General features: G+C 67.2%; 100 protein-coding genes, 2 pseudogenes and 1 riboswitch (2 of these 103 only partly in view). Of the genes and pseudogenes, 54 read left to right on the forward strand and 48 right to left on the reverse strand.

Features of this window, described 5'->3' with window-relative positions:
• The 3 genes from ACSDHM_RS19255 to plsB form a co-directional block, all read left to right on the forward strand.
• Positions 1–358, forward strand: partial view of a S1 family peptidase gene (locus tag ACSDHM_RS19255; protein ID WP_072167412.1) — the final stretch only. 464 nt of this gene lie to the left of the window's left edge; only the last 358 of its 822 coding nucleotides appear in the window; the start codon falls outside the window, past its left edge; its stop codon occupies positions 356–358.
• A gap of 308 nt (positions 359–666) precedes the next feature.
• Positions 667–1,620 (forward strand): hypothetical protein, encoded by a 954-nt coding sequence (locus tag ACSDHM_RS19260; protein ID WP_439426502.1) that lies wholly within the window; start codon positions 667–669, stop codon positions 1,618–1,620.
• Positions 1,620–4,256: a glycerol-3-phosphate 1-O-acyltransferase PlsB gene (gene plsB / locus ACSDHM_RS19265; protein ID WP_088496788.1), complete on the forward strand. Its 2,637-nt coding sequence runs from the start codon at positions 1,620–1,622 to the stop codon at positions 4,254–4,256. Before ACSDHM_RS19260 ends, plsB begins: the two co-directional genes overlap by 1 nt.
• A gap of 87 nt (positions 4,257–4,343) precedes the next feature.
• Here plsB and ACSDHM_RS19270 read toward each other — a convergent pair whose 3' ends face one another.
• A complete protein-coding gene (locus ACSDHM_RS19270; RefSeq protein WP_005421068.1) occupies positions 4,344–4,547 on the reverse strand; it encodes a YdcH family protein in 204 nt (67 codons plus the stop codon).
• Between the two features lie 91 nt (positions 4,548–4,638).
• Here ACSDHM_RS19270 and ttcA point away from each other — a divergent pair, with 91 nt between their 5' ends.
• Genes ttcA through ACSDHM_RS19285 form a run of 3 tightly spaced genes read left to right on the forward strand, consistent with a single transcriptional unit; the run spans position 4,639 to position 7,340 of the window.
• Entirely contained in the window at positions 4,639–5,559 is a 921-nt protein-coding gene (ttcA, locus tag ACSDHM_RS19275; protein WP_172412120.1) for a tRNA 2-thiocytidine(32) synthetase TtcA, read from the forward strand.
• A gap of 36 nt (positions 5,560–5,595) precedes the next feature.
• Positions 5,596–6,501, forward strand: a complete 906-nt coding sequence (locus ACSDHM_RS19280) for a recombination-associated protein RdgC (protein WP_005421064.1) — start codon at positions 5,596–5,598, stop codon at positions 6,499–6,501.
• A 59-nt stretch (positions 6,502–6,560) separates the two neighbouring features.
• The gene (locus tag ACSDHM_RS19285) at positions 6,561–7,340 is read left to right on the forward strand and encodes a M48 family metallopeptidase (RefSeq protein WP_061479922.1); all 780 of its coding nucleotides are present in this window, start codon (positions 6,561–6,563) and stop codon (positions 7,338–7,340) included.
• Between the two features lie 303 nt (positions 7,341–7,643).
• Here the strand turns inward: ACSDHM_RS19285 and ACSDHM_RS19290 are convergent, their stop codons facing one another.
• Positions 7,644–8,510, reverse strand: coding sequence for a methylglyoxal synthase (locus ACSDHM_RS19290; RefSeq protein ID WP_088496785.1), 867 nt, complete (start codon positions 8,508–8,510; stop codon positions 7,644–7,646).
• A 167-nt stretch (positions 8,511–8,677) separates the two neighbouring features.
• On the opposite strand from ACSDHM_RS19290, the gene ACSDHM_RS19295 reads away from it, so the two are divergent.
• On the forward strand, positions 8,678–11,086 hold the full coding sequence (locus tag ACSDHM_RS19295; RefSeq protein ID WP_088496796.1) for an ATP-binding protein: 2,409 nt from the start codon (positions 8,678–8,680) through the stop codon (positions 11,084–11,086).
• Here ACSDHM_RS19295 and ACSDHM_RS19300 read toward each other — a convergent pair.
• The 3 genes from ACSDHM_RS19300 to ACSDHM_RS19310 form a co-directional block, all read right to left on the reverse strand.
• On the reverse strand, positions 11,072–12,517 hold the full coding sequence (locus ACSDHM_RS19300) for an FAD-dependent oxidoreductase (protein WP_252744752.1): 1,446 nt from the start codon (positions 12,515–12,517) through the stop codon (positions 11,072–11,074). The genes ACSDHM_RS19295 and ACSDHM_RS19300 overlap by 15 nt on opposite strands.
• Positions 12,518–12,602: 85 nt before the next feature.
• On the reverse strand, positions 12,603–17,057 hold the full coding sequence (gltB, locus tag ACSDHM_RS19305; protein WP_439426503.1) for a glutamate synthase large subunit: 4,455 nt from the start codon (positions 17,055–17,057) through the stop codon (positions 12,603–12,605).
• A gap of 174 nt (positions 17,058–17,231) precedes the next feature.
• Positions 17,232–17,621 (reverse strand): I78 family peptidase inhibitor, encoded by a 390-nt coding sequence (locus ACSDHM_RS19310; protein WP_439426504.1) that lies wholly within the window; start codon positions 17,619–17,621, stop codon positions 17,232–17,234.
• A 111-nt stretch (positions 17,622–17,732) separates the two neighbouring features.
• Here ACSDHM_RS19310 and ACSDHM_RS19315 point away from each other — a divergent pair, with 111 nt between their 5' ends.
• The gene (locus ACSDHM_RS19315) at positions 17,733–18,791 is read left to right on the forward strand and encodes a DNA topoisomerase IB (RefSeq protein WP_439426505.1); all 1,059 of its coding nucleotides are present in this window, start codon (positions 17,733–17,735) and stop codon (positions 18,789–18,791) included.
• Here the strand turns inward: ACSDHM_RS19315 and ACSDHM_RS19320 are convergent.
• Positions 18,779–19,087 (reverse strand): hypothetical protein, encoded by a 309-nt coding sequence (locus tag ACSDHM_RS19320; RefSeq protein ID WP_005421049.1) that lies wholly within the window; start codon positions 19,085–19,087, stop codon positions 18,779–18,781. The genes ACSDHM_RS19315 and ACSDHM_RS19320 overlap by 13 nt on opposite strands.
• Before the next feature lie 196 nt (positions 19,088–19,283).
• On the opposite strand from ACSDHM_RS19320, the gene ACSDHM_RS19325 reads away from it, so the two are divergent.
• From ACSDHM_RS19325 to ACSDHM_RS19355, 7 genes are all read left to right on the forward strand, one after another.
• On the forward strand, positions 19,284–20,390 hold the full coding sequence (locus tag ACSDHM_RS19325; RefSeq protein ID WP_088496783.1) for an SDR family oxidoreductase: 1,107 nt from the start codon (positions 19,284–19,286) through the stop codon (positions 20,388–20,390).
• 622 nt (positions 20,391–21,012) lie between these two features.
• Positions 21,013–22,275: an HlyD family secretion protein gene (locus ACSDHM_RS19330; protein ID WP_439426506.1), complete on the forward strand. Its 1,263-nt coding sequence runs from the start codon at positions 21,013–21,015 to the stop codon at positions 22,273–22,275.
• A gap of 66 nt (positions 22,276–22,341) precedes the next feature.
• Positions 22,342–22,488, forward strand: coding sequence for a hypothetical protein (locus ACSDHM_RS19335; protein ID WP_164090260.1), 147 nt, complete (start codon positions 22,342–22,344; stop codon positions 22,486–22,488).
• 35 nt (positions 22,489–22,523) lie between these two features.
• Positions 22,524–22,661, forward strand: coding sequence for a class IIb bacteriocin, lactobin A/cerein 7B family (locus ACSDHM_RS19340; RefSeq protein ID WP_164090259.1), 138 nt, complete (start codon positions 22,524–22,526; stop codon positions 22,659–22,661).
• 239 nt (positions 22,662–22,900) lie between these two features.
• Positions 22,901–25,015 (forward strand): peptidase domain-containing ABC transporter, encoded by a 2,115-nt coding sequence (locus ACSDHM_RS19345; protein ID WP_439426988.1) that lies wholly within the window; start codon positions 22,901–22,903, stop codon positions 25,013–25,015.
• Positions 25,016–25,363: 348 nt separating this feature from the next.
• Positions 25,364–25,750: a BlaI/MecI/CopY family transcriptional regulator gene (locus tag ACSDHM_RS19350; protein WP_019661969.1), complete on the forward strand. Its 387-nt coding sequence runs from the start codon at positions 25,364–25,366 to the stop codon at positions 25,748–25,750.
• 3 nt (positions 25,751–25,753) lie between these two features.
• The gene (locus ACSDHM_RS19355) at positions 25,754–27,745 is read left to right on the forward strand and encodes a M56 family metallopeptidase (RefSeq protein WP_438915001.1); all 1,992 of its coding nucleotides are present in this window, start codon (positions 25,754–25,756) and stop codon (positions 27,743–27,745) included.
• Between the two features lie 40 nt (positions 27,746–27,785).
• Here the strand turns inward: ACSDHM_RS19355 and ACSDHM_RS19360 are convergent, their stop codons facing one another.
• From ACSDHM_RS19360 to ACSDHM_RS19370, 3 genes are all read right to left on the reverse strand, one after another.
• Complete coding sequence (locus ACSDHM_RS19360; protein ID WP_072167401.1) at positions 27,786–28,100, reverse strand: I78 family peptidase inhibitor; 315 nt, start codon at positions 28,098–28,100, stop codon at positions 27,786–27,788.
• 78 nt (positions 28,101–28,178) lie between these two features.
• Positions 28,179–29,201, reverse strand: coding sequence for a ribonuclease H-like domain-containing protein (locus ACSDHM_RS19365; protein ID WP_088496777.1), 1,023 nt, complete (start codon positions 29,199–29,201; stop codon positions 28,179–28,181).
• Positions 29,198–31,687, reverse strand: coding sequence for a DEAD/DEAH box helicase (locus tag ACSDHM_RS19370; protein WP_262220136.1), 2,490 nt, complete (start codon positions 31,685–31,687; stop codon positions 29,198–29,200). Before ACSDHM_RS19370 ends, ACSDHM_RS19365 begins: the two co-directional genes overlap by 4 nt.
• 210 nt (positions 31,688–31,897) lie before the next feature.
• Between ACSDHM_RS19370 and ACSDHM_RS19375 the strand changes: the two genes are divergently transcribed.
• Together ACSDHM_RS19375 and ACSDHM_RS19380 are read left to right on the forward strand one after the other, a co-directional pair.
• Positions 31,898–32,416, forward strand: a complete 519-nt coding sequence (locus ACSDHM_RS19375) for a hypothetical protein (protein ID WP_061479909.1) — start codon at positions 31,898–31,900, stop codon at positions 32,414–32,416.
• A 40-nt stretch (positions 32,417–32,456) separates the two neighbouring features.
• On the forward strand, positions 32,457–33,131 hold the full coding sequence (locus ACSDHM_RS19380) for a hypothetical protein (protein WP_072167397.1): 675 nt from the start codon (positions 32,457–32,459) through the stop codon (positions 33,129–33,131).
• A gap of 99 nt (positions 33,132–33,230) precedes the next feature.
• On the opposite strand, the gene ACSDHM_RS19385 is transcribed toward ACSDHM_RS19380, so the two are convergent.
• The 9 genes from ACSDHM_RS19385 to ACSDHM_RS19425 are packed head-to-tail and all read right to left on the reverse strand — an operon-like array spanning position 33,231 to position 45,582.
• On the reverse strand, positions 33,231–35,039 hold the full coding sequence (locus tag ACSDHM_RS19385; RefSeq protein WP_439426507.1) for a hypothetical protein: 1,809 nt from the start codon (positions 35,037–35,039) through the stop codon (positions 33,231–33,233).
• Positions 35,036–37,204, reverse strand: a complete 2,169-nt coding sequence (locus ACSDHM_RS19390; protein WP_439426508.1) for a hypothetical protein — start codon at positions 37,202–37,204, stop codon at positions 35,036–35,038. Before ACSDHM_RS19390 ends, ACSDHM_RS19385 begins: the two co-directional genes overlap by 4 nt.
• Positions 37,201–38,322: a BatA domain-containing protein gene (locus ACSDHM_RS19395; RefSeq protein WP_227836867.1), complete on the reverse strand. Its 1,122-nt coding sequence runs from the start codon at positions 38,320–38,322 to the stop codon at positions 37,201–37,203. The genes ACSDHM_RS19390 and ACSDHM_RS19395 overlap by 4 nt, the downstream gene beginning before the upstream one ends.
• Positions 38,319–39,215, reverse strand: coding sequence for a DUF58 domain-containing protein (locus tag ACSDHM_RS19400; RefSeq protein WP_072167393.1), 897 nt, complete (start codon positions 39,213–39,215; stop codon positions 38,319–38,321). Before ACSDHM_RS19400 ends, ACSDHM_RS19395 begins: the two co-directional genes overlap by 4 nt.
• A 7-nt stretch (positions 39,216–39,222) precedes the next feature.
• Positions 39,223–40,206, reverse strand: a complete 984-nt coding sequence (locus tag ACSDHM_RS19405; RefSeq protein WP_061479903.1) for an AAA family ATPase — start codon at positions 40,204–40,206, stop codon at positions 39,223–39,225.
• Positions 40,207–40,222: 16 nt separating this feature from the next.
• Complete coding sequence (locus ACSDHM_RS19410) at positions 40,223–40,930, reverse strand: DUF4159 domain-containing protein (protein WP_005421001.1); 708 nt, start codon at positions 40,928–40,930, stop codon at positions 40,223–40,225.
• Positions 40,930–42,264 carry a TldD/PmbA family protein gene (locus tag ACSDHM_RS19415; protein ID WP_065197264.1) on the reverse strand — a complete coding sequence of 445 codons (1,335 nt, stop codon included), beginning with the start codon at positions 42,262–42,264 and terminating at the stop codon, positions 40,930–40,932. The genes ACSDHM_RS19410 and ACSDHM_RS19415 overlap by 1 nt, the downstream gene beginning before the upstream one ends.
• 21 nt (positions 42,265–42,285) lie before the next feature.
• A complete protein-coding gene (locus ACSDHM_RS19420; RefSeq protein WP_061479900.1) occupies positions 42,286–43,920 on the reverse strand; it encodes a TldD/PmbA family protein in 1,635 nt (544 codons plus the stop codon).
• A 30-nt stretch (positions 43,921–43,950) separates the two neighbouring features.
• A complete protein-coding gene (locus ACSDHM_RS19425; RefSeq protein ID WP_072167390.1) occupies positions 43,951–45,582 on the reverse strand; it encodes a TldD/PmbA family protein in 1,632 nt (543 codons plus the stop codon).
• 688 nt (positions 45,583–46,270) lie between these two features.
• Here ACSDHM_RS19425 and ACSDHM_RS19430 point away from each other — a divergent pair.
• On the forward strand, positions 46,271–46,885 hold the full coding sequence (locus ACSDHM_RS19430) for a DUF938 domain-containing protein (RefSeq protein ID WP_005420993.1): 615 nt from the start codon (positions 46,271–46,273) through the stop codon (positions 46,883–46,885).
• Here the strand turns inward: ACSDHM_RS19430 and ACSDHM_RS19435 are convergent, their stop codons facing one another.
• The 3 genes from ACSDHM_RS19435 to ACSDHM_RS19445 all read right to left on the reverse strand — a co-directional run bounded on the left by ACSDHM_RS19435 (position 46,886) and on the right by ACSDHM_RS19445 (position 52,381).
• Positions 46,886–48,211, reverse strand: coding sequence for a type II toxin-antitoxin system HipA family toxin (locus ACSDHM_RS19435; RefSeq protein ID WP_072167388.1), 1,326 nt, complete (start codon positions 48,209–48,211; stop codon positions 46,886–46,888).
• A gap of 2 nt (positions 48,212–48,213) precedes the next feature.
• On the reverse strand, positions 48,214–48,468 hold the full coding sequence (locus ACSDHM_RS19440) for a helix-turn-helix domain-containing protein (protein ID WP_227836869.1): 255 nt from the start codon (positions 48,466–48,468) through the stop codon (positions 48,214–48,216).
• A gap of 226 nt (positions 48,469–48,694) precedes the next feature.
• Positions 48,695–52,381, reverse strand: a complete 3,687-nt coding sequence (locus ACSDHM_RS19445; RefSeq protein ID WP_439426509.1) for an indolepyruvate ferredoxin oxidoreductase family protein — start codon at positions 52,379–52,381, stop codon at positions 48,695–48,697.
• Positions 52,382–52,550: 169 nt separating this feature from the next.
• Here ACSDHM_RS19445 and ACSDHM_RS19450 point away from each other — a divergent pair, with 169 nt between their 5' ends.
• Positions 52,551–53,186, forward strand: coding sequence for a tetratricopeptide repeat protein (locus ACSDHM_RS19450; RefSeq protein WP_080104369.1), 636 nt, complete (start codon positions 52,551–52,553; stop codon positions 53,184–53,186).
• 698 nt (positions 53,187–53,884) lie between these two features.
• Here ACSDHM_RS19450 and ACSDHM_RS19455 read toward each other — a convergent pair.
• The gene (locus ACSDHM_RS19455) at positions 53,885–55,369 is read right to left on the reverse strand and encodes an AAA family ATPase (protein ID WP_439426510.1); all 1,485 of its coding nucleotides are present in this window, start codon (positions 55,367–55,369) and stop codon (positions 53,885–53,887) included.
• A gap of 123 nt (positions 55,370–55,492) precedes the next feature.
• On the opposite strand from ACSDHM_RS19455, the gene ACSDHM_RS19460 reads away from it, so the two are divergent.
• From ACSDHM_RS19460 to ACSDHM_RS19500, 9 genes are all read left to right on the forward strand, one after another.
• Positions 55,493–56,122 (forward strand): ParA family protein, encoded by a 630-nt coding sequence (locus tag ACSDHM_RS19460; RefSeq protein WP_005420986.1) that lies wholly within the window; start codon positions 55,493–55,495, stop codon positions 56,120–56,122.
• A 49-nt stretch (positions 56,123–56,171) separates the two neighbouring features.
• Positions 56,172–56,648: a SixA phosphatase family protein gene (locus tag ACSDHM_RS19465; RefSeq protein ID WP_061479387.1), complete on the forward strand. Its 477-nt coding sequence runs from the start codon at positions 56,172–56,174 to the stop codon at positions 56,646–56,648.
• 4 nt (positions 56,649–56,652) lie between these two features.
• Positions 56,653–57,270: a YceI family protein gene (locus ACSDHM_RS19470; RefSeq protein WP_065178694.1), complete on the forward strand. Its 618-nt coding sequence runs from the start codon at positions 56,653–56,655 to the stop codon at positions 57,268–57,270.
• Entirely contained in the window at positions 57,267–59,321 is a 2,055-nt protein-coding gene (locus ACSDHM_RS19475; RefSeq protein WP_252744568.1) for a phospholipase D family protein, read from the forward strand. Before ACSDHM_RS19470 ends, ACSDHM_RS19475 begins: the two co-directional genes overlap by 4 nt.
• Before the next feature lie 10 nt (positions 59,322–59,331).
• Complete coding sequence (locus ACSDHM_RS19480) at positions 59,332–59,766, forward strand: hotdog fold thioesterase (RefSeq protein ID WP_049414459.1); 435 nt, start codon at positions 59,332–59,334, stop codon at positions 59,764–59,766.
• Between the two features lie 118 nt (positions 59,767–59,884).
• The gene (locus ACSDHM_RS19485) at positions 59,885–60,676 is read left to right on the forward strand and encodes a lysophospholipid acyltransferase family protein (protein WP_061479384.1); all 792 of its coding nucleotides are present in this window, start codon (positions 59,885–59,887) and stop codon (positions 60,674–60,676) included.
• Between the two features lie 52 nt (positions 60,677–60,728).
• Positions 60,729–61,718 (forward strand): YheT family hydrolase, encoded by a 990-nt coding sequence (locus ACSDHM_RS19490; RefSeq protein ID WP_061479400.1) that lies wholly within the window; start codon positions 60,729–60,731, stop codon positions 61,716–61,718.
• Positions 61,719–61,774: 56 nt separating this feature from the next.
• Positions 61,775–63,844 carry a tetratricopeptide repeat protein gene (locus ACSDHM_RS19495; protein ID WP_439426511.1) on the forward strand — a complete coding sequence of 690 codons (2,070 nt, stop codon included), beginning with the start codon at positions 61,775–61,777 and terminating at the stop codon, positions 63,842–63,844.
• Between the two features lie 10 nt (positions 63,845–63,854).
• On the forward strand, positions 63,855–64,466 hold the full coding sequence (locus ACSDHM_RS19500; RefSeq protein WP_088496479.1) for a YbhB/YbcL family Raf kinase inhibitor-like protein: 612 nt from the start codon (positions 63,855–63,857) through the stop codon (positions 64,464–64,466).
• Between the two features lie 126 nt (positions 64,467–64,592).
• Here the strand turns inward: ACSDHM_RS19500 and ACSDHM_RS19505 are convergent, their stop codons facing one another.
• The 3 genes from ACSDHM_RS19505 to ACSDHM_RS19515 form a co-directional block, all read right to left on the reverse strand.
• Positions 64,593–65,051 (reverse strand): META domain-containing protein, encoded by a 459-nt coding sequence (locus ACSDHM_RS19505; RefSeq protein WP_111201252.1) that lies wholly within the window; start codon positions 65,049–65,051, stop codon positions 64,593–64,595.
• 167 nt (positions 65,052–65,218) lie between these two features.
• Positions 65,219–66,043, reverse strand: coding sequence for an META and DUF4377 domain-containing protein (locus ACSDHM_RS19510; RefSeq protein WP_005420968.1), 825 nt, complete (start codon positions 66,041–66,043; stop codon positions 65,219–65,221).
• A 73-nt stretch (positions 66,044–66,116) separates the two neighbouring features.
• Positions 66,117–66,911: an undecaprenyl-diphosphate phosphatase gene (locus ACSDHM_RS19515; RefSeq protein ID WP_439426512.1), complete on the reverse strand. Its 795-nt coding sequence runs from the start codon at positions 66,909–66,911 to the stop codon at positions 66,117–66,119.
• 223 nt (positions 66,912–67,134) lie between these two features.
• On the opposite strand from ACSDHM_RS19515, the gene glnA reads away from it, so the two are divergent.
• The 11 genes from glnA to ACSDHM_RS19570 all read left to right on the forward strand — a co-directional run bounded on the left by glnA (position 67,135) and on the right by ACSDHM_RS19570 (position 79,348).
• Positions 67,135–68,544 carry a type I glutamate--ammonia ligase gene (gene glnA / locus ACSDHM_RS19520; protein WP_005420964.1) on the forward strand — a complete coding sequence of 470 codons (1,410 nt, stop codon included), beginning with the start codon at positions 67,135–67,137 and terminating at the stop codon, positions 68,542–68,544.
• Between the two features lie 341 nt (positions 68,545–68,885).
• Positions 68,886–69,224: a P-II family nitrogen regulator gene (locus ACSDHM_RS19525; RefSeq protein ID WP_004134334.1), complete on the forward strand. Its 339-nt coding sequence runs from the start codon at positions 68,886–68,888 to the stop codon at positions 69,222–69,224.
• 22 nt (positions 69,225–69,246) lie between these two features.
• A complete protein-coding gene (amt, locus tag ACSDHM_RS19530; RefSeq protein ID WP_439426513.1) occupies positions 69,247–70,677 on the forward strand; it encodes an ammonium transporter in 1,431 nt (476 codons plus the stop codon).
• A gap of 142 nt (positions 70,678–70,819) precedes the next feature.
• Positions 70,820–71,566, forward strand: coding sequence for an N-acetylmuramoyl-L-alanine amidase (locus ACSDHM_RS19535; RefSeq protein WP_439426514.1), 747 nt, complete (start codon positions 70,820–70,822; stop codon positions 71,564–71,566).
• 67 nt (positions 71,567–71,633) lie between these two features.
• On the forward strand, positions 71,634–72,800 hold the full coding sequence (mltA, locus tag ACSDHM_RS19540; protein ID WP_439426515.1) for a murein transglycosylase A: 1,167 nt from the start codon (positions 71,634–71,636) through the stop codon (positions 72,798–72,800).
• A gap of 107 nt (positions 72,801–72,907) precedes the next feature.
• A complete protein-coding gene (locus tag ACSDHM_RS19545) occupies positions 72,908–73,222 on the forward strand; it encodes a hypothetical protein (protein ID WP_072167371.1) in 315 nt (104 codons plus the stop codon).
• 139 nt (positions 73,223–73,361) lie between these two features.
• A complete protein-coding gene (locus tag ACSDHM_RS19550; RefSeq protein ID WP_072167370.1) occupies positions 73,362–75,407 on the forward strand; it encodes a TonB-dependent receptor in 2,046 nt (681 codons plus the stop codon).
• 116 nt (positions 75,408–75,523) lie between these two features.
• Positions 75,524–76,585 carry a two-component system sensor histidine kinase NtrB gene (locus ACSDHM_RS19555; RefSeq protein WP_072167356.1) on the forward strand — a complete coding sequence of 354 codons (1,062 nt, stop codon included), beginning with the start codon at positions 75,524–75,526 and terminating at the stop codon, positions 76,583–76,585.
• Complete coding sequence (gene ntrC / locus ACSDHM_RS19560; RefSeq protein ID WP_072167355.1) at positions 76,578–78,026, forward strand: nitrogen regulation protein NR(I); 1,449 nt, start codon at positions 76,578–76,580, stop codon at positions 78,024–78,026. Before ACSDHM_RS19555 ends, ntrC begins: the two co-directional genes overlap by 8 nt.
• Positions 78,027–78,119: 93 nt before the next feature.
• Entirely contained in the window at positions 78,120–78,689 is a 570-nt protein-coding gene (locus tag ACSDHM_RS19565; RefSeq protein WP_072167354.1) for a superoxide dismutase family protein, read from the forward strand.
• Between the two features lie 32 nt (positions 78,690–78,721).
• Complete coding sequence (locus tag ACSDHM_RS19570; protein WP_053497798.1) at positions 78,722–79,348, forward strand: superoxide dismutase family protein; 627 nt, start codon at positions 78,722–78,724, stop codon at positions 79,346–79,348.
• 121 nt (positions 79,349–79,469) lie between these two features.
• On the opposite strand, the gene ACSDHM_RS19575 is transcribed toward ACSDHM_RS19570, so the two are convergent.
• The gene (locus ACSDHM_RS19575; protein ID WP_439426516.1) at positions 79,470–80,357 is read right to left on the reverse strand and encodes a hypothetical protein; all 888 of its coding nucleotides are present in this window, start codon (positions 80,355–80,357) and stop codon (positions 79,470–79,472) included.
• Positions 80,358–80,450: 93 nt separating this feature from the next.
• On the opposite strand from ACSDHM_RS19575, the gene ACSDHM_RS19580 reads away from it, so the two are divergent.
• Positions 80,451–81,746, forward strand: coding sequence for an acetyl-CoA C-acetyltransferase (locus ACSDHM_RS19580; protein WP_005420942.1), 1,296 nt, complete (start codon positions 80,451–80,453; stop codon positions 81,744–81,746).
• 161 nt (positions 81,747–81,907) lie between these two features.
• Here ACSDHM_RS19580 and ACSDHM_RS19585 read toward each other — a convergent pair whose 3' ends face one another.
• The 3 genes from ACSDHM_RS19585 to ACSDHM_RS19595 form a co-directional block, all read right to left on the reverse strand.
• Positions 81,908–83,203, reverse strand: coding sequence for a heme biosynthesis HemY N-terminal domain-containing protein (locus tag ACSDHM_RS19585; protein WP_072167353.1), 1,296 nt, complete (start codon positions 83,201–83,203; stop codon positions 81,908–81,910).
• 6 nt (positions 83,204–83,209) lie between these two features.
• Positions 83,210–84,187, reverse strand: a complete 978-nt coding sequence (locus tag ACSDHM_RS19590) for a uroporphyrinogen-III C-methyltransferase (RefSeq protein WP_072167352.1) — start codon at positions 84,185–84,187, stop codon at positions 83,210–83,212.
• Between the two features lie 105 nt (positions 84,188–84,292).
• Positions 84,293–85,102 (reverse strand): uroporphyrinogen-III synthase, encoded by an 810-nt coding sequence (locus tag ACSDHM_RS19595; protein ID WP_088496691.1) that lies wholly within the window; start codon positions 85,100–85,102, stop codon positions 84,293–84,295.
• Positions 85,103–85,137: 35 nt separating this feature from the next.
• Between ACSDHM_RS19595 and ACSDHM_RS19600 the strand changes: the two genes are divergently transcribed.
• From ACSDHM_RS19600 to ACSDHM_RS19620, 5 genes are all read left to right on the forward strand, one after another.
• Positions 85,138–85,605: a YiiD C-terminal domain-containing protein gene (locus tag ACSDHM_RS19600; RefSeq protein WP_005407593.1), complete on the forward strand. Its 468-nt coding sequence runs from the start codon at positions 85,138–85,140 to the stop codon at positions 85,603–85,605.
• A 32-nt stretch (positions 85,606–85,637) separates the two neighbouring features.
• Entirely contained in the window at positions 85,638–86,063 is a 426-nt protein-coding gene (locus ACSDHM_RS19605) for a hypothetical protein (RefSeq protein ID WP_061479368.1), read from the forward strand.
• Positions 86,064–86,120: 57 nt separating this feature from the next.
• Positions 86,121–86,558, forward strand: coding sequence for a rhodanese-like domain-containing protein (locus ACSDHM_RS19610; RefSeq protein WP_439426517.1), 438 nt, complete (start codon positions 86,121–86,123; stop codon positions 86,556–86,558).
• 100 nt (positions 86,559–86,658) lie between these two features.
• On the forward strand, positions 86,659–87,177 hold the full coding sequence (gene secB, locus ACSDHM_RS19615) for a protein-export chaperone SecB (RefSeq protein WP_005407596.1): 519 nt from the start codon (positions 86,659–86,661) through the stop codon (positions 87,175–87,177).
• A gap of 20 nt (positions 87,178–87,197) precedes the next feature.
• A complete protein-coding gene (locus ACSDHM_RS19620; protein WP_049416568.1) occupies positions 87,198–88,223 on the forward strand; it encodes an NAD(P)H-dependent glycerol-3-phosphate dehydrogenase in 1,026 nt (341 codons plus the stop codon).
• A gap of 125 nt (positions 88,224–88,348) precedes the next feature.
• Here the strand turns inward: ACSDHM_RS19620 and ACSDHM_RS19625 are convergent.
• Positions 88,349–88,804, reverse strand: a pseudogene (locus tag ACSDHM_RS19625) (YybH family protein).
• Between the two features lie 135 nt (positions 88,805–88,939).
• Here ACSDHM_RS19625 and ACSDHM_RS19630 point away from each other — a divergent pair.
• Positions 88,940–89,614: an Ivy family c-type lysozyme inhibitor gene (locus ACSDHM_RS19630; RefSeq protein ID WP_151354691.1), complete on the forward strand. Its 675-nt coding sequence runs from the start codon at positions 88,940–88,942 to the stop codon at positions 89,612–89,614.
• 60 nt (positions 89,615–89,674) lie between these two features.
• Here ACSDHM_RS19630 and ACSDHM_RS19635 read toward each other — a convergent pair whose 3' ends face one another.
• The 5 genes and pseudogenes from ACSDHM_RS19635 to ACSDHM_RS19655 all read right to left on the reverse strand — a co-directional run bounded on the left by ACSDHM_RS19635 (position 89,675) and on the right by ACSDHM_RS19655 (position 92,865).
• Positions 89,675–90,049 carry a hypothetical protein gene (locus tag ACSDHM_RS19635; protein ID WP_072167348.1) on the reverse strand — a complete coding sequence of 125 codons (375 nt, stop codon included), beginning with the start codon at positions 90,047–90,049 and terminating at the stop codon, positions 89,675–89,677.
• A 480-nt stretch (positions 90,050–90,529) separates the two neighbouring features.
• On the reverse strand, positions 90,530–91,561 hold the full coding sequence (gene arsB, locus ACSDHM_RS19640; RefSeq protein WP_151354692.1) for an ACR3 family arsenite efflux transporter: 1,032 nt from the start codon (positions 91,559–91,561) through the stop codon (positions 90,530–90,532).
• A 13-nt stretch (positions 91,562–91,574) separates the two neighbouring features.
• Positions 91,575–92,078, reverse strand: a complete 504-nt coding sequence (locus tag ACSDHM_RS19645; RefSeq protein WP_439426989.1) for an arsenate reductase ArsC — start codon at positions 92,076–92,078, stop codon at positions 91,575–91,577.
• A gap of 36 nt (positions 92,079–92,114) precedes the next feature.
• Positions 92,115–92,534 (reverse strand): annotated as a pseudogene (gene arsN2, locus ACSDHM_RS19650) (arsenic resistance N-acetyltransferase ArsN2); the annotation flags it as partial.
• Position 92,535: 1 nt separating this feature from the next.
• The gene (locus ACSDHM_RS19655) at positions 92,536–92,865 is read right to left on the reverse strand and encodes an ArsR/SmtB family transcription factor (RefSeq protein ID WP_439426518.1); all 330 of its coding nucleotides are present in this window, start codon (positions 92,863–92,865) and stop codon (positions 92,536–92,538) included.
• 17 nt (positions 92,866–92,882) lie between these two features.
• Here ACSDHM_RS19655 and arsH point away from each other — a divergent pair, with 17 nt between their 5' ends.
• On the forward strand, positions 92,883–93,611 hold the full coding sequence (gene arsH, locus ACSDHM_RS19660; protein WP_151354694.1) for an arsenical resistance protein ArsH: 729 nt from the start codon (positions 92,883–92,885) through the stop codon (positions 93,609–93,611).
• A 15-nt stretch (positions 93,612–93,626) separates the two neighbouring features.
• Here arsH and ACSDHM_RS19665 read toward each other — a convergent pair whose 3' ends face one another.
• The 3 genes from ACSDHM_RS19665 to ACSDHM_RS19675 all read right to left on the reverse strand — a co-directional run bounded on the left by ACSDHM_RS19665 (position 93,627) and on the right by ACSDHM_RS19675 (position 95,950).
• A complete protein-coding gene (locus ACSDHM_RS19665) occupies positions 93,627–94,313 on the reverse strand; it encodes a hypothetical protein (RefSeq protein ID WP_134972315.1) in 687 nt (228 codons plus the stop codon).
• A gap of 156 nt (positions 94,314–94,469) precedes the next feature.
• Complete coding sequence (locus ACSDHM_RS19670) at positions 94,470–94,742, reverse strand: hypothetical protein (RefSeq protein WP_005420910.1); 273 nt, start codon at positions 94,740–94,742, stop codon at positions 94,470–94,472.
• 218 nt (positions 94,743–94,960) lie between these two features.
• Positions 94,961–95,950 carry a DUF2268 domain-containing putative Zn-dependent protease gene (locus ACSDHM_RS19675; RefSeq protein ID WP_439426519.1) on the reverse strand — a complete coding sequence of 330 codons (990 nt, stop codon included), beginning with the start codon at positions 95,948–95,950 and terminating at the stop codon, positions 94,961–94,963.
• A 161-nt stretch (positions 95,951–96,111) separates the two neighbouring features.
• On the opposite strand from ACSDHM_RS19675, the gene ACSDHM_RS19680 reads away from it, so the two are divergent.
• The 3 genes from ACSDHM_RS19680 (at position 96,112) to ACSDHM_RS19690 (ending at position 98,429) form a co-directional block, all read left to right on the forward strand.
• A complete protein-coding gene (locus ACSDHM_RS19680) occupies positions 96,112–96,687 on the forward strand; it encodes an OmpO family porin (RefSeq protein ID WP_049465985.1) in 576 nt (191 codons plus the stop codon).
• A 264-nt stretch (positions 96,688–96,951) separates the two neighbouring features.
• Positions 96,952–97,926, forward strand: coding sequence for a Dyp-type peroxidase (locus ACSDHM_RS19685; protein ID WP_088496696.1), 975 nt, complete (start codon positions 96,952–96,954; stop codon positions 97,924–97,926).
• An 86-nt stretch (positions 97,927–98,012) separates the two neighbouring features.
• Positions 98,013–98,429 carry a hypothetical protein gene (locus ACSDHM_RS19690; protein WP_072167331.1) on the forward strand — a complete coding sequence of 139 codons (417 nt, stop codon included), beginning with the start codon at positions 98,013–98,015 and terminating at the stop codon, positions 98,427–98,429.
• A 96-nt stretch (positions 98,430–98,525) separates the two neighbouring features.
• Here ACSDHM_RS19690 and pnuC read toward each other — a convergent pair whose 3' ends face one another.
• From pnuC to ACSDHM_RS19720, 6 genes are all read right to left on the reverse strand, one after another.
• Positions 98,526–99,098, reverse strand: coding sequence for a nicotinamide riboside transporter PnuC (gene pnuC / locus ACSDHM_RS19695; protein WP_072167431.1), 573 nt, complete (start codon positions 99,096–99,098; stop codon positions 98,526–98,528).
• Positions 99,099–99,106: 8 nt separating this feature from the next.
• A complete protein-coding gene (locus ACSDHM_RS19700) occupies positions 99,107–101,296 on the reverse strand; it encodes a TonB-dependent receptor (RefSeq protein ID WP_072167330.1) in 2,190 nt (729 codons plus the stop codon).
• Positions 101,297–101,366: 70 nt separating this feature from the next.
• Positions 101,367–101,462: riboswitch (TPP riboswitch) on the reverse strand.
• 98 nt (positions 101,463–101,560) lie between these two features.
• Entirely contained in the window at positions 101,561–102,685 is a 1,125-nt protein-coding gene (locus tag ACSDHM_RS19705; RefSeq protein WP_072167329.1) for a phosphotransferase enzyme family protein, read from the reverse strand.
• 128 nt (positions 102,686–102,813) lie between these two features.
• Positions 102,814–103,221, reverse strand: coding sequence for a glycine zipper 2TM domain-containing protein (locus ACSDHM_RS19710; RefSeq protein ID WP_088496698.1), 408 nt, complete (start codon positions 103,219–103,221; stop codon positions 102,814–102,816).
• 179 nt (positions 103,222–103,400) lie between these two features.
• Positions 103,401–103,691, reverse strand: coding sequence for a hypothetical protein (locus ACSDHM_RS19715; protein WP_439426520.1), 291 nt, complete (start codon positions 103,689–103,691; stop codon positions 103,401–103,403).
• Positions 103,688–104,326, reverse strand: coding sequence for a response regulator transcription factor (locus tag ACSDHM_RS19720; protein ID WP_005420808.1), 639 nt, complete (start codon positions 104,324–104,326; stop codon positions 103,688–103,690). Before ACSDHM_RS19720 ends, ACSDHM_RS19715 begins: the two co-directional genes overlap by 4 nt.
• A 75-nt stretch (positions 104,327–104,401) precedes the next feature.
• Between ACSDHM_RS19720 and ACSDHM_RS19725 the strand changes: the two genes are divergently transcribed.
• Entirely contained in the window at positions 104,402–108,001 is a 3,600-nt protein-coding gene (locus ACSDHM_RS19725; RefSeq protein WP_088496700.1) for an ATP-binding protein, read from the forward strand.
• Here ACSDHM_RS19725 and ACSDHM_RS19730 read toward each other — a convergent pair.
• Positions 107,995–108,396 (reverse strand): c-type cytochrome, encoded by a 402-nt coding sequence (locus ACSDHM_RS19730; protein WP_053497753.1) that lies wholly within the window; start codon positions 108,394–108,396, stop codon positions 107,995–107,997. The genes ACSDHM_RS19725 and ACSDHM_RS19730 overlap by 7 nt on opposite strands.
• Positions 108,397–108,461: 65 nt before the next feature.
• Positions 108,462–110,138 carry an electron transfer flavoprotein-ubiquinone oxidoreductase gene (locus tag ACSDHM_RS19735; RefSeq protein WP_061479353.1) on the reverse strand — a complete coding sequence of 559 codons (1,677 nt, stop codon included), beginning with the start codon at positions 110,136–110,138 and terminating at the stop codon, positions 108,462–108,464.
• A gap of 257 nt (positions 110,139–110,395) precedes the next feature.
• Here ACSDHM_RS19735 and ACSDHM_RS19740 point away from each other — a divergent pair, with 257 nt between their 5' ends.
• Together ACSDHM_RS19740 and ACSDHM_RS19745 are read left to right on the forward strand one after the other, a co-directional pair.
• Positions 110,396–111,559, forward strand: coding sequence for an acyl-CoA dehydrogenase family protein (locus ACSDHM_RS19740; RefSeq protein ID WP_024956299.1), 1,164 nt, complete (start codon positions 110,396–110,398; stop codon positions 111,557–111,559).
• Between the two features lie 81 nt (positions 111,560–111,640).
• Entirely contained in the window at positions 111,641–112,126 is a 486-nt protein-coding gene (locus ACSDHM_RS19745; RefSeq protein WP_143592516.1) for a hypothetical protein, read from the forward strand.
• Between the two features lie 303 nt (positions 112,127–112,429).
• Here the strand turns inward: ACSDHM_RS19745 and ACSDHM_RS19750 are convergent, their stop codons facing one another.
• Positions 112,430–112,909: a tRNA (cytidine(34)-2'-O)-methyltransferase gene (locus ACSDHM_RS19750; protein WP_061479351.1), complete on the reverse strand. Its 480-nt coding sequence runs from the start codon at positions 112,907–112,909 to the stop codon at positions 112,430–112,432.
• A gap of 69 nt (positions 112,910–112,978) precedes the next feature.
• Positions 112,979–113,455, reverse strand: coding sequence for a hypothetical protein (locus ACSDHM_RS19755; protein ID WP_014035556.1), 477 nt, complete (start codon positions 113,453–113,455; stop codon positions 112,979–112,981).
• Between the two features lie 416 nt (positions 113,456–113,871).
• On the opposite strand from ACSDHM_RS19755, the gene ACSDHM_RS19760 reads away from it, so the two are divergent.
• Positions 113,872–114,236, forward strand: partial view of a M16 family metallopeptidase gene (locus ACSDHM_RS19760; RefSeq protein WP_439426521.1) — the 5' end (the start) only. 2,485 nt of this gene lie beyond the right edge of the window; 365 of the gene's 2,850 nt are visible here — the first part of the coding sequence; its start codon is at positions 113,872–113,874; its stop codon lies off the right edge, out of view.

The raw sequence follows: 114,236 nt of genomic DNA on the forward strand, positions 1-114,236 counted from the left end.
GCCGGGCCGTGAATTCACGGTGATCGGCTGGGGAGACACCGACATCGGCGATGGCCGGGTCTATCCGACTCAGCTGCAGACCGCGCAGGTGCCGTTCGTTTCCTTCACCGAATGCCAGCAGGCCTACGGCGGTGAACTGTCACGTGGAAAGGTCATCTGCGCCGGCCGCGAGGGCATCGACAGCTGCCAGGGGGATTCCGGAGGCCCCCTGCTGCTGCGCCTGCGTGAAGGCTGGACCCAGTTCGGTGTCGTCAGCTGGGGCGAGGGCTGTGCGCTGGCCGGCTATCCGGGGATTTATGCCCGAATCGCCGAAAAACACGCCGTAGATTTCATCGAAGCGGTTTGGCAACGCGATTGATACAATAAAATCAAATACATACATGGCACTACGTGAAGTGTTGCCTTAACTTGAACGGCAGCGTAGGATCGCCGCCATCCGGTCCTCGGGCCGGACATGTGCCACAACACTGTCCTCCGGCCCCGCGCCGGCTTGAAGAGCCTGTGATCCCCGTGATCCGGGCTCTTTTTTTATCCCGGTGGCGGCGCGATCCCTTCTGCCCGCAGCAGAGGAGATCTGCCCCCCTTGGCTGGAAACCGTGACGTCCCGGCTTGCCGCTGTCACGTCGCAGGCCGCAAGATGCGGGCCGGTCCGGGGAGTCCGAGTGCATGAGCGTGGCGGTGCGAGGAAAGTCTGCGCGTGGATGGGGGCTGGCGGCCATGCTGCTGCTGGCCGTGGCGGGGTGCCGCGAGTCTGCCAACGATCCGGCCAGGCCGGCGGCCGAGCCGGTGGCTGCAGTACATGCGATGGCGTTGCGCCTGGCCGAAGATGATCTGGTCGGCTACGCAAAGCTGTCGGTGCCGCCGGGCCAGTACCAGCGCCTGCAGCAGGCGTGGGTGGAAGGCCACAGCCAGTGGCCGCTGACCGAGCTGCCACTGGGCGACCAGCTGCTGCCGATGCTGGCCGCACTGCGCAAGCCCGGTGCCAGCGCCGAACTGCAGCGCAGCTTCGATCGCCAGCTGGCTGGCCAGGCCGGCGCCGTGCGCCAGGCCGCACAGTCGATGGGCAACTTCGGCGTGCAGTACCTGCGCCACCAGAAGGGCTACACGCCCAGCCAGCAGGCCCACTACATCGCCCTGGTCGAGACCCTGGCGGGGTGGGCGCAGGCTGCCCCGATCAGCGACCGCGCACGTGCCCGCAGCACCATCGCCGCGCTGGTCGGCGCCGCCAGCAAGGTCGGCTTCGAGGATGAAGCCGGCCTGCAGGCGGCCGGCATGGAAGGCAGCCTGCAGCAGCTGGCGCCGTTCATCCACACCCTCAAGGCGGTGCTGGGCAGTTACGGACTCGGCGTGGACGACGCGCTGCGCAGCGTGCGCGGCGAACTGCTGTCGGTGGAAGGTGACAATGCGCTGGTGCGCCTGCACTACGACCTGGCCGGTCGCGAGATGACCCTGCAGCTGCCACTGAGCCGGCGCGAGGGCCACTGGTACCTGACCCGCACCCTGGCCGACACCGACGCGCTGCTGCGCAAGGCCGATGCGGCCCGGGCGGCTGCGTTGCCAGCACCGGCTGAAGCCTCCGCCGCGGGTGGGGAAGCGGCAACACCGCCGGCTAAGCCATAATGGCGCCGATGTCGAAACAGAACCCGCTGCCGTTCCCCGGCGAAGAATCCCAGTCGACGCCCGCCGATACGGTGCCGGCGTCCCCCTCGACCGGTACCGGCCCGAACCCGGTACCGCCGCCCGCGCACGCGCGTCCGCCCGGCCGCCGTCCACTGTGGGCCCGACTGCTCGGTCGCCTGGTCGAGCCGTGGCTGTCGCTGAAGATCGAACCGGAAGACCCGGGCCAGTACAACGATGGCCGCCCGGTCATGTACGTGCTGGAAGACTACGGCCTGTCCAACGCGCTGATCCTGGACAAGGCCTGCCGCCAGGCCGGCCTGCCGTCGCCGCTGGTGCCGCTGGCCGGTGATCCGACCGGCCGCAAGCGCGCCTATCTGGCGCTGTCGCGGCGCAGCTCCAGCAACTCGCTGATTCCCGAGCAGCGCGGCGCCAAGACCCACTCTGATTCGCTGGCCAAGGTCCTGCAGGCGCACCGCGTGCGCGATGACCTGGATGTGCACCTGGTGCCGGTGTCGATCTTCGTCGGCCGCGCGCCGGACAAGCAGAGCGGCTGGTTCGCGGTGCTGTTCTCGGAAAACTGGGCGCTGGTGGGCCGCTTCCGCCGCCTGCTGGGGTTGCTGCTGAACGGGCGCAATACCATCGTGCGCTTCGCCCCGCCGATCTCGCTGCGCAGCACCGTCGACGAAGGCCTGGAGCCGGAGCGCACGGTCCGCAAGCTGCAGCGCGTGCTGCGCACCCATTTCCGCCGCATCCGTGAATCGGTGATCGGCCCGGACCTGTCGACCCGGCGCCTGCTGGTGGACCAGGTGCTGGCCGCCGAGCCGGTCCGCGAAGCGATCGCCGCACAGGCCAAGCGCGACAACTCGAAGCCGGCCGATGCCTGGAAGAAGGCACACGCCTACGCCTGGGAAATCGCTGCGGACTATTCCAGCCCGGTGGTGCGCTCGGCCAGCTTCATGCTCAGCCACGTGTGGAACCGCATCTACGCGGGCGTGCTGGTGCACCACCTGGACAAGTTCAAGGCCGCCGCGCCGGGCCACGAAGTGGTCTACGTGCCCAGCCACCGCAGCCACATGGACTACCTGCTGCTGTCCTACCTGCTGTACGACCGTGGCATCGTGCCGCCGCACATCGTGGCCGGCATCAACCTGAACCTGCCGGTGGTCGGCACCCTGCTGCGCAAGGGCGGTGCGTTCTTCATCCGCCGTTCGATCCGTGGCAATGCGCTGTACTCTGCAGTGCTCAGTGAGTACGTCGCGCAGCTGGTGGCCGGTGGCTATTCGCTGGAGTACTTCGTCGAAGGCGGCCGCTCGCGTACCGGGCGCCTGCTGCAGCCCAAGGGCGGCATGATCTCGATGACGCTGCGTGCATTCCTGCGCCAGCCGCGCAAGCCGGTCCTGTTCCAGCCCATCTACATTGGCTACGAGAAGCTGATGGAGGGCGGCAGCTACCTGGACGAACTGTCCGGCCGGCCGAAGGAAAAGGAGTCGATCTGGTCGCTGCTGTGGGGCATCCCCAAGGTGCTCAAGCAGAACTACGGCCAGGTGGTGGTGAACTTCGGCGAGCCGATCGCGCTGAACGACGTGCTGGCCGAGAAGGCCCCGGAGTGGAAGGGCGAGGCGGTGTCCGAGGACGAGAAGCCAGCCTGGCTGTCGACCACGGTGGATACGCTGGCCGAACGCATCCAGGTGCGCATCAACGGCGCTGCCGACGTCAACCCCATCAATCTGCTGGCGCTGGCCCTGCTGTCCACGCCGAAGCACGCGATGGGCGAAGCCGACCTGATCGCGCAGATCGAGCTGTGCAAGACGCTGCTGGTCGAGATGCCGTACTCGGACCGGGTGACGGTGACCCCGCACTCGCCGGAGCGGATCATCGCCCATGCCGAGGAAATCAACGTCCTCACCCGCATCAAGCACCCGCTCGGCGATGTGCTCAGCGTCAGCGGCGACACCGCGGTGCTGCTCAGCTACTTCCGCAACAACGTGGTGCACCTGTTCACCGCCTCGTCGTGGGTGGCCTGCTGCTTCCAGAACAACCGCCGCATGAGCCGTACCGGCCTGGTCCAGCTGGGCCGCACGGTGTACCCGTTCCTGCAGGCCGAGCTGTTCCTGCCGTGGAGCGAGGACGAGTTCGCGCAGCGCATTGACCGCACCATTGATGTGTTCGTGCGCGAAGGCCTGCTGCAGAACGTCAACGATGACGACGGCGGCATCCTGGCACGCAACACCGGGCAGACCGACGAGGTGTTCCGCCTGCGGGCGATCGGCCATTCGCTGCAGCAGGCGTTCGAGCGCTACTACATCGCCATCTCGGTGCTGGTGAAGAACGGCCCGGGCGTGCTCGGTGCGGCCGAGCTGGAAAGCCTGTGCCAGCAGGCCGCGCAGCGCCTGAGCCTGCTCTATGCGCCGGCCGCTCCCGAGTTCTTCGACAAGGCCCTGTTCCGCGGCTTCATCCAGAAGCTGCGCGAACTGCGCCTGGTGTGGCCGGACGAGAACAGCAAGCTGCTGTTCGATGAACGCCTGGATGCCTGGGCCAAGGACGCCAAGTTCATCCTGGGGCGCGAGCTGCGCCACACCATCGAGCGGGTCAGCCCGGAAGCAGCTCGCCCGGACGAGCCTGCGCCGCAGGATTGAAGGCAGCGCCGGCTCCTGCGGTGGGTGTGGACCTGGTCCACACCTTCCAGCCGTGCCAACCAAGGTTGGCATCCACCAGGACGGTCTTTAGGCCGGCTCGTCGGGAATCTGCAGGCTTTCCAGCCTGGCGATGCAGTCCTTCAGCTGCAGCTTGCGCCGCTTCAGGCGCTTGGCTTCCAGTTCGTCCTCGCCGTTGGCCGCCATGCGGGTGATCTGTTCATCCAGCAGGCGGTGCTCGGCGCGCAGGGCGGCGAGGTGCTCGACGATCTCGGCGGGGCTGTAGGTATCCACAGCCTCCGAGCATACACAGCGTTGATGACTGCCGGGAGAGGGGAAACCCGACCCCCGGCCGGGGCGGCTCCGAGCCGTTAGAATGGAACCCATGAGTGCCGTGATTTCCCTTCCCGATCCCCAGCCGCGCGCCGCCCGCGATCCACGCGTGGCCGAGCGCGAGCAGCACAAGCTGGCCAAGCGCCTGCGCCGCCAGGTCGGCGAGGCGATTGCCGACTTCGGCATGATCGAGGCCGGCGACAAGGTCATGGTCTGCCTGTCCGGCGGCAAGGACAGTTACACCCTGCTGGACGTGCTGCTGCAGCTGCAGAAGAAGGCGCCGGTGCCGTTCGAGCTGGTGGCGGTGAACCTGGACCAGAAGCAGCCGGGCTTCCCCGAGCACATCCTGCCGGAGTACCTGGCCGGGCTGGGCGTGCCGTACCACATCATCGAGCAGGACACCTATTCGGTGGTCAGCCGGGTCATCCCGGAGGGCAAGACGATGTGTTCGCTGTGCTCGCGCCTGCGTCGTGGCGCGCTGTACAACTACGCCGAGACCCACGGTTTCACCAAGATCGCGCTGGGCCACCACCGCGACGACATGGTGGCCACGTTCTTCATGAACCTGTTCCACCACGCCAAGCTGGCGGGCATGCCGCCGAAGCTGCGCAGCGACGACGGCAGGCACGTGGTGATCCGGCCGCTGGCCTACGTGCGCGAGCGCGACATCGTCGACTACGCGCAGGCACGCCAGTTCCCGATCATTCCCTGCAACCTGTGCGGCAGCCAGGAGAACCTGCAGCGCCGCCAGGTCGGCCTGATGCTCAAGCAGTGGGAAAAGGACCATCCGGGCCGCATCGAGCAGATCGCGCGCGCCATGGGTGAAGTCCGGCCCTCGCAGCTGGCCGACACCACCCTGTTCGACTTCATGGCGCTGGGCCGTCGCGACGACACGCCGCTGCCCGACGCCCATGCCTGGCTGGCCGGCTCCCCGGCCGACGCCGACGCAGATCCCGAGACGCCCACCGTTTAAGGTCGGTCGCCCTTCCTCTTCGCCATCCGGAATTCCATGTTCTTTCGCAACCTGACGTTCTTCCGTTTCCCGACCACCACCGATTTTTCCGAAGTCGATACCCTGCTGCCGCACGCCGTGCTCAAGCCTGTCGGCGCGCTGGAAATGAATTCTCGCGGCTTCATTTCGCCGTTCGGCCGCGAGGAGAAGGAACTGCTGTCCCACCGCATCGCCGAACACCTGTGGCTGACCGTGGGTGGCGAGGACAAGATCCTGCCGGCGGCGGTGGTCAACGACCTGCTCGAGCGCAAGCTGGAGGAGATCGAGGAGAAGGAAGGGCGGCGCCCGGGTGGCCGCGAGCGCAAGCGCATGAAGGACGACCTGCTGCATGAACTGCTGCCGCGCGCCTTCGTGAAGTCCTCGCGCAACGACGCCTTCATCGACCTGCAGCACGGCTACGTGGCGGTGGATACCTCCAGCCGCAAGACCGGCGAATACTTCATGTCCGACATCCGCGGGCTGCTCGGCAGCTTCCCGGCGATGCCGCTGAACGCCGAAGTCGCGCCGCGTTCGATCCTGACCGGCTGGATCGCCGGCGAGCCGCTGCCGACCGGACTGAGCCTGGGCGAAGAGTGCGAGATGAAGGATCCGGTCGAAGGCGGCGCGGTGGTCAAGTGCCAGCACCAGGAACTGCGCTGCGACGAGATCGACAAGCACCTGGACGCCGGCAAGCAGGTGACCAAGCTGGCGCTGATCTTCGAGGACAACCTGTCGTTCGTGATCGGCGACGACCTGATCGTGCGCAAGCTGAAGTTTCTCGACGGCGCCCTGGACCAGCTGGAGCATGCCGACGAAGACGGCCGCCGTGCCGAGTTCGATGCCCGCTTCGCCCTGCAGAGCGCCGAGATCCGCCGCCTGTTCCTGTTGCTGGAAGAAGCGTTCAAGCTCAGCAAGGCTGACTGAACAGGCAGCCCGACGGTCGCCGGTCATCCGGCGGCCCGAAGCAGCGCTATGCTGGGTGCATGAGCCGTCTGCTGCGCCGCCTGATCACTCCGACCCCGCCCGCCACCGTACAGCGCGACACCGTTCGCCTGCGCCTGGAGGATGCCGAGATCGAGGTGCTGCGCGTGCGCGATCCGCGCGCGCGCCGCATCAAGCTGAGCGTGGACGAGCGTGGCGCGCGGTTGACGTTACCCCCGCGCGCAAGCCTGGTAATGGGCGAGCGCTTCCTGGAACAGCACCGCGACTGGCTGGCGCTGCAGCTGCGCCAGTACCAGGGGCAGGGCCTGCCGGCACCGCTGCAGCCCGGCGAAGACGGCGTGCTGCCATTGCGCGGTGAGCTGTTGCCGCTGCGCTGGCAGGAAGGCCGCTACGCGCGGCTGGAGATCGACGCGCACGGTGCCTGCGTGCAGTGGCCGACCCGTGGTGGTGACGCCACGCTGCGCCGCCTGCTGCGCGAGTTCTATGAAGCGCAGACCCGCGCCGACGTCGGCCGCTGGCTGCCGAAGTACCTGCCCACCCTGCCGCGCGCCCCCAGCCGCCTGCGCCTGAAGGTGATGTCCTCGCAGTGGGGCTCGCTGGCCCCCGATGGCAGCATGGCCCTGGACCTGGCCCTGGTGCTCGGTCGTCCGGAAGCGTTCGAGTACGTGCTGGTGCACGAACTCTGCCACCTGATCCAGCCGAATCATTCGCCCGCGTTCTGGCATGAAGTCGAACAACGTTTCCCTGCCTGGCGCGAACAGCGCGACTACTTCCAGCTGGAAGGCCGGCGCCTGAAAGCCATGCTACGCCAGCTGCTGTAACTGTAGAGCCGAGCCCACGCTCGGCTGCCGTTGAATGCAGCCGAGCATGGGCTCGGCTCTACACAAGCGCGCGCAGCGCGCGACCCGCTCCTGCTCTTCTTTCTTTCTTCCGTGGTGGGCACACCGGAATCTGTCCGTGGCCGGGCGGGGTGGGTTGCGCAGGGGCGTGAGCCGCATGGATGCGGCGACCGAGCTTACAGGGACGTACTTGCAGCGACCCCTGCGCAATCCACCCCGCCTGGCCGAGCACGGCTTCTGGTTTGAACGACCGACCACGAGGGGTGCAGCCGTTGGCCGAAACCCTCACCCAGCCCGCAATGCCGCCGCGGCCGCCCAGCGTGCCGCCACCCTCGGCGCGGTGATGCACACCGCCTGGTCGGTCACCGTTGTCACCGCGCGCTCCAACAGCTGGATATCGGCCTCGTGCTGGCGTGCCACATGCGGGTCCTCGAAGAAGATCGCGCGCTGGCAGCGCCCCTCCAGCACACGGTCGGCAATCTGCGCATCGCCGCCCATCGGGCCGCTCTGGTAGCGCGTCACCCACGGCGTATCGCTGGGCCAGCCGCGGCTCCAGGCCAGTTCGTTCAAGCGCTGGCCGGTGGTGCCGGTCGCCACGCGCTCGCCGAACCGTGCCAGCACATCGAAGTGCTCGTCGGCGAAGGCCAGCATCGCCGGCTTCATGGCGTCGTGCGCGATCAGCGCCAGCGTCTGGTGCTGGAAGGCATGCAGATCGTCGGCACCGGCATCGGCAGCCAGCCCGGCGTGGATGCGTTCCACCTCGATCCAGTCACGCGCAGTGGCCACGGTTGAAATGAACGGCTTGCCGTGGATCACGCACTGCCGCTTGAGCGCGGTTGCCTCCGGAAACACCGAGGAAGGATCGACCGGGTCGATCAGGTAGATCGCACCGTCCAGGGTGCGCTCCGGCCCCATGCCAACCACTTCGGCCACCAGCTTCATCAGGCCACCCTCGCGGCCGTAGGGGTAGCGGTGCAGGCCGCCGTAGCCGGCCAGGAAGCCCTGCCGTTCGATCGCATCGTGGGTGCGCCCGACCGCGTGCAGCGATACCCCCAGTTCACGCAGCCCGGCCTCGCTGGCACGCAGCCAGCGGAACAGCGCGGCGCGCGCATCGTGGTGATGGAGACGGTTGGCGGCCAGGCCGATACGCATCGAGCGCTCCGTAGGGACGGGTAGAAGCGGCAGTGTATGTCGGCATTCGCCGATAGGGATGTTTTTCGAATTTTTCTCATTGTCGCGGAAGCGCGCCTCGCTAGCGTGGCTGGCAGCGGTACCGCTGCGCGGCCGTGGTTCCTGCCCGCGAAATGAGGATGTCTACCGTGAATGTCGCCGGCCGCCGCGCCGTCGCCGCTGTCATGGCATCGCTGTTGCTGCCCGGCATCGCTGCTGCGTCCGGCTGTGCGAGTCCACTGCAGGTGGCATGGCGTTCCGATCGGCCGCCGCTGTCATACAGCGTGCAGGGCGACCTTGCGGGGTTGGCTGCAGATTACCTGCCGCTGCTGGGCCCGCAGGCAGTGCAGCATGCGCAGCCGTTGCCCGCAGCGGTGCTCACCGATGACCCGCTGCCGGCTGGCACCCAGGTGCTGCTGGGCTGGCCGCGCGCACAGCTGCCGACCGGCTGGGTGGCCAGCAGCCCCTACCTGGAAGTGCCACAGGTGATCGTGCGGCGCGAGGGTGCAGCGCCAGTGCTGGGGTTGGAGGGACTGCGTGGCCGCAGCGTGGCCAGCCCGGACCGGCTGCCGCTGGACGCATTGCTGGCCGAACAGGCCCCGGGTGCGCAGCTGCTGGCACCGGCGCCGCTGGACCACGCGCTGTCACTGCTGCGCGCCGGGCTGGTCGATGCCGTGGTGGCCAATCTCGCTGAAGTCGAAGCCGCGCTTCGCGCCGTGCCGGGTGACCCTCTGGTGATCGCAGCACCCGCGGGCTTCGGCGATGCACTGGTGCTGGCCGCCGTACCGGCCTGTGCCGCGGTGGTCGCTGCCTTCGACCGGGAGCTGCAGCGGGAGGGCGATGCGCGTCGGGCGTCGGTTCGCAGTGCCTGGCTGCCGGAACTGCCACGTGCGCGGCCCGCCGGTTCGGCACTGCGCTGGCTGGTGCCGGTGTCGCTGATCCTGCTCGCGCTCATACTGCTGCATGCCTTCGGCTACTGGCGCGTGCATCGCGAGAGCGTGCGTCGCCGGGTGCTGGAGCAGCGCTTGCATGAAGTCACCGCGAACCTGCCGGCGGTGGTCTACCAGGCGCGCCGTTCGGCAACCGGCCACTACAGCCTGGCGCAGATCGCCGGCGACGTGCAGGCGCTGTTCGGCGTAGCCGTGGAGACTGAGCAGATCGACCATCTGCAGCTGCTGGCGGCCGTGCATGCCGGTGACCGCAGCCGGGTGATGGCGAGCATCGAAGCGGCCGCGCTCGTGCGCGGTCCGATCGACGTTACCTTCCGCACCCGGTCGGCACAGGGCTGGCGCTGGGTCCGATCACAGGGACGACCGTTGCCGTGCGATGACAGCAGCGTGGAGTGGAGCGGCTACTGGATGGACGTCAGCGAAGCCCAGGCGCGCGCAACGGCGTTGGCCGAGGCGCGCCGCGCGGCCGAGCAGGCGGCGCTGGCCAAGGGCCATTTCCTGGCGACCATGAGCCACGAGATCCGCACGCCGATGAGCACCCTGCTGGGCATGCTGGAGCGGCTGGCTGGCACGGACCTGGATGCGGGCCAGCGGCAGGTGCTGACCACCGTCGGTGACGCTGCGCAGATGCTGCGGCAGATCCTCGACGATGTGCTGCACAGCCAGCGCCTGCAGCCGGCGCCCCTGCAGCTGCGTCCGACCGATCTGGCGGCGCTGGTGCGCGCGGTGCAGCAGCTGTTGATGCCCGTCGCGGCCAGCCGCGGGCTGCACCTGTGCAGCGAGATCGACCCGACGTTGCAGCCCTGGTCGCTGGCTGACGGGCTGCGCCTGCGGCAGGTCCTGTTCAACCTGGCCGGCAATGCGCTCAAGTTCACCCTGCAGGGAAGCGTGGTGTTGCAGGTCCGCGTGCTGCAGCAGCGCGACGGCGGCCAGCGACTGCGCCTGCAGGTGACCGACACCGGCGTGGGCATCAGCGTGGAGCGGCAACAGGCGGTGTTTGCCGCCTACGAGCAGGCCGAGGCGTCGACCACGCGCCGTTTCGGCGGCAGTGGCCTAGGGCTGTCGATCTGCCGCGAGCTGGCGACGTCGATGGGCGGGCGTCTGCACCTGCGCAGCGTGCCCGGCAAGGGCACCACTGTGTGGCTGGAGCTGGACCTGGCGGCCTGTGCGGCCCCCGCTGCGGGACCGGCGACGGCACGGCCCGCGCAACGACCGTTGCCGCCGGCGCGGGTGCTGGTGGCCGAGGATCATCCGACCAACCTGCAGTTGCTGGCACAACGCCTGTGCGAGCTGGGACTGCAGGTGCACGCCTGTAGCGACGGCCTGCAGGCATGGGAGGCCTGGCAGGCGCAACCGTTCGACCTGGTCATCACCGACTGCCACATGCCGCACATGGATGGCTTCGCGCTGGCCCGGGCGATCCGGAGCGACGCCTGCGCCACCCGTGCGCGGGTCCCGATCATTGCGCTGACTGCCAGCGTGCTGGAGCGCACCCGTGAGGCCTGCCGTGATGCGGGCATCGACCACTTCCTGGCCAAGCCGCTGGAGGTGCACGAACTGCGCGCGCTGCTGGAAGTGCTGCTGTTGCCGGACTCAGTGCGCCAGTAGGCGGACGATGCTGGCAGCGGCGTCGCGGCCTTCGGCCACCGCGGTTACCACGAGATCGGCACCACGCACCGCGTCGCCACCGGCGAACAGGCGTGGATGCGCGGTCTGGAACGGCAGGCGGTCCTTGCCACCGGCGAGGATGCGGCCATTGGGCTGGCCTTCCACCCCCAGTTCCGCCAGCCACGCCGGCACGCTCGGCGAGAAGCCGAAGGCGATGATCACCACGTCTGCCTCCAGCAGCGACTCACTGCCTTTGATCGGCACCGCGTTCTGGCGGCCATTGGCATCGGGCTCGCCCAGCCGGGTCTCGACCACGGTCACGCCGATCACCTCGTCGTCGGCGCCGGCTTCGATCGACAGCGGCTGCCGGTTGAACAGGAAGCGCACCCCTTCCTCGCGTGCATTGGCGACTTCGCGCGCGCTGCCGGGCATGTTGGCTTCGTCGCGGCGATAGGCGCAGGTGACCTTGGCCGCGCCCAGCCGCACCGCACTGCGCACGCAGTCCATGCCGGTATCGCCACCGCCCAGAACCACCACGCGCTTGCCGTTGAGGTCGGGCAGGGCGATGGTGTCTTCCCAGCCGGCGATCGGCCGGCCCTTCGGGTCATCGCCGCCGACGATGCGGCTGTTCTGCACCAGGAACGGCAGCGCCGGCAGCACGCCCTTCAGGTCCTGGCCGACCAGGCCACCCTCGGTATAGCGGTAGGCGCCGGTGCCGATGAACACCGCATCGTGGCTGTCCAGCAACTGCTGCACGCTGACATCACGGCCGATCTCCACACCGAGGCGGAACTGCACGCCCATGCCTTCCAGTACTTCACGGCGGCGATGGATCACGTCCTTGTCCAGCTTGAAGCTGGGAATGCCGAACTGCAGCAGGCCACCGATCTGCTCGTAGCGGTCGTAGACCACGGCGGCAATGCCGGCGCGTGCCAGGCGGTCGGCACAGGCCAGCCCGGCCGGGCCGGCACCAATCACCGCCACACTGTGGCCGGTCGGCTGCACCGCGCCAAGGTCCGGGCGCCAGCCACTGGCCAGTGCGGTATCGACGATGTACTTCTCCACCGCGCCGATGGTGACCGCGCCGAATTCCTCCAGCGTGCAGCTGCCTTCGCACAGCCGATCCTGCGGGCAGACCCGGCCGCACACTTCCGGCAGCGGATTGGTGCTGTGGCACAGCGTGGCGGCCTCGTGGATGCGGTTTTCCTGCACCAGCTGCAGCCACTGCGGAATGGCGTTGTGCACCGGGCACTTCCAGCTGCAGTACGGGTTGCCGCAGTCCAGGCAGCGGCCCGCCTGGTACTGGGCGTCTTCCTTGCCGAACTTGCCGTACAGCTCGCCCCAGTCGCCGGACGTGCGCAGTTCCACCGGGATGCGCTGCGGCATGGTGCGGGGCAGGTCGAGGAACTGGAAGGCGTGCTTGCGGCTCATGGCGGACTCTGTGGTGTTTTACGGATGCCGGCCAGCGGCCGGCACTACGTGATCCTGGGTTGCCGGCCAGCGGCCGGCACTACCGTCAGGCGGCGCGTCGCAGGGTTTCGGTCAGCGACTCGATGCTGGCGGCCTTCGGTTTGACCAGCCAGAACTTGCCGATGTAATCGCGGAACTCGTCCAGGATCTGCTGTGCCCAGATGCTGCCGGTCAGCTCGCGGTGGCGGCCGATCAGGCGGTGCAGGTGCTGGCGGTAGTTCTCGAAGCCTTCGGCGGAGACGCGATGGATGTCGATCAGCTCGTGGTTGTAGCGGTCGACAAAATCGCGGTCCACGTCCAGCACGTAAGCCAGGCCACCGGTGAAGCCGGCGCCGAAGTTCAGCCCGACCTTGCCCAGCACCAGCACCACGCCGTCGGTCATGTACTCGCAGCAGTGGTCACCGGCACCTTCCACCACCGCCAGCGCGCCCGAATTGCGCACCGCGAAGCGTTCGCCGGCACGACCGGCGGCGAACAGCTCGCCACCGGTAGCGCCATACAGGCAGGTGTTGCCAATGATGGCGGTGCTGCGTGCCTCGAAGCGGGCGCCACGCGGCGGACGCACCACCAGCCGGCCGCCGGCCATGCCCTTGCCGACGTAGTCGTTGGCTTCGCCTTCCACTTCCAGGTGCAGGCCACCGACGTTGAAGGCACCGAAGCTCTGCCCGGCGCTGCCACGGAAGCGCAGTTCCAGCGGTGCCTCGGCCATGCCCTGGTTGCCGTGCGCGCGCGCAACCGCGCCGGCCAGGCGGGTGCCGATGCTGCGGTCGGTGTTGTGGATCAGGAAGCGGTGCTCGCCACCGCGCTTGTGCTCGATGGCCGGGGCCAGCAGCCCATCCATCTGCGTGGCCAGGCTGTCCGGCGATTCGTACAGGCGCTGGGCGGCGCAGTGGCTGCCTTCGTAGCGGGCATCGGCCAGCAGGCGCGACAGGTCCACGCGCACGCCCTCGCGCGGTGCCGCGTCGATCTGCCGCAGCAGGTCGGTGCGGCCGACGATCTCTTCCAGCGAACGCACGCCCAGGTACGACAGCCAGCCGCGCACTTCCTCGGCCAGCAGGCGGAAGAAGTTCTCCACGCGTTCGGGCTGGCCGGTGAAGTGGTTCTCGCGCAGGCGCTCGTCCTGGGTGGCGACGCCGGTGGCGCAGTTGTTGAGGTGGCAGATGCGCAGGTACTTGCAGCCCAGCACGATCATCGGCGCGGTGCCGAAGCCGAAGCTGTCCGCTCCCAGCAGCGCGGCCTTGACCACATCCAGGCCGGTCTTCAGGCCGCCATCGGTCTGCAGCAGGGTGCGCCCGCGCAGGTCGTTGGCCAGCAGCGCCTGGTGCGCTTCGGCCACGCCCAGTTCCCATGGCACGCCGGCATAGCGGATCGAGCTGACCGGCGACGCACCGGTGCCGCCGTCATGGCCGGAGATGGTGATCAGGTCCGCACCGGCCTTGACCACGCCTGCGGCAATCGTGCCGACGCCGGCATGGCTGACCAGCTTCACCGACACCAGCGCGGTCGGGTTGACCTGCTTGAGGTCGTAGATCAGCTGCGCCAGGTCTTCGATCGAATAGATGTCGTGGTGCGGTGGCGGCGAGATCAGGCCGATGCCCGGGCGCGCATAGCGCAGGCGTGCGATCAGTTCGTTGACCTTGTGCCCCGGCAGCTGGCCGCCCTCGCCGGGCTTGGCGCCCTGCGCGACCTTGATCTGCAGCACCTCGGCATTGACCAGGTATTCGGCGGTGACGCCGAAGCGGCCCGAGGCCACCTGCTTGATCTTGCTGCGCTTCGCGGTGCCATAGCGTGCGGGATCCTCGCCGCCTTCGCCGGAATTGCTGCGGCCGCCGAGGCGGTTCATGGCGATGGCCAGTGCCTCGTGCGCTTCCGGCGACAGGGCGCCGAGGCTGATCGCTGCAGTATCGAAGCGCGGGAACAGGGCGCTGGCCGGGGCGACCTCGTCCAGCGGCACCGGCATTGCGGCCGGCACCAGTTCCAGCAGGTCGCGCAGCGCCGATGGCGGGCGCGCGTGCACCGCATCGCAGTACTGCTGCCACGCACGCGGGTCACCGCTGCGCGCGGCGCGCTGCAGGGTGGTGACCACGTCGGGGTTGTACATGTGGTACTCGCCGCCGTGCACGTACTTCAGCAGGCCGCCCACGTCCACGCCCTGCTGCGCATCCCAGGCCTGCGCGCACAGCTCGCGCGCGTCGGCATCCAGGCGTGCGAAGCCGGCGCCGCCGATGCGCGAGGCGGTGTCCGGGAAGCACATGTCCACAACCTCGGGTTCCAGGCCGATGATCTCGAACAGCTGTGCGCCGCGATAGCTGGCCACCGTACAGATGCCCATCTTCGAGATGATCTTCGACAGGCCCTTGTAGATGCCCTTGCGGTAGCGGCGGCCGATCTGCGACTGCTCGCCGCCCTTGCTGAGCTTGAGGATGCCGCGTCGGCCCAGGTCGAACAGGGTCTGGTAGGCCAGGTACGGATACACCGCGGTGGCACCGAAGCCGAGCAGGCAGGCCATGTGGTGCGGGTCGCGCGCGGTGCCGGTTTCGACGATCAGATTGACGTCGCAGCGCAGCCCCAGCCGCGAGAGGTGGTGGTGGATGGCGCTGGTGGCCAGCAGCGCATGCACCATCGGCCGACCGGCCACCGGGTAGCGGTCGGACAGCAGCAGCATCACCATGCCCTGGCGCGCGGCCTGCTCGGCCTCGCTACAGATGCGCTCGATGCCGGCACGCAGGCCCTCGTCTTCGCTGTAGGACAGATCAAGCAGGCGGTTGGCCTGCACGTACTGGTCCATCTTCAGCAGCTGGCGCAGCTTGCGCTGGCTCAGCACCGGCGAGTTGAGGATGACGTGGTTCACCGTCTCCGGGCCGGCATGGAAGATGTTGGTCTCCTTGCCGAGCTGGGTGGACAGGGACATCGCGCAGTCTTCGCGCAGCGGATCGATCGGCGGGTTGGTGACCTGCGCAAAGGCCTGGCGGAAATAGTCGTACAGCGGACGGCTGCGCTGGCTCAGCACCGCCATCGGTGTGTCGTCGCCCATCGAGCCGGTGGCTTCCTGCTCGGTCTCGGCCAGTGGCCGCAGCACCTGTTCCACTTCCTCGCTGCTGAGCTGGTAGAGCTTGTGATAGCTGCGCAGGGTGGCTTCGTCGAACGGTTCTTCCACCAGCGAGGGGTCGATCAGTTCGGTCTGCAGGTAGGTCACGCCCTGCTGCAGCCACTGCTTGTACGGCGCGCGACCGCGGTTGATGCGGTCCACCGCGTCCGAATCGAGCAGGTCGCCGCGCTTGAGGTCGATGGCCACCATTTCGCCGGGGCCGAGCTTGCCCTTGCGCACCACGCGCTCGGTCGGCACTTCCCACACGCCGGCTTCGGAGGCGACCAGGAAGTGGCGGTCGGCGGTGAGCATCCAGCGCGCCGGGCGCAGGCCGTTGCGGTCCAATGTACAAACCGCATAGCGGCTGTCGCAGGCGACGATGCCGGCCGGGCCGTCCCACGGCTCGCTGTTGAGGCCGTGGAATTCGTAGAAGGCTGCCAGGTCGGGGTCCTTGAACTCCAGCGACTGGGTGGCCGGCGGCACCAGGATGCGCAGCGCCTGGATCAGCTCCATGCCACCGGCAACCATCAGCTCCAGCATGTTGTCCAGGCTCTGCGAGTCCGAACCGTGCATGGAGATCACCGGATCGAACTCGGCGATGTCGAAGCGCGGCGTCTTCCACACCTTGCTGCGCGCCTGCGCCCAGCGACGGTTGCCTTCGATGGTGTTGATCTCGCCGTTGTGGGCGAGCATCCGGAACGGGTGCGCCAGCGGCCAGCGCGGCAGCGTGTTGGTGGAGAAGCGCTGGTGGAACACGATCGCGCTGGAGGCCAGTTCGCGGCGCTGCAGGTCGGGGAAGAAGCGGCTGAGCTTGTCCGGCAGCACCATGCCCTTGTAGCTGATCGCATCCGGGGTGAGGGTGGTGACGTAGAAGTCGGCATGGTCGCGCAGCTGCTGTTCGCTGCGGCGACGGGCCAGGAACAGCGCCAGCGCGAAGCCGGCATCATCCTGGCCGACGCCGGCATCGACGAACACCTGCTCGATGCGTGGCAGGGTGTCGCGCGCCAGCTGGCCGCAGACGCTGTCGTCGGTGGGTACCTCGCGCCAGCCGGCGACCTTGCAGCCGACCGCTTCGAGCTGCGCCTGCAGCTGCGTGCGGCAGGCGTGTGCAGCCTCGGCATCGTGTGGCAGGAACACCAGGCCGGCAGCGAAGCGTGCGGCGACGGCGATGCCGGCTTCACTGGCCAGCAGTTTCAGGAACGCATCGGGGCGGCGCAGCAGCAGGCCGCAGCCATCGCCGGTCAGGCCATCGGCGGCGACGCCGCCGCGGTGGGTCATGCGCGAAAGCGCGGCGATGGCGGTATCAACCAACAGGCGCGAAGGTTGATCGTCGAGCTGGGCGACCATGCCAAATCCACAGGCATCGCGCTCGGAGCGCGGGTCGTAAAGCCCTTGGCGGTTGCGGGGGGCCATCTCTACCTCGATGCGTATAGGGTTGGCGGCGACACTCGTCCCCGCTCATTCCCTGGAGCGCATCGTGAGGCCACCGGATGCCTCGACTAGATCACAGGTTGCTGCAGCGCCGCAATACACGGTTGCAGGTGCAACAGAACGCGCCGGCAACCCCGTGCCGGCGCGCGGTCGAACTCAGCCGCAGCGCACGCCGCTGACCAGGCCCTTGTCGTCCACTTCGATGTTCAGGCGGTCGCCGAGGAACTCCATGGTGGCGACGTCATTGGGCTTCATGACGCGCAGCTGGTGGGCACCGGCATCTTCCTGCGCCTGCTTGCCCAGCGCGTCGGCGTAGGCCTGGCCGACCAGGCTCTGCACCTGGCTGGCATCGCAGGTGCCGACCGGCGGTGCCTCGGTGGCCTTGCCGGTTTCGTCGGCCGGCGCCTTGGCGGCTTCGGCCGCCTGCTGGGCATGGGCAGTGGCCGTATCCTGTTCATCCAGCGCCGGAGCCTGGCAGGCGGTCAGGGCCAGCACGGCAGGCAGCAGCAGGGCGGAGAGCGAACGGGCGCGAATCGGGAACGACATCATGACTCCGGAAGGGATTGTGAAAGCCCGAGCATAGCGGCGAACCGACCCTCACGTGTTTGTCTTCTGTTATCGACAGGTTCGCGGCATCGCGACGGCGACACTGCGGTCATGCCAACCTCCTCTACCCCCGAACGACAGGCCGCGCGCGCGGCCGGCCTGCGCTATGTCGATGACACCCAGCCAGGCATCAGCCGGCGCCGCGCCGGCAAGGGCTTCAGTTACCGCGATGCCGATGGCCACGCGGTTCGCGATGCCGCCACCCTGCAGCGCATCCGTGCGCTGGCGATTCCACCTGCGTATACCGCCGTGTGGATCTGCGCCCACGCCAATGGCCACCTGCAGGCCACCGGCCGCGATGCGCGTGGACGCAAGCAGTATCGCTACCATGCCGATTGGGCGAAGGAGCGCGATGCCGGCAAGTTCGACCGCATCATCGCCTTTGGCGAGGCGTTGCCCACGTTGCGGCGGCGGCTGTCGCGCGATCTGAAGCAGCCCGGCTTCCCGCGCGACAAGGTGCTTGCGGTGGTGGTGGCCCTGCTGGCCGACACCCTGGTGCGGGTGGGCAACGAAAGCTATGCACAGGAAAACAAATCCTACGGGCTGACAACGCTGCGCAACCGCCACCTGGACCTGCTGCGCGGTGGCCGCGTGCGCATGCGCTTCCGGGGCAAATCCGGGCAGTTGCACGAGGTGGTGGTGGGCGATCGGCGGCTGGGCACGCTGGTGCGCGGCATCCAGCAGCTGCCCGGACAGGCGCTGTTCCAGTACCGCGACGACGAAGGCGCGCTGCAGCCGGTGGATTCCGGCGCGGTGAACGACTACCTGCGCAAGGTGATGGGCGAAGACTTCACCGCCAAGGACTTCCGCACCTGGGGTGGCACGCTGGCGGCGGTACAGGCATTGGCCGCCACCGAATTGCCGGAATCGGCCAGCCAGCGCGCGCTGGCCAAGGCGCAGCGTGAAGTGGTCTGCCAAGTGGCGGCACGGCTGGGCAACACGCCGGCCGTGTGCCGCAAGGCCTACATCGACCCGTGCGTGTTTGCCGGCTGGGAGCGCGGTGAGCTGGCCTCGCTGGCCGGCCTGCGAGGCCCGCGGCAGTGGGAGCAGGCCACGCTGAAAGTGCTGCGCCGGGCGCGGCGGCTCAGTCGCAGTCGTCAGCCGCAGTAGATCGCAACGATGTTGTTGGTCCGGCCCTTCTCGATGGTCAGGCGGTCGCCGCCTTCGCTGGCCGGCGGCACCCGCGGACCGTCATGGCGCAGGACCCGTACGTGCAGGCTGTCGCTGTCCACGCGTGCGCGGGCCACGGTGGCGTCCGAGGCGGCCAGGCCCACCGCGCCGCGCACCCTGTCGCTGTGGCACTGGCCGGAAATCACGCCGTCGATCGGCTGCACCTGGGCCATCGGCGTGCTGCTGCAGGCGGCAAGGGCAAAGCAGGCGGCGGCGGTGGCGATGGCATGTTTCATGGAGGCACTCCTTGTTTGATTGCGTGCAGGGTGCGACGTCAGACGTGGTGGCGGAATGAATGCCGTGCACATCGTGGACACGGCGCGCTCACCGCCGCCAACAGCGTGGGTGGAGACACTGCAGGAGCGGCATGGGCCGCCCCCCGGTAGTGCCGGCCGCTGGCCGGCAGCCCCTTTCCCTCCCGAGGAGACCTGCATGGCCACCACCAGGAAGACCCCCGCCCGCCGTAAGGCATCGCCGAAAGTGCGTAAAGGCAGCACCTCGACCAAGGCGGTCGCCGACCCTGATCGCCCGCGCGTGGTGAAGACCGCAACCCGCAAGGCAGCCGCCAGTGATCCACGGGCGGCACGCGTCGCTGCACGGCAGCGGCGCCTGCAGGACCAGGAGAAGGCCAAGGACGCCCGCGCAGCCAAGAAGGCAACAAAGAAGACCGCGACCCAGGCCGGCGCACGCCGGCAGCCGGAGGCGATGCCGGCGCAGCAGCTGGCCAAGCCCGGGCACGAGCACGAACTGGAGCTGGCGCCCCGTTTCCTTGCGCCCGACTACGCGGGCAGCGGCAAGCTGCAGGGCATGCGTGCGATCGTCACCGGTGGCGACTCCGGCATTGGCCGTGCGGTGGCAGTGTTGTTCGCGCGCGAAGGTGCGGATGTGGCGGTACTGCACCTGGACGAGGCCGAGGACGCGGACATCACCCGCCAGCACGTGGAGCGCGAAGGCGGCCGCTGCGTGGTGATCGCCGGCGATGTGCGCGACCCGCGCTTCTGCAACAAGGCTGTCAAGCAGGTGGCCAAGGCGTTCGGCGGCATCGATATCCTGGTCAACAACGCCGCGTTCCAGCTGCACTGCGAGCGCCTGGAAGACCTGGAAGACGCGCACCTGCAGGAAACCCTGCAGACCAACATCGGCGGTTACATCCAGATGGCGCGTGCGGTACTGCCGCATCTGGGCGAAGGCGCCAGCATCATCAACACCGGCTCGGAAACGGGGATCTTCGGCAGCAAGGCGCTGATCGACTATTCCGCCACCAAGGGCGCGATCCATGCGTTCACCAAGGCGCTGGCCAGCCAGCTGCTGCCGCGCGGCATCCGCGTGAACTGCGTGGCGCCGGGGCCGGTATGGACGCCGCTGAACCCCGCCGACAAGCAGGCCGAAGACGTGGCGGAGTTTGGCAAGGACAGCGACATGGGCCGGCCTGCACAGCCTGAAGAGCTGTCACCGGCGTATGTGTTCCTGGCCTCTCCGGCCTGTGCCAGTTACATCAGTGGGGTGATCCTGCCGGTGATGGGCGGGCCACGGGGCTAGGGGGAACCCGTCCTCCGACATCCCACGATGGGATCGCCAGCCCAAGATTCTGACGTGGGCCTGGTCTCATTGCTCGCCCATCAACTGCATAACAGAAAACGGTGACCCGCTCTGCGTGTGGCCTTGGTCAATGACGCCTTGCATCTACCCACGGCAACATCCATTCGATTCGGCAGAGAGTTCTGATTCAGGCTCCTCTGGCTTGGTCCGGAGGCGGCTCGACGCTGGAGCGCTGCACGCCGACCATCGTCGTTGCGTCTATCGGGGAAGAAAGTGAGAACGGCGGTAAATGCAATCTTGTCAATGCAGAGCAACCATACGGATGGCGACGGACCTAGCATTGCATTTAGATCCAGACGGTTCTTGGTAGGTCAATGCGACTTCTGTTGAGCGCATACCGTGGAGCGAGCACTGAGGAAGTATGCAACTTTCCTCATAGACGTGAAATCCTCTTGGAGCGCATCGTGAATTGCCTTGTAGATACGGACTCTTGCACCGCCGCTGTGCTGGCTTTACTACTACAGAAGATGATCCCTTCTGTGTGTAACCACCCACATAATGAATCGGCACCAATGCTCGAGAAAGTGCTTCAGTTAGGATCAGTGAACTGGGAAGGACAGAGTTGTCTGAGAATTTCTTTCGCAAAGAAGTACTCGAGGCTAGGCGCAACGAGTCGATCGGCCGTATCTCAGTATCACAACCGCTTGGAATCACGGCACTTTCCTGGCTGACGATGTTCTTTGCAGCGACGATCATCTGCGTGCTTCTATTTGGAAGCTATTCGCGTCGTACCACCGTTGCCGGAAACCTAAGCCCTTCAAAGGGGCTCTCTGTCATCTTGGCACCCTCCACTGGCGTTCTTACAGAACTACTAGTTCAGGAAGGGGCGCAGGTCGCAGTAGGACAACGCATTGCGGTGGTCACCGTCCCCCGCGCCACTGGAGGTGATGGAGATACAGCAAAGGCTATTGACGACAGGCTCCGTGATCGGAGACTGAGTCTCGACTCCGAGTCGGCGGCGGAGATCCAGCAACTCCTGCGCAAGGAACGAGCTCTAGCTGCACAGGTCGCGGCTGCCGAATTGGAAACTAGAGTGCTGAATGATGAGATAGTCACTCGGCGCGAGCAAGCTGCAATTGTTGCCTCAATTGTTGACCGAATGCGGCCGCTTACCGCAGAGGGCTTCGTTAGCCAACTTCAAGTCGATGAACAGATCGCGCGCAAGCTCGACTTTGCCGCCCAGATGAGCTCACTGGAGCGTCAGCGCGCACAGAATGCACGCAACCTCAGTCAGCTTCGGCTTGGCATGGCAGATGTCGCCGAGCAGATGCTGGCTGCGAAGGCAGTCCATGCGCGACAGCTTGCCACGCTCGACCAAGAGCGCATCGAGAATGACGCTAGGGGCTCGCTTGAAATACTTGCTCCTATATCAGGAACTGTCTCCCTCCAGGGGGCAAAGCTGGGCCAGAGCATCCAGGCCGGTCAGCATTTGCTAAGCCTCATCCCGCAGGGCGACGTTCTTGAGGCAGAGTTTTATGTGCCAAGCCGAGCGATCGGATTCATATCAGAAGGCGACATCGTACACCTGCGTTACTTGGCGTTCCCTTATCAGAAGTTCGGGCATCAACTTGGTAGGGTGTCTCGGATCAGCGCCAGCGCTTCAACGCCTGACAATCGCCAGTCGATGATCAACGGGAACGACGCAGATGCAAAGTATCGCGTTGTTGTTGAGCCAAATTCACAAGTCGTGTCCGTGTATGGAAGGAACGAATCCCTTCGCGCGGGCATGCTGATCGAAGCAGACGTAATAGGTGAAAAAAGAACACTGGGTGAATGGCTTTTTGAGCCTCTCATTTCAGTCAAGGGGGCGCTTTCAGGCTCCTAGACAGATTCCAGAAGTATCTGGAACCCTGGTGCAAGGGAAATGCACCATCGCTAAGGAGAAGTGCCAATGTTGGAGATGAATTCGGAACAGGTCGAGCTGGTTGACGGCGGAGCAATGTCCACCGAGAGCAAAATCGTAATTGCAGCCGGATGGCTCGTGTCGCCGGTGCTTGGCTTCGGTATGACCGTCGGCTACTACGTAAACGCAAAGTAATATCAAATTAATTTAACTGGGTATGGAGAGATAGCATGAAGGAAATGACGAACGAAGACGTGGCAATGGTCGAAGGTGGCTTCGTGCAGTTCCTAGCCCCGGCCATGGGCGCATATTTCATGGCTGGATACAACATCGGTAAGGATCTCGCTGCGCGCGATAACGCGCGCTGACGTGGCCACTCGCTCTTTCAATCAATAGAGAACAGAAATGGCGAAGAATAGAGGGCTTTACTCGGTTTTCGGGATCCTCTTGGCAGTTTTGGCGGTAGCAAGCGTTGGCTACTCAATGGGCAAGAGTCTCGCCCTTGCCGACAACGGCGCACCCGCAGCAACTAGTCACATCTGAAGTTAATGGTTGAGGGTGGGGTACGCCCCACCCTCAATCAAGCGGGTCATGGATGAAAAAGAAAATAAAAGTTGTACTTCAATCCGAGGCGGCGGAATGCGGTATCGCATGCGTGGTTATGCTTGCATCATACTTTGGCCACGGGATCGGGCTCTCTGAGGCCAGGCGGCGATTTCGAGTATCCCTCAAGGGCGCCAAGCTGAGCCAACTAATTGCCATGGCGCAGAATCTCGGGATGTCTGCCAGACCCGTCAGACTTGAAATGGAACATGTTCCGGACCTTAAACTTCCCTGCATCATTCACTGGAGGCTTAATCACTTCGTCGTGCTTACGAGCGTATCCGGAAAAAACATGACGATCATTGATCCGGCGATTGGTGAAAGACGCGTTTCGATCAGTGAGTTTAGCGATAGCTTTACCGGCGTGGCTCTAGAGGCCACACCAGCGTTCGGCTTCAAGAAGAAGAAAAGGCCGCCTCCTGTCTCTCTATCTGAGCTTACCGGGCCAGTTCATGGCTTACGTACCTCACTCGCGCAGATTGCCTTCCTCTCAATTGGCCTACAGGTCCTTTTGGCCATTGCACCCTTCTATATGCAGTGGGTCGTGGATCATGCGCTTGTGTCAGCTGACACGAACCTCCTTGCCGTATTGGGATTGGCCTTCGGCGTAGCGCTACTACTGCAAGTGGTCATCGGATTCTTTAGGGGATGGGCGGTCATTCACCTATCTGCACTGTTGGGGGTACAGTGGCTCGCAAACGTCTTTGCGCACGCGATTCGTCTGCCGATGGACTTCTTTGAGAGGCGTCACCTGGGCGACATCACTTCGCGCCTATCTTCCCTGCAAGCAATTCAGAAAACGCTGACAACGAGCTTCGTGGAGGCGCTAATCGATGGCCTGATGACGGCGGTAGCGCTGATTCTTATGTTCGTTTACAGCTGGAAGCTCGCACTAATCAGCGTCGGTGCCATGGCAGCCTATCTGGCGACAAGGGCATGTTTGTTCCAGCACCTTAGAGATCGTACCGAGCAGCAACTAGTAGCCGCGGCCAATCAAGAGACGCATCTCTTGGAATCCATTCGGGGAATTCAAAGTATCAAGGTGTCGGGCAAAGAGATTGGCAGGGAGACGACATTCTTGAATTTGATCCATACAAGCATGGATAAGGAAGTGCGGCTATCGCGCATTTCTCTGAGCTTCTTTTCAATAAGTCAAATGATTTTTGGAATCGAGCGCGTCGCTGCGATCTGGATTGGTGCGTGGCTAACTATTCAGGGGATATTTTCGGTTGGAATGTTGATCGCATATCTGGCGTACAAGGATCAGTTTTCCACAAGGGTGGGGTCCTTGGTTGACAAGTGGATTGAACTCCGAATGCTCCGCCTTCATGGTGAGCGCCTAGGGGATATCGTCCTGGAGGATTCAGAGAACCAAGTGCCGACGCTTGCGACGCCCGACACCAAGTTCGGCGACATTGCCGTTGCTGGCGTTGGATTCAGGTACTCAGAGAGCGAGCCCTGGATCATCAGAGATTGCAGCTTCACGATCCAGCAAGGCGAGTCAGTCGCAATCGTCGGCGCGTCAGGCGGAGGAAAGACAACGATGTTGAAGTTAATCCTTGGGCTGCTGAATCCGTCAGAAGGCTCAGTTCAAATAGATGGTATTGACATCCGCACGATTGGCGCAGCGAGGGTAAGGAGTCGCATTGGGACCGTCATGCAGGACGACCAGCTGTTTGCCGGCAGCATCGCTGAGAACATTTCATTCTTTGATCCAGAGATGGATACTGATCGAGTGAGATGGGCGGCGACTCTTGCCTGCGTCCACGACGATATTGTCAGCATGGCCCTTGGATATGATGGCCTTATAGGCGACATGGGAAGTTCGCTTTCTGGCGGACAAAAGCAAAGAATTGTTCTCGCGCGCGCGCTTTACAGAAAGCCGGATATCCTTGTTCTGGACGAGGCCACGAGCCACCTGGACGTCATGCGAGAGCAAGCCGTTAGCATTGCGGTGAGAGAACTCAACCTCACCCGCATCATAGTCGCCCACCGGCCAGAGACAATCGCCTCTGCGGATCGCGTTCTGGTTCTCGAAGGAGGACGAGTCGTTCAGGAGTTTCCCAGCAGCGCCATGGGCTTGCCACGGAGCAATGGAGAGAACTCTGCTTCATGCTAACAAGTGTGAATTACAGCTCACACTGCTTCCAATATGGCGTCCTCATCCGCATCTACTTCGAAAGAACTGGGCGGGGCTCAGACCACGTCCGTAGGCTGGCATGAGGCCACCAGCCGTATTGCATTATGCACTGGATACTAGTAGCAAGTGCCACCAAGCGGTGCACATGGGTTGTCATGTCCGCAATCAACCACGAGCGGATTCTCGCCATCAGTGGCCCAAAATCTTTACGCAAATGCATAACCGCCTGCGCGGCCCTACCGTTCGTCGGCCCATGACTTCCGGGGGGTTGACTACAGCTGTCGTCAAGCTGACAGTGACGACACGTGTAGTCAAGGGAGTGGTGTCATGCGCGGCAAGACCATCGGGGACCAGGAACTGGCCCTGCTGCAGTACATCGATGAACATGCGCCGGCCAGTGTCGGCGAGGTCGCCAGTGGCTACGGCGAGGCCCGTGGGCTGGCCCGTTCCACTGTGCTGACGATGATGGAGCGCCTGCGGGCGAAGGGGTATCTTCAGCGCCGGCAGCAGGACGGCGTCTACCGCTACCAGGCCACCCGTGGCCCGCAGAGCGTGCTGCAGGGCGCGGTGGCGCAGTTCGTCGACAACACCCTGCAGGGCTCGGTGTCGCCGTTCGTGGCCTATCTGTCGCAGCGGCAGCAGGTCAGCGACAACGAGCTGGCCGAGCTGGAAGCGCTGGTCGCCCAACTCCAATCGCGTCGCCACGAGGGCTGAGCCATGGACACCACGATGCTGATCCCGATGCTGGAACGCCTGGGCTGGACCAGCCTGCAGACCGTGCTGCTGGTGGCGCTGGTGTACGGCCTGTGCCGCGCGCTGCCGTCGCTGTCGGCGGCCACCCGCTGCCGCCTGTGGTGGCTGGTCTCGCTGCAGGCCGTGCTCGGCCTGTTCTGGAGCCAGCCGTTGCAGTTGGCCTGGCTGCCTGCCCCGCAGGCGGTGGCGATGACCGCGACCGACGTGGCCGCTGACATCGTCTACCCGCTGGCCCCGGAGGCCTCGGCACAGTTGCTGGCCGCGATGCCGATGCCTGCAGCGGACGCGCCGGCAGTGGCGTGGTGGGCCGTCGCACTGGCCGCGCTGTGGGCATCCGGCGTGCTGCTGATGGCGCTGCGTACCTTCGGTGAGTGGCGTCGCTGCCGCGCGCTGCTGGCAGCGGCCTATCCCTGCGAGGACCAGGCGTTGGTGCAGGCCCTGCAGCTGGCTTCCGATGCACATGGCGTGCGGCCTGCGCCGCGGTTGTGGATGAGCACGCAGGTGGACGCACCGCAGCTGGTCGGCCCGTTCCGCCCGGTGCTGCTGTTGCCGGCTGGCGACAATGCCCTGCAGGGCGACGCGCTGGACCTGGCCCTGACCCACGAACTGCAGCACCTGCAGCGGCGGGACCTGCAGTGGGGCCTGCTGCCTGCGCTGGCCCAGCACCTGTTCTTCTTCCATCCGCTGCTGCGCCTGTCGGTGCGTGAATATGCACAAGCGCGCGAAGAAGCGGTGGACGCGGCGGTGGTGGGCCAGCACGCTGCCAGCCGCCAGGCCTATGGCCGTCTGCTGCTGCAGCTGGGGGTGGCACCGCAGCCGCACCTGGGCGTGGCCAGTGCCGCACCGGATGCCACCAGCCTCAAGCGTCGCCTGCTCTCGCTGCAGCCGCGCCGGGCCTGCCCGCGCATCCTGGCGATGGCGCTGACTGCTGTGGTGGTGGTGGTGGGCGTGGCGCCGATGCGACTGGTCGCAGCGCCGGTGCCGCCGGCACCGCCCGCGCCACCGGCGGCACCCAAGGTCGTGGCGCCAGCACCGCCGAAGGCTCCCAAGGCTCCGGCCGCACCGCCATCCGCCGCGGGCGTGCCGGCGGCCCCGGCCGCGCCTGCAGCACCGGCCGCGCCGGCCGAACCCGCTGACGCGACCGGGCCCGACGATGCCGATGTGGCCGATGTCGACGATGCCACGGGCATGGCCGAAGACGATGAAGGCGCGACGTCGGCCGCCACCTCCATCACCACCTACGGTCGCCTCGACCTGGGCAGGTCGCCCCGGGAGGCCTTCGTTCTGGTTGATGGTGATTCGACCTTCGCCAACGGCGGCATGGACGACGTGACGGTGGCCCGCAGGCAGCTCGGCAAGGGCCCGGCGTTGTGGTTCCGCCAGGGTGACAAGCGCTACGTGGTGCGTGACCCGATGCTGATCCAGACGCTGCAGCGTGCCTACAGCGGTGCCGTAGAGCTGGGCCGCCAGCAGAGCGAACTGGGCCGCCAGCAAAGCCTGTTGGGTCGCCGGCAGGGCGAACTCGGCAGGCAGATGGGTGAAATGGGCCGCCTGCAGGGCGAGGAATCGCGCCGCATCGCACTGATCGCCGCCGAGGCCGCGCGCAGTGCGATGGCCGCGCATGACATCAACCGCGAGGCGGCGGCGGAAGCGGCAAAGGCAGCGCGCGGTGCAACCAGCGACGTGGCCGTTGCGCGTGAGGCTGCACGCGAGGCCGCCGCCGAGGCACGCCGTGCGATGCAGGAAGCCCGCAGCGAGGCCGGGCAGTCCGGCCGCACTCGTGACATGCAGCGCCTGGCCAGCCAGCAGTCTGAACTGGCCAGCCGCCAGGCAGCGCTGGGCAGCCAGCAGGCCGCCTTGGGCGAGCGCCAGGCACGCGTGCATGCCCAAGCGTCGCAGCAGGCGCAGCAGGTGATCGCGCGCGCCTTGGCCAGCGGCAAGGCCGAGCGACTCTGATCGGTAGTGCCGGCCAGCGGCCGGCACTGCCCTGGGGCGATCAACCGCAGCTGGCGCGCTCGATCCGGTTCTGCGCATCCACCTGCACCGTCACGCGGTCCTGGCGGAAGTCCATGGTCACCGCCATGCCCGGCTTGACCACCCGTGCACCGCGCGCGCCGCTGGCGGCCACCAGCTTCTTGATGGTGGCTTCGTCAGCCGTCTTGCCGGTGAAGGCCTCGAGCGCCTCCGGCTTGCATTCGTGCGCGGCGTCGGCCACGGGCGCCGGCGTGGGATCGTGGGCGGTGCTGCCGCCGGCGTGACTGCAGGCGGCCAAGGGCAGGATGGCGAGCAGGACAAGGGGACTGGGACGCATCGTCGGGCTCCAGGCGTGGATGGTGGTGGCAGTGTCACCGCTGCCACCGTCAGGGCATGTCAACGCGGCCCCGTGTCATTACTGCCCGACCAGCGCCAGTGTCTCGCGCTCGCGCTGTTCCTCGCGCACCAGCCGCTGCAGCAGCAGGGCCAGGGTCACCACGTCCTGGTGATTGTGGTCGGCCACCCGGCGCAGGTTCACCGCGTCGCCGCCTCGCAGGAAGCGCAACCACGCACCGGGTGCCTCCGAGCCCGGCAGATCGTCCTCGCGCACCACGCGCAGCAGCTGGCGTTCGATGGTGGACAGCTTGCAGTTCTCCCACGTGCCGCGATAGCGGCGGCGGGTGGGGTAGAGCAGGTCGACATGGTCCAGCGCGCTGATCGGGTCGCGTCGCCGGGCAAGCCGGTAACGCGCTTTCAGCAGCGGTGCGTCATAGCTGCGGCCGTTGTAGCTGCAGAACACGGTGGACGGTTGCAGCCAGCCGGCGAAGGTGGCCAGCATCGCGTCCTCGGCGGCCATGGTGGCCATCAGCAGCTGGCGGATGCGCAGGCCTTCGCCACGCCGCGGGCACACATGCCAGTCCGCAGCGCCGATCATGAAGGCGCGGGTGCCGGTGCCGCCGGCCAGGCCGGTGGTTTCGGTATCGAAGAACAGCAGGTCACGCGCAGCCACGTGCTCGCCGTCGCGACGGGCGAAATCAAGCGACAGCGGTTGTGCCGGGATCGCCTGCGGCTGCAGCGATTCGATCAGGAACAGGCCCGGTGCGATCTCCTCACCTGGCAACTGACGGTCCTGTGCGCTGGCGCGAGCAGGAGCGGCGCCGCCGCGCGTGCGCAGGCCGAGCAGGCGATGCAGGCTGCCCACTTCGGGCCGACGCAGTGCGGGCTGCGCCGTGGCAGATGCCGCAGCGCCGGTCGGCTTGTGGCGGATCTCCTGCTCGACCCAGGCGAACACCGAACGCTCGGCCGGTGGTTGCCGCGCATCGTTGGCGGCCATGGGTGCCGGTGGCGCAGGGGGCACGTCCGGCACGGCCGGTGTGCTCGCCTTCGGGTCGCCGGCCTGCCTGCGCAGCAGGCGCAGCTTGTCCAGGCTCAGGCTCACGGTGCCAGCAGCTCCATCGGATCGCGCGTGGTCACCACCACGTCGGGTACGTGCCGGCAGGCCTCGGCGTCGAACAGGTCGAGCACGCGCAATGCCAGCGCACGTGGCGAGGTTTCATCCTCTTCCTGTGCAGCCAGCACCGGGCCGACGCAGGCCGGGCAGCCGGCCTTGCAGTCGCAGCGTTGCACCAGTTCGCGCGCGCGCTGCACCAGTTCGGCCTGGCGCTGCCACAGCGGTTCGCTGAGGCCGACGCCGCCGGGGAAGTTGTCGTACAGGTACACGGTGGGCACGAACTCCTGCAGCAGCTCCACCCCACCGGGATCGCCCTCGCTGCCGCGCAGCTGGCCGCGGCCGCTCTGGTCGGCGATCGCGAACCAGGAACCATCGCCGTTGCCCACCGACTTCTGCAGGTCGCGCGCATCGGCCATCACCGCCACGGTGGCGACGATGTGCAGCGCATACGCCGCACCGAGGAAGCCATCGAGCGCATCCTGCCTGCTGGCGAACGCGCGCAGCAGCAGTGCCTGCGGCAGCTGCCACCACACTGCGGTGGTGTGCAGTTCCTGGTCGGGCAGGTTCACCGGGCCGTAGCCGATGTTCTCGTGGGTGTAGTAGCGGATCTTCTTGTAGCCGGCCACGCGCCGCACCACGTGCACTTCGCCATGGTGCGAATCGCCCCGGCCGGCCACGCCGCCATCGAAACGGTCAAGCACCTTGAGCTTGGTGAAGTCGATGCTGTCGGTGTAGTAGTCCACGTGGGTGCGGGTGACGTAGGCCTTGCGCCCCTCCCAGTCCAGCGTCTCCACCTGGTACGGCGTGGACTGCACCATGTGGATGGCGCCCTCGTACAGGGTGAGCGCGGCGGCGGAGTAATCGACCTCGGCGATGATCTGCTGGCGGCCATCGCTGCGGTCGACCACCACGAAGTTGCCGTCGGCCACCGCACGCAGGCTGACCGCGTTGGCCGGATAGCTGTCGGCGATCCATTCCCAGCGCTCGCCTTCGCGGTGGATGACTTCGGTTTCGGCCAGCGCTTCCAGGAATACCTCCGGATCGATCGGGCCGAAGCCATCGCCGACCCGGAACGGCAGTTCAAAGGCCGCGCAGCGGATATGGTCGAACAGGATCAGCGGCTGGTCTGGCGCAATGCGCGCATGTTCGGGCGAGGCTTCGGCGAAGAAGTCCGGGTGCCGCACCACGTACTGGTCCAGCGGCTGCGAACTGGCCACCATCACGCCGAGTGCGGGTTGCTGGCGGCGACCGGCACGACCGAAACGCTGCCAGGTGGCGGCCACGCTGCCGGGGTAGCCATTGAGGATGACCACGTCCAGGCTGCCGATATCCACGCCCAGTTCCAGCGCCGAGGTGCTGACGATGCCGTCGATGTTGCCGGCACGCATCGCACGCTCGGTCTCGCGGCGTTCGGTGGGCAGATAACCGCCGCGGTAGGCGCGGATGCGGGGCGGCTTGCGCGGGTCGTGGTCGAAGATGTCCTTCAGGTACTTGGTCAGCACCTCGACCATCAACCGGGTCTGCGCGAACACCAGGGTCTTCAGCCCGGACTTGATCGCGATGCGCGCGATGCGGTTGCTCTGCGAGCGCGCCGAGGCACGCAGGCCCAGGTCGGGGTTGATCACCGGCGGGTTCCACAGCAGCACCTGCTTCGGCCCGGTGGGCGCGCCGGATTCGGTGACGGCGGTGACCGGTGCCTCGATCAACGCCTCGGCATGTGCCTGCGGGTTGCCGATGGTGGCCGAGCACAGGATGAACTGCGGTTGCACGCCATAGAACGCGCAGATGCGCTTGAGCCGGCGCAGCACGTTGGTGACGTGGCTGCCGAACACGCCGCGATAGGTGTGCACCTCGTCGATGACGATGTAGCGCAGGTTCTCGAAGAACTGTGCCCACTTGGTGTGATGCGGCAGGATGGCCTGGTGCAGCATGTCCGGGTTGGACACCACGATGTCGCCATGCAGGCGGATCGCCTGGCGCGCATCGCCGGGGGTGTCGCCGTCGAAGGTGAAGGCCTTGACGCCGAGATCGCCGGCACGATTGAGTTCCAGCAGCTCGGCCACCTGGTCCTGGGCCAGTGCTTTGGTCGGGAACAGGTACAGCGCCTTGGCCTTGTCCTGCATGGCCGCGCTGACCACCGGCAGGGTGTAGCACAGCGACTTGCCGCTGGCGGTGGGGGTGACGATGGCTACGTGCTCGCCGCGCTGGCTGGCCTCCCAGGCTTCGGCCTGGTGGCTGTAGAGCTGCTCGATGCCACGTGCCTTCAGTGCAGCGGCCAGCGCCGGTGGTACCGAGTCGGGAATGGGCGCGTAGCGGCCTTCACGGCCGGGAATGGCGAAGCTGCCGGTGATGCGGTCCTGGTAGCGGCGCTGCAGGCGCGCGCTGAGCAGAGCGCCGTCGCGGGCGGGCAGGCCATCGCGGGTGGCGAGCTTCTGCTCGGCATCGGCGGTGCGCTTGGCGAGTTCGTAGGCCATGGAAGAGGAAGCGGGGACGGATTGCGAGGGGTCACATGGCACCACATCCATGTCTCAGGATGTGAGACACCACACACGGAGACGTGAACCGTTCAGTGCTCGCGTCCCGTGGTGTGGCCGCATCTCCCTTGGCTGAACAGCGGCCAGTGCAGCAACGAAATCTGAAGCCGGCATCCGTATGCTTGGGCGCTGGACGCAACCAAAGGGTGGATGGCTGTGGCACGACGTGGAACGCAGGGAGCACTCCTGGCCGGCATGCTGCTGACCGGCATCGTACAGGCGCAACAGGCTGCGCCGGTGGCGGTGCCCGATCCTGCACCCGTTCCCCCTGAAGATGCGCCGCCTGCCCCCACCGCACCGATCTCCACCACCTTGCCGCAGGACAACGTCACCACCCTCGGCGAAGTGCGTGCGCTCAAGCCCGATGACGAGCCGCTGGACCTGTACCGCTTCAAGAACCCGGTGAAGTTCGGCGATAACCGCTTCAGCCGCGACTGGAGCGAACCGCCATCGCCGGAGCAGGTCAGCATGGGCGGTGGCTACATCATGATGGGCGTGGTCAAGGGTGTGCTGGCGGCAGCCAAAGGCATCAACAAACTCACCGGCGGTCCCGACCAGATCCAGGCGGCCGTGGCGCGGCCACCCCCAGAGCTCAGTGCCGAACAGCAGCAGCGCGCGCTGCGGTTCTCACAGGAGCAGGATGCCGGCGACACAGCGCCAGTGAAGTAGGCCGGTATATCCTGCGGGCTCCCCCACCAGTAATGCTGTCATGTCCCTGCGTTCATTCTGCCTGCTGGCCGCGTTGCTGCCGGCCTCCGCCTTCGCGTCCGGTATCGCCGATGGCGGCGCCTGCCGCAATGGCGCGTTCCCCTCCCAACAGAGCCGGTTCGCGCTGGCGCGGGTGGTTGATGCACCGCGCCTGTACCTGCTCGGCGACATGGAGGGCTGCCCCGCCAAGGGCGAACCGGCCTGCCGCCAGCGCAGCTATGTGGTCAACGGCGATACGGTGGTGACCGGTCGCGACCTGGGCCGTTACCGCTGCGCGTTCTTCCCCAACAAGGTGGGCGGCAGCGCCGGCTGGGTCGACCGCAGCAAGCTGCAGCCGTTGCCGGTGGCCGTGCCCACGCTGCAGGACTGGACGGGCCACTGGAAAGATGGCGACAACGGCCTGCGCATCACGGTGCAGGGTGGACAGCTGCATGTGGATGGCGACGCCTACTGGCCCTCCGCCAACCCCACGCCGGAACAGCGCCCGTATGGGCCGAACCTGGGCCAGGTGGAAGCGCGTGCCACACCGCAGGGTGCCGATGTCGAGTTCGCCGAGGATACGTGCCGGGTGCGTGTGCACTCGCTGGGTGAGGTGCTGATCGTGGCCGACAACAGCGAATGCGGTGGCATGAACGTGCGCTTCAATGGCGTGTACCGGCGCGCGGGAACGCGTTGACCCCGCCGAAAGACGCCAGCCAAGGTTGGCGTCCACCAGGGCAACCGGCCAGTAGATCCACGCCATGCGTGGATGCCGCCCGCGATCCCATCGTCGCGGTCAGCGCCGCCGCTCCAACCACCACAGCAGGGATGCGCACAGCACGAACGCCAGCCACCACGGCCAGCGCGATCCCGGCACGGGTTGCATCAGCGACGCGGTTGCCGGGGAGCTGCCCGCCAGCGCCTGCGTGGTTGCATCGATCATTGCCTGCTGATGCAGCGCGGGCGCGTCCTTCGGGTCGAACGCATAGCGCCAGAGGGTAGCGTCACCGTGCTGCAGGCGCTGCCAGCCCGCCTCGCGCGGCCACCAGCCCGCGCAACGCAGGTCTGACGTCGCGCCATCGACGATCAGCGGCGTGCCTTCGCCGCGTGCGTTGAAGGCTTGCAGCGGCGCCTGCACGCCGCACAGCGCCTGCCGTTCGCCCGCCCAGCTGATCGGCTGTGGCGACCACAGCGCCTCAGCGCTGCCCTGCGCCCGCGCCAGCGTGGCAACCACGCCGCTCCACAGTTCGCCGTGGCGGTCATCGCGGCCGGCCAGCACCCAGCGCCAACTGTCGGTGATGGGCAGCAGGCCGATGCGGCCTTTGCCGGTAGCGCGCCAGCCACCGACAGCCTTGCCGGTGCGATCGTGCAGCAGCGCGTTGCTGCCAGGTACCTGCAGCCCCAGTGCTTCCAGTGTGGGCAGCGCGGCGTCGTGCGAACTGCGGTCTGCCTCTTCGCCGTAGCCGGTCGGCAGCGTACCCGCGGCGAGCGGGCCACGTCGTGCGGCGAGGACCGCGCTCTCGCCGTCGCCGGGAAGTTCGAGGACCTGGCTGCTGCCATCACCCCGCAGCGGCAGGCCCAGATCGTGCAGGCGCTGGCGCGCGCTGGCCGAAGGCGCGCCCGCACTGCGTACCAGCACGCCCAGTCCTTCGCGCAGCGCCTGCCGCACAGCGGCCAGCTGGGCGGCATTCAATGCCGCCAGGCTGCGCTCGTCCAGCAGCAGCAGATCGCTGCGCGCCAGCGACGCCGCGTCCAGCGGCAAGGCGCCGTCGCCGACGCTCATGCCGGCACCGGTATCGGCCTGCACCTGCACGCGGATGCCGGCATCGGCTGCCCAGCGGCGCAGGTACTTCAGTTCGGGGCCCGGCGCGCTGGCGCGTACCTGCAGGCGCAACGGCGCCGCCGGCAGGGTCTGCTGCGGCACCGGCACGTTGTCCACCACATGGCCGTCGGCATCGAGCAGGCGCAGCTGGAACACGCTGCGGCCTTCGGCGCGGGTGATGCCACTCAACTGAACGTGGCCATCGTCGGCAACATCCGCGCGATCGACCACGCTGCCGGCCGGGTCGAGCAGTTCCGCCTTTGCCCTGGCAACGCCACGCGCCTGTGCCTGTACCTCGAAGCGTGCGCCGGGCGCGGCGTCGGCCGGTGGCTGCAAGGCGACCCAGCCGCGCGGCGGTGCTGTCGGCTGCCAACGTACGTCGCGTGGCAGTACTGCGTCGCGGTCACGCGCGACCAGGCCGGCACCAACCAGCGTCAGCGTGGAGGCCGGATGCTGCCGCAGCGCGGTGGCCAGGTCGGGTACGCGCTTTGCGCCGGGCACATCGGCAGCTTCCGGCAACAGCCACAGCGGACCTTCGCTGGCCGGGAACGCGCCGGCCCTGCTGGCATCGATTCCGAGCACAACCAGCCCGCCTGCGGGTTGCTGGCGGGTGGGCGGCACCAGGCAGAAATACAGCAGCGTGGCGACGATGACCTGCAGTCCGATCACCCCCCAGCGGCGGCCACGGTGCGTGGTGTTGTTGCGCGACTGGCGAACGCTGGCGATCGCCACGATCACAGCGAGTGCCAGGACGATCCACAGGTTCAGGCCGGAGGGGTTCATGGCTGCGCCTCCAGCGCGTCCAGGTAGCGCTGGCCCATCGCATCGGCGGCACCGCGCCGCATCGCCTGCGGCAGTGGACGCTGCAGCGCCCGCCACAACTGAGCGCGCAGGCGCTGGCGGCAGTCGCGGCAACCGGGCTCGATGCGCAGCTGCTCGATGGCGGCAGCCAGATCCAGCGCATCGGGCAGGTAGGCGGCATTGCGCTGCTGCCAGGCAGCGAGTGCATCGAGGTCGGGCACGCTGGTGTCATCACCGAGGCGCTGCCAGGCTTCAACGATGGCCCGGTCGGGCGGGGTTCGTGCGGCCAACGGCAGTTCACGACTGGCCAGTCCGGCGCGATCACCGCCGAGGCGACGGCCTTCATCGATCGGTGGCAGTTCTGGCCCGACCCGGGCCAGATAGATGCGTTCGGCCTGCTGCACCTGCTTGATGAAACCCAGCGCCTTGTAGGCAAACGGCAACGCCTGCTCTGGCCGGCCCTGGCGCAGCTCGCCTTCGGCCGACCACATCTGGTCCAGCGCGGCCTTCAGCGTGGCCCGGGTCTGCGGGTCGAGCAGGGTCGCGGCCTCGGCATGGTCATGGGTGTGGCCGTATTCGGAGAGCACATCGGTGGCGCTGCCGAACACCGGTGGCGAATCGGCATTGGACGCCTTGCCGCCGTGATCGTGGCCATGCTCATCGTGTGCCCCGGCCTCGGTGCCATGGTCGTGCTCGTGCTCGTCGTCGTGGCTGCCTGCAGCTGGCGCATCGCTGGTGGGCAGGTCGCTGGTCGGCGGCGGCTTCGGTGCGCCTTCGCTTTCCTCACCCAGGAACTGGCCGTAGCGCAGGCGCAGGATGCGCTGGTCGACACCGATCGCATCGCTGCGCTTCACGAAGTCCTCGGCGGCGAGGATGCGTCGCTGCCGGATCAGCGCTTCGGCATCGATGATGATCTGCCGCTGGCTGCGGAAGTAGGCCGGCAGCGTCTTCTTGATGCGGCCTTCCAGTTCGGCACCGAGTGCAACCTCGGCGCTGGGCAGGCGCAGGATCACGCTGCTGCTGCGCCCGGCCTGCGGTGTTGGCGCGTGGTTGTCGCGTACTTCCAGCTGGGCGATGACATCGCTGCCGGGCTGCGCGCCCAGCGCAGCCAGGTCGAGGCTGTGCGCGAAACGCCGTGCAGTTGCTTCGCCGCTGCCGGTGAGGCCGACACTGCGGCGAACGAAGGTGATGTTCTCGCCGCTGCCCTGGGTAATGGTGATCGACAGCGTTGCCTGCGTGGCCACGGCGTAGTCATCGCTGGCTTCGAAGCGCAACGACCACTGGCGTTGCCCGGGCGTGCCCAGCACCAGGGTCGCGGCGGGCTCCAGCACGCGCACGCTGGGCGCACGATCAGCGACCACGTCCAGGCGATGCAGGCGGGTCTGGGCCAGTGCAGGTTCGCTCACCACGCGGTACAGCACAGGCACGCGCGCCACATCCTGCGCCAGCCACTGCCCATCCTGCTCGCTCAGCGGCAGCCGGCGGCCGTCGTGGAACTGCAGCCATGCCTTGTCCGGCGCGCGATCGAAGCGCAACGACCACGACAGCCGGCTGTCCGCGGCGACCTTGGCATCCAGCGCGTTCTGGGTGCGCGTGGCCTGGCCGGTATAGGCCGGTGCGTCGATCCGCAGGCGCGTGGACTGAAGGTGCAGCGGGCCGGCGGCAGCCGTGCTGACAGGCGCCGATGTGCGGGCCGGCGCGGAGTCGGGGCCGGAACGTGACCAGCCGAATGCCAGCGCAGTGATCGCCAGGCCTGCGACCCAGCTCAGGGCCAACGCCCTGCGCGGCCAGCGCTGACGCAGGTCCGGTGTCGCGCGCTCCAGCGTGGCCAGCACATGCGCGCGCTGGCGCTGCTGCAGCGGATTGAGCATGGCGGCATCGGCGAACAGCAGGTCGGCACTGTCCTCGCTGGCACCGCTGGCATCAAGCTGGCGCTGCACCCACTGTGGGTCCAGCTGGCGGGCATGTGCCGTGGCGAGCGCTGCGCAGGCGAGCGCGCTGACGGTGCCGACCACGCAGGCGATATCGAAGCCCGCCAGACGCAGCACCAGCGTCGTCGCGGCCAGCGCCCATGGCAGGCCCAGCAGCAGGGTAACGAGTGCACGTCGACGGCGTGCGCGTTGCCAGGCGTGCTGCAGGGTGTTCATGCGGCCACCCTGCGCCGGCGACTGCTGGCCATCCAGCGCTCCAGCGCGAACAGCAGCACGATGGCCAGCAGCAACCACGTGGTTGGCTCACGCGCTGGGGGCGCTATGGCGGGCAGTGCGGCCCGGCGTGGTGCCTGGTCCTGTGCATCGCCGAGGCGCGGTGACGCTGGCGGTTGCAGCGCCAGCAGCAGGGCACGCGGCAACCGCGGGTCGCGCAGCGCTGCGTTGCCTGAGGCATCCCAGTCGCCGGGTAGTGACAGCAGGACGCCGTGGCCGATGCGCTGTTGCCACAGCACTGGTGAGCCGTCGGCGTTGCGCAGCAGGATGCCGGCGTCGCCAGCAGGCTTGCCGGCGCTCACTGCACGACCGCCGTGGCGCAGCCATGCCTGCCAGCTCGCCGGCAGTGCATCGCTGCGGCTCCATACGCCGATCTCGCCGCGTTCGGGCAGGGCATCGGCCGACAGAGGAGCGAGCGGCGCCTGCATGCCCCACGCGCGCTGCAGTGCGTTCACCCAGTGCTGGGCGGCGGCCGGCGCATCGCTGTGCACGCGCAGACGCGGCACCGTCGCGGCACTCGGTTGCGGAGTGGCCGGTACCGGTTGCGGCCGCCACTGCACTTCGCGCGACAGCTGCAGGCGGGTGCCGTCCAGACCGGGCAGGGGATCGGGAACGTGCACGGTCAACGCGGTGCCCGCGGGCAGCTGTGCGTCCAACTCGCGCAGCAGGCTGGGCAGCGATGCGCTGGATGCCGGCGGTGCCTGATCGATGGTGGGGAAGCCGGGTGCCAGCCAGTGCCAGTTGCCCTCTTCGGCGGTGCCGCGCAGTGCGGCGGCGTCCAATCCGGGAGCCACTACCGTCCACTCGGTGGGGACGGGCGCGGGGCCGGTCAATGCAGGGCGTGCCAGCAGCAAGGCCAATGCGGCCAGCAGCAACAGGCGCAGCAGCAGCAACGGCCAGTCATCGAAGCGGATGCGCTGGCGCGGGCGGATCTGCGCGCGCAGCCAGCGCAGCGCGGCGAAATCCAGCGGCGTGTACGGATGGCGCCGGGCCAGATGGATCAGCAGCGGTAGCAACCACGCAGCGAGCGCGGCCAGGCCCAACGGGAACAGCAGGGTCATGCACTGCCCCCACGGCCGAACAGCGCCTGCAGGGGTTGATCCAACGGCTGGTCGAGCCAGCCGGTGGCACTGGCAATGCCGCTGGCCTGCAGGCGCGACTGCAATGCGTTGCGTGCGTCAGCGAAGCGCTGCAGGTAGTCGGCGCGGATCGCCGCGCCATCGCCCAGCAGTTCCTCGCCGGTCTCCGGATCGCGGAAGCGATGGCCGGCGTCGAACGGGAAATCGCGCTCGTCGGCGGTCAGGATCTGCAGCAGTGCCACTTCACGGCGTGCGCTGGCCAGTTGCTCCAGCAGCACGATGCAGGCCGCGTCGAAGCCATCACCCATCGCCAGCAGCAGGTCGCCCGGGCGCACGCGCTCCCACAGTGGCCGCAGGCGTTCGGCCGCGGGCCAGGTGCCGCGCGCCTGCAGGGCATGCAGTTGCAGATGCACGCGATCACGCTGGCGTGCGCCGTTCGCCGCGGGCACCAGCTGCAGTCCATCGCCATTGATCGCCAGCAGGCCGAAACGGTCGCCCTGCTGCAGCGCCAGTTCCACCACGCAGGCGGCCACGCCGCGCATGTGATCCAGGCGCGTGCGCTGCGGTGCCGCGCGATCGGCCTGGCCGGCCGAGGCGGTGGCATCGAGCAACAGCCAGACCGTGATCGGGCTTTCGCGTTCGGATTCGCGCACGAAGAAGCGGTCCGAACGCGCGTACAGCTTCCAGTCGATCTGGCGCAGCTCGTCGCCCGGTTCGTAGGCCCGGTACTGGGCGAACTCGAGGCCGGCACCGCGGCTGCGGCTGGCGTGCTGGCCGATGCCACTGGCACCGCTGGCCAGGCGCGGCCGCAGCCGCAGCAGGCGCAGGCGCGCACGCAGTTCCGGTGGCAAGGTCAGCGGGGTACCGGCGTTCACGCGTGGATCAACCCGGGAATGGCACGGCCTGCAGCAGGGCGGCGACCACGTCGTCGGCACGCTTCTGCTCGGCCTCGGCGGCGAACGACAGCAGCAGGCGATGGCGCATCACCGGCGCGGCCAGCGCCTGCACGTCCTCGCGGGTGGCGGCGAAGCGGCCCTGCAGCAAGGCGCGCGCTTTTGCCGCGAGCACCAGCGACTGCCCGGCGCGCGGACCGGCGCCCCACTTCACCCATTGGTTGATCGCCGCCGGGGCGCCTTCGCCGGGCCGGCTGGCGCGCACCAGGCGGGTGATCCAGGCCAGCACGTCGGGGCTGACATGCACCTGCCGCACAGCCGCCTGCAGGGCGATCACCGCCTCGGCATCCATCACCTTCGGCACCGCGTCGGTGGCACCGCCGGTGGTCTGTTCCAGGATCCGCCGTTCCTCGTCTTCGCTGGGGTAATCCACCAGCACATGCAGCAGGAAGCGGTCCAGCTGCGCTTCGGGCAGCGGGTAGGTGCCGGCCTGCTCGATCGGGTTCTGCGTGGCCAGCACGAAGAACGGCGCGGGCAATGCGTAGGTGGTGCCGGCGTAGCTGACCGTGCGTTCCTGCATTGCCTCCAGCAGTGCGGCCTGGGTCTTGGGCGGGGTGCGGTTGAGTTCGTCGGCCAACAGCAGGTGGGTGAAGATCGGGCCCTGCTGGAAGCGGAAATGGCGATGGCCGGTGCCATGGTCTTCCTCCAGCAGCTCGGTGCCGAGAATGTCGCTGGGCATCAGGTCGGGGGTGAACTGCACGCGCCGGAACTGCAGTTCCAATGCCTGGCCGAGTGAGCGCACCAGCAGGGTCTTGCCGAGCCCGGGCGCACCTTCCAGCAGGCAGTGGCCACCGGCCAGCAGGCCGATCAACAGCTGCTCGACCACCGTGTGCTGGCCCACCACCGCGCGTGCAAGCGCGGCGCGCAGTTCATCCAGGCGCGGCAGCAGGGAATCGAGGTCGGGGGAGTTCATGGGCGTGCAGGTCCTGTCAATTGTTCAACGCGTACATCACGATGTTGACGCCAAAGCGGGTGTTGTCTTCGGCCAGGAAGCGCTTGTTGCGCCAGTCGTAGTCCCACTCGCAGCCATAGTCCTTGTTGCTGTAGAGCAGGCCCAGCCGACCATCGACCTCGATGCCTTTCAGATAGTCGTGCACCAGGTCGTCGCCCCAGCCGTTGAGTTCGAAGCTGGTGGCGGGCGGACCGTCCGGGAAGCGGAAGAAACTGCGGTACAGCGCGTGGCTGTTGGGCAGTTTCTGCAATGCCTTCGGGCCGAACAGCCGGCCCATCTGTGCCTCGAACGAGGTGGCGAACAGGCCGTCGATGTCATGGTTGCAGTCGTCGACGAAGACGAAGCCGCCATTGCGCACGTAGCGCACGAAGTTCTGCCGTTCGGCGGCGTTGAACTCCACCAGCGTGTGCCCGGCCAGGTAGCAGAACGGCGCTTCCAGCATGCGCGGGTCGGCCAGGGCCACCACGTGTTCCTGCGGGTCCACGCGCAGCGAGGTGTAGTCGATCAGCGAGGTGATCAGGTTGGACGGCATGCGCGCGTCCACGTCCCAGTCACCGGAGTCGTACTGCAGGCGGGTGAACCAGAAGTCGTAGCGCGAACTGCGCGGGCCTGCCTGTGCCCAGGCTGGCAGCGCCGCCGCCGAAGCGGCAGCGGCCAACCAGCGCAGGCAGGCCCGGCGATCCATCAGACCGCGTCGGACAGCGAGGTGAAGGTGAAATCGCGCAGCTTCATCGGCGGGATCATCATCACGAAGCTGGACTCATCACCGGCCACACGCACCGGCTTGCCCAGCTCTTCGATGTTGTTGAGCATGATCACCGGCGACTCGTTGAAGCGGAAGTTCTTCACCGGGTACTTGATCTGGCCGTTCTCGATGTAGAAGGTGCCGTCGCGGGTCAGGCCGGTCAGCAGCACGGTCTGCGGGTCGACCATGCGGATGTACCAGGTGCGGGTGACCAGGATGCCCTTCTGGGTGCCGCGCACCAGCTCGGCGGTGCTCTTGTCGCCACCGCTCATCAGCAGGTTGCCAGGCGTAGCCTTGGCGGTCTTGCCCTGCTTCTGCGCCCAGAAGCGCGAGTAGTCCAGGTTGGCGATCCTGCCGTTCTCGATGATGGCCATGCGTTCGCGCGGCAGGCCTTCGTTGTCCCACGGCAGCACCGGCGCCTCCGGATGCCACGGGTCGGCGATCATGGTCACGCGCGGGTCGTAGACCTGCTCGCCCAGCTTGTTGCCGCCGCCCTTCTTCGACAGGAAGCTGCGGCCCTCATCGGCCGAGCGTGCACTGAAGAAGTTCATCATGAAGCTGATCAGGCCTGCAGCTGCGGCCGGCTCCAGGATGACCGTGTACTTGCCCGGTTCCAGTGCCTTGGCTTCGGCCGATTCGGTTGCCTTGCGCATGGCGATGCGGATGTCCTGGTCAGCCTTGAAGTCCGCCGCGTCCTTCAGGTTGCGGCCGACCCAGCCCGAACCGCGGCCATCTTCGGTGCGCACAGTGCAGGTGTAATCGAAGTTGGTGGTGCGCTGGTAAGCGAAGTTGCCGTTGCTGTTGGCGGTGGCCTGGAAGCCCTGCCCGTCCTCCAGGAAGCCGGCGGCGACCAGGCCGTGGCCGCGGCACGGGGCGATCGAATCGGCAGCGACCTTCGCACGGAAGGCCGGATCGATCGCGGCGGTGGATTCGCTGAAGGTCGGGCTGGCGCGGTAGCTCTGCTTGCCGATGGCCGGCATGAACTCCGGGTTCTCCGGGGCCAGGCGGGCCAGGTCTTCGGCACGGCGTACCACGCGTTCCAGCGCGGCGTCGTCGAACTCGTTGATCGAGGCAGTGCCGACGCGCTTGCCGAAGGCGACGGTGACCGCCAGCTCGGTGTTGTCGACGATGCCACTGGTGGAGACATTGTTCAGCGCGAAACGGATGTTGCCGCTGATCGCGCCGGCCAGCACGGCGGTGCACTCGTCGGCCTTGGACAGGGCGATGACCTTGTCGAGGATGGCCTTGGCCTGGGCTTCGGTGAAGATACTCATGGTGTAAGGGCTCCTGACCGGTCAGCCGAGGCTGCGTGCGGTGTTGATGACGTTGATGCCGTTGAAGCGCGCGGTCGACGAACCGTGCGAGACCGCCGAGACCTGTCCCGGCTGGCCCTTGCCGTCGAAGAACGAACCGCCCAGGCGGTAGTCACGCTCGTCGGCCACGGCGGTACAGGCGTTCCAGAACTCCGGCGTGCGGATCTGGTAGGCCACGTCTTCCAGCATGCGGGTGATCTGGCCGTTCTTGATCTCGTAGAACAGCTGGCCGCCGAACTGCGCGTTGTAGCGCTGCTGGTCGATCGAGAACGAACCGTCACCGATGATGTAGATGCCGTTCTCCACGTCCTTGATCAGGTCCGGCACGCTCAGCGGCTTCTTGCCCGGTGCCATCGACACGTTGGCCATGCGCTGGAACTGCACGCTGGACCACGAGTCGGCATAGCAGCAGCCGTCGGACTCGGTCTTGCCGAGGATGTGGGCCTGGTCGCGGATGGTCTGGTAGTCCACCAGCTTGCCGTTGCTGATCAGGTCCCAGCGCTTGCACTTCACGCCTTCATCGTCGTATGCCACGGCGCCGAGGCTGCCCGGCTGGGTCTTGTCGGCGAAGATGTTGACCAGCTCGCTGCCATACTGGAAACGCTGTTCGCGCTTGTCCAGGGTGGCGAAGCTGGTGCCGGCGTAGTTGGCTTCGTAGCCGAGCACGCGGTCCAGTTCCAGCGGGTGGCCGATCGACTCGTGGATGGTCAGCCAGGTGTGCGACGGATCGAGCACCAGGTCGTACTTGCCCGGCTTCACCGACGGTGCCTTCAGCTTTTCCTGCGCCTGCCGGGCGGCGGCGATGGCGTCTTCCTTCATGTCGTAGGAAGAACTGTAGTTGACCACGCCATTGGGGCTGACCACCTTGCCCGCGGCGGCGCCGTCCAGGTACTCGTAGCCCAGGCCCATCGGCGAGGACAGGCCCGAACGGGTGCGGAACTTGCCGCTGGCCTTGTCGATGGCGGTGACCGTCATCGGCGCCCAGATGCGATGCACGTCCTGGTCGATGTAGGAACCGTCGGTGGAGGCGAAGTACTTCTGCTCGTTGACCAGGAACAGCATCGAGTTGACGAAGCTGGCACCGGCGCCCATTGCGGCGGCGTTGACGTCCAGCAGCAGGCCGACCTTGTCCTTGATCGGCACCTCCATCGCATTCTTGCGGATCGGCGTGCGCCAGCTCACCTCACCCACGCCCGGCGCCTTGGCCAGCTGCACCGGCGCGGTCTGCACGCCGGCATTGGCCTTGGCGATCGCCGCCGCCTGCTGCGCGGCCTTGGCCACATCGGCCGTACCCAGCGCGTTGGTGGCGGCAAAGCCCCACGCACCATTGACGATCACGCGGATGCCCACGCCAGTGGACTCGGTGTTCACCACGTTCTGCACCTTGTCTTCGCGGGTGATCACGAACTGCCGCAGGTAGCGGCCGATGCGCACGTCGCAGTAGGTGGCACCGGCCTGGCGGGCGGCAGCCAGCGCCGCATCGGCCAGGCGCTTCTTCAGCCCCAGGTCCAGCGTGCTCTGCAGCTGCTCGGCGGCGATCACCTTGCCGAAGAAGGAGGGCACGATCAGCCCGCCCGCGGTAAGCCCGGTCAGGGCCAGGAAGTCACGTCTTTGCAAGGCTGCTCTCCATGTCGAAGGATGGGTGGCTCAAGCGCCGAGACTGCGCGCGGTGTTGATGATGTTGATGCCGTTGAAGCGGGTGGTGGATGAACCGTGCGAGACCGCCGACACCTGGCCCGGCTGGCCCTTGCCATCGAAGAACGAACCGCCCAGGCGGAAGTCGCGTTCATCGCAGATGGCGGTGCAGGCATTCCAGAATTCCGGGGTGCGGATCTGGTAGGCCGCATCCTCAACCATGCCGGCGATCTTTCCGTCCTTGATCTGGTAGTACAGCTGGCCGCCGAACTGCGCGTTGTAACGCTGCTGATCGATCGAATACGAACCGCGGCCGTGGATGTAGATGCCGTTCTCCACGTCCTTGATCATGTCCTCGACGCTGAGCGGTTGCTTGCCCGGCGCCAGCGAGACATTGGCCATGCGCTGGAACTGCACGCTGGACCAGGAATCGGCGTAGCTGCAGCCATGCGATGCATCGCGGCCGAGGATATGGGCTTCGTCACGGGTGGCCTGGTAATCGACCAGGATGCCGTCGCGCACCAGGTCCCAGCGCTGGGTCTTCACGCCCTCGTCGTCGTAGCCGACCGCGCCGAGGCTGCCGGGCTGGGTCTTGTCGGCGAAGAAGGTGACGATGTCGCTGCCCCAGCGGAAGCCGGCATCGCGCTTGTCCAGCGTGGCGAAGCTGGTGCCGGCGTAGTTGGCTTCGTAGCCGAGCACGCGGTCCAGCTCCAGCGGGTGGCCAACGTTCTCGTGGATGGTCAGGAACAGATTGGACGGGTCCAGCACCAGGTCGTACTTGCCGGGCTTCACCGACGGCGCCTTCAGTTTCTCGCGCGCGTGGCGGGCGGCCGCAATGGCGTCCTCGACCGGGTCGTAGGAATCGCGGTAGGCAGTGATGCCACCGGGCAGCTGCACCTTGCCGCGCGCATCGCCATCGAGGAACTCATAGCCCATGCCCATCGGCGAGGACAGGCCGGCGCGGGTGCGGAATCTGCCGCTGGCCTTGTCGATGGCGGTGGCGGTGAACGGCAACCAGATGCGGTGGATGTCCTGGTCGATGAACGAGCCGTCGCTGGAGGCGAAGTACTTCTGTTCGTTGACCAGGAACAGGGTGGAATTGATGTAGTCGGCGCCCGCATCCAGCGCAGCGGCATTGAGGGCCAGCAGCAGCTCGACCTTGTCCTGGATCGGCACCGCCATCGCGTTCCTGCGGATGGGCGTCTGCCAGCGCACTTCACCGACGGACGGCGTGGGTGCCAGCTGCACCGGGCGGGTCTGGATGCTGGCGTTGGCGCGGGCGATTGCTGCGGCCTGCTCGACCGCTGCGCGCACGGCGGCCTCGGTCTGCTGATGGGTGGCAGCAAAGCCCCAGGCACCGTTGACGATCACCCGCACACCCACGCCGGACGATTCTCGGTTGGTCACATTGCCGACCTGGTGCTCGCGGGTGATCACCGACTGATTGAGGTAGCGGCCGATGCGCACATCGCAGTAGCTGGCCTTGGCCGAGCGTGCGGTGGCCAGCGCGACCTCGGCCAAGCGCCGGCGCTGGGCGGTATCGACCGGCGCCAGCAGCTGCTCGGCGGCGATGGCACGGGAATGCGGCAGCAGCAGGCCGGCCAGGCCCAGGCCGGAAAAAGCCAGGAACTCACGTCGTTGCACAGCGTTTCTCTCTCTCGCTTGCGTGCGGTCGGCAACGCGCCGGACCGATCACGTCAACTCCTCGACTTTCGCCAGCGCGGCGCAACCGGGCAAGTGACTGCAGTCATGGTTGGGGAGGGTTTCGGCAGGGCTTGCAGCCCTGCACCTGCTCAATGCAACGGCAACGGCAACGGCCAAAGCCAGAGCCAGAGCGGCATTCCGTGGGTGGGCGGGGCGGTGTCGGATTGCGGGGACGCCGTGAATCCGTCCATGGAGGCTTGGCAGCCGCATCCATGCGGCTGACACCCCGCAATCCGACACCGCCCCACCTCTGACAGATTCCTGCGGCTGTTGGTAGGTGTCGACCTTGGTCGACACATCTGTCAGGTATCGAAATGAATCCGGGGTCAGATCCGTTTTCCTGTGGAAAACGGATCTGACCCCAAGAGCACTTCCGACAGATCGCGGAAATCTGTCGAAGGCGGGGTGGGTCCGGTTGCGGGGGCGTGAGCCGCATGGATGCGGCGACCGAGCCTACAGGGACGTATTTACGGCGCCCCCCGCAACCGGGCCCACCCCGCCAACCCACGGAATGCCAGCTTTTGACGTTGCTCTGGCTCTGGCTCCGGCTCCTGCGGGTGCAGGGCTGCAAGCCCTGCAGACACCCCCTCGTGCACAATGGGGCCGACCCCGCCTGGACACCGTCCTGATGTCGAGCAAGCCGTATTCAGAAGCCTGCGAGCGCAACCGCGAACCCATCGCCACCGCACTCGACCCGTGGATGGGCGACCGCCATCGGGTGCTGGAGATCGGCAGTGGTACCGGCCAGCACGCAGCCTTCTTCGCCGAGCGCTGGCCGTGGCTGCGCTGGCAGCCCAGCGACCATCCGGACCATCTGCCCGGCATCGAAGCCTGGCGTGCGGAGGCCGCGCTGCTGAACCTGCTGCCGCCGGTGGCGCTGCAGGTGGAGCTGCCACCGGCGACGGGCCTGGACCTTCCAGAAAGCAGCACGTTCGACGCCGCATTCAGCGCCAACACGCTGCACATCATGGGCTGGGAGTACGTGCAGGTGCTGTTCGGCGCGCTGCCGCCACTGTTGCGTCACGGTGCGCTGCTGGCGATCTACGGTCCGTTCAACTATGGCGGCCGCTATACCAGTGACAGCAATGCGCAGTTCGATGCCTGGCTGAAGGCGCGCGACCCGCGCAGCGGTATCCGCGACAGCGAAGCGGTGCAGGCGCTGGCGGCCGACAACGGGTTTACCCGGTTGGGTGACGTGGCGATGCCGGCCAATAACCGGTTGCTGCTGTGGCGGTTGGGGTGATCAGGCCTCCGGTGCCATGCTGGAAAGGCGTGCCGCAGCAGCACGCAGTCCCTGGAAAATAGGTCCGGACACGTTGGAAGGGAAATCATCCGGGAGCTGACGCGTGACCTGTGCGATGGCAGGTTCCACGGATTCCAGCAGTGTCTCGATCCATGGTTCTGCGCCATCGCTTACACCGCAGACGCGAGCTGTTTCGTTCCAATGCCGTCGTCGAATATCCAGCAGACTTCGGTGTCGATTCCGTCCGTTGATACTCATGGCGAGCTTCGCATCACGAGGCTCCAGCTGGCCGGGTCCGCGGCCGAGAATGGGGTAGACCGAAAGCACGTCATAGATGGGCGTTAATCTGAAGCGGCCGCCAGCTTCAATGTGAACGCTGAAGTTCTTGGCATGGCCATCGATTGCAGCCAACATCCAGAAAAGAATCTGCGTCTTGAAGAAGGTCGCGCGGTCCTCGGAATGCTCGGATTGTCGAAGCAGATCCATGATGGCCACGATGCCTGGGCCACCATCCGATTCATATTTCCTGGCGGCGGGCAGACCAAAGACCTGGCACATGTCTTCCTGTGGCAACCTCAGCCACCATCGGCGGTCCGCAGACAGACGGCGGTCGAATCGCTCAACAATGAGCGCGCGTTGGTCCTGGAAACGTCCCATTTGCGTCTCTGCAACGGGAATTCCGAAGGCGGAAAGCAGATGCATGCACAGCCACTCGTTCTCGACTGACTGGTGCATGTCTGCCCTCATGTTGCCGACCAGGCCTAGGGGCAACTTGAAGATATGAGTAGAAGGCGTGCTGCCGATGGGAATACACCACTGATCCTCGTGCAGAAGTAGCCCTGTCTTCTCCTGTGCACCGGCGATAGAGATTCGAAACTCGTCACTCGGATGGTGCCTTGATCCTGGCAGTGCGGGTGCAGTAACTCCTCGCAGGATGTCCGCAACTTCGCCCTCATTCAATGGCCGGAATTGGATGCTCTGCAGATCGTTGGGTGTGGCTGCAACGGGTAGCAGCTGCACAGCGCCAACGCAATCCCGACCGATGGCCTCGAGAAGGTCAAAGGTTCCCGCTGAGCGGGTTGAAAAGCGATCGCGTAGCCTGCTTCTGATCTCGCTGTTGTCAGGAAGAAGGTTGTCGAAGTAGTCGACAACCTTCTGTCCACGGTGACTTTCACCAAGTGGCAGCAATGGGAGTGAGAGGGAAATAGGGCGTGGCGAACCAGACTCAAGCCAGTTTTGGGTGTAGGTAAGGCGCGGAGAGCTGTTCGAGTTCTGCTGCCATTTCGCTACCTCTACACCGTTCATCCAGATCGCTAGCTCACTCATCGCTACCATTCCATATCTTGATTGCTTGAGCGCTCCGTCCCCTGCTGTAGAGTCACCTCGATTCCTAGTACCGCCCACACCTTCATCAGGCGCCCAAACGAAGCTGTTTCTGGTTCGTGCTCCAGAGCTGTCACCGCTTGGCGGCTGATACCCAGTTGTTTGCCAAGATCTGTCTGTGTCAGGCCCGCCTGCTTGCGAAACGCTTTCATGAGCGAGCCCAACTGTTGGGGAGTTCGGACAACAAACTTGACTGCCACAGAGCTTTCTCCTTCATCGGCGATGCGCTGGTCAGGCGAGCGCGGGTGGTAGGCGCCCCGATACAAGCCCTTCCGCTGCAAACGAGTCAGTACCCTGCGCTCGACGATAGCAATCCATAGGTTGCTTCGTTGTAAGGCAACCTATAGCTTTCTTATTTGAAATGCAACCTATAGCTTTCTTATTTGGAATGCAACTTATAGCTTGCCCGGCTTCTTGCGTCCTTTCTCAAGCCACCTGCACGATATGCAGCGCCTTCGGGTTGCGCCACTGCGCCAGCAGGGCCGCTTCCCGCGCCTTGGCCTGCGCGAAGTGGGCTTCCTTGACATGGCCGAAGCCGCGGATGTGCTCGGGAATGCTGGCGATCTCCACCGCCAGCGACAGACGGTCGTCCTCCAGCCCGTCCAGCAGCACCTGCACCGTCGCCTCGTAATCAGCAATCAGCTTGCGCTCCATGCGGCGCTCCTCGGTGCGTCCGAACACATCGAAGCGGCCGCCACGCAGGAACTTCAGCTTCGCCAACAGACCGAAGGCCTTGAACATCCACGGGCCGTATTCCTTCTTCAGCAGCCGTCCCTGCTCGTCCTTCTTCGCGAACAGCGGCGGTGCCAGATGGAAGCGCAGCTGGTAGTCGCCCTCGAACTGCTGCTGCAGGCGGCGCTGGAAGTCGCCGCTGGTGTACAGGCGCGCCACTTCGTACTCGTCCTTGTAGGCCATCAGCTTGAACAGGTAGCGCGCCACGGTCTCGGTCAGCGCAGTGGAACCGCCGATGCGGTCGGCTTCGGTGGCGCGTACGCGCGCTACCAGGTCACGGTAGCGCCTGGCGTAGGCGGCATCCTGGTACTCGACCAGGAACGCGGCGCGGCGCTCGATCATTTCATCCAGCGAGCGCGACAGGCGGGCGTCGTCCAGCGGCAGGAACGCCACGTCGCCACCGTGCGAGGGCAGGCCACGCAGTTCGCGTTCGTCGCCGGTGTTGCGCGGTGCCGCAGTGGCACCCCATTCATTGCCCTCCCACTCGCCTGGCGGCAGCGGATGCAGCGGGCCCGGGGTGGATTCGGTATCGGTATGGCGGTTGCGCACCAGGCCGGCGGCCTGCTGCACCGCCTGCGGATCGACCACGGCCAGTCGGCCCCAGGCGAACGCCTGCTGGTTCATCGCCACGGCGGCGCCATTGAGCTCGATGGCGCGCATCAGTGACTCGAACGAGAGCGGCACCAGGCCCTGCTGCCAGGCGTAGCCGAGGATGAACAGGTTGGCGGCAATGGCATCGCCCAGCAGCGCGGTGGCCAGTTGGGTGGCATCGAGCAGCAACGGCTCCTGGCCGCCCAGTGCCACGCGCACGCCGGCGATGATGTCGGCGGCGGGGAACTGCATGTCTGGGCGAGTGGTGAAGGTGCCTGGCATCGCTTCGTAAGTGTTCAGCACCACCTGCGAACGGCCGGCACGGACCTTCGACAGCGCCCAGTAATCGTTGACCACCACCATGTCGCAGCCCAGCACCAGGTCGGCCTCGCCAGCGGCGATGCGCACGGCATGGATGTCTTCAGGGCGACGGGCAATGCGGATGTGCGTGGTCACCGCGCCGCCCTTCTGCGCCAGGCCGGTCTGGTCGAGCACGGTTGCACCCTTGCCTTCCAGGTGGCCGGCCATGCCCAGCAGCGCACCGATGGTCACCACGCCGGTACCGCCGACGCCGGTGATCAGGATGTTCCAGGGCTGTTCCAGGCTGTCGCGGAGGGTCGGCGCCGGCAGGTTGTCCAGCAGCGTGGACGCATCGCGCTTGCTGCCCTTGCGCGGCTGGCCACCGTGCACGGTGACGAAGCTGGGGCAGAAGCCGTTCACGCAGGAATAGTCCTTGTTGCAGTTGGACTGGTCGATCTCGCGCTTGCGCCCGAACTCGGTTTCCTTCGGCAGCACCGACACGCAGAAGCTCTTCTTCCCGCAGTCACCGCACCCTTCGCAGACCAGCGAGTTGATCATCACCCGCTTCTGCGGGTCTTCCAGCTTGCCTCGCTTGCGGCGGCGACGCTTCTCGGTGGCGCAGGTCTGTTCGTAGATCAGGATCGACACACCCTTTACTTCGCGCAGGCGCTTCTGCACTTCGTCCAGTTCGCTGCGGTCATGGAACTCGACGTCGCTGGGGAAGTGCTCGCGCTGGCCGGTCCACTTGCCGATGTTGTCCGACAGCACCACGATGGTGTGGATGCCTTCGGCGCGCATCTGCTTTGCAATGTCCGGCACGCTCAGCGGACCGTCCACCGGCTGGCCGCCGGTCATCGCCACCGCATCGTTGTAGAGGATCTTGTAGGTGATGTTGACGCCAGCGGCGACCGCCTGGCGGATCGCCAGCGAGCCGCTGTGGAAGTAGGTGCCGTCGCCGAGGTTCTGGAACACGTGCGGGGTATCGGTGAACGGCGCCTGCCCGGCCCAGGTCACGCCTTCGCCGCCCATGTGGGTGAAGGTGTCGGTGCTGCGGTCCATCCAGGTCACCATGTAATGGCAACCAATGCCGGCCAGCGCACGCGAGCCTTCCGGCACGTTGGTGGAGGTGTTGTGCGGGCAGCCCGAGCAGTAATGCGGTACGCGCGGGAAGCTGGCGCGCGGCAACGCAAGCTCGGCTTCCTTCTCCTGCATCCACTGCAGCCGCTGCTCGATCGATGCGTTGTTGAAGAACTTCTGGATGCGGCGGCCGATCACGCCGGCGATGGTGGCCGGGGTCAGCTCGCCGGTGGACGGCAGGATCCATTCGCCGCTCTCGTCGTACTTGCCGACGATGGACGGCCGCTGGCCCCAGCTGGCCGGCCAGTTGAAGAACTGTTCCTTCATCTGGCGCTCGATGAAGGCACGCTTCTCCTCCACCACGATGATGTCTTCCAGGCCCTGCGCGAAGCGGGCGATGCCCTGCGGCTCCAGCGGCCAGGTCATGCCGACCTTGTACACGCGGATGCCGATGTCGGCGCAGGCGGCTTCGTCCAGGCCCAGGTATTCCAGCGCCTGCAGCACGTCCAGGTAGCTCTTGCCGGTGGTGACGATGCCCAGCCGCGCGCGCGGCGCGTCCATCACCACCTTGTCGATGCCGTTGGCGCGGGCGAATGCCTGTGCGGCCTTCACCGCATAGCGGTGCAGGCGCATTTCCTGGTCCAGTGGCGGGTCCGGCCAGCGGATGTTGAGACCGCCCGAAGGCATCTCGAAGTCTTCCGGCAGCACGATGCGGCGCGCCATCGGGTCGACCTCGACCGAGGCCGATGATTCGACTGTCTCGGCGATGGTCTTGAAGCCGACCCAGCGCCCGGTATAGCGGCTCATCGCCCAGCCCAGCAGGCCCATGTCGAGGATGTCCTGCACACCGGCCGGATTCAGCACCGGCATCATCGCGCTGACGAACTCGTCCTCGCTGCCATGCGGCAGGGTCGAGCTGCGGCAGGCATGGTCATCGGCGGCCAGTGCCAGCACGCCGCCGTAGCGCGAGGTGCCGGCGGCATTGGCGTGCTTGAACACGTCGCCGCAGCGGTCCACGCCCGGGCCCTTGCCGTACCACATGCCGAACACGCCCTGCACGTTGGCGCCGGGGAACAGGTTGGTCTGCTGGGTGCCCCACACCATGGTGGCGCCCAGGTCCTCGTTCAGGCCGGGGGTGAACTTCACCTTGGCGGCGTCGAGGTGTTTGCGTGCGCGCCACAGCTCCAGGTCGAAGCCGCCCAGCGGGCTGCCACGGTAGCCACTGACGAAGCCGGCGCTGTCGATGCCCTGGTGCGCGTCGCGCAGCCGCTGCATCAGCGGCAGCTTCACCAGCGCCTGCACGCCACTCAGATAGATCCGCCCCTCGTTGCGGGTGTACTTGTGGTCGAGCGTGTAGTCACGGTCGATCAGGTCGGTGGAGGAGGGCGACGTGAGTTGCGCGGTACTGGTCATGGCTGGCCCGGTCAGGATCGGCTGGCACCGGCCGCGTGCAGGCACGCGGCGGGAAAGGCGCGAATTGTAGCAGCGAGGCCCGGCCGCCCCGGCACTCGCGCCGGCGGCCATGCTGGGGTTAGGATCGGGGAGAGAGAGGGAGGCTGCGGTTGCGGCCTGGGGAGAAGGGATGTCAGTTGCAGGAAAGATCCTGGGCAGCATGTTGCTGGTCTCGGGAACGGCCCCGGTGTGGGCCGCGCCGGCGGTGCCGGCACCACAGGAGTTCTACTTCGACAGCGATGCGGCCGCCGTGCCCATGATCGTGGTCCAGTCCGACGGGGATGCGCTGGTGGCGCAGCTGCTCAAGCAGCGCGAGCGCGGCCGGCGGACCGTGGAGGCCACCGTGCAGCTGGCGTCGGTGGCCATTGCCCAGGGCCGTACCGAACTGGGTGAACAGCTGTATCGCGAAGCGCTGAAGGATGCGCCGGTGCAGGGCAGCCTGGGCCGTGGCGTGCGCTGGAACTACGGCTGGGACCTGCTGCGTCAGGGCCAGCCCGAAGCCGCCCTGGAGCAATGGCAGGCCGCTGCCGGTGGTTCGCTGAGCAAGCCGGGCTGGTTGCCACCGACCTATGCGCTGGCGCTGTGGCGGGCCGGGCGGAAGCAGGAGGCGGTGCAGTGGTATGCCGCCGCAGTGCGTACCGAGCCGACGCAATGGAGCGACAGCAGCCGCTATGCGCAGTTGCTGCCGTTGTGGCGCGACGACGAGCGTGCCTCGCTGGCCGAAGTGCAGCAGGCGTGGGCGGCCGCGCCGCCGGCCTGGCCCTGAGGGTAGGGGGCGGCCGGGTTGCACCCGGCACCCGCAGAAGCAACAGCCGAAGCAACAGCAACAGCGGGCAATCCGCGGGATGGCGGGGTGGTGTGGGTTGGCAGGACACGCCGTAAACCCCGCTCCGCGGCCCGGCCCAGCCGCTGGAGGCTGGGCGTTCGGGCGCTTGCGAAGCAGTGCTTCGCAAGCAAAGCCCCCTCACCCATGGGGGCTCGATGGCGCCTTGCTCGTGTGCGCAGTCCTGCGCACACGGCAAGACCGGGGTTGGGCGTCCTGACCAACCCGCCCGAGGTATGCCTCGGGCCCATGGCGCCAACGGTCCTGCCAACCCACACCGCCCCACCTCTGACGGTTCGACGCTGCTGTTGGTAGGTGTCGACCTTGGGCGACACGGTAGATCCACGCCATGCGTGGATGAATCTGCATCGGAATCGAGTATCCGATATCTGATCGAAAGGCAGCCGAGCGTGGGCTCGGCTCGACAAAAAGCAGCCAGCCAAGCGCTTCTGCTTTTCTTTTTTCTTTTCCGTGGCGGACGCACTCGGAAATTGTCAGAGGCCGGGCGGGGTGGGTTCGCGGGGGTCACTTCAGGACGGGTTTACGGCGTCCCCCGCGAATCCACCCCGCCCGGCCAAGCGCGGCTTTTGATGTTCACAGCCAACCAGCCGCCACGAGGGGCTGCGCCGTTCGCGGGAACCTCAATCGTCCGCGGAAACCGTCCGCCCCGACGCCCATGCCCGCAGTGCCTCTACCTGCTCGGCCATCAGCACCGACAGCGGCCGCGTCGCGCGGATCTCATTCATCAGCAGCTCGGTGTCCAGCGGCCGGCCTTCGGCGTGCGCTGCGTACAGTCCGGCCACGATCGCCTGCTCGATCTCCGCGCCGGAGAAACCATTCGCCGCGGCCGCCAGCGCCGGCAGCGCAAAGTCGTCACCATTGAGCTGGCGTCGCCCCAGATGCAGCCGCAGCAGTTCCACGCGCACTTCGGGGGGGGGCAGGTCGACGAAGAAGATCTCGTCGAAACGCCCCTTGCGCAGCAGTTCGGCCGGCAGTTCGTGCACCTGGTTGGCGGTGGCGACGATGAAGACCGGCGCCTTGCGCTCGGCCATCCAGGTCAGCAGGTAGCCGAGCACGCGGCGCGATACGCCACCGTCCTCGCCACCACTGGCCAAGCCTTTCTCGATCTCATCCATCCACAACACGCAGGGCGCCAGCTGCTCGGCCGAGGCCAGCGCCTGGCGCAGGTTGGCCTCGGTCTCGCCGTGGTACTTGTTGTACAGCGCACCCACGTCCAGGCGCAGCAGCGGTACACCGAAGCCGGCGGCGGTGGCCTTGGCCAGCATCGATTTGCCGCAGCCCTGCACGCCCAGCAGCAGCATGCCGCGCGGCGGGTCCAGGCCGGCCGGTGCCGAGCCGGCGATGAAGGCCACCCGGCGCTGGCTGATCCAGCGCTTGAGCCGGTTGGCGCCGGCCACGTCGCCGAAGCGTGCGCTGTCGTGCTCGAAGAACAGGTGGCCGCTGCGGTTGAGCAGCTCGAACTTCAGCCGTGCCAGCTGCGGCAGGTCGTCGTCGCGCAGCGCGCCATCGGCGTAGATCAGCTGGCGGGCAATGCGGCGGGCATCGACCAGGCTCAGGCCCTGCAGGTTCTTCAGGATCTTCTTCACCGCCTCGCTGTCGACCTCGACACGGCGGCCGCCGTGCTCGCGTGCGTAGGCGTCGGCCTCCTCGCGCAGCATCTTCAGCAGGGCGTTGGCATCGGGCAGGCGCGGGTTGAAGCGCACCGCCAGTGCTTCCAGCTCGGCCGGCAGCTCGACCTTGGCGCCGATCAGCACCAGCACGTGCGGCTCGCTGTGGCGGCGCTGGATCAGGTCGCGCAGTGCGCGCTGGTGGCTGGCATAGCCCAGGTAGGGGTGGAAATCGAGCAGCAGGTAGACACCGCGCTGATCAGCCTGGCGGATCATCTGCAGCGCGGCGCTGGCATCGGGCGGGCCGACCGGCGGATCCTCGCGGTCCAGGTCGATGCGGCGCAGGCCCTCGGTGATGGACCAGCGGTGCAGGGCCCGCCACACGTGCATCAGCGTCTGCCGGAACAGTTCAACGATGCGCCCCTCGTCCTGGGTCTCGATGACGATCAGGGGGGTATTGGCGCGGATCAGTGCGCTCAGGTCCTGCAGTTCGCTCATGCCGGTTCGATCCTTCGGGGGCGCCACGATAGCAAAGGCGATGGCCACGGGTTCAGCACGGCGCTACCTCCCGTCACCACCGCCGGTGTACGCTCGGGGCACGTACCCGGAAGCGAGGCTGGCATGAAGACGATCCTGGTGGCCGGTTCCAAGGGCGGGGTGGGCAAGACCACCGTCGCCACCCACCTGGCCGCGTACGCGGCATTGCAGGGCAAGGCCACGGTGATCGCCGATGCCGACCCGCAGGGCTCCAGCACCCGCTGGGCACAACGGCGTGCCGGGCTGGAAAGCGCGGTGCTCCCCATCGATGTGTATCGGAAGAAGCAGTGGGCGCAGAAGCTGCCCGACGGTACCGATACCGTCATCATCGATGCACCCGCCGGCGCGCTGGCCGACGATATCCCCCATTTCCTGGACGCGGCCGACGCCGTGGTGGTGCCGGTGCTGCCCTCGGCGCTGGATATCGAAGCCATCGTCGGCTTCCTCAACAGCCTGGCCCAGAACCCGCGCGTGCACAGCCGCAAGCTGCCGGTAGGGCTGGTCCTCAACCGCACCAAACCCTGGACCCAGACCTCGCAGCAGGCATTGCAGATGCTGGCCGAATGGCCGTACCCGGTGGTCGCGCAGCTGCGTGACAGCCAGAGCTACGTGGTCATGACCGGCCTGGGCCGCAGCCTGTTCGACTATCGCTCCGCCCAGGTGCGCGAACACCAGGCCGACTGGGAGCCGCTGCTGTCCTGGCTCAAGCTTTGATGCCTGCCTCACTTCTCCTGCTGCATCCTCTTCTCCATGGAAACCCGCGATGCGTGAACTGATCCTGCTGCGCCATGCCCATGCCGAACCCGCCGTTTCCGGCCAGGCCGACCTCGACCGGCCGCTGTCGCCGGTGGGGCTGGCCGAAGCTGAAGCTGCCGGCAAGTGGTTGAAGGAAAACAAGCTGCTGCCGGACTGCGTGCTGTGCTCGCCGTCGCGACGTACCCGTGAGACCCTGGAAGCGGTGATGACGGCCATCGGCTATGTCGAGAAGCGCCTGGAAGACCGGATCTACGAAGCCACCCCGGGCACCCTGGCGGCGCTGGTGGACGAGCGTCGCGACCTGGACCGGGTGCTGATCGTGGGCCACAACCCGGGCCTGGAGCAGCTGGTGGCCCTGATGACCGACGGCACCAGCAGCGACTACCGCGGCATGCCGCCGGGCGGCGTGGCCGTCCTCGGCTTCCCGCGCGAGGTCTCGATCGAGCCGGGCGTGGCCAGCCTGAACGCGTTCTGGTGGCCGTGATCCGATGAGCCAGGCGCGGCGCAGCCGCTTCCTGCTGCCCGCGTTGCTGGCGCTTGGCCCGGCCTGGGCCGCCGTGCCCCCACCAACGCCGTTGCCGCCGGTGTCCGCCGAAGCACCGCGGGTAATGCGCCTGGATACCCAGCGCTCGCGGATCGGTTTCGAGGTGCGGACCCGTTTCGGCCAGCGCATCGAAGGCGTATTCCCGCACTTCGAGGGGCGCATCGAGATCCTGTCCGACGGGCGCCACCAGGTGCACCTGAAGATGTTCACCCGTTCGGTGGAGATCCCTGGCAAGGCGCGCTACACCGGCTGGATGCGCGGCGAAGAGTTCTTCGATGCAGGGCGCCATCCGGTGGTCGAGTTCGACTCGCTGCCATACTGGCCGGAGACGGTGGAACAGGGCGGCGACATCAACGGCCGGCTGACCCTGCGCGGCGTCAGCCACCCCGAGTCGCTGCGGGTCGAGAAGGCGGAGTGCGCCCGACCCGGCTATGATTGCGATGTCGTCAGCCGCGGTACCGTGCAGCGAGGCCGGTATGGAATGGACAGCTGGCAGCTAGCCCTGAGTGACCGAGTGACCTTCGTATTACGTGCGCGCCTGAGCGAGGCGCCGAAACCGTGACCCTCCTGCTGCGTTTACTGGCGCTGGCAACGGTGTTGCTGGGCAGCGGCTGCGCGTCGCTTTCGCATGCCGAGCGCGACCGTGCCGAAGCGATCGCCGTGCAGGCGCGCTCGACCGTGGTCGGCTGCCAGCGCGCCGACCGCTGCGCGCAGGACTCACCGCTGCGTGCGCTGGCCGGCCGGGCGTTCACCGAATCCACCCCCGAACAGCCGCGCCACTACGCCACCCTGCTCGACGAGGGCGAAGGTGCGCTGGTGGCGCGCCTGAACCTGCTGCGCAGCGCTACCCGCAGCATCGACCTGCAGACCTACATCTTCGACAAGGACGACAGCGCCCGGCTGGTCATCGACGAGCTGCTGGCTGCATCGCGGCGCGGGGTGAAGGTGCGCGTGCTGATCGACCAGCTCTCGGCGATCTCCGACCTGCAGATCCTCGGCGCGCTGTCCGGCGCGCACCAGAACTTCCAGCTGCGGGTCTACAACCCGACCTTCGGCAAGGCCCGGCTGAACTACTTCGACTATGCCGGCAGCGTGCTGTGCTGCTTCCGCCGCTTCAACCAGCGCATGCACAACAAGCTGCTGGTGATCGACGATGCGATCGGCGTGGTCGGTGGCCGCAACTACCAGGACGACTATTACGACTGGGACCGCGAGTACAACTTCCGCGACCGCGACGTGCTGATCGCCGGCCCGGAGGCGCGGGCGATGGCCGCCAACTTCGATGCCTTCTGGCATGCCAGGCGCAGCGTGCCGGCCGAGCGCCTGAACGATGTCGGCCGCACCCTGCTGCGCGAGGGCGTGCCGACCCTGCCGCCGGCCAGCTTCCGCCGCCCCGAGCGGGTGCAGCGGGTCAGTGCCGAAGCCAATGACATGGACTTCGTCAGCCGTTCCTTCGTCGATACCGCCTTGCCGGTGGCCTCGGTGCGCTATGTCGCCGACCTGCCACGCAAGCACCGGCGCGAGAAGGCCGATGCGCCACTGGCGGGCCAGCACGTGACCGAGCCGCAGCTGGATGCGCTGATCGCCGGCGCGCAGGAGGAAGTGATCCTGCAGACGCCATACCTGGTGTTGTCCAAGCCGGCGCAGAAGCTGTTCCGCGAGCTGCGCAAGCGCCCGCAGCCGCCGCGGGTGGTGGTGTCCAGCAACAGCCTGGCCGCCACCGACAACCCGATCGTGTATGCGCTGTCGTACAAGTACAAGCGGCGCAACATGCGCGAACTGGGCTTCAACATCTTCGAGTACAAGCCGTTCCCGCTGGATGCACCGGTCGACTACCGCAACCTGCTGCCTGATCCGATCGCCGCGCCCGGGGGTGACGACGACGGCGGGCGCAATCCGCTGATCGGCGGCAGCGCCGCGGGCAGCAATGCCGGCGACAGCCGCGATCGCGATGAGCATCCGGCACCCACCGGCAAGCAGCTGGCGGTGAACCCGCGCACCGGCAGTGCCTACCAGAACGCGCGCGAGCGCCGCCGCGCGGCCGGCAGCGAGGTCGAGACCCGCCTGCTGCGCACCGAGACCCGGCCCTCCTTCCTGGGCAGCAAGGCGGTCAACAAGCCGTTGCCGGTCACCCGCAAGGGCGCGCGCATGGGCCTGCATGCCAAGTCGCTGGTGGTCGACCGCCGCATCGGCGTGGTCGGCACCCACAACTTCGATCCGCGCAGCGAGAACTACAACACCGAAGGTGCGGTGATCATCGATGACCCGGCCTTCGCCGAGCAGCTGGCCGAGAGCATCCTGCGCGATATCCACCCGCAGAACTCGTGGACGGTGGCGCCGCGGGCCAAGCCGCCGGTGCTGTCCGGGCTCAACTACAGCGTCGGCAAGGCCTCCGAGGCACTGCCGATCCTCGACTTCTGGCCGTGGCGCTATGCCACCGACTACGAGTTCAAGCCCGGCCCGGACTGTCCGCGGCCGCTGCCCCGGCAGGACCCGGACTTCCACCGCTGCTATGTCGCCGTGGGCGATTTCCCCGAGGTCAATGTCGGCCCGAAATGGCTGCTGGTCCGCATGCTCACTGCATTCGGCGCCGGCCTCGTTCCCATCCTCTGAAGGTGCCCGCATGACCCTGGTGTTCCGCGAAGCCGTTTCCCTCGAGCAGCTCAACACGCTCAGCCGCAACACCGCGATCGAGTCGCTGGGCATCGTCTTCAGCGCGGCCGGCGACGATTGGCTGCAGGCCACCATGCCGGTGGACGAGCGCACCCGCCAGCCCTACGGCATCCTGCATGGCGGCGCGTCGGTGGTGCTGGCCGAGACCCTGGGCAGCAGCGCCGGCAACCTGTGCGTGGATACGGCCAAACAGATCTGCGTGGGGCTGGAGATCAACGCCAACCATGTACGCGCCGTTCGCTCGGGCACCGTGACCGGCACCGCACGTGCACTGCACGTCGGCCGCAGCACCCAGCTGTGGGAGATCCGCATCGAGGACGAGCAGGGCCGCCTGGTGTGCATCTCGCGGCTGACCCTGGCGGTGGTGGCGGCCGGCCACGGCTGAGCCCCGGACGGCCGGTGACGGCAGCGGAACCCAGCGTTCCCCGCCGATTGCCCCGGTCGATGGGTGTTATGGCCTAAATCGGCTGGCAGCGATGACGGCCCTCCGGTATCGTGCGCGGATGACTTCCCCCACTCCGGCCCCCCGCGGCGGCGTGGCGCGTGTGTGCCGTTACCTGTACCGCGTACCGCTGCTGTTGGTCCACATCGTTGTGTTCCTGCCGCTCATCCTGATCGGCATGCTTCGGCCGTGGGGCGAACTGCGCGTGGGCGAGGCGACCCTGGGGGCCAAAGTGGTCAACTGGTGGCAGGGCGGGCTGATGTGGATCTTCGGCTTCCGCCTGGTGCAGATCGGTACGCCGTTGCCCGGCGCCGTGCTGTTCGTCGCCAACCACGTCAGCTGGGTCGACATCTGCATCCTGCACAGCCAGCGCATGATGGGCTTCGTCGCCAAGCGCGAGATCGCCAGCTGGCCGTTGGTCGGTTGGCTGGCCGCGCGTGGCCAGACCATCTTCCACCAGCGCGGCAACACCGAATCGCTCGGTGGCGTGATGCAGGTGATGGCCGATCGCCTGCGCGAAGGCAAGGCGGTGGGCGTGTTCCCGGAAGGGCGCACCCGCGGCGGCCACGAAGTAGGCCCGTTCCATGCCCGCATCTTCCAGGCCGCGGTTGAAACCGGCGTGCCGGTGCAGCCGGTGGCACTGGTGTACGGGCTCAAGGGCGATGCGCAGACCATTGTCGCGTTCGGCCCCGGCGAGAGTTTCTTCGCCAATTTCCTGCGCCTGCTCGGTGAGCCGGCGCGGCGTGCAGAAGTGCACTTCCTGGCACCGATCGGTGCGCAGGACCTGGAAGGCCGTCGGCGCATCGCGGAGACGTCGCGCGCGCGCATCGTGGCGGCCATGAGCTCCGAGTGAGGGTGCGGTGGCCCTGATCCCGCCACCCGTCCTGGACGCCGGCACGCCGACGCTGCACGCGGCTGACTACCAGCCGCCGCGCTGGCTGCGCAATCCGCATCTGCAGTCGATGCTCAGCTCCAGCCGCATGCGCCTGCAGCGCGGCCTGCTGCTGCTGGCCGCGACCGGTGCGATCAGCGAAGAACTGATCCTCGACGGCGGTGATGGCGTGCGCCTGCAAGGCTGGCACAGCCACATCGAAGGCCGCGAACCCAAGGGCATGGCCCTGCTGCTGCACGGCTGGGAAGGCAGCGCCGAATCCAGCTACATGCGCATGGCGGCCGCGCGCATGCTCGAACAGGGCTTTGACGTGGTGCGGCTGAATTTCCGCGACCACGGCAATACCCATCATCTCAACCCCGGCATCTTCCACTCCAACCTGATCGACGAAGTGGTGCATGCCGCGGGCGATATCGCCCAGCGCTGGCCGCAGTTGCCGCTGGTGGCCGCCGGTTACTCGCTGGGCGGCAATTTCGTGCTGCGCCTGGCCCAGCGCGCGCCAGCGGCCGGCGTGCCGCTGCTGCGCGTGGCCTCGGTATGCCCGGTGCTGGATCCGGCGCTGACCATGGAGAGCATCGAGAACGGCCCGGCGATGTACGACTGGTACTTCCGCCGCAAGTGGGCCGGTTCGCTGCGGCGCAAGCGCGACCTGTTCCCCGAACTGAGCGACTGCGACGACCGCGTACTGAAACTGGACATCCGCGCGCTGACTGCCTGGCTGGTCGAGCGCCACACCAGTTTCGGTTCGTTGCAGGCCTATTTCGATGGCTACTCGATTGCCGGCGATCGGCTGTCCACGTTGCAGGTGCCTGCCGACATCCTGATGGCGCAGGACGACCCGGTGATCCCCTACGCGACCTTCAGCGACTGGCAGCTGCCGCACCAGGCGCATCTGGAAACCGCCAGCTGGGGCGGACACTGTGGCTTCCTGGAAAACTGGCGCGGTGACGGCTTCTCCGAGCGCTGGGTGGCGCAGCGCCTGCAGCGCGTGCTGCAAGGCTGAACCGGCACGGGCGCGCAGGCCGCTACAATGCGGGTTTGCCCTTGAACCGGACCGCCATGCAAGACCAGATCATCCAAGCGTTGCGCCAGAACGAGGCCGACCAGGCCGTGCAGCTGGCCCAGGCGTGGACCCGTGATGAACCCGGCCAGGCCGAGGCCCACCGCTGGCTGGCGCTTGCGCTGCAGCAGCAGGGCAAGGCCGAGGACGCGATGGAAGCCCTGCAGCAGGCGCTGCAGCTGGCCCCGGACAACGCCCAGCTGCACCTGCAGCACGCCGGCCTGCTGCTGGCCCTGCGCCAGTTCGACGGCGCCGGCGAAGCACTGACGCGCACCACCGGGCTGGACCCGAACGCATTCGCCGCGTACCTGATGCAGGCCCACCTGGCGATCGGTCGCAACGATTTCGATGAAGCGCAGCGCCTGTCCACGCTGGCCTCGCGTGTCGAGCCGGACCACCCGGAGCTGCTGACCATCGATGGCATGATCGCGCTGCGCCGCGATGATGCCGATCGCGCGCTGACGCTGCTGTCGGCCGCCAACCAGGCCCTGCCCAACGACATCCGCGTGCTTTACGCACTGGGCTTCGCCTACCTGGGCAAGAACATGCTGGCCTTCGCCGAGCAGGCGTTCCGCCGCGTGCTGGAACTGAACCCGACCATCGCCTCGTTGCATGGCCTGGTGGTGCAGCTGGCCATGCGCCAGGGCAACCTGGAAGCTGCGGCAGAAGCGATGCAGATCGCGCTGCAGCAGGAAGGCCTGGATACGCCTTCGATGCGCCGCCTGGCTGGTGAACTGGCACTGCGCAGCGGCCAGCCGCTGCAGGCGCTGGAACACCTGCTGCCGTTGCTGGAATCGCTGCCTGATGACCGCGACGTGCTGCAGCTGCTGCTGATGTCCTGGCAGCGCCTGGGTCGCGAAGACGAGGCCCGCGCACGCCTGGATGCCGCCTTGGAGCAGCACCCGCAGCTGCACGACCTGTGGCTGGCACGCCTGGCGGTGGAGGAGGTCGGCAGTGCCACCGCCGCCGCCACGGTCGAGCGCTGGATGGACGCGATGCCGGGCCACCTGCCGGCGCTGGAAGCGCGCCTGCGGCTGCACGACATGGTGGGCGAACACGCGCAGGCCGAAGCGATCGCCGAGCGTATCGTCAGCCTCGAACCGGGCCGTGTCAGTGGCGAAACCCGCCTGGTCGAAGGCCTGCTCCAGCGCGATCCGGCCGCTGCCGTCGCCCGCGTGCAGGCGCTGATCGGCATGGCGCCGGAAGGCCACCGTGCCGACCTGCGCACCTGGCTGGGCGAGATCCAGGATCGCGCCGGGCAGCACGAAGACGCGCTGCAGACCTGGCTTGCCCTGCAGGCCGACCAGGCCCCGCAGCGCCTGCCGCTGCCGCCGCAGGCCAAGGCACCGCCGAGCTGGCCGGACAAGGGCGAGATCGACGGTGATGCCACTTCCGCACCGATCTTCCTGTGGGGTGCGCCGGGGTCGGGCGTGGAGCGCGTGGCGACCGCCCTGGCTGCGGCCAGCCCGGTACTGCGCAGCGACCGCTATACCTCCAACGCACCCGACGACGCGTTCCAGAACTACCACACGCTGCAGGACCTCGCTTCGGGCGTGCTGACGCCGGAGCGGCTGGTGCAGCGCTGGCGCGAACAGCTGCCGTCGCGCGGCGTGCAGGACGACGCGATCATCGACTGGCTGCTGTGGTGGGACAACGCGCTGCTGTGGGCGCTGCGCCCGCAGTTGCCGCAGGGCCGCCTGCTGGTGGTGCTGCGCGATCCGCGCGACATGCTGCTGGACTGGGTGGCCTACGGTGCGGCCGCGCCGCTGGCGATGACCTCGCTGGCCGAAGCCAGCGAATGGCTGGCGCGCGCGCTGGCCCAGGTCGCCGCCCTGCACGAGGACGATCTGTACCCGCAGGTGTTGCTGCGCATCGACCAGATCGGCAACGATCCGCAGGCGATGGCCGAACTGCTGGGCCGACTGTTCGAGCGGCCGATGCCGCCGGCCGCGCAGCTGGGCGCGCCGCGTTTCCCGCCGGGCCACTGGCGCAACTACCGCGACGTGATGAGCGCCGCCTTCGCCAAGCTCACCCCGATCGCGGTGCGCCTGGGTTACCCGGAAGAGTGAGGACACGCCGATGCAACTGAGCAGCCACAGCCTGACCAACGGTGCACCGATCGACCGCGAATTCGCCGCAGGCGATGCCGCGGGCTTCGCACCGGACCGCAATCCGCACCTGGCCTGGAGCGATGTGCCGGATGGCACCCGTTCGTTCCTGCTGGTATGCGTCGATCCGGACGTGCCGACCGTGCCGGAGACGGTCGGCCGCACCGACATGAGCGTGCCACGCGACCAGCCCCGCTGTGATTTCGTGCACTGGGTGATGGCCGATATTCCGGCTTCGGTGCGCGAGATTGCCGCAGGCAGCTGCAGCGACGGCTTCGTGGTGAAGGGCAAGACCACGCCGGCCGGGCCGGCCGGCAGCCGCCAGGGCCTGAACGACTTCACCGGCTGGTTCGCCGGCAACCCGGACATGGCCGGTGACTACCTGGGCTACGACGGCCCCTATCCGCCGTTCAATGACGAGCGCGTGCACCGCTACTTCTTCCGCGTGTTCGCGCTGGACGTGGCATCGCTGCAGCTGCCGGCACGCTTCACCGCCGCCGACGCGTACCGGGCCATGCACGGCCACGTGCTGGCCGAAGCGGCACTGCACGGCACCTACACGTTGAATCCGGCGCTGGGCTGAGGCTGCATAACGGGTCGTGCCGGCCGCTGGCCGGCCACGTCCGTGTGTTGCTGCATTCGCCCGTGGCAGCCGGCCAGCGGCCGGCTCTACCGCTGGCGAAGACGGGCGACCCTGCGGCCGCCCTTTTCATTCGTCCGTACCGGCTACCGGCGCGAACACCAGCACATCGCCATGCGCATTGCGCAGCAGCAGGCGGCCACGCTCATCCAGCGCAAGCGTCATCTCTGCGCGTGCATTCACCAGCGTGCCGGCGACACGTTCCTGTTCGGCCACCTCGGCCCGCATGCAAGCGGCTGTGGTGATGATGCCGCCCTCAAGAAGCAGCCGGTCACCTTGCAGGTGATAGGTGCTGCTTGACTGGTTGCACAGGTTCAACTCGCTCATGTAGCCGGGTTGGAAGCGCAGCGTGTAGGGCGGTCGACCGCGCACGAACAACGCATCAATGCGCCGGCCCTGCGCGTCGGTGGCGCGCGCGAGTTGCCACGGATGTGCCTCGAGCTGCCCGGTGGTGGGCGTGCTGGCAGCGGCCACATCCGTAGACATGGCCAGCAGCGCGGCAATGATGAGGGCGGGGGCGTGCTTCATGCCGATCTCCCTGATGCATGCGGGTAGTGCCGGCCGTTGGCCGGCAACATCCGTGTGTTGGCGGTGCTCCGCAAGGCAGCCGGCCAGCGGCCGGCTCTACCCACCACGAAGAAGGGCGACCTCGCGTCCGCCCTTCAAGAGCCAGCCGACTAACAGTCGGCTCTACATCACTTCTCGATGGCCGACTCGACCACCATGTCCAGCACGTAGGCCTGCGACGGCGCATCGGCCGGCGGGTTCTTCACTTCGTAGCGCTTCACGCGCACTACGTTGCGCACGCCGTCTTCGTGGGTGTAGCCCTCGATGTTGCCGTAGAAGTTCTCGAACTTGCCCGGCTCACCCTGCTTCAGGCCCTTGTCGTCGAACTTCACTTCGCGCACCTGCAGGCACTGGTAGTCCGGGATCAGCGGGTGCGAGCACTTCTCGGTCTTCGCGGCCACTTCCAGGAACACGGTTTCGCCGGCGCCGCCGTAGCGCGTTTCAGCGGTCGGTTCGGGGTTGAACACCAGCACGTCGCCCTTGGCATTGGTCAGGGTCAGCTTGCCATCGGCATCCTGCTCGGCCTTCAGTTCGCCCTGCAGGCGGCTCGACACGGCTTCGTCCAGCGCCATCAGCGCCTTGTCGGTGCAGGCCATCATGGTCGAGGCCATCGCACTGACCGTCAGCTTGCCGTCGGCCAGGGTGTAGCCGCCGCCCATGCGGTTGCAGGTGTTGCTGACCGACAGGCGGCCATCAGCGAAGTCCAGGGTGACCGGCTTGTCTTCGCGGGCGAACAGCGCGTCGATGCGCTTGCCGTCGGCGCCGGTGGCCTGCTGCAGCAGCCAGTGCTGGCTCTGCAGGCGCTGCGCATCCAGGTGCGCCAGCGTCTGCTGGTCCGCTGCCTTGGTCGCGGCCGGGGCCACGTCGTCGCCGCCATTGCCGGCCGGGGCCGGGGTCTGGCTGCAGGCGGCCATCAGGGCCAGCGGGAGGAGCAGGGTGAGCTTGCGGTTCATGGTGATTCTCCTTGGGGAACCGTGGGGAAAACGGGGTGGGGCCGGCCATGGGGTTACCGTGCCCCAGTGCTGTTCAGCTGCCGGAGGGCAACCACAGCAGCAGCGCTGCGCCCAGCGCGATGCGGTAGAGGGCGAAGGCGGTGAACCGGTGCGACTTGATGTAGCCCATCAGCCACTTCACTACGACGAAGCCGGTGACGGCCGCGGCAAGGAAGGCCACGCCCACCTCGGTCCAGTTCTCGCTGCCCAGCTGCCCGGCCTTGGCCATTTCCAGGAAGGTGTAGGCGCTGGCGGCGAACATGGTGGGAATGCCGACCAGGAACACGAACTCGGCGGCAGCGGCGCGACGGCTCAGGCCCAACAGCATGGCCAGGAAGATCGCCGAGGCCGAGCGCGAGGTACCGGGGAACACGCCGGCCACGACCTGCGCCAGGCCCACGCCGATCGCCACTGTCCAGGTCACCTGGTCGCGGTCGGGCAGGCGCGCGGTGTAGGCCTCCACCAGCAGCATCCAGACGCCACCGATGATCAGTGCCCAGGCCACCGGGCTGACCGTCTCCGGCAGCGACCAGCCGGCCTTGCGCACCACCAGGCCGACCACGGCGGTGACCAGGAACGCAGCGCCCAGCTTGAACACGTACTCACGGTTCTCGCGTTGGTTCAAGCCGGTGGCCAGCTGCAGCAGGCGCTGGCGGAACACCAGCACCACGGCCACGATCGCGCCGGCCTGGATGAAGATGTTGAAGAAGTCCGAGCGGGCACCCAGCCAGTGCTGGGCGATGAGCAGGTGGCCGGTGCTGGAGATCGGCAGGAATTCGGTCAAGCCTTCGAGGATGCCCAGCAGCAGGGCGGAGAGCAGGTCGGACATGGACGGTGCGGGCACGCGCGGCGGAAGGAAGAAGGTCGAGAGGATAGACGATCCCTGCTGCACCAAACGGGTGCGTCTGTTGGCGGGCGCACCGGTTTGGTGCGCACCGTTCTGCACCGGCGCGGGGCAGCCATATTGAAATCAACGACTTGCGGGTATCGAAAAGTTGGCACGGTCATTGCTGTACCTCAGCAGGCATTCATCCCCATCCGAGGTCGTACCGATGTCCGTGGAAAACGTTGAGAAGCTGATCAAGGACAACCAGATCGAGTTCGTCGATCTGCGTTTCGTGGATATGCGTGGCGTCGAGCAGCACGTCACCTTCCCGGTCAGCATCGTCGAACCGTCGCTGTTCGAAGAAGGCAAGATGTTCGACGGCAGCTCGATCGCCGGCTGGAAGGGCATCAACGAATCGGACATGGTGCTGCTGCCGGACCCGTCCAGCGCCTACGTCGACCCGTTCTACGCCGATCCGACCATCGTGATCAGCTGCGACATCCTCGATCCGGCCACCATGCAGGCCTATGGCCGCTGCCCGCGCGGCATCGCCAAGCGTGCCGAGGCCTACCTGAAGTCCTCCGGCATCGCCGAAACCGCGTTCTTCGGCCCGGAGCCGGAATTCTTCATCTTCGACTCGGTCCGTTTCGCCAACGAAATGGGCAACACCTTCTTCAAGGTCGACTCGGAAGAAGCGGCGTGGAACAGCGGCGCCAAGTATGACGGCGCCAACAGCGGCTACCGTCCGGGCGTGAAGGGCGGCTACTTCCCGGTTCCGCCGACCGACACCCTGCACGACCTGCGCGCGGAAATGTGCAAGACCCTGGAACAGGTCGGCATCGAAGTGGAAGTGCAGCACCACGAAGTGGCCACTGCGGGCCAGTGCGAGATCGGCACCAAGTTCAGCACCCTGGTGCAGAAGGCCGACGAGCTGCTGCGCATGAAGTACGTCATCAAGAACGTCGCGCACCGCAACGGCAAGACCGTCACCTTCATGCCCAAGCCGATCGTCGGCGACAACGGCAGCGGCATGCATGTGCACCAGTCGCTGTCCAAGGGCGGCACCAACCTGTTCTCCGGTGACGGCTACGGTGGCCTGAGCCAGCTGGCGCTGTGGTACATCGGCGGCATCTTCAAGCACGCCAAGGCCATCAATGCCTTCGCCAACTCGGGCACCAACAGCTACAAGCGCCTGGTGCCGGGCTTCGAGGCGCCGGTGATGCTGGCCTATTCGGCCCGCAACCGTTCGGCCTCGTGCCGCATTCCGTGGGTGTCCAACCCGAAGGCGCGCCGCATCGAAATGCGCTTCCCGGATCCGATCCAGTCCGGCTACCTGACCTTCACCGCGCTGATGATGGCCGGCCTGGACGGCATCAAGAACCAGATCGACCCGGGTGCACCGAGCGACAAGGACCTGTACGACCTGCCGCCGGAGGAAGAGAAGCTGATCCCGCAGGTCTGCTCCTCGCTGGACCAGGCGCTGGAAGCGCTGGACAAGGACCGCGAGTTCCTCAAGGCCGGCGGCGTGATGAGCGATGACTTCATCGACGGCTACATCGCGCTGAAGATGCAGGAAGTGACCAAGTTCCGCGCGGCCACCCACCCGCTGGAATACCAGCTGTACTACGCCAGCTGACCGGGCGCGATGGCGGTGGGTCCCCCTCCCACCCGCCGCCATCGCTTCCGTTCTCGCGGCTGGGGAGCCGCAAGGCGGGCGCAGGCCCGCCGTTGTAGAGCGGGTCGCTGGCCCGCTGCAGTACAGCGGACTGCCGGTCCGCTGAAACAGGGGCAAGAGAGACCGGATACGCGACCAGGGCTGCCCTCCCTCCCGCGTCGGTCGTGCAAGGAGAGAGGCACGGCCGTCCCGGCCCTGTACGTGTCCGGTGCAACAGCCACGGTCATCACCCTGATGACCCGTGGTTGCCTGATGCCAACGCGCGCTGGCGCGCTGGCCCCATCCACCCTCGGGACATGCGCATGAAACTGATCTCCGCCATCATCCGACCGTTCAAGCTCGACGAGGTCCGCGAGGCCCTGTCCGATGCAGGCGTGTCGGGCATCACCGTGACCGAAGTGAAAGGTTTCGGTCGCCAGAAGGGCCACACCGAGCTGTATCGCGGCGCCGAGTACGTCGTCGATTTCCTGCCCAAGATCAAGATCGAAACGGTGGTCACCGACGAGCGTGCCGACGCGGTGATCGAAGCGATCCAGTCGTCGGCAGGCACCGGCAAGATCGGTGACGGCAAGATCTTCGTCACCGCCGTTGAACAGGTCATCCGCATCCGCACCGGCGAAATCGGTGCCGACGCGCTGTAACCCCCTTCCGGAGATTCCCCCCATGAAGATGCGCCTTCTCACCGGGTGGCAAGCCCGGTTCCACCTGGTGTGCCTGCTGATGCTGCTCAGCGCGCTGGCCGCCGGTGCCTGGCCGGGCAGCGCCCACGCCCAGGCCCAGGTCTCGCCGTTGCCGAGCGAAAGCGTGGCGGTCGAGCCGTTGCACGATCCGGCCGCCAGCGCCGCTGCGCCGGCCGTGGCCGAAGCGGCCGCCGCGTATGATCGTGGCGACGTCGCCTGGATGCTTACCTCCACGTTGCTGGTGCTGCTGATGGTGGTGCCGGGCCTGGCCCTGTTCTACGGCGGACTGGTGCGTTCGAAGAATGTGCTGTCGGTGCTCAGCCAGATCCTGGTGGTGTTCTCGCTGGTGCTGCTGCTGTGGGTGGCCTACGGCTACAGCGCGGTGTTCAGTGCGGGCAATCCATTCTTCGGTTCGTTCACCGAGTTCGCCTTCCTCAAGGGCTTCACCCCGGAGTCGGTGGGCAACACGCCGATCAAGGGCCTGCCGGATTACCTGTTCGTCGCCTTCCAGTCGACCTTCGCCGGCATCACCACTGCGCTGATCGTCGGTGCCTTCGCCGAGCGCATCAAGTTCCGTGCTGTACTGCTGTTCTCGGCACTGTGGTTCACCCTCAGCTACATCCCGATGGCACACATCGTCTGGGGCGGCGGCTACCTGGGTGAGCTGGGCGCGATCGACTTCGCCGGTGGCACCGTGGTGCACATCAATGCGGGCGTGGCCGGCCTGGTCGGTGCGTGGTTCGTCGGCAAGCGCCTGGGCTACGGCCAGACCGCGCTGAAGCCGCACAACGTACCGTTTACCTACATCGGCGCCATGCTGCTGTGGGTGGGCTGGTTCGGCTTCAATGCCGGTTCCGCCGCCGCCGCCGATACGGTGGCCTCGCTGGCTTTCCTCAACACCGTGCTGGCCACCGCTGCTGCCGTGCTTGGCTGGACCCTGGTGGAGGCGATCGGCAAGGGCAAGCCGTCGGCGCTGGGCGCGGCCTCGGGTGCGGTGGCCGGGCTGGTCGGCATCACACCGGCCTGCGGCACGGTTGGCCCGCTCGGTGCGATCGTGATCGGCTTCGTCGCCGGCGTGGTCTGCGTGTGGGGCGTGACCGGCCTCAAGCGCCTGCTCAAAGTGGACGACACGGCCGACGTGTTCGGTGTGCATGGTGTCGGCGGCATCGTCGGCGCGATCCTCACCGGCGTGTTCAGCGCACAGTCGCTGGGCGGTACCAAGGCCGATCTGGATATCGCCCATCAGGTGTGGGTGCAGGTGGTCAGTGTCGGCTTGACCGTACTGTGGTCGGCGGTGGTGACCGCGGTCATCCTGCTGGTGGTCAAGGTCGTGGTCGGTCTGCGCGTGACCGAAGAGGCCGAACGCACCGGCCTGGATGTGACCTCGCACGGCGAGTCTGCCTACGAGGCCTGAGGCATGACGGGCGGCCCTGCGGGGCCGCCTTTGCGTTTGGTCGGTGCCAGGCTTGCCTGGCACTGCTCCTGCTCTGGTGGGCGCCGACCGTTGGTCGGCACGGTGGCATGCATCATCGCGCCTGATCACGCACAATCAGGCCATGCACCCGATCCGCACCACTGTGATGCTCTCGGCCTGCCTGCTGCTGGCCGCCTGCGCTTCCACGCCACGAGAGACGCACAACCCGCTCGCCACCTGGGTGCCGTCACCGAACCAGAACGCGCGCACGCCGGTCATCATCGTCATCCACCACACCGAGCAGAAATCGGTGCAGCAGAGCTTGCATACGCTGCGTACCGCCAACAGCGGTGGGCCGGTCAGTGCGCACTACCTGATCGGCGCCGATGGCCATCGTTACCAGCTGGTCGCCGATGAGCGCCGTGCCTGGCACGCCGGGGCCGGGCGCTGGGGCACCATCACCGATCTTAATTCGGCCTCGATCGGCATCGAGCTCGACAACGATGGCCGCAGCCCGTACAGTGCGGCGCAGATCGAATCGCTGATCGTGCTGCTGCGCGATCTCACCACGCGCCTGAACATTCCGCCGCGCCAGGTGATCGGCCATGCCGACCTGGCGCCGACGCGCAAGCAGGATCCGAGCCGGTTCTTCCCATGGCAGCAGCTGGCCGAGGCCGGATTCGGCGTCTGGCCGCGTGCGGCCGATGGTGCTGCGCCGGAAGGCTTCGATGCGTGGAATGCGCTGGCCCGCTTCGGCTATCCGCTGGACAACCGTGAGGCCACCGTTGCGGCCTTCCACCGCCGTTTCCGTGGTCGCGACGACCTGCCGAAGACGCTGGATGCCGAAGACGCCCGCATCCTGCACTCGCTGCTGCTGCAGACGCCGTGATCCGGCGCATGAACGCTTGACCCCGCGCTGGGTTGCCGCCCGGCGGCCGGCACTCCACCATGGCGGCATGATCGATTCCGCTACCTTCTTCAAGCGCAAGCACTGGACCCTGTTGGCAGCGGCGGTGCTCGCCGGTTGCGCCACCACTGCTCCCCGCACGGGCTCCGAAGCGCCCACGCCGCCCACGCCGCCGGCGGCCACCTACGCCAAGGTCGACTGGAAAGCCCTGCCCGCAGTCTCCGACGCTGATCTGCAGGCCGGCTTCGTGGCCTGGCGCAGCAGCTGCACCCGCCTGAAGAACGATGCGGTCTGGGCCAAACCCTGCGCCACTGCCGTCGCAGTATCAGACAAGGACCCGGCCGCGATCCGCCAGTTCCTGCAGCGCGACCTCGATGCCTACGCGCTGCGTGCCGGTGGCCACCAGGCCGACGGGCTGATTACCGGCTACTACGAGCCGATCTACCCCGGCAGCCTCACCCGCACCCACAAAGCGACGGTGCCGGTGTACGGCACGCCGGATGATCTGGTGGTGGTGCAACTGGACAGCCTCTACCCGGAACTGAAGGGCAAGCGCCTGCGCGGTCGCGTCGAAGGCAAGGTGCTCAAGCCCTATGACGACGCCGGCACCATCGCGGCCAAGGGCGCCAAGGCGCCGGTGCTGGCCTGGCTGACCGACCCGATGGACCTGCAGCTGCTGCAGATCCAGGGGTCTGGCCGCGTGCGCCTGGGCGACGGCACGCAGATTCGGCTGGCCTACGCAGAGCAGAACGGACACCCCTACCGCGCCATCGGCCGCTGGCTGGTGGACCAGGGCCAGCTGAAGAAGGAAGACGTCACCATGGACGCGATCCGCAGCTGGGCCCGGGCCAATCCTGCGAGGGTGCCCGAGCTGCTGCGCAGCAATCCCAGCTACGTGTTCTTCGTGCGCAACCCGGACAGCCCGGAGGGCCCGCGCGGTTCACTGAACGTCCCGCTCACCGCCGGCTACAGCGTTGCCGTGGACCGCACCGTGGTGCCGCTGGGCAGCCTGCTGTGGCTGTCCACCACGCGCCCGGACGGCAGTCCGGTGGTGCGCCCGGTGGCCGCGCAGGACACCGGCGGCGCCATCGCCGGCGAAGTGCGCGCGGACCTGTACTGGGGCAGCGGCGATGCCGCCGGCAAGCTGGCTGGCGACATGAAGCAGAAGGGCAACATCTGGATGCTGTGGCCGAAGGGCGTGCCCCTGCCCAACTGAACCGGCAAGGGTCGGATCCCTTCCAAAGGAAAGGGCTCTGACCCCGGATGCCTGATAATGGCTCCATTCCGTACTTTCCGGCCGCGCCTGCGGCCAGGGCTCCTGCAATGACCTACGCAAAGCACACCGCAAAATCCGGCGCGAAATCTGCCGCAAAGAAGTACTACAAGCACTGGGCCGAATCGGGCCTGGGCAAGGGCAACGTGCTGATGGAAGCGCGTGGCGAGAAGATCGTGCGGCAGGTGGAAATCTACGGGACCAAGATGGTCTGGGCCGACGAGCATGCCCACAGCGACGACCGCTTCCTGCTGGCCGACCAGCCAGTGTCGTTCCTGGATTTCGACGAGGACGACGAAATTCCCGCGCGTGAATTCGAAGCCGCCTGGAAGAAGGCACGGGAAGCCACCGGCTACCCGGTGTAATCCCCTCTCGCCACCCGTCTTTGTAGAGTCGAGCCACGCTCGACTGCCGTTTGCCAGCAGCAGTCGAGCGTGGCTCGACTCTACAACGGCTACATGTGAAATGTTATATAATTACATTTTATCGTAGCCACCCCTTCCCATGAAGACTCCCACCCTGGTGGCCGCCCTCGCGGCCGCACCGTTCGCCCCTGAAGCCTTCGCACAGTCGGCCGACGCCGCGCTCACTCTCGGCAAGGTGCAGGTGCACCAGCACGGCGAAGGCCAGCTCAGTGCGCATCAGGTACTGACCTCGGTGGACGTCCTGGGTGCAGACCAGATCGAAAACCGCAACGTCTCGCACAGCTGGGAACTGCTCGGGCAGATGCCCGGCATCCAGCTCACCGAAACCCGGCAGGGCGCCGAATCGGGCAAGGTCAGCTTCCGCGCCTTCAACGGTGAGGGCTACCTCAATGCCATCAAGACGCTGATCGATGGCATCCCCAGCAACGTCAACAGCGGCAACCAGCGCTTCATCGACATGCTGTTCCCGCTGGACATCAGCTACATCGAAGTGGTGCGTGGTACCAACGACCCGCGCTATGGCCTGCACAACATCGGCGGCAACGTGAACTTCGGTACGCGCCAGGGTGGCAGCTACACCGATGCGCGCCTGGCCTACGGCAGCTACAACACTCGTGATGCGCAGCTGGCAGTTGGCCGTGAAGCCAATGGCTTCGCGCAGAACTATTTCGTTGGCACCCAGGCCAGCGACGGCTACCGCGACCACGACACCTCGAAGAAATATTCGCTGGGCGGCAAGTGGTTCTACGGCTCGCTGGACGACGGCCTGCGCGTGGGTCTGACCGCCCGTGCGTACCACCACGAAGCCGACGAACCCGGCTTCATGACCGCCGACGAGCTGCGCACGCACCGCCGTGGCAGCGAGCTGCGCAACGGCAACGATGGCGATGACCGCGACATGCGCCAGCTTGCTGCGCACCTGGACATGAAACTGTCCGACGCAATCACCTTCGGCACCCGGCTGTACTACAACCGCTACGAAGACGACCGCCGCGTGACCTTCAGCGACCTGCCCACCGGCAACCTGCCGCGCCAGCGCCGCATATGGGACGAGCGGCAGCATGGCCTGCTCAGCACGCTCACCTGGCAGGCCAGCCCCACGCTCACCGTCGAAGGTGGCCTGAACTACGAGCAGCAGGACAACGGCTACCTCCGCGAGCGCTACGCCTACGCCGAACCCACTGATTTCAGCCAGCCCCCAGCGCGGGTGCAGAACAATGATCGCCACAGCTTCGACAACTGGGGCGCCTACGTGCAGGCCGTCTACCAGCCCGTCGAGGCCTGGAAGATCGTGCCGGCCTATCGTATCGATCGCTTCAGTGGCAGCACGCACCTGATGAACGGCGTCTACGGCCGCCTGCAGGACTACAGCAGCATCGGCCAGCCCAAGCTGAGCGTCATCCACAGCCTGGGCCAGACCACCCATGTCTACGCAAACTGGGGCCGCACCTTCCAGGTACTGACCGGCTCCACCGCACCGGCCTACCTCACCCCAGGGCAGGCACCGATGCAGCCGTCCACCAACACCGGCATGGAGCTGGGCCTGAAATTCCAGCCGTTTGCCGGCAGCCAGGCACGCCTGGCGGTGTGGCAGCAGGACGCGGAAAACGAGGTGTCCAACATGCCGGCCACCGGCACCACGGTCACCCTGGGCAAGACCCGCCGGCGCGGCGTGGATGCGCAGTTGAGCCTGCAGCTGGGCGACGACTGGACGGTATGGGCGTCGCACGCCTACCAGGAAGCGAAGATCACCCGCGACGACCGCGATGCCAGCATTTCCCTGCAGGGCCGGGAAGTGGCCGCCACCCCGCGCCACATCAGCAACCTGGGCGTGGACTACCGCGCCACGGATGCGCTGCGGCTGGGCCTGCAGGCGCGTGCACAGGGCGATTACTACCTGGAAGAGCGCAACGTGGCCGGCAAGTTCGGAGGCTTCGCCGTGCTCGACCTCAGCGCGGCCTACCAACTCACCCCGCGTTTCAGCGTGGACCTGCAGCTGAAGAACGTTACCGGCCGCGAGTACGCCTACGCCTGGTACGACAGCTTCTTCTGGGACACCGCCCGCCCGATGTTCTCGCCGGCGCCGGGCCGCAGCGTATTCGTCGGCCTCAACATGAAGCTGTAACCGGCCACGCATGTGGTCGTGGTCGAGCTTGCTCGACCTGCGGCAGGGGGTCAGAGCCCTTTCCAGGCGGAAAGGGATCCGACCCCGAACCCCGCGTTTTGCACTACATTGGTGCAATGTCCGACCCCGCACCGCCGCCGACCCTCGATGCCCTGGGCACGCCGCTGGCCTGGGCCGGGGCCGATGGCTGCATTGCCGGCTGCAATCCGGCCTTCGCCCGCTGGCTGGGCGTCAGCGTCCGGCGCCTGCTGGGTCGGCCATTGGCCGCCTTGGAAGTGCAGGGCGAGGCGTTGGCCCATTTCCTGGCCCGCGACGAGCGCGACAGCCTGCGCCTGAACCGGCTGGCGCTGGCGGTGCCCGGCGAGGCGCCGCGCTTCGCCGAGGGTTGGATGAGCCGCCGCGACGATGGCGGCTGGTTGCTGGAGGCGCATCCGGTCGACGAATTCCCCGGGCTGGACCCGACCCAGGCCCTGCCCAGCGCGCTCAGCGCGGCGCTGAAGGGCTTGGCCCACGAGCTGCGCAACCCGCTGGCCGGGCTGAAGGGCGCGGCTCAGCTGCTGGCCCGCCGCGCGGCCCAGCGCGAGGCCAGCGAACGTGAGCTGATCGAACTGATCGGTTCGGAGATCGAGCGCCTCAACGGCCTGCTCGACCAGCTGCTGTCGCCGGCCCCGGCCGCGCCGCATGCGGAACTGAACATCCATGCCGCGCTGGAACGCGTGCTGCGCCTGGCCGAGAGCGAAGCCGGCTGGGCGGTGCGCCTGCAGCGTGACTACGACCCCAGCATCCCCGAATTCCATGGTGACGCCGACCGCCTCACCCAGGCGGTCTGGAACCTGGTGCGCAACGCGATCCAGGCCGGCGCCGGCAACATCACCCTGCGTACCCGCGTGGAGCATGGCGTGCGCATTGCCGAGCAGCTGCACACGCTGGCGTTGCGCCTGGAAATCGCCGACGACGGCCGTGGCGTTCCCGAGGAACTGGCTGAACACCTGTTCCTGCCCTTGGTCAGTGGCCGCGCCGAAGGCACTGGCCTGGGCCTGGCGCTGGCCCAGCAGGTGGCGCGCGAGCATCGCGGCACGCTGACCTACCGCTCGCGCCCGGGCCATACCGTGTTCACCCTGCTGTTGCCGATCGGCAACGGCGCCGCCCCGGCCGAGGAGGCCCCGCGCGATGTCTGAGTCTTCTTCGTCCCCGCAGCGCATCTGGGTGGTCGATGACGATCGGGCCGTGCGCTTCGTGCTGTGCACCGCGCTACGCGAGGCGGGCTACCAGGTCCTCGATTTCGACAGCGCCGCACCCGCCCTGCAGGCGTTGAGCGAAGGCCCGCCACCGGCGCTGCTGTTCACCGATGTGCGCATGCCCGGCGACGATGGCCTTGTGCTGCTGGACAAGCTCAAGGCCGCGCTGCCGCAGCTGCCGGTGGTGGTGATGTCGGCCTATACCGATGTAGCCAGCACGGCCGGCGCGTTCCGCGGTGGTGCGCATGAATTCCTGTCCAAGCCGTTCGATCTGGACGATGCGGTGGCACTGGCGCAACGGGTGCTGCCGGCCGTCGCACCGGCATTGGCGGCGGCCACACCTGCGGCCGAAGCGCATAGCGACCAACCGCCGCAACTGGTGGGCGATACCCCGCCGATGCGCGCGCTGTTCCGCGCCATTGGTCGCCTGGCGCAGGCACCGCTGGCGGTGCTGATCACCGGCGAGACCGGCACCGGCAAGGAGCTGGTGGCCAATGCGTTGCATCGCGAATCGCCGCGCGCGCAGGGTCCGTTCGTCGCGCTCAATACCGCTGCAATCCCATCCGAGCTGCTGGAAAGCGAGTTGTTCGGCCACGAGGCCGGTGCCTTCACCGGTGCGCAGCGCCGCCATATCGGCCGCTTCGAGCAGGCCAACGGTGGCACGCTGTTCCTTGACGAGATCGGCGACATGCCGCTGCCGTTGCAGACCCGGTTGCTGCGCGTGCTGGCGCAGGGCGAGTTCTTCCGCGTCGGTGGCCGCGAACTGATCCGCGTCGATGTGCGCGTGGTCGCCGCCACCCACCAGGACCTGGAAGGGCTGGTTGCACAAGGAAAGTTCCGCGCCGACCTGCTGCACCGCCTCGACGTGGTGCGCCTGCAGCTGCCACCGCTGCGCGAGCGCCGCGAGGACATCGCACAGCTGGCCAGTACGTTCCTGGCCGCCGCCGCGCGCAAGCTGGATACGCCGCCGAAGCGCCTGACCGCGGCCGCACTGCAGGCGCTGCGCGAACACGACTGGCCGGGCAACGTGCGCGAACTGGAAAACGTGTGCTGGCGGATGGCGGCGTTGGCGGCCGCCGACACCATCGGCGTGGCCGACGTCGATACCGCGCTCAACCGTACGCGCGGTCGTCGCAGCAGCACCACCATCGCCGATCCGGGGCAGTGGGAAGCGCTGCTGGCCGAATGGGCACGCCGTCAGCTGGCCGAAGGCGTGGAAGGGCTGCACGCGCAGGTGCGCGAGCGGGTCGACCATGCCCTGCTGGAGGCCGCGCTGCAGATCACCCACGGCCGCCGTGCCGAAGCCGCGGCCCGCCTGGGCCTTGGCCGCAATACCCTTACCCGCAAGCTGGGCGCCGGACGCCGCCGCGGGGGCCATTGAACGGCCCATGCACGCGATCCTCGCGCCCGCTTGCCGAACCGTTGATCGTTCATGGACGATGCAACGCTTAGTGTCATCTGCAAGGAGTCTTTGATGCGTCTGTCCTTTGCCATCCTGCCGTTGTCCGCCGCCGTGCTGCTGTCTGCCTGCGGCAGCGCGCCGAAAAAGACCGAACCTACTCCGCCGCCGCCGACCGTGGTCAGCGCAGCGAAGCAGGGCGAGGCCAATCTTGCACCGGCCTCGGCCAGCATCGTCAGTGGCCGCATCGCGCTGATGGTGGAGCCCGGTGGCATCCACATCACCGGCCTGGTCGGTGGCCTGCAGCCGATGCAGCAGGCCGGCTTCCACATCCATGAGCGCGGCGACTGCAGTGCGGTGGATGCCAGCAGTGCCGGCAATCACTTCAATCCCGGTGGTGCTGCGCATGGCCGCGCCGGCACCGGCAAGCACCACCTGGGCGACATGGACAATCTGCGTGCCGATGCCCAGGGCCGCGCCAACGTCGATATCCACCTCAAGGGGGTTACCCTTGGCGGAGGCGCCGCCACCGATATCGCCGGACGCGCACTGGTCGTGCATGCCAACGCCGACGACTATCGCAGCCAGCCCGCCGGCAATGCCGGCGTCCGCATCGCCTGTGGCGTGATCCGGGTCGTCCGCTGATCACTGCAGGCATCATCGAGGGAGAGATTCCAATGCGTCTGATCCACACTTCGCTGTTTGCGGCCATCGCCGCGCTGGGCCTGGCGGCCTGCAACCAGCAGCCCGCCGCGCCGCAGACTGAAACCCCGCCGGCCGCGCCGGCTGACGGCGCCACCACCGAGCCGGCTGCAGCCCCGGCACCGGCGGCGGCACCGACGGGCGATGCTTCGGCAACGGCCGAACTGGCACCGACCCAGGGCAACGAGACCAAGGGCAGCGTCACCTTCAAGGTGGTTGATGGCAAGGTCCACGTGACCGGCCAGATCACCGGCCTGAAGCCGGGCAGCGAACATGGCTTCCACATCCACGAGAAGGGCGACTGCAGCGCGCCGGACGGCATGAGCGCCGGCGGCCACTTCAACCCGGGCAAGCAGGATCACGGCAACGTCGCCACCGATCCGCACCACGGCGGCGACATGCCCAACATCAAGGCCGACGACAAGGGCGTGGCCACCATCGACGGCCCGGTGTCGAGCAACGTCAACATCGGCAAGGGTGATGACTTCGACATCATCGGCCGCGGCCTGATCGTCCACGCCGACGCGGACGACTACAAGACCCAGCCGACCGGCAACGCCGGCGCGCGCCTGGCCTGTGCGGTGATCCAGAAGGCCCCGTAAGAAACAAAGAACGCCGGCACAAGCCGGCGTTTTTCCTGATGGGTAGTGCCGGCCGCTGGCCGGCAATCACAGATCCGGAGGGTGCCGGCCAGCGGCCGGCACTACCCACATATCACCCGGATCAGCGCGCCAGCAGTTCGCGCGCGTCCTGCCCGGCCTCGCAGTGCACGAACAGTACCGGCACGCCATGTGCTTCCAGCACCGCGGCCATCTGTCGCTGGCGCATCAGGAACTGCTCGTAGATGCCCTTCAGGCGATCGCAGTCGTTCTTGCTGTGGCTGTAGTGCGCGCACCAACCGGCCGGGTCGAACAGCGCCATGCGTGCTTCGCCATGCGTATAGCGCAGCAGCGGCTCGGGCGCGGCATTGAGCCACTCGTCCTCGCCCGGCGCCATGATCGCGGTCTCGATCAGCGGCCACAGTGCGGCCAGGCCCTGGTTGTCGTACTGCATCGACATCATCGCGGCCAGGTCGTTCACGGTGAAATAGCGCGCGTGCTCGATGCGGGCACCGAAGGTGTTCTGCGCCGTCAGCGCGGTGTCGGCGTGCGCCATGCCGTTGGCCAGCAAGGTTTCTTCCAGCGCATCGGCGACCGCGCTGGTGGTGGCCACGTCGCTGCCGGTCAGCAGGAACGGCACCACGCGCAGGCCACCGCCCACCAGCGTGGCATCGGCCTGGAACGGCAGTGGCACGTCACCTTCGGCATCGGTACCGAAAGCCAGCAGGCGCGGGCCCTGGTTGCGGCCCGGGGCACGCATCTGCAGTTCTTCCAGGCGGCGATGGATCGGCCAGCCCGGACGCAGCACTTCGGCCGGGTCGAAATGCGCGGCGGCGAACACCAGGTCCAGCTCGGCCACCTGTGGCACCAGCTTGGCCAGGTCACGGCCGACGCGTTCGGCCAGTTCACCGGCCTGTTCAGCGCTGAGCACCGCCTGGCGGGGGATTTCGCCGCCGGCCAGTTCCAGGGCCAGCACGCCAAGGGCATTCATCGCGGGGTCGGGTTTGCTCATGGTTCCACGGTTGGCCCATCACAGGGCGGCAGCTACACTTGGCTCCATTATGCCTGCTCCGTCGTGCAGGCCATGTTGCAGACACCCTCATCCATGCCAGGTATCTCCATGCCCAACGCTCGTCCCGTCGCCATCCTCGGTGGCGTCCGCATTCCGTTCTGCCGCCAGAACACCGCGTATTCGGATGTCGGCAACCTCGGCATGTCGGTCCGTACGCTGGGTGCGCTGGTCGAACGGTTCGGCCTGCATGGCCAGCAGCTGGGTGAAGTGGCGATGGGCGCGGTGATCAAGCATTCCAGCGACTGGAACCTGGGCCGCGAAGCCACGCTGTCGTCCGGCCTGTCGCCGCTGACCCCGGGCATCACCCTGCAGCGTGCCTGCGGTACCTCGCTGGACAGCATCATCACCGTGGCCAACAAGATCGCGCTGGGCCAGATCGAATCGGGCATCGGCGGTGGTTCGGACACCACCTCCGACGTGCCGATCGTCTACGGAAAGAAACTGCGTGCACGCCTGCTGGCGGCCAACCGCGCCAAGAGCACCGGCGACAAGATCCGTGCGCTCACCGCCGGTTTCAAGTTCTCCGAGCTCAAGCCCGAGTTCCCGGGCGTGGCCGAGCCGCGCACCGGCAAGAGCATGGGCGACCACTGCGAGGACATGGCGAAGGAGTGGAACATCTCGCGCGACTCGCAGGATGAGTGGGCGGTGTCGTCGCACAAGAAGCTGGCTGCCGCCTACGAGCGTGGCTTCTTCAACGACCTGATCGCACCGTTCCGTGGCGTCGAGCGCGACAACATCCTGCGCCCGGATACCTCGCTGGAAAAGCTGGCGACGCTGAAGCCGGCGTTCGACAAGGTTTCCGGGCGTGGCACGCTCACCGCCGCCAATTCCACCCCGCTGACCGACGGTGCCGCTGCGGTACTGCTGGCCAGCGAAGAGTGGGCGCGCGCGCATGGCCATGAGCCGCAGGCCTACCTGCGTGACGCACACGTGGCGGCAGTGGACTTCGTGCATGGCGAAGGCCTGCTGATGGCACCGACCATCGCGGTGCCGGAGATGCTCAAGCGCAACGGCCTGACCCTGCAGGACTTCGACATCTACGAGATCCACGAAGCCTTTGCCGCGCAGGTGTTGTGCACCCTGCGTGCGTGGGAGAGCGAGGATTACTGCCGCAACCGTCTGGGCCTGGACGCGCCGCTGGGCCGCATCGACCCGGACAAGATCAACCTGCTGGGCTCGTCGCTGGCCACCGGCCACCCGTTCGCCGCTACCGGCGCACGCGTGATCGCCACGGCAGCCAAGCAACTGGCCGAACGCGGCGGTGGCCGCGCACTGGTGTCGATCTGCACCGCCGGCGGCATGGGCGTGGTGGCGATCGTCGAACGCTGATCGCATCCATCGGTGGGTGCCGACCGTTGGTCGGCACGATCCGGCCGGCACTCCTGGAACTGAAAACGCCGCCCATCGGGCGGCGTTTTTTTTGTTCGGATTGTTGCTCTGGTGGGTGCCAAATTCACCGGTGGATGCCGGCCAGCGGCCGGCACTACCAATCAGGGTAACCGCGGGTTGCCGAACTCGTCGCGCTCTTCGTTGGCGTCATACACCGGCGGCTGTGCAACGATGGGCTGCTCCTCCACCGTGGCGCGCAGCGGCGTCTCGGTGCCACGCACCAGTTCCACGCTGTCCTCGCCGCGCTGCAGGCGCAGCGCATTGGCCAGGCACTGCGCGGCCAGCGCGTGTTCGCCACGCTGGGCGAACACTTCACCCAGCGCTTCCCACGCCGGTGCACCGGCGCCCGCGGCGATGGCCTCGTGCAGGAACGCATCGGCGGCATCCCATTGCTGCTGGCCCAGGGCCACGCGGCCCTGTGCCAGGCGCAGGGCGGCCGAGTCATCGTGCACGTTGCGCCAGCGCGCCAGATTGGCCTGGCGGGTGGCCAGGCGCTCGGCGGGCAGGCGGCCATACAGCGCCACCAGATCGTCATTCCAACGCTGGTCCAGTGCCTGTTCCAGCGCCAGCAGCGCCGGCTCATCCCAGTCCAGCGCCACCGCACGGCTGGCATAGGCGCCCACCACGTCCGGGGTGGGGCGCAGCGCCTTCGGGGTGGCCTCCCACTGTGCGGCCAGCGCGTTGACGTCGGCCGCTTCCAGTAGCGCCTGTGCGGCCAGGCGTGCCTCCAGTTCGCTGTTCGCGTCGGCCGGCAGCACCTTGCTCTGGCGCAGCGCACCCAGCTGGCCATACGCTTCGTGCGCGCGGCCGGCCTGTGCCAGCGCTTCGGTACGCAGCCACAGGCCGCGCGGCGGCAGCGGCTGGATCGCCGCTACGTCCAGCGCATTGATCGCATCGACCGGCAGATCGCGCGCCAGCAGCTGTTCGGCGCGCAGCAGCGCCTGCAGGGTGGCGTCGCTTTCACCCAGGCGCTGCAGCAGCGCCTCTCCGGCGGGGCCGTCGGCCCGTGCCTGCGCGCTGCGCACGGCGGTGGCCAGTGCCACCGCGCTCACTTCCGGGTCCTTGGCGGCGCCGTCCAGCAGCTTCTCCGCACGCTGCCACTGGCCATGCTCGTAGGCCTGCAGGCCGTCGATCAGGCGCACCCGGCCCTGCTTGCGGCGGTAGCGGCCCCAGGCACGGAACGGTGCAGCGATCAGGCTCCACAGCAGCCACAGCACCAGCACCGTGATCACCGCCAGCAGCGCTACCTTCGGCAGGTTGCTGTGATAGTCGTAGCCGCCGTAGCGCAGGGTCACTTCGCCGAAGCGGTTCAGGTCATCGGCGCCGAGCCATTGCGCGGCGACCACGCCGATGGCCACGGCCAGCAACAGCACGACCAGGGATTGCAGGGGTTTCATGCGGGCTTACCTCCGGTCGGTCTGGGTGCGCAGTTGTTGCAGGGTGCTGCCAAGGACAGCGTCGTTGGCCTGCAGCGGCAGTTCGCGCAAGGCCTTCAGTTCAGCACGTTGCGCGCGCAGGGCCGGTGAATCCGGCCAGCGCCGCTGTGCCCACTGCTCCACGCGGTCCAGAGCGGTGTTGCGGCCCGCGCGGTCGCCGCGCTCGATCGCGGCGCGCGCCAACGTCAATTCCAGCTGCAGTGCATCGTCGGCGTTGCGCTTTTCGGCGGCCGTCAGCGGGCCGTTCTGGCGGCTCGGGGTGATGTCCACGAACGGTGCCAGCGTGGCCTGCCACCAGGGCTTGGCGGTGCTGCTGCCGGTCGTGCCGGTGATCTGCGAGGGCAGGCCCTGCAGCGCCCGGGCCACAGCATCCAGGCGCTGCAGCGACTGCACGCGCGGGCCGCTGCCCAGCGCATCCAGTGCCTCGCGCTCCTGCACCAGCGCCTGGCGCAGGTTCAGGCCGTCGGCGTCGGGCAGATCGGCCAGCGCGATGGCGGCCTGTGCATACAGGCGGCGCGCGCCGTCCACGTCGTCGGCGTAGTTCAGGCGCTGCGCAGCCTGGGTCAGCAGCAGCTCGGCCTCATCGCGCTGCACCGCCTGGCGGCCCTGGTTGGCACTGTCGGCCAGCTTGGCCACGTTCTCTTCCAGCAGCGCGCTGCGCTGTGAGAGTCCCAGCATCTCGTCGCGCAGCACGCGGTTGGTGGTCGCCGCATCCTGCAGGCGCTGGCTGGTCGCGCGCTGGTCACGGCGCAGCGCATCCAGCGTGGCCTCCAGGCCCTTCAGCTGTACGGCCTTGGCCTGTGCCTGCGCTTCCTGTTCGCGCTGTTGCTGCTGCCAGACGTACCAGCCGGCATAACCGCCCGCGCCGAGCACGACCACGGCGGCCAGCGGCAGCAGCCAGCGCACGGGTCGATGGGGTGGGGGTGCGGGCGGAGTATCGTTCATCAGGCTTCCTTGTCGGCAACGTCGCCGGTCGGGGTGCCGGCAGGCTGCGTTGTGCACAGCATCACCGTTGCCGACGGCAGCGGCAAGCGTGATCCACGTCCCTGTTCAGGTCGCTGCCGGGACGGTGAGCGTGGCGTGTGCAGCGGCCACCAGCTGCGCAGCGGTGGGGCCGGCGCTGCGTGTGATGCGCTGCAGGCCGAGCGCCTGCGCCTGTTCGCCGAGGCGGTCACTGGCAACCACCACGCGGGCAGACGCCCGCAGGCGCTGCTGCCCGGCCGGCGGAAGCTGTTGCCAGAAATGCTGCAACGCTTCGCCACTGCTCACGGCCAGTACCCACGGCTGTGCTGAATGCGCCAACCGCGCCAGCGTTCGCGGGGGCAGTCGCAGCAGGCGACGCTTGTAGACGTCGGCACGTTCGATCGTGGCGCCCGCCGCCTGCAGCTGCGCGGCAATCAGGCCACGCCCGCCGGGCGCGGTCACCAGTCCGACGCGCAGGCCCTGTACGTCGGCCAGCACCGGCAGCGCCAGCAGGCCTTCACTGTCCATCCGCTGCGGCGCGTGCACCTCGGTGATGCCATGTGCCTGCAATGCGCGCGCAGTGCCTTCGCCCACGGTCAGCCACGGGCTGCGCTGCACGCCGGCCAGCGGCAGCAGGGACGCGGCTGCGGCAACGGCGGCCGGGCTGGTGAACACCACCCGGTCGCAGTTCAGCGCGCGTTGCAGCTGGCGCACCACAGCCGTGCCATGCAGGCGCTGCAGGCGCCAGGGCGCCAGGGCCAGGACATTCCCGCCCAGCCCGGCAACGGCGCGGCGCAGCGCCACGTTCTGGCCCCGCGGGCGCAGCGAGATCAGGGTCCAGCGTGGGCCGGAACGGCTGGCGCCAGTGGGTATCGTATGGTCGACCATTGCCTGCATTATGCGGGCCCTTCGTTGTCGTGGTCGCTGCTCCGATGTCCGTTGATGCCCTGACTTCCTCGTTGGCCGCCCTGCAGGACGTGCTGGACTGCATGCCGGCGGTGCGCGCCATGCAGATCCAGCTCGACGGCTATGCCGATGGCGTGCTGCGCATCACCGCGCCGCTGGCGGCCAACGTCAATGACAAGGGCAACGCCTTCGGCGGCAGCCTGGCCTCGGTGCTGACCCTGTCCGGCTGGGCGCTGGTCAGCCTGCGCCTGCGCCTGGCCGGCCACGATGCCGAGGTCTATGTGGCCGACAGCAACCTGCGCTATCTGGCGCCGGTCTATGAGGACCTGCACGCCCACGCCGAAGCGGCCGAAGCCACCGGCTGGGACGCCTTCCTGAATACCTTCCGGCAGCGCCGCAAGGCCCGCATCAGCATCATCGCCACCCAGCCCGGTGCCGATGGCAAGCCCGCCGCCGAATTCAGCGGTCGCTTTGTTGCCTTCGCCAAAGGGTAGGATGGCAGGCTGACGTTCTGGGGAAACCACCGATGCGCCGCCTCATCCAGTTCCTGATGTATTCCCTGCTGCTGGCCAGTGCCGTGGCCTCGGCCGACGACCTCAGCCGCAAGCAGCGCAAGCTGCTGGAAGAGACCCAGATCGCCTACGGGGCGACCATCCGCTGGGGCAGCATGGACGATGCCATCGGCTACCTCGACCCCAAGCTGCGCAAGGAAAAGCCGCCGACCGAGTTCGAGCTCAACCGTTACGCGCAGCTGCGCGTGTCGTCCTATCGCGAGCGCAGCAGCGCCTCGCTGGACGGTGGCCTGGTCGAGCGCCGGGTCGAAATCGGGGTGATCAACCAGAACACCCAGGCCGAGCGCACCGTGGTCGTGGTCGAGCGCTGGCGCTGGGACCCGGAGGCCAAGCGCTGGTGGCAGACCGCCGGCCTGCCGGACCTGTGGAAGGGGCAGTGACGGGCCGCGTCCGGCTTGTGCGACAATCGGCGCCCGCTTAATCGACCCGTGACCTGAGTGAATTACGAAGAGTTGCTGGCCTTTGCAGGCCGAAACCCGATGCTGTCCGCGGCCCTGGTCGGCCTGACCGTGGCCATCATCGTCACCGAGATCCGCCGCCTGTTCCGGGGCTTCAAGGGCATCAAGCCCGCCGAACTGACCCAGCTGATCAACGCGGGCGGCACGGTGGTGGTCGACCTGTCGGCCAGCGGTGACTTCGAGAAGGGCCACATTGCCGGCAGCCGCAACGCCCAGGCCAGTGCCTTCGGCCCGGAAAACAAGCTGGTGGCCAACGCCAAGCAGTCGCCGGTGGTGCTGGTGTGCCGCAGCGGCAACGCTTCGGAAACCGGCGCCAAGGCGCTGAAGAAGGCCGGTTTCGAGAAGGTCTACGTGCTCGACGGCGGCATTCCCGCCTGGCAGCAGGCCGAACTGCCGCTGGTCAAGGGCCGCAACTGATTGTCGCAGGTGGCGGATCCGGCCTTGTCTGGGCCGGGTCCCGCCCCCATCGCAGTAGTTAGACCATCGTTTTCATTGCATTCACCTGGAGTTACTGGAAATGTCCGAAGAGATCACCAACGGCGCCGCTGCGCCGGTCGATGCCGCTACCGGCCCCGCTTTCACCGTCGAGAAGATCTACGTCAAGGACGTCTCCTTCGAGTCGCCGAACGCGCCGACCATCTTCAATGACCAGGTGCAGCCGGAGCTGCAGCTGAACCTGAACCAGCAGGTGCAGCGCCTGGGTGAGAACGCCTTCGAAGTCGTGCTGGCCGTGACCCTGACCTGCCAGGCCGGTGAGCGCACCGCCTACGTGGCCGAAGTGAAGCAGGCCGGCGTGTTCGGCCTGGTCGGCCTGGACCCGCAGTCGATCGACGTGCTGCTCGGCACCCAGTGCCCGAACATCCTGTTCCCGTACGTGCGCCAGCTGATCAGCGACCTGATCCAGGCCGGCGGCTTCCCGCCGTTCTTCCTGCAGCCGATCAACTTCGAAGGCCTGTACGCAGAAACCCTGCGCCAGCGCCAGGAGCAGGGCGACGCACCGTCGCTGGCTGACTCCGAGCCGGCCGGCAACGCCTGATTCCTGCCGCGACGTCACGGATGAGCACTCCCGCTGACAAGATCGCCGTGCTGGGCGCCGGTTCCTGGGGAACCGCCCTGGCCAGCCTGCTCGCACGGCACGGTCACCCGACCGTGCTGTGGGGGCGCGACGCGGCCGTGGTCGACGCCATCGACCAGCGCCACGAGAACCCGCGCTACCTGCCGGGCATCCCGCTGCCGGACAGCCTGCGTGCCACCACCGATCTGGCGTCGGCGGTGCAGGGCGCGGCCTGGATCCTGGTGGTGACGCCGTCGCACGCGTTCGGCGAGACCGTGCGTGCGCTGGCGCCGCTGCGACCGGCCGGTGCCGGCGTGGCCTGGGCCACCAAGGGCTTCGAACCCGGTTCGGGCCGTTTCCTGCATGAAGTGGCGCGCGAAGTGCTGGGTGAGGATGTGCCGCTGGCCGTCGTCACCGGGCCGTCGTTCGCCAAGGAAGTCACCCAGGGCTTGCCGACCGCGATCACCGTGCACGGCGACGTGCCCGAGTTCGCGCAGACGGTGGCCGAGGCGATGCATGGCCCGGCGTTCCGCGCCTACACCGGCGACGACATGGTCGGTGCCGAGCTGGGCGGCGCGATGAAGAACGTGCTGGCCGTGGCCACCGGCGTGGCCGATGGCATGCAGCTGGGCCTCAACGCCCGTGCCGGCCTGATCACCCGTGGTCTGAACGAGATGCTGCGCCTGGCCGCTGCGATCGGCGCCAAGCCGGAAACGCTGATGGGCCTGGCCGGCCTGGGCGATCTGGTGCTGACCTGCACCGGCGACCTGTCGCGCAACCGCCGCCTGGGCCTGGCCCTGGGCCGCGGCCAGACGCTGCAGGATGCAGTGCGCGAGATCGGCCAGGTGGTCGAGTCGGTGCAGACCGCTGACGAAGTGATGCGACAGGCGCGCCGTCATGGCATCGACCTGCCGATCTCCGACGGTGTGCGTGCCGTGCTGCATGGCGAGCAGACCCCGGAAGAAGGCCTGCGCGCACTGCTGGCGCGGGAACAGAAACCGGAGTATCCGGACACGCTGTTCAAGTGAATCGAAAAACCCCGGCCACGCGCCGGGGTTTTTTTATGTGCGTGCCCTATCCACGCATGGCGTGGATCTACTGCCGAACCCGCTTCTGGTAGCTGCCAACCTTGGTTGGCGCCCGGCGGCAGCAATCACCGCGCCCGCGGCGGCGCGCTGGTGTTGTCCATGTCCGAAAAGATCAACCACGGCCCATCGTCCACGCGCTTCAACGTGAGCGTGAACTTGCCGGTATCGCCCACGTTGTTGCCGTAGCTGTACGCACCGACGATGTAGCCCGTGTTGCCCTCCATCGAATACGCCAGCGCACGCAGCCGCAACGGGCTGCCGCCCTGGCCGGCATACGCGGCCTCGATCGCACTGCGACCGCGCACCGGCGGCTGGTTGCTCTGCAGCACAAAGCCATCCTCGGCGAACAGCGCAGCCAGTGCCTTGGCATCACCCGTGCGTCACGCCTGCTCGTAGTCGCGCAGTACACGGTCCAGCGGTGCGGGCAGCGCGATATCGGGAAGCGGCTGTGCGGGCTCCGCGCCTTCTGCATCGTGGGCATTTGCCGGCGATGCCATCAGCAGGGCACTGCAGAAGATCATGGCGAGTGGTGTACGGCGCATGCGTCCGGCTCCAGGCGATGACGGGAAGCTGCGAACGCATCCTGGCGCGGTGCTGGTTAGAATCACGCGGCCGCCGATTTGGCGGACGCAGCGCAGATCAGACAAGGACACGGAATGAAGATGCGAATCACAGGGATGGCGATGATGGCCGCGCTGCTGGCAGCCTGCGGACAGGCACCGGAGAAGACTGGCGGGACTGCACCTGCTGCGGCGCCAGCGCCGACCACCGAAGCACCGGCCGCCGCGGCGACGGTGGTCGAGGAGGAACCGTCCGCCGAAGACGGCGTGGCCCCCTCGGTGTGGGACAACGAAGGCGAACCGGAAGACCCGGGCGCCGGCGGCGAACTGACCTGCGCGGACAACCCGCTGGCGACCCACTTCTTCACCCTGGTGGGCGGCAACACCGTGGACGACTGTGGCCGCAAGGATCCGAAGGTGCTGGCCGCGTTCAACGCCCTGATGAAGAACACGGCCGCAGCCGAATCCGCCGACAAGGAGATTCCCTCGCTGCGCGAACGCCTGTTGAGCGGGCCCAGCGGTCCTGGCGAACTGGTAGTGCTGCAGGGCGAGCCGTGGTGGTTCTACACCGCCTGCCAGGCCCACGACTGCCCCGGCACCGCGTTGGCGATGCTGTACTCACCCACGCAGGCGAAGATGGTCGGCCGTATTACTGCGCGCTGCCGTGTGTGGTGGCTGGGCGAGCCGACGGCGGAACAGCGTGTGCAGATCGAACAGCGCCAGCCACTGCAGGATGCCGCGCTGAAGGAAGACAGCGCGCTTTGCGGGTGATGTGGCGCGCGCCGCAGCGCCGGGCCGTGCCCGGCGTTGCAGTGAGCGTTGTTCCCCGTGTCACCCTTCCGGGCGCATGCGTGCGCTGACCTGTGCGGTCAGCGACAGACTGGCCATCATCAGGCCCTCCATCACGCGGTCGCCCACGTACTCCTCGTCGGGACCGTTCTGGCGCACGCGCCCGGCAGCCAGCAGCATTTCCAGCGCCACGCGCAGGCCGGTCAATGCGCAATCCGCGTCGGCCAGCGCCATGCGGCGGCCGGGCATCTGATGACGTTCGGGCCAGGGTTGGCCGTCGGCGGCGGCGCCCTTGCCGATGCGGTCGAGGGTGGCGATGAAACCGAGAGGATCCTGCTGGTGCGGTGCTTCCGAAGGCGCGTCCGCGTTGGCGGGCACGTATTGCGTGCGTAGTCGGGAGGATTCGGGTGTGCTCATGGCAATGCTCCGTGCAGGACAGACGGCAGCCGCCACACAAAGGTGGCGGGCGGAGACGTGGCTCGAAAACCGGGCGCTTGTTGAAACCGGCAGGCACAGGGCCTCCACGCTCCGCCCGCCATAGCCGGCAGACGGATTGCCCGCCGGCGCCACGAGGGGTGACGCCGACGGGCAAGCGTTGTTAAACAAGCGCACGGGTTTTCGAAGCCCGGCCATCCTTTTTCGATGGCACGTCATCTGTACGCGTGCTGCTGCGCGGTGCCAATCAGAACGGTTGCATTCAACGCTTGATCAAAGACGCTTTTGGCATTTTTGCACGCTGTTAAGCTGTCGCAGACGCAGGCGCCGCAACGGCCGTAGCGGCATGGGGAATATGCGACATGGGTCGAAGTTGATGACGTGGCGTACGGGCACCCCACCAAGTCGATGACGACAGTGCGGGGCGAAGAACGCAATTCGACTCCCACACACTTTGATCTGTCAGTGCTCTTCGCATCTCTCGTACCAGGCTTGTGTACGGTTCACGATCCGCACCACGGACAGCATGACCGGTACCTCGATCAGCACACCCACCACGGTGGCCAGCGCCGCTCCCGAGTGCACGCCGAACAGTCCCACCGCTGTGGCCACAGCCAGTTCGAAGAAGTTGCTCGCACCAATCAGCGCTGACGGGCCGGCCACGCAATGCGCCACGCCCAGACGGCGGTTCAGAAGGTAGGCCAGGCCCGAAGTGAAATAGACCTGGATCAGGATCGGCACCGCAATCAGCGCGATCACCAGCGGTTGCTTCACGATCTGCTGGCCCTGGAACCCGAACAGCAGCACCAGCGTCAGCAGCAGCGCGGACAGGGACAGCGGGCCCAGCCGTCGAAGTGCGCGCTGCAGGCCCGCCTCGCCGCTGCGCGAAAGCATCCAGCGCCGCAGCAACGCGGCCACCAGCACGGGCACCACGATGTAGAGGCCAACCGACAACAGCAGCGTGTCCCAGGGCACAGTGATCGCCGACAGGCCCAGCAGCAGCGCAACCACCGGCGCATACGCGACCACCATGATCGCGTCGTTCAACGCCACCTGGCTCAGGGTGAAGTTGGCATCACCGCGGCACAGGTTGCTCCACACGAACACCATGGCGGTGCAGGGCGCGGCCGCCAGCAGGATCAAACCGGCGATGTAGCTGTCGATCTGTGCTGCGGGCAGCCAGTCCGCGAAGGCATGGCGCAGGAACAGCCAGCCCAGCAGCGCCATCGAGAACGGCTTCACGGCCCAGTTGATGAACAGTGTCACGCCGATGCCCTTCCAGTGCTGCTGCAACTGGCGCATCGCAGTGAAGTCGACCTTCAGCAGCATCGGGATGATCATCAGCCAGATCAGCACCGCAACCGGCAGGTTGACTTTGGCCACTTCGGCGGAGGCCAGCACCGCGAAGGCATCGGGCAGGACGTGGCCCAGCAGCGTGCCCATCGCAATGCACAGCACAACCCACAGCGTCAGGTGTCGCTCGAACAGGCTCATGGCAGTGGCACCGTCATTGTGCGCCGTCGGTCGGCAGCAGCTGGCCGATCCGGTCCAGCGCGTGCTGCAGCGCTTCGCGTTCGGACCACACCGATTCGGGCAGTGCGAGCAGCGCACGCAGGCGCGTTTTCACGATGGCATGGGCCAGTGCGAAGGCTGCGGCCTTGTCGGCATCGCTGCCTGCCACGGCGGCCGGATCAGGCAGGCCCCAGTGGCTGCGGATGAAGTCACCGAACACCACAGGGCAGGCTTCGGCAGCGGCCGCGTCACACACGGTGATCACCAGATCCATCGGGGCTGCATCCACGAACTCATCCCACGACTTGCTGCGCAGCCCTTCAACGGGCATTCCTTCGGCCTGCAGCTGGGCGAGCGCGAAGGGATTGATCTGGCCAGTGGGCTGGCTGCCCGCACTGAAAGCCCTGAAGCGATCGCCGCCCCAGGCGCGCAGGGTGGCTTCAGCCAGCACGCTGCGCGCGCTGTTGCCGGTGCAGAGGAACAAGACATTGCGGGTCATGTGGCTTCCGTGGTCAGTGAGTGGCTTGGACATGCACAGCGCGCTGGCCGGGCAGAGACGAGTGAACTCGGCAGAGCTGCGGATCGCCTCCGCTATCTGCGCGCGATCGCATCCGGCATAGCCGTGCCGCGCGAACCACGGGCCTGCCGACGTTGTCAGCAGCACCAGTTCCCTGACCTGCATGCGGCGGGCCATGTCCTCGGCCGCTGACAGCAACGCGCGCCCAAGGCCGGTACTGCGTCGGTCGTCGGACACCACCAGGGAGCGAAGCAGGGCCGACGCGCCGAAGATCTGCAATCCAACGGCACCCACGGGAACACCTTCGAGGTCTGCGAGGAGAAACGCCACCTCGCTGCTTTCCAGATCGGCCACGGGCAACTGCGCCCGCTGCAGAAGGTCGCGGATGGAGCACAGGTCGTCGCGCGTGCCTGCACGAATCACCGGGTCGGGTTTCATCTCAGCACCTGCATGCCGGTTCGCTCACCGCGCACCGCTCATCCGGGGAGCCCGCGCAGCAGTTGTGCGTCAGGTACTGGACCAAGCCGTTCATCGCATCGAAGTTGGCGCGGTAGCAGACGTGGCGGCCTTGGCTTTCGCTCTCCACCAGCCCGGCCTGCACCAGCTCCTTCAGGTGGAAGCTGAGCGTGGCGGGAGGCACCTGCAGGGCCGTGGCGATGTCGCCCGCCATGCGCCCTGCCGGGCCCGCCTCCACCAGCAGTCGGAAGGCAGCCAGGCGGGTGGCATGGCCGAGGGCGGTCAGGGCGGTGATTGCATTCGATGTTTCCATATTTCTAGAATAGTCGAATGAATGAGCCAATCACAAGCCTGGACCTGCCCAACCTGGCGGAATCGTCATTGCCCCAGCCCAATCATCACCAGCTCGCCGCGGCAGATCTGGGGCCGCCACGCATTCTCCTGCTCTACGGCTCGCTGCGGCCCCAGTCGTTCAGCCGCAAGCTTGCGCTGGAAGCCGAGCGGCTGCTGCGCCACCTGGGGTGCGAAACCCGGGTGTTCGATCCGCATGCGCTGCCGATGCTGGACAGCGTGGACAGGAATCACCCCGAAGTGCAGCGACTGCGCGAATGGTCACAGTGGTCGGAAGGGCAGGTCTGGGTCAGCCCCGAGCGGCATGGCACGGTCACCGGCGTGTTCAAGAACCAGATCGACTGGTTGCCGCTGGAAGATGGCAGCGTGCGGCCCACGCAGGGCAGGACGCTGGCGGTGATGCAGGTGAGCGGCGGCTCGCAGTCGTTCAATACCGTCAACACGTTGCGCGTGCTCGGCCGCTGGATGCGCATGCTGACCATCCCCAACCAGTCGTCGGTGGCCAAGGCCTGGCAGGAATTCGATGACGACGGCCGGATGAAACCCTCGCCGTACTACGATCGGGTGGTGGACGTGATGGAGGAACTGGTGAAGTTCACGCTGCTGACGCGGGGCCGGTCGGACTACCTGGTGGACCGCTACAGCGAGCGGAAGGGCGACGCGCACGCCGCGGCATTGGCGCGGGCTGCAGGGGCTACGGCTTCCTGAGTTCCAGCACGCGCGCTACCTGCTCGCGCGCTGCGCGCCCTTGCTGTTCTCGTCCTTTGCATCGCCACGGCTCTGCGCGAACGCCGGGAAGGTCTTCGCGATCGAATCCTTGTCCGGCAGGATGTAGAACACGCCGCCCTTCTCGAACGTGGAGTGCACGATCTGCTCGTAGAACGCCGGCGAGACGTTGATGCACCCGTGGGTGACGCGGTTGTCGTCCGGCGTCGGCGTCGCCAGTCGTTCGGCGCGCTTTTCCTTCGGGGTGCCCGGCGGCAGCGGATGCATCGACACGGCGGAATCATAGTCCACCCACAGCACGCGCCCGGCATCGTCGGAGGGGCCATAGGCGCCGATGAAGCGGCCCGCAGGCGTGGTGCGGTCGTGGCCGGGAATCGCGCTCAGGGCAAGCTTGGCGACGCCGGGTGCGGAATGATCGCCGATGGCCGAACCGAACAGCGCCGGCGCGGCGCCGCGCAGCTTGCCGTCGCCGCCGAAGACCAGGACCTGCGCGGCGGCCTTGTCCATGATCGCGAACGGATAACCCTGATTGTCCTTGCTGGCGACCACCCAGCCGGCCAGCTCGATCACTGTTTCGGAGACGCTCTGGTCGGGCGGAAGTTCATCAACGGCGGCCGCCGGTGCTGCGGGTGCGTCCTTGTCCCTGGCGTTGGCTACGCCGCTGCATGCAACGGCCAGTGCCATGGCCAGAGCGGCATGGAAGGCGCGGCGTGCAGGGGAGGAGGAGGTACGAATGGGAAGGCTCCTGGCAATGCAATCCTGGTGGAAGGAGGCCAGTGGCCGGCGAGGGCCACTGGTTCCCGATACAGAGGTGGATCAATTCAAACGGTGAGGGAGCGATCAGCCGCGCGGCTTGCGTCCGACGGGTGCCCTTTCAAGCTGCTGCACGCGGCCTTCGATCTGGTCCAGGCGCTGGTTGGCCTGCTGTGCCGACTGGTTGGCGGACTCGGCACTCTGTGCAGCGCCCTGCACCTTTACATCGAGCTGATCGAGGCGCGAGTTGATGGTTGCGAACTCGTCCTTGTAGGTGGCACAAGCGCCAAGGCTCACGGTGGCGATGAGCGCTACAGCAAGTGCGCGGGCCGTCTTCATGTGTTGCGGGTTCAGGTTCATTGCACTCCCTCCTTCGTCTGGGGAAGCTGGAATATAGCGGCGTTTGTTCCCCACGCTGACAAGCGCTTTCAGCTGAAGTTGGAAGACGTGGAAGGGTTGTGAAATATGTTCATCAGCAAAGCTTAACGAGTGAGATCAGGCGAGCTGATGTGCACAGAGGCGATGGCCTTGCGGTTGCTCGAATCGCCCAATTCATCAGCCTGAAGACGGCTTCATTCCTACCCGTTTTCCACTGGCCCACACGCCGGGCGCCATTCACTTGCGGCGAACAACGCCGGCGCACTTTCCGGACGCACCGTAAGCAGCGTGGCGACGGCACCAGCTTTGTCATCGGCGCGGGCAACGTAGTCAGCGGCAATGCGGTAGCCGATCCAGTAGCCAAGATCGCCGCGGCGCGTTTCGTCGCCCGCTCCGTTGTAGAGCCATTGCGACAGATCAGTACCAGCGCTGTCCCGGGCGAACTGGCGTTCCAGGGCGCATTCGCGGCCCTGCGTCCAACGACGCAGATGCGCGTTGGCCGGTTGCCCCGAGATCAGTTCGCCCACGTACTCGGCGCCGCCTTCAAGCAACGTCTGATAGAGCAGGGTGGGCTGCGCGACATCGACGCTCGCACCGGGCTGCTGCACGTGCACGTACTCATGGGCGATCAGGTGCACGAATCGATCGCCGATGTCGGGCTGCATCCAGTCGGCGTGGCACAGTGCCTCCAGTCCGATCACCACGCCGTCGGGCGTGGTGACACCGCCGCTGTTTCCCCGACCCACCAGCACGGTGACCGGCGGAAAACGTGCGGAGGGAAACAGCGTGCCCAACCGATCGAGTGCCTTGGCAACCCGCTCGCGGATCTCCGGCAGTGCCGTCGCACAGGTACGGGCTTTGGCAAACAGCGCAGGTCTGCGCTGGATCGCATCTGCAAGACGATCCATCGAGCCGATACGGCTGTCAGTGAAGCTGCGTAGTGCATCCGTACCCGCATGCAGATAGCCGCGCTGCAGATCGTCGGCATTCGGCTTCCCTCCGCTTGCATCCAGCACGCTGAAGAAGCGCGTGACATCGTCGGTCTGAATCACGATGCGCCCGGAAGGGCGGGTACGGTCGGCTGCGTTGGCTACCTGCAGCATCATCGGCAGGGCGAAGAGCAGCAAAGCCCGCACTGTGCGCCGGGCATGAAGCGGAAACAGCAGTGACGCGACTGATGCGTGCGGCATGAGGAGTTCCCTGAACGCCAGCCTTATTTATACACCAGTCAGTTCAATATTCAGGGTCGATTAGACCCCCTAACGGATAATTCACACCTGTCGACCGCCTCCTCTCTCTCCCCCTCCCGGGAGGCGGCCGACGAAACCAAAATAATTAAAGGTGTGTCCCGATGAACAAGAATTCGCTGCTCGCCCTGGGCCTTCTGGCTGCCCTGCCGTTCGCTGCATCGGCAACCGATGGCCTGTCGTACAACTACGTTGAAGGCGGCTACGTGAACACCGATGCCAAGGGCGGCGACGCCGATGGCTGGAAGGTGAAGGGTTCCGTGGCGGTGCACCCGAACTTCCACATCTTCGGCGACTACAGCGCGCAGGAGACCGACACGTTCAAGAATGACGTCGACCAGTGGCGCATCGGTGCCGGCTACAACTACGGCATCGCACCGAACACCGACCTGGTGGCCCGTGTCGCGTACCAGAAGTTCGACATGAAGCACGGCCTGGACTTCAACGGCTACTCCACCGAAGTCGGCGTGCGCACCGCGTTCAACCCGTACGTGGAAGGCTACGTGATGGCCGGCTACGAGGACTACACCAAGAAGCACGGCATCAACCCGGACGGCGAGTTCTACGGCCGCGTCGGCGCCACCGCCAAGTTCAACCAGAACTGGGGCCTGAGTGGCGAAGTGAAGCTGGCCAAGGCCGGCGACCGCGAGTGGTTCGTGGGCCCGCGCTTCACCTGGTAACAAGCGCCCGTCGTTGGAGCGTGTTGTGCTGGCGTGTGACTCTCTCTCTCCCACACGCCAACCGAAGCCCGGCCTCGCGCCGGGCTTCTTCTTTTGTGTGCGTCCGGAGAGTGCAGGGCCGCAGCAGTTCCATGTAGCGCGGGAATGCACGGTGCTGCTCGCAGGACGGAACGAGAAACGCTCCGTCGCCGGTCAGGCGGTTCCGCTATGATCCCGGCACGTCGCCATTGACGATGCACCCGCCTCAAGCCAGCAGGAACTGCCGTGAATTCCCAGCCCGCACCGATCACCGCCCTCAACCACACGCTCGACAACGAGCCGCAGCAGATCACCGCACCGCTTACCCATTCGGCGGCGTTTCTGGTGCTGAAGGTGAAGGATGACGAGGCGTCGATCGCCAAGGCACGCGAGGTGCTGGCCAGCACCGATGACCTGATCAAGAACACCGCCATCCGCGAGATCGAGCGCACCTTCACCTGCAACGTGGCCATCGGCCATCGCGTGTGGCAGCCGCTGGTGGGCTCCACGCCGCCACGCGAGCTGAAGCCGTTCCGCGAGATCAAGGGCGCGACCCACACCGCTGTGGCCACGCCCGGTGACCTGCTGTACCACATCCGCGCACGTACCATGGACCTGATCGTGGCGTTCGAGCGCAACCTGCTGATGGCCTTCGGTGATGCGGTGGAAGCGGTCGATGACGTGGCCGGCTTCCGCTACTTCGATGGCCGCGATCTGCTGGACTTCGTCGACGGCACCGCCAACCCGGAAGGACTGTCGCTGCCGGAAGCCACCATTGTTGGCGATGAAGACCCGGAGCATGCCGGCGGCAGCTACGTGGTGGTGCAGAAGTACCTGCACAACCTCGATGCCTGGCGCGCGCAGAAGACCGAGGCGCAGGAGGCGATCATCGGCCGCACCAAGCACGACAACATCGAGCTGGATGATGCGCCGGCCGATGCGCAGAAATCGCACAAGACGCTGTGCACCATCGAAGACGCCGACGGCGAGCACGAAATCCTGCGCGACAACATGCCGTTCGCCAACCCGGGGCGCGGCGAGTACGGCACCTACTTCATCGGCTACACGCGCCGCCTGTGGGTGATCGAGAAGATGCTCGAGCGCATGTTCATCGGCAATCCTGCGCCGCTGCACGACCGCATCCTCGACTTCTCCACCGCCACCACCGGCGTGACCTTCTTCGCGCCCTCGCGCAAGGTGCTGGCCGACCTGGGCGAGTGATCGCGCCGGGCCATCACGGCCCGCCATCTGCCTGTCATCTATGGCGCCGACCATGGCGCGCTGGATGGGAGCGCAGGAGGCAGGCGATGGCCATGGCAGGGAACAGGACCGGCATCCGCCGCTGGTGGCGGCGTCTGGCTGCGGTGTTCGGCACACTGGCACTGGGGAGTGCCGCGGCGTCCGCACACGAAGCCCCTGCGCACTGGATGGCCTACGCCGCCGCCGTGGGTGGCCAGCTGCAGCAGCGCCTGCAGCAGGAACAGGACCCGCAGGCGCAGCGCGTGGTGGAGTGGCTGCGTGCACACCCGGATACACCCACGCCGCTGCCGGTGAGCCTGTGGATTGCGGCGGACGGCCGCATCTCGAAGCTGGAGTTCGACAGCCTGGGTGACCGCGAGGTGGATGCGGACCTGCGCGTGACGTTGCAGGCCGCGCCGTTGCAGGCGGCTCCGCCGGCCGACATGCGCCAACCGCTGCGATTGGGTCTGGTGCTTGACCGGTAGATCCACGCCATGCGTGGATGGGCCTACCGGTGACCCTTCAGCCACGCATGGCGTGGCTCTACTGTGGATGGCCAGCGCACAGCCCGGCCATCCGCATCAACGAACCGGCGCCACCTGCGGTTCGCGCGCGGCCGCGCTCCATGCGCGCAGGCCGAACACGGCCAGGCCGAGGAAGAACACGTACAGCGCGGCAGTCACATGCAGCGACTTGAACAGGTACGCACCCACATAGACCACGTCCACCGCGATCCACACCCACCAGCAGGCCACATGGCGGCGTGCCTGCCACCACTGGCCGACCAGGCTCAGTGCGGTCAGCATCGCGTCCAGCCACGGCAGCGCGGCATCGGTGAAGGTGTGCATGGCCGCACCCAGCGCCACGCCACCGCACAGGCCGAAGGCCAGGTCGCGCAGCAGCTTGCCTCGCGCCAGTGGCACGATGCGGATGCTGCCCTCATCGGCGGCGTGCTGGCGCCAGTTGAGCCAGCCGTAGACCAGGAAGCCACCGAAGGCGACCTGCAGCAGCGTGTCCGAGTACAGCTTGGCCTCGGCGAACACCAGGCCATAAAGCGTGACCGACAGCAGGCCCACCGGCCATGCAGACAACCGGCGCCGTGCCATCAGCCAGACGCCGAGCACGCTGCACAGCGCGGCGGTCCACTCGAGCACGACGCCGTTCACAGCGCGAACGTCACCGACAGGCGCGCCTGTCGCGGTGCGCCGGGGAACAGGTAGTAGTCACCGCCGCTGCTGCCGGTGTCACGCCAGTAGAAGCGGTTGAACACGTTGTCCACCGACAGGTTCCAGGTCACCGCACGCTCGTGCAGCCGGTGCTGGAAACGCAGGCCGGCATCGAACACCGAGTAGTCCGGCGCGCGCACGGCGCCGTCGGCGCGCGCCACGTTGGCACCCGCATAGCGCCAGCCGCCAGTGACATCCAGGCCCTGCACGAACGGCAGTGCATAGGCCACGTGCACGCTGGCACGCACCTTCGGCACGTTCACCAGCTGATGGCCTTCATAGGTGGGCGTGCCGGTATCGCGCGCGCGCGCCTGCAGCACGCTGGCGCTGGCCACGATCTGCAGTGCATCGGTCAGCTGGCCGTTGGCGGTCAGCTCCAGGCCGGTGTGGGTCTGCGTGCCTTCCTCGACGAAGGTGTAACCCACATCGCTGTTGTCGGGCTTGGCGTACTGGTACGGCTGCGAAATGCGGAACACCGCCGCACCCAGGGTCAGCGCTTCGACCGGCACGTACTTCACGCCCACTTCCAGCTGGCGCGACTGTACCGACGGCAGGAAGGTGTCGGCGTTGCTGGTCCAGAACGGCGCTTCCTGGCCCAGCGAAATGCCGCGCACGTAACTGGCGTAGGCGTTGAGCTGGTCGGTGGCTTTCCACACCACCGCAGTCTGTGGCAGGAAGCGCGACAGGCGGCTGTGCCGCTGCGGGATGCCGCGCTTGTCGTAGGCGCGCTCGTCCAGGCGGACGAAGCGGCCACCGGCCAGCCACTGCCAGTCGTCACCGAAGCTGATCCGGTCCAGCGCGAAGAACGCGGTCTGGCGACTGTCCAGGCGCCGTGCGGAGGGGCCCGGCATCTTCGGCGACGGCGCGAACACCGGCACCGGTGCCTCGTGGATGTTGCTGGTGCCGACGTACTCGTTGACGCTCGGGCGCCTGTCCACGGTGCGGCGGAAGTAGTCGGCACCGACGGTCAGCTGGTGGCCGATGCTGCCGGTCTCGAAGCGGCCACGCAGTTCGGCACGGGCCTGCTGGTTCTGGCGGGTGTCGTCCGGGCTGCGGTAGTCGTAGATGTCATAGTCGCCGTTGGGCGCGAAGTAGTTGCCCGGCACGCTGCCATCGGCACATTGCGCGGCGTAGTAGCAGCCGTAGGCGAAGGCGACGTTGTCGTCGATCACCGAGCGGCTGTGGCCGACCGAGACGCGCGACTGCCAGGCCTCATTGAAGTCGTAGGTGTGCAGCGCGGTGATGTTGGTGCTGGCGATATCCACCGGGCGCTGCCACGGCTGGTAGCCGAGCAGATGCTCGCGGTCGACACCGCGCGGCAGGTCACGCGCGCCCAGCAGCTGGTAGCCGGACACCGAGCGCTGCGCGCTGGTCTGGTAGTTGGCATCCACTTCCAGCTTGCCGCGCTCGCCGATCAGCCAGTCGGCGGCCAGCGAGTAGAAGTTGCGGCGGCCATCGGCATGCTCGACGTAGGAATTGCTGGAATCCCATGCGGCATTCAGGCGCAGGCCGAAGCGCGGGGTGATCCAGTGGCCGACATCGATGGCGACGTAGCGCGAGCCTTCCGAATCGGTGCCGAGCGTGGCGGTGCGCACTTCGGCCGGGCGCTTGCCGATGTAGTTGATGATGCCGCCCGGCGCCATCACCCCTGCCGCCAGGCCGGCTTCACCCTTGAGGATCTCCACCGACTGCACGTTCTCCAGCGCCAGGCGCTGTTCGCCGGCGATGGACAGGCCGTTGAAGCGGTAGCCGGTGGCGGCGTCCAGGGCGAAGCCGCGGATGGCGATGTTCTGGTAGTAGCCCACCGGCGCGTAGGCATCACCCAGCGAGGCATCATTGCTGGCCAGCTCGGACAGCGAACGTAGCTGGCGGCGGTCGAGATAGTCGCGCTCGAGCACGTTCACCGAAGCCGGCGTGTCCTTCCAAGAACCGCCACCGAAGGCGTTCACGCGCGAGGTATCGGCCTTCGGCTTGCCGGCCTGCACGCGCACCGCCGCCAGTTCGGTCGGCGAGCGCTCGGCGCCGGTGGCAGCCGCATCAGGGGATGCCTCGGCCTCGCTGGCGTGCAGCGGCAGCGCAGCGCAGAGGGCGAGGGAGAGCAGGGTGGGGCGCAGGCAGCGGTTCATTCGGTTCGTCTTCGGACAACAAGGGAGACGAAGCGACGGCGCGCAGGTGCACTGACCCATGACGGGGGTGTGGCTGCGGCTCAAAGCTCCCTACGCCGGTGCAAACCGGATCAGGTTCCAAGGGACTCTCTCAGCCTGGCAGATCCAGGCACCCCCGCTTCAGGTGACCATTTCACTACAAATGGTACGGATTTGCGAGCGCCACCCAGGGTCAGATCCCTTTCCTGCGGAAAGGGATCTGACTCCAACGCTGCGTCAACCGGATCACGCGGCGGCGTGCAGGGCCTGCAGCAGTGCCTGCCCCGGGGCGGCATGGAACCACGCCGGATGGCCAAGCATGAAGGGCTGCCACGCCACGTCGGCATTGGCGGTCGAGCCGGTGACGCCCTCGAAATACTCCACTTCGGACAGTGCGAAGTCGAAATGCACCATCGGCAGCAGGTCGGCCAGCAGGTGCACGCGTGCCGCCGACAACGGCAGCACCTCGCGGTAGCCATCGAGCAACGCCAGCGCGATATCGACGCGCACGGCCTCCATGCCGCGCGCCAGCTCCAGCCATGCCACGGCGTTGCGCTCGATGGCGGTGGCCAGGTCGAACAGTGCGCTGGTGGGCGAGGCCAGGCCGAAATCCAGCACGGTGCTGACCTGCCCGTCGCGCCACAGCAGGTTGGAGACATGCCAGTCGTTGTGCGCCCACAGCCGTGGTTCGTCGCGCAGGCGCTCGGCCAGGCCCGTGTGCCACGGCAGCACGTCGTGCTGCAGCTGCGCTTCCCACGGAATGCGCTCGAGATAGCGGGCCAGGCCGGGGCGCTCGTGCAGCCCTGCCTTGATTGCCGCCACCGGATCGTCGGCGCGGATCAGATCATCGCGCGCGACCAGCAGATGGGTGCTGCGCTGGGGCGCGCGGTAGCCGTCGGCAGCACGGTGCAGCTGGGCCAGCATGCGTCCGGCTTCACGGGCCTGCGCGACGTCGGTCAGCAGCGACCACGACACCGCGTCGCGGTACAGGTCGTCGCCTACGCCGACGTCGTGCAGTTCAAACGTCCATTCGCCGTGTTCGACCGCGGTGTGACCATCGGTCGCTGCCAGCACCTGTGCCACCGGCACGCCAGCAGCGTCGAGATGGGCGATGAAGCGGTGTTCTTCTTCCAGGCAGGCCGCGTTGCGCACGCTGTGGTGATGGCGCTTGATGAACACCGCGCCGCGCGTGCCATCGACGATGGCGGCAGCCGACAACGGCCGCGGGCTGTGCCAGCGCGGTTGGCTGCCGCTGTGCAGCTGCGGATAGCACTGCCGCAACCACGCGATGTCCGCCGCGCTGATCGGTGGCCAGTCGGCAGCGACCTCGTCGTTGTTGAGGCCCTGCACGCGGTGGGAGGAAGACGTCATGCCGCAGCCCGAGAGGGGAAAGTCACATCCAAGGCTGCGCATTCAACGCCATGCGCGCGGCCAACGCAAACGGGCGGGTCATCGACCCGCCCGTCCCTGCCATCGGCAGGGTAACGCCACCGTGCCGCTTACCAGCCGCGATGGCGACCGCGGTCGTGGTAGTAGCGGTTGTCGTAGTAACGCTCGCGCTGCCAGCGGCGGTCGTCGCCACGGTTGTAGTAGCCGCTGCGGTAGTAGCCACGATCGTATCGGCGGTCGTAGCGGTTGTCGTAGTAGCGATTGTCGTAATAGCGACGGTCGCGGCGGTCGGAGGTGGTCAGATTGCCGATTGCGCCACCGGCCACGGCACCGCCGACGGTGGCCGCAGGGTCGCCGTTGGAGAGCAGGTTGCCGGCCACGCCACCGACCACGGCGCCGACCAGGGTGCGCTTGTCCTTCCTCGACATCGCGCTGGCATCGCTGGCCACGGCGACACCGGCAACCAGTGCCAGGGCCATCGCCAGACCACGGAAGCTGAGTGTGGAAGTACTGAGCATGTTCGTTCTCCTGTGAGGTGCATGCCACGCTGGGCAGGGAGGGCGCGGGGCGCCCCGGCTGCCGTGATGTCCACGCTGGCGTTCCAACATTGCCGGAACATTGCCTGGTGCACCGAGCGGCTTGCGCATTCATCTAGCGGCAGGCGGCATGAAGCAAGGCTGAAAGCGGCTGCGGCCGCTCAGCTGGCGGAAAGGAAAAGGGCCGCGGAGGTGGCCCCTCCCTTCTCTGCCAAGGCGTTGGCATGTCCGACGCCCATCGCTTTCTGGGCCTGCCGCGCCTGCTCCTGCGGGGTCTCCTGCTGCGGCTGCAGCACGTCAGGCGCGCTCTGTACCGCACCGCTGCGAAGCGCCAGGCTCTGCCCGCTGGCGGCCCGCGCCTCCACGGTGACGCGGCTGGCGGCCGGACATGCGCCGGTCGATTCCTTCGACCTCGCATTGTTGCCGGTGCGATTATGTGAATCGCGTCTCATATTTTCCCGTCACGCAGATAGTCGAACAATTCGGCATCGCCCTTCAGCCCCAGCTTGAGCATCGCATCGCCCTTCTGCCGGCTGATGGTGCTGACGCTCTTGTGCAGCAGCAGCGAAATCTCCTTGACCGTCATGCCCGTGCCGAGCAAGCGCAGCACCTCCACCTCGCGCGGGGACAGCGGCTTGCCGTCGCCCTCGCGCATGCGCCAGCTGCCGGCCGCCTCCACCCGTTCGCGCAGGCTGCGGCTGATGTAGGGCTGGCCGCGGTAGACCGACTGGATGGCCTGTGGCAGTTCGTCCATCGACGAACTCTTGTCGACCAGGCCGAGCACGCCGCTGTCGAGCACCATGCGCAGGATCGCCAGGTTGCTGGAGACGCTGAGCATCAGCACGGGCAGGTCGGGATGGCGGCGGCGGATCATGCCGATCATGGCGAAGCCGTCGGCCTGCGGGCTGCCCGGCATGGAGTAGTCGGTGACCAGCAGGTCACAGGGCTGGCTGGCGAGCAGGGTCATCAGCGCCTGCGCGCTGTCGGCCTCGCCGACCACGCGGCCGACGCCGCTCGACTCGATGACGGCGCGGGTACCGATACGGACCACGGGGTGATCGTCTGCGATGATGATGCGCAAGCTCATGCTCTAGTATGGCCATCGGGCACGCCGGACCGCGACCATCGCGGTCCCTGGCAGGATTCTAGGAGATCGACGCAGATGCGTAGGTGGGCTGTTCGCGGGCTGCTCCTGCTGCTGGCGGTGCTGGCGCTGCCCGTGGCCCAGGCACAGCCGGCCCCTGGCCTGCTGCCGCTCAGCCCGTTGCAGCGCGAATACCTGGTGGCGCATCCGACCATCGTTGTCGGGCAGTATGACAGCGGCTGGCCGCCCTTCGAGTCCCTCCGTGATGGCGAGCAGGTCGGGCTGGGACCGGACTACCTGTCGCATCTTGCTCGCCAGCTCGGTGTGAAGGTCGAGGCGCGCCGCTATCCGGACTGGACATCCGTGCTGGATGCGGCATGTCGTGGCGAGATCGACGTGGTGATGAATGTCGGCCTCAGTGCTGACCGCACCCGCTGCATGGTCTATACCGCCGCCTACAGTGAGGCGCCGCTCGCACTGGTGGGCCGGCCCGATGACCTGCGTGCCTCCGACATGCCGGATCTGGATGGGCTGAGGGTGGTGATCGAACAGGACTTCCTGACCGGTCCGCAGGTGCGCGCCCGATTCCCGCGTGCCCGCCAGCTTGTCGCAAACGACACGTTGAGCGCATTGCAGATGGTCAGAGACGACAAAGCGGACGTCTACATCGGCAATGCCTTCGTCGCCACCGAGCTGATTGCCAGCCGGCGCCTGCAGGGCGTGGCGCTGTTGCGGCCAAGCGACCTGCCCCCTGAACGGTTGCACTTCGGCATTCCCAACAGCAAGCAACCCCTGGCCGAAGCCCTGGACCTGGCGCTGGCCGCGACCAGCCAGGCCCAGCGCGATGCCCTCGCACAACGCTGGTTGTCACCGCCGCACTGGTCGGCATCGGCGCAGCTGGCGCTGAGCCAGGCCGAGAAGCGTGTGCTGGAGCAGCCGCTGATGATCGGTTTCGCGCCGAATGCCGCGCCCCTGTCGTTCACCGGCGAGGATGGCCGGCCCAGTGGCCTGGCCAGCGAGTACCTGCAGCGCCTGATGCAGGCCGGTGCCAACCTGAAGGTCGAGAACAGCCACGACTGGTACGAGGTGCGTGAGAAGGCCCGCCGCGGTGAACTGCAGGCGGTGATGGGCATACCCGTTGATTCGCGCTACCTGGGCCCGGACTGGGTGTTCAGCCAGCCCTTCATCAGCGTGCCGAACGTGATTGTGGTCAGGAGCGATGGCGAGTCGCTGCTGGGCCTGGCCGACTTGCAGGGCAAGCGCGTGCTGCTGTCCGACCCGGAGCGCGTGCGTGGCTATGTGCAGCAACAGGCGCCGCAGGCCCGGATCATTGCTGCGCGGAGTGCCGAGCAGGCGCTGCAGCGCCTGCTTGAGGGTGAAGCCGATGCCTATGTCGGCAACCTTGCCGTGGTCGATCACCTGCTGCGCAGCCGTTTCCCGGGGCGGATGCAGGTCGCGGCTCCGGCCGGTTTCAACGACCAGCTGGCGCTGGCAGTGGATCGCCGCCATGCGGCCCTGGCCACGACCTTCGATCGCCTGCTGCTGCAGATGACCCCACGCAAGCGCGAGGCGCTGCGCAGCGCCTGGCTGGCGGTGGAGTACCGCAATGGGGTCGACTGGAGCAATCTGCTGCGGTGGGGCGTGCCCGTGCTGATGGTGCTGCTGACCGCACTGCTGGTGCATGGCGTGGGCCATTGGCGGCTGCGCCGTGAGGTGGCAGGACGCCGCCAGCTGGAGCAGCGCCTGGCCGAGGTGACCGACAACCTGCCGGCGGTGGTCTACCAGGCCCGCCGCGATGCCGATGGCACGCTGAGCTTCCCGTTCATCGCCGGCGACCTGCCTGCGTTGTTCGGCATCACCCGGCAGCAGGCCGAACAGGATGCGAGGGTGTTGCTGGAACGCGTCGAGCAGGAGGACCGCGCGCGCATCCTGCATTCCATCGAGCAGGCCGCGCACCAGTTCGCGCCGTTGATCCTGGAGTTCCGCCTGCGCAGCGACGGGGAAGGCGTGCGCTGGGTGCGCAGCCAGGCCCATCCCTACGCCGCCGAAGAAGGCGCGGTGATCTGGAGCGGGTACTGGGTGGATGTAAGCGAAGCCCGGATGCAGGCCGATGCACTGGCGGCGGCGAAGGCGGACGCCGAGCAGGCCGCTGAGGCCAAATCGCGTTTCCTGGCCACGATGAGCCACGAGATCCGTACGCCGATGAGCGGCGTGCTGGGCATGCTGGAGGTGCTGGCGCACTCACCGCTGGACAGCGAGCAGCAGCGCATCCTCGGCGTGATCGAGGATTCGGCGCAGATGCTGCGGCAGATCCTCGACGACATCCTCGATTACTCGCGGCTGGAAGCGGGTGCACTGCGCCTGGAGCCGGTGCCGCAACCGCTGCGGCCCCTGCTGGAAAGCGTGTGCCGGTTGATGTCGGCGCAGGCCAGTGCACGCGGGCTGGAGCTGCACGTGCAGATCGACCCTCAGCTGGCGGCAGCGCACGAAGTGGATGGCGTGCGCCTGCGCCAGATCGTGTTCAACCTGCTCAGCAATGCCATCAAGTTCACTGCACGCGGCGAAGTGCGGCTGCAGCTGGAGGTACTGGGCCCGACCGCCGAAGACGGCAGCCAGCCGCTGTGCCTGAGCGTCACCGACACCGGCACCGGGATCGCACCGGAACAGCTGCGGCACCTGTTTGCGCCGTTCACCCAGGCCGGTGCCTACATCCAGCGCGACCATGGTGGTACCGGCCTCGGCCTGAGCATCTGCCAGCGCCTGGTGCAGATGATGGGCGGCGAGCTGGAGTTGCACAGCACGCTGGGCGAGGGCACCCGCGCCGAGGTGCGGCTGGCGCTGGTGGAGGCAGGCAGGGGTGACGTTGAAGCGCTGGTTGCGGAGCAGGAGCAGGCGGCGCTGCTGCCGCCGGCGCTGCGCGAGGCACGCGTGCTGGTGATCGAGGATCACCCGACCAACCAGGCGATGATGGCGTGGCGGCTGCAGCAGCTGGGCGTACCCCATGTGCTGCTGGGCGATGGCCAGCAGGCACTGGACCGCTTGTCATCGGAGGCCTTCGATCTGGTCATTACCGACTGCCGCATGCCGGTACTCGACGGCTTCGGTTTCACCCGCCTGCTGCGCGAGCGCGAGGGCCGTACCGGCCAGCCGCGGCTGACGGTGCTGGCGCTGACCGCCAGCGTGCTGGACGACGATGCGCGCCGCTGCCGCGAGGCCGGCATGGACGAGGTGCTGGCCAAGCCGCTGTCGCTGGCCACGCTGCGCACCGCGCTGCTGCGCTGGCTGCCGCAGGCACAGGGTCAGTCGTTCGATGCGCCCGTGCAGGAGACTGTCGCCGACGACGCTGAAGTGCTGCCTGATCTGGCCACCCTGCAGCAGCGCTATGGCTCGCGCGCCGTGGCCGAGCAGCTGCGCGACAGCCTGCTGCAGGCCAGTGAAAGTGATCTGGCGGCGGTGCAGCGCGCCGTGCGGGCCGGTGACCGCGAGACTGCGGCGCTCCACCTGCATCGCCAGGCGGGCGGTCTGGGGGCGATCGGGGCAAGCGCACTGGCCGGGCAGGCCAACGCGCTGGTCGAGCGCCTGCAGGATGCGACCGAGGCCGATCCGGCACCGGTGTTCGCCGCTGTAACGGCGTTCGTGGAGCGCCTGCAGCACCAGCTGCAGCGATTGGGTCACTGAGCCGACTGCTGTTGCAGGTAGGCGATCACCAGCGCGCGGCGTTCGGCGCTGGGAAAGGCGTTGTACATGCGCGTGCCGGGCACCACGTGGGTGGGCGACTGCAGGAACGCGTCCAGGGTCTGCGCGCTCCAGGTGATGTCGGCGCGACGCATGCCGTCGGAATAGCCGTAATCGGGCAGGCTGCCGGCGCGACGGCCGATCACGCCGTGCAGGTTGGGGCCGAAGCGGTGGATGCCGCCAGGCTGCACGGTGTGGCAGCCTGCGCACAGTTCGAACGCGCGCTGCATGGCCTGCTGCCGGGCCTGTTCAGGCGTGGCCGGCGCCGCAGGCGGGCGCTGGCAGGCCGTGGCAAGCAGGGCCACGGCAACGGTGGTGAGCAGGCGGGAGGCACGCATGGGCGGGCAGGATAGCGGTGCGGTGGAGCGGCCGGGCTGCGACACGTGGTCGCAGCCCGGGGCGATCACATGCCCGAGTAGTTCGGGCCGCCGCCGCCCTGCGGGGTCACCCAGACGATGTTCTGGGTCGGGTCCTTGATGTCGCAGGTCTTGCAGTGCACGCAGTTCTGCGCGTTGATCTGCAGGCGCGCGTTGTCGGCGTCGCCGACGAACTCGTACACGCCGGCCGGGCAGTAACGGGCTTCGGGACCGGCGTACTCGGCCAGATTCACCTTCACCGGAATGCTCGGATCCTTCAGCGTCAGGTGGCTGGGCTGGTTCTCGTCGTGGTTGGTGCTGCTCAGGAACACCGAGCTGAGACGATCGAAGGTCAGCACGCCATCGGGCTTGGGGTAGGCGATGCGGGTGTGCTGCGACGCCGGCTCCAGGCAGGCGTGGTCCGGCTGGGTGCGGTGCAGGGTCCACGGCGGGTTGCGCACGCCCAGCTTCGGCAGCAGCCACTGCTCCACGCCGGTCATCAGCGTGGCAACGGTCTGGCCCTTCTTGAACCACTGCTTGAAGTTCTTGGCCTGCTGCAGTTCGGTGAACAGCCAGCTGGCTTCGAACGCCTTCGGGTAGGCGCTCAGTTCATCGTGCTGGCGATCGGCGGCCAGCGCGTCGAACGCGGCGTCGGCGCACAGCATGCCGGTCTTGATCGCGGCATGGCTGCCCTTGATGCGGCTGGCGTTGAGGTAGCCGGCCTCGCAGCCGACCAGCGCCCCCCCGGGGAACACCGTCTTCGGCAGCGACAGCAGGCCGCCGGCGGTGATCGCACGGGCGCCGTAACCGATGCGGGTGCCGCCCTCCAGGTGCTTGCGGATGGAGGGATGGGTCTTGAAACGCTGGAACTCCTCGAACGGGCTCAGCCACGGGTTCCTGTAGTCCAGGCCGACCACGTAACCAATGGCGACCTTGCCGCCGTCGGCGTGGTACAGGAACGCGCCGCCGTAGGTGTCGCTGTCCAGCGGCCAGCCAGCCGCATGCACCACCAGGCCCGGCTCATGCCTGGCCGGGTCGATCTGCCACAGCTCCTTGATGCCGATGCCGTAGGCCTGCGGGTCCTTGCCTTCGTCCAGTTTGTAGCGGGCGATCAGCTGGCGACCGAGGTGGCCGCGCGCACCTTCGGCGAAGATCGTGTACTTGGCGTGCAGCGCCATCCCACGCTCGAAGGCCGGACCGATGCTGCCGTCCTTCTCGATGCCCATGTCGCCGGTGGCCACGCCGATCACCTCGCCGTTGTCGCCGTACAGCACTTCTGCAGCGGCGAAGCCCGGGAAGATCGCAACCTCCAGCGCCTCGGCCTGCTGCGCCAGCCAGCGGGTCACTTCGCCCAGGCTGATGATGTAGTTGCCTTCGTTGTGGAAGCACTCCGGCAGCAGCGCGTTGGGGGTGCTGCGCGCGCCGGTCTCGCTGAGGAACAGGAATTCGTCGCGGGTGACCTTCTGCTTCAGCGGAGCGCCGCGCTCGGCCCAGTCCGGGAACAGCTCGGTCAGCGCGCGCGGATCCATCACCGCGCCGGACAGCACGTGCGCGCCCGGCTCGGAACCCTTCTCCAGCACGCATACCGACAGCTCGCGGCCGGCTTCGATCGCGCGCTGGCGCAGCCGGATCGCGGTGGCCAGGCCGGCGGGGCCGGCACCGACGATCACCACGTCGAATTCCATTACTTCACGCGGGGGCAGGGCGTTGGCTTCAGCGCTCATCGATTGCATGACTCGTGGGTAGGGCCGGCATCGGGGCCACCGGCGGTGCCTGGGAATCGCGCGTGCGGCCACGGGCGAAACGGTTGTTTGAATGTGTCAGGGTACCGGTACGCGCGTGATCGAGCTAGATCAGCGATGTTCACACCACGATTGCTGCATTGCAGCGTAGTGCTGCAGCTCTGGTGGGTGCCGACCTTGGTCGGCACGCTCTGCCCGGATGACCGACAATGGCCGGGTCCTGACTGCGCGTGAGTGCCATGGCTTTGCATCCGTACGATCTGTTCGATGTCCGTTCCCTGCTCAACGAGGAAGAGCGCGCAGTGCAGGAGAGCGTCGCCCGCTTCACCAACGAGCGCGTGCTGCCGATCATCGGCGATGCTTTCGACCAGGCCCGCTTCCCCGACGAACTGGTGCCGGAGATCGCCTCGTTGGGCCTGCTGGGCGCGACCCTGCCGACCGAGTACGGCGGCGGTGGTCTCGGCGCGGTCAGCTATGGCCTGATCTGCCAGGAGCTGGAGCGCGGCGATTCGGGCCTGCGCAGCTTCGTTTCGGTGCAGAGCTCGCTGTGCATGTATCCCATCTACGCGTACGGCAGCGAGGAACAGCGCCAGCAGTGGCTGCCGGCGATGGCACGCGGCGAACTGATCGGCTGCTTCGGCCTGACCGAGGCGCACGGTGGGTCCGACCCGGCCAGCATGAAGACCCGCGCGGTGCGCGACGGCAGCGACTGGCGCATCAGCGGCAGCAAGATGTGGATCACCAGCGGCCCGGTGGCCGACCTGGCCATCGTCTGGGCACAGACCGAGGACGGCATCCAGGGCTTCGTGCTGGAAAAGGGCATGGCCGGCTTCACGACGCAGGAGATCAAGCACAAGATGAGCCTGCGCGCGTCGCTGACCGGCGCGCTGTTCTTCGATGACGTGCGCGTGCCCGACAGCCATCGCCTGCCGAACGTGAAGGGCCTGAAGGGGCCGCTGGGCTGCCTGACCCAGGCCCGTTACGGCATCAGCTGGGGGCCGATCGGTGCGGCGATTGCCTGCCTGGATGAAGCGCTGGGCTATGCCAAGGAGCGCGTGCTGTTTGGTCGTCCGCTGGCGGCCACGCAGAGCGCGCAGATCAAGCTGGCCGAGATGGCCCGCCGCATCACCACCGCGCAGCTGCTGGCCTTGCAGCTGGGCCGGCTGAAGGAAGCCGGCCAGCTGCAGCCGCAGCAGGTCAGCCTGGCCAAGTGGAACAACTGCCGCATGGCGATTGACATCGCCCGCGAGTGTCGCGATCTGCTCGGTGGGGCCGGGATCACCACCGAGCACGTGGCGATCCGCCACGCGCTGAACCTGGAATCGGTGATCACCTACGAGGGCACCGAGACCGTGCACCAGCTGGTGATCGGCCGCGAACTGACCGGCATCAACGCGTTCTGAGTGCACCGGTAGTGCCGGCCGCTGGCCGGCATTGCGGGTAGGGTGGGCGGCAAGGGACGCCTATCCGGAGATGCAAGCTGAATGAAGAACAATTCCGCTGTGAGGCAGCTGTTGTGCCTCCCGCTGCTCTTCCAAGCCTCCGTGCTGCAGATGGCATGGGCAGGCAACAGGGATGGGGCATGGGCAGGCAGTTATTCGCAGGCGAGCGATCTGTGTACCGAACCGGGCAGCGGACGTAGTTGCCGCGATGGGTTCAGGGACAGCCTGTCGATTGTCGAAGAATCACTGGGCTATACGGTTGAGCTGCACAGTACCCAGGCGATGCAGCACGTCTGCTCCTTCGTGCTGCATATGAAGCCAGAAGGCGGAAAACTGATTCATCAGTCCGAACCAGGCACAGTGGCTATCGAGAAACATGCAGGTGTACTGAGAGTCTCATCCGGCGGGATCGACCCGACGGCAACGGGCTTGGGCATGTGCGGTGCGCATGCCGATATTGATGGCCTGGAGTTTTCTTCTGTGGGCAATCGCACGCGTTCCGGACAACGCGATGGCGCGCGCCCCTGATTGATCCAGGCGGAACGCATCCACGCATGGCATGGATCTACTGCGCGGCTGTCGGGTCCGCCTTGAAGCGAGCCGAGCACCGCAGGTCCGGCGGGGGCGAAGAGGCGCGGGTGTCTGAGCGCAGCGAGTTCCGCGCCGTCCCCCGGCGGGCCGAGGAGCGCAGGGTACCGGTGCGCAGCACCAGCTCGCAGACGGCGGCGCGTTTCTTTTGGTTACTTTTCTTTCCGCGCGGAAAGAAAAGTAACGCCCATGAACGCATGCGCCCGCCACAGCAACAATCAGGCAGAAGAGAGACGCGTGGCGCTACGCGCCACCGGCAAACCCATGCTGCCGCCACGCCTCGTACATCACCACCGCAACGGTGTTGGAAAGATTGAGGCTGCGGTTGTCCGGCCGCATCGGCAGGCGCAGGCGGCGGCCATCCGGCAGTGCATCGAGCACGTCCTGCGGCAGGCCACGGCTTTCCGGGCCGAACAGAAACGCATCGCCCTCTTCAAAGGCCACGCTGTCGTAGCGCACGCTGGCGCGGGTACTGAGTGCGAACAACCGATTCGGTGCGATCCGCGCCAGCGCGGTGTCCAGGTCGGGGTGCACCTGCAGGCGCGAGTACTCGTGGTAGTCCAGCCCGGCGCGCTTGAGCTGCTTGTCTTCCAGTGCGAAGCCAAGCGGCTCGACCAGGTGCAGCTGCGCGCCGGTGTTGGCACAGAGCCGGATCACATTGCCCGTGTTGGGCGGGATTTCCGGTTGGAACAGGATCACGTGGAACTGGGGCGCGGCATTCATCGGCGCAGTGTACCTGCGACGACCGCCGCCTTTACGGCGCACGCCCTGCGCGGGGCAGGGCGGCACCGGTTACGGGCGCAGCAGGACCTGGGCGGTTTCGGTGGCCAGGGCCTGCAGGTCGGCGGCGCTCGGACGCACCTGCAGGGCCGGCAGGTTGACGATGACCGAGTTGGCGACGTTGGTGGCGGCGGCAGCCAGGGTCGCGGCGTAGCGCTGGGCTTCCAGTTCGGCGGCCAGGGCGACGCGCTGTTCCAGGCTCGGGCGCACTTCCACCGAGGCCAGCGTGGTGATCGGCATCGCGGCGGCGACCGGGGCGGCGACGTAGCCGTTGCGCTCGGCCAGCTGGTCTGCGCTCGGGCGCACTTCCACGGTGGCCAGGGTCGGGATGCCGCTGGCCTGTTCCCAGGCCTGCTGGGCCAGCTGGTCGGCGGCCGGGCGAACCTGCACGGTGGACAGGGTCTTGATGGATTCGGAGGCCTGCACCGACGAAACAACCGCGGTGCCGGCGATCAGGGCGATGGCGATGGCAATGGTCTTGGCGTTCATGACGGGGCCTGTTTAGTGTTGGTGAGCAGTGGTGTGGTAGTAAGGTAGTACACCAATTCTGGGCATGCAAGAGAAATTTTCTATTTCCTGCATTTGTTCAGTCTTCAGTCAGCTTTTGTCTGAAGCCCTTCCTGGCGCAGGAAGTACCAAGCAATCCGCGTGCCAACTTTTAGTTGTTGATTTGCAAGGCTTTTATGTGGTCCCGAAAGTGTCCGGTGGGCGGACACCTGTCCATTCGATAAGCCGCGGACACTGTCCGGACGCCTTCAGCCGGCGTCTGTGACGTTTCAAGAGCGCCCCTGGGCGTCGGGCTGGATGGTCATCTGGGCAAACACCCCCAGTGACTGGCGACCGATTCCGGCCGCCGCGCGCGCAGGCTAGGATCGGGGTTCACCTTCGTGACCAAGGATCCGGATATGTCTCTCGCCCTTCGCCCGCGCGCTGCACTGCTGGCTGTCGCCCTCAGCACCGCCCTGGGCACGCTTGTGCCTTCCCATGCGCTGGCGGCCAAGCCGGCCGCACCGGCCAAGGTCGATATCCCGTACGAGCAGTTCACCCTGCCCAACGGCGTGCGCGTGATCGTGCATACCGATCGCAAGGCGCCGATCGTTGCGGTCAACGTCTGGTACCACGTGGGCAGCAAGGACGAGCCGGCTGGCCGTACCGGCTTCGCGCACCTGTTCGAACACCTGATGTTCCAGGGCAGCGAAAACCACGACGGCGAATTCTTCGAACCGTTCAAGCAGGTGGGTGCCACCAACCAGAACGGCACCACCAACAC

Source organism: Stenotrophomonas sp. T8 (assembly GCF_051853085.1).
GTDB lineage: Bacteria > Pseudomonadota > Gammaproteobacteria > Xanthomonadales > Xanthomonadaceae > Stenotrophomonas > Stenotrophomonas sepilia.

Coding starts and splice junctions, on each gene's coding strand:
- ACSDHM_RS19260 (WP_439426502.1), top strand. CDS start 667: ATGAGCGTGGCGGTGCGAGGAAAGTCTGCGCGTGGATGGGGGCTGGCG.
- plsB (WP_088496788.1), top strand. CDS start 1,620: ATGGCGCCGATGTCGAAACAGAACCCGCTGCCGTTCCCCGGCGAAGAA.
- ttcA (WP_172412120.1), top strand. CDS start 4,639: ATGAGTGCCGTGATTTCCCTTCCCGATCCCCAGCCGCGCGCCGCCCGC.
- ACSDHM_RS19280 (WP_005421064.1), top strand. CDS start 5,596: ATGTTCTTTCGCAACCTGACGTTCTTCCGTTTCCCGACCACCACCGAT.
- ACSDHM_RS19285 (WP_061479922.1), top strand. CDS start 6,561: ATGAGCCGTCTGCTGCGCCGCCTGATCACTCCGACCCCGCCCGCCACC.
- ACSDHM_RS19290 (WP_088496785.1), bottom strand. CDS start 8,510: ATGCGTATCGGCCTGGCCGCCAACCGTCTCCATCACCACGATGCGCGC.
- ACSDHM_RS19300 (WP_252744752.1), bottom strand. CDS start 12,517: ATGAGCCGCAAGCACGCCTTCCAGTTCCTCGACCTGCCCCGCACCATG.
- gltB (WP_439426503.1), bottom strand. CDS start 17,057: ATGGCCCCCCGCAACCGCCAAGGGCTTTACGACCCGCGCTCCGAGCGC.
- ACSDHM_RS19310 (WP_439426504.1), bottom strand. CDS start 17,621: ATGTCGTTCCCGATTCGCGCCCGTTCGCTCTCCGCCCTGCTGCTGCCT.
- ACSDHM_RS19315 (WP_439426505.1), top strand. CDS start 17,733: ATGCCAACCTCCTCTACCCCCGAACGACAGGCCGCGCGCGCGGCCGGC.
- ACSDHM_RS19320 (WP_005421049.1), bottom strand. CDS start 19,087: ATGAAACATGCCATCGCCACCGCCGCCGCCTGCTTTGCCCTTGCCGCC.
- ACSDHM_RS19325 (WP_088496783.1), top strand. CDS start 19,284: ATGGCCACCACCAGGAAGACCCCCGCCCGCCGTAAGGCATCGCCGAAA.
- ACSDHM_RS19335 (WP_164090260.1), top strand. CDS start 22,342: ATGTTGGAGATGAATTCGGAACAGGTCGAGCTGGTTGACGGCGGAGCA.
- ACSDHM_RS19340 (WP_164090259.1), top strand. CDS start 22,524: ATGAAGGAAATGACGAACGAAGACGTGGCAATGGTCGAAGGTGGCTTC.
- ACSDHM_RS19350 (WP_019661969.1), top strand. CDS start 25,364: ATGCGCGGCAAGACCATCGGGGACCAGGAACTGGCCCTGCTGCAGTAC.
- ACSDHM_RS19355 (WP_438915001.1), top strand. CDS start 25,754: ATGGACACCACGATGCTGATCCCGATGCTGGAACGCCTGGGCTGGACC.
- ACSDHM_RS19360 (WP_072167401.1), bottom strand. CDS start 28,100: ATGCGTCCCAGTCCCCTTGTCCTGCTCGCCATCCTGCCCTTGGCCGCC.
- ACSDHM_RS19370 (WP_262220136.1), bottom strand. CDS start 31,687: ATGGCCTACGAACTCGCCAAGCGCACCGCCGATGCCGAGCAGAAGCTC.
- ACSDHM_RS19375 (WP_061479909.1), top strand. CDS start 31,898: ATGGCTGTGGCACGACGTGGAACGCAGGGAGCACTCCTGGCCGGCATG.
- ACSDHM_RS19380 (WP_072167397.1), top strand. CDS start 32,457: ATGTCCCTGCGTTCATTCTGCCTGCTGGCCGCGTTGCTGCCGGCCTCC.
- ACSDHM_RS19385 (WP_439426507.1), bottom strand. CDS start 35,039: ATGAACCCCTCCGGCCTGAACCTGTGGATCGTCCTGGCACTCGCTGTG.
- ACSDHM_RS19390 (WP_439426508.1), bottom strand. CDS start 37,204: ATGAACACCCTGCAGCACGCCTGGCAACGCGCACGCCGTCGACGTGCA.
- ACSDHM_RS19395 (WP_227836867.1), bottom strand. CDS start 38,322: ATGACCCTGCTGTTCCCGTTGGGCCTGGCCGCGCTCGCTGCGTGGTTG.
- ACSDHM_RS19405 (WP_061479903.1), bottom strand. CDS start 40,206: ATGAACTCCCCCGACCTCGATTCCCTGCTGCCGCGCCTGGATGAACTG.
- ACSDHM_RS19410 (WP_005421001.1), bottom strand. CDS start 40,930: ATGGATCGCCGGGCCTGCCTGCGCTGGTTGGCCGCTGCCGCTTCGGCG.
- ACSDHM_RS19415 (WP_065197264.1), bottom strand. CDS start 42,264: ATGAGTATCTTCACCGAAGCCCAGGCCAAGGCCATCCTCGACAAGGTC.
- ACSDHM_RS19430 (WP_005420993.1), top strand. CDS start 46,271: ATGTCGAGCAAGCCGTATTCAGAAGCCTGCGAGCGCAACCGCGAACCC.
- ACSDHM_RS19435 (WP_072167388.1), bottom strand. CDS start 48,211: ATGAGTGAGCTAGCGATCTGGATGAACGGTGTAGAGGTAGCGAAATGG.
- ACSDHM_RS19445 (WP_439426509.1), bottom strand. CDS start 52,381: ATGACCAGTACCGCGCAACTCACGTCGCCCTCCTCCACCGACCTGATC.
- ACSDHM_RS19450 (WP_080104369.1), top strand. CDS start 52,551: ATGTCAGTTGCAGGAAAGATCCTGGGCAGCATGTTGCTGGTCTCGGGA.
- ACSDHM_RS19455 (WP_439426510.1), bottom strand. CDS start 55,369: ATGAGCGAACTGCAGGACCTGAGCGCACTGATCCGCGCCAATACCCCC.
- ACSDHM_RS19460 (WP_005420986.1), top strand. CDS start 55,493: ATGAAGACGATCCTGGTGGCCGGTTCCAAGGGCGGGGTGGGCAAGACC.
- ACSDHM_RS19465 (WP_061479387.1), top strand. CDS start 56,172: ATGCGTGAACTGATCCTGCTGCGCCATGCCCATGCCGAACCCGCCGTT.
- ACSDHM_RS19470 (WP_065178694.1), top strand. CDS start 56,653: ATGAGCCAGGCGCGGCGCAGCCGCTTCCTGCTGCCCGCGTTGCTGGCG.
- ACSDHM_RS19480 (WP_049414459.1), top strand. CDS start 59,332: ATGACCCTGGTGTTCCGCGAAGCCGTTTCCCTCGAGCAGCTCAACACG.
- ACSDHM_RS19485 (WP_061479384.1), top strand. CDS start 59,885: ATGACTTCCCCCACTCCGGCCCCCCGCGGCGGCGTGGCGCGTGTGTGC.
- ACSDHM_RS19495 (WP_439426511.1), top strand. CDS start 61,775: ATGCAAGACCAGATCATCCAAGCGTTGCGCCAGAACGAGGCCGACCAG.
- ACSDHM_RS19500 (WP_088496479.1), top strand. CDS start 63,855: ATGCAACTGAGCAGCCACAGCCTGACCAACGGTGCACCGATCGACCGC.
- ACSDHM_RS19505 (WP_111201252.1), bottom strand. CDS start 65,051: ATGAAGCACGCCCCCGCCCTCATCATTGCCGCGCTGCTGGCCATGTCT.
- ACSDHM_RS19510 (WP_005420968.1), bottom strand. CDS start 66,043: ATGAACCGCAAGCTCACCCTGCTCCTCCCGCTGGCCCTGATGGCCGCC.
- ACSDHM_RS19515 (WP_439426512.1), bottom strand. CDS start 66,911: ATGTCCGACCTGCTCTCCGCCCTGCTGCTGGGCATCCTCGAAGGCTTG.
- glnA (WP_005420964.1), top strand. CDS start 67,135: ATGTCCGTGGAAAACGTTGAGAAGCTGATCAAGGACAACCAGATCGAG.
- ACSDHM_RS19525 (WP_004134334.1), top strand. CDS start 68,886: ATGAAACTGATCTCCGCCATCATCCGACCGTTCAAGCTCGACGAGGTC.
- amt (WP_439426513.1), top strand. CDS start 69,247: ATGAAGATGCGCCTTCTCACCGGGTGGCAAGCCCGGTTCCACCTGGTG.
- ACSDHM_RS19535 (WP_439426514.1), top strand. CDS start 70,820: ATGCACCCGATCCGCACCACTGTGATGCTCTCGGCCTGCCTGCTGCTG.
- mltA (WP_439426515.1), top strand. CDS start 71,634: ATGATCGATTCCGCTACCTTCTTCAAGCGCAAGCACTGGACCCTGTTG.
- ACSDHM_RS19545 (WP_072167371.1), top strand. CDS start 72,908: ATGACCTACGCAAAGCACACCGCAAAATCCGGCGCGAAATCTGCCGCA.
- ACSDHM_RS19550 (WP_072167370.1), top strand. CDS start 73,362: ATGAAGACTCCCACCCTGGTGGCCGCCCTCGCGGCCGCACCGTTCGCC.
- ACSDHM_RS19555 (WP_072167356.1), top strand. CDS start 75,524: ATGTCCGACCCCGCACCGCCGCCGACCCTCGATGCCCTGGGCACGCCG.
- ntrC (WP_072167355.1), top strand. CDS start 76,578: ATGTCTGAGTCTTCTTCGTCCCCGCAGCGCATCTGGGTGGTCGATGAC.
- ACSDHM_RS19565 (WP_072167354.1), top strand. CDS start 78,120: ATGCGTCTGTCCTTTGCCATCCTGCCGTTGTCCGCCGCCGTGCTGCTG.
- ACSDHM_RS19570 (WP_053497798.1), top strand. CDS start 78,722: ATGCGTCTGATCCACACTTCGCTGTTTGCGGCCATCGCCGCGCTGGGC.
- ACSDHM_RS19575 (WP_439426516.1), bottom strand. CDS start 80,357: ATGAGCAAACCCGACCCCGCGATGAATGCCCTTGGCGTGCTGGCCCTG.
- ACSDHM_RS19580 (WP_005420942.1), top strand. CDS start 80,451: ATGCCAGGTATCTCCATGCCCAACGCTCGTCCCGTCGCCATCCTCGGT.
- ACSDHM_RS19585 (WP_072167353.1), bottom strand. CDS start 83,203: ATGAAACCCCTGCAATCCCTGGTCGTGCTGTTGCTGGCCGTGGCCATC.
- ACSDHM_RS19590 (WP_072167352.1), bottom strand. CDS start 84,187: ATGAACGATACTCCGCCCGCACCCCCACCCCATCGACCCGTGCGCTGG.
- ACSDHM_RS19595 (WP_088496691.1), bottom strand. CDS start 85,102: ATGCAGGCAATGGTCGACCATACGATACCCACTGGCGCCAGCCGTTCC.
- ACSDHM_RS19600 (WP_005407593.1), top strand. CDS start 85,138: ATGTCCGTTGATGCCCTGACTTCCTCGTTGGCCGCCCTGCAGGACGTG.
- ACSDHM_RS19605 (WP_061479368.1), top strand. CDS start 85,638: ATGCGCCGCCTCATCCAGTTCCTGATGTATTCCCTGCTGCTGGCCAGT.
- secB (WP_005407596.1), top strand. CDS start 86,659: ATGTCCGAAGAGATCACCAACGGCGCCGCTGCGCCGGTCGATGCCGCT.
- ACSDHM_RS19620 (WP_049416568.1), top strand. CDS start 87,198: ATGAGCACTCCCGCTGACAAGATCGCCGTGCTGGGCGCCGGTTCCTGG.
- ACSDHM_RS19630 (WP_151354691.1), top strand. CDS start 88,940: ATGAAGATGCGAATCACAGGGATGGCGATGATGGCCGCGCTGCTGGCA.
- ACSDHM_RS19635 (WP_072167348.1), bottom strand. CDS start 90,049: ATGAGCACACCCGAATCCTCCCGACTACGCACGCAATACGTGCCCGCC.
- arsB (WP_151354692.1), bottom strand. CDS start 91,561: ATGAGCCTGTTCGAGCGACACCTGACGCTGTGGGTTGTGCTGTGCATT.
- ACSDHM_RS19645 (WP_439426989.1), bottom strand. CDS start 92,078: ATGACCCGCAATGTCTTGTTCCTCTGCACCGGCAACAGCGCGCGCAGC.
- ACSDHM_RS19655 (WP_439426518.1), bottom strand. CDS start 92,865: ATGGAAACATCGAATGCAATCACCGCCCTGACCGCCCTCGGCCATGCC.
- arsH (WP_151354694.1), top strand. CDS start 92,883: ATGAATGAGCCAATCACAAGCCTGGACCTGCCCAACCTGGCGGAATCG.
- ACSDHM_RS19665 (WP_134972315.1), bottom strand. CDS start 94,313: ATGGCACTGGCCGTTGCATGCAGCGGCGTAGCCAACGCCAGGGACAAG.
- ACSDHM_RS19670 (WP_005420910.1), bottom strand. CDS start 94,742: ATGAACCTGAACCCGCAACACATGAAGACGGCCCGCGCACTTGCTGTA.
- ACSDHM_RS19675 (WP_439426519.1), bottom strand. CDS start 95,950: ATGCCGCACGCATCAGTCGCGTCACTGCTGTTTCCGCTTCATGCCCGG.
- ACSDHM_RS19680 (WP_049465985.1), top strand. CDS start 96,112: ATGAACAAGAATTCGCTGCTCGCCCTGGGCCTTCTGGCTGCCCTGCCG.
- ACSDHM_RS19690 (WP_072167331.1), top strand. CDS start 98,013: ATGGCCATGGCAGGGAACAGGACCGGCATCCGCCGCTGGTGGCGGCGT.
- ACSDHM_RS19700 (WP_072167330.1), bottom strand. CDS start 101,296: ATGAACCGCTGCCTGCGCCCCACCCTGCTCTCCCTCGCCCTCTGCGCT.
- ACSDHM_RS19705 (WP_072167329.1), bottom strand. CDS start 102,685: ATGACGTCTTCCTCCCACCGCGTGCAGGGCCTCAACAACGACGAGGTC.
- ACSDHM_RS19710 (WP_088496698.1), bottom strand. CDS start 103,221: ATGCTCAGTACTTCCACACTCAGCTTCCGTGGTCTGGCGATGGCCCTG.
- ACSDHM_RS19715 (WP_439426520.1), bottom strand. CDS start 103,691: ATGAGACGCGATTCACATAATCGCACCGGCAACAATGCGAGGTCGAAG.
- ACSDHM_RS19720 (WP_005420808.1), bottom strand. CDS start 104,326: ATGAGCTTGCGCATCATCATCGCAGACGATCACCCCGTGGTCCGTATC.
- ACSDHM_RS19725 (WP_088496700.1), top strand. CDS start 104,402: ATGCGTAGGTGGGCTGTTCGCGGGCTGCTCCTGCTGCTGGCGGTGCTG.
- ACSDHM_RS19730 (WP_053497753.1), bottom strand. CDS start 108,396: ATGCGTGCCTCCCGCCTGCTCACCACCGTTGCCGTGGCCCTGCTTGCC.
- ACSDHM_RS19735 (WP_061479353.1), bottom strand. CDS start 110,138: ATGAGCGCTGAAGCCAACGCCCTGCCCCCGCGTGAAGTAATGGAATTC.
- ACSDHM_RS19740 (WP_024956299.1), top strand. CDS start 110,396: ATGGCTTTGCATCCGTACGATCTGTTCGATGTCCGTTCCCTGCTCAAC.
- ACSDHM_RS19745 (WP_143592516.1), top strand. CDS start 111,641: ATGAAGAACAATTCCGCTGTGAGGCAGCTGTTGTGCCTCCCGCTGCTC.
- ACSDHM_RS19750 (WP_061479351.1), bottom strand. CDS start 112,909: ATGAATGCCGCGCCCCAGTTCCACGTGATCCTGTTCCAACCGGAAATC.
- ACSDHM_RS19755 (WP_014035556.1), bottom strand. CDS start 113,455: ATGAACGCCAAGACCATTGCCATCGCCATCGCCCTGATCGCCGGCACC.